The organism is Streptomyces sp. BR1, assembly GCF_052373795.1.
Taxonomy (GTDB): domain Bacteria; phylum Actinomycetota; class Actinomycetes; order Streptomycetales; family Streptomycetaceae; genus Streptomyces.
In genome coordinates this window covers 169,154-281,059 of the sequence record NZ_CM126252.1, presented here as the reverse complement: position 1 = coordinate 281,059, position 111,906 = coordinate 169,154, and the positions used below count along the sequence as shown (strand labels likewise).

104 protein-coding genes and 2 pseudogenes (2 of these 106 only partly in view) are annotated in these 111,906 nt (G+C 70.1%); 48 read left to right on the top strand and 58 right to left on the bottom strand.

The window, feature by feature from the left end; genetic code table 11:
- A protein-coding gene (locus tag ACT1U9_RS01260; RefSeq protein WP_444536492.1) for a DUF6081 family protein crosses the window boundary here: on the top strand, positions 1 to 486 show its final stretch. The gene continues 513 nt to the left of window position 1, outside the view; 486 of the gene's 999 nt are visible here — the last part of the coding sequence; its start codon lies beyond the left edge, outside the window; its stop codon occupies positions 484 to 486.
- Between the two features lie 66 nt (positions 487 to 552).
- Here ACT1U9_RS01260 and ACT1U9_RS01255 read toward each other — a convergent pair whose 3' ends face one another.
- Entirely contained in the window at positions 553 to 1,710 is a 1,158-nt protein-coding gene (locus ACT1U9_RS01255; RefSeq protein ID WP_444536491.1) for a hydrolase, read from the bottom strand.
- 210 nt (positions 1,711 to 1,920) lie between these two features.
- Positions 1,921 to 3,435 (bottom strand): MFS transporter, encoded by a 1,515-nt coding sequence (locus ACT1U9_RS01250; RefSeq protein WP_444536490.1) that lies wholly within the window; start codon positions 3,433 to 3,435, stop codon positions 1,921 to 1,923.
- Positions 3,436 to 3,539: 104 nt separating this feature from the next.
- On the opposite strand from ACT1U9_RS01250, the gene ACT1U9_RS01245 reads away from it, so the two are divergent.
- From ACT1U9_RS01245 to ACT1U9_RS01235, 3 genes are all read left to right on the top strand, one after another.
- Entirely contained in the window at positions 3,540 to 4,043 is a 504-nt protein-coding gene (locus tag ACT1U9_RS01245) for a MarR family winged helix-turn-helix transcriptional regulator (protein ID WP_223184444.1), read from the top strand.
- 122 nt (positions 4,044 to 4,165) lie between these two features.
- A complete protein-coding gene (locus ACT1U9_RS01240; protein ID WP_444536489.1) occupies positions 4,166 to 5,053 on the top strand; it encodes an SDR family oxidoreductase in 888 nt (295 codons plus the stop codon).
- Positions 5,050 to 5,529, top strand: coding sequence for a nuclear transport factor 2 family protein (locus tag ACT1U9_RS01235; protein ID WP_444536488.1), 480 nt, complete (start codon positions 5,050 to 5,052; stop codon positions 5,527 to 5,529). The genes ACT1U9_RS01240 and ACT1U9_RS01235 overlap by 4 nt, the downstream gene beginning before the upstream one ends.
- A 67-nt stretch (positions 5,530 to 5,596) precedes the next feature.
- Here ACT1U9_RS01235 and ACT1U9_RS01230 read toward each other — a convergent pair whose 3' ends face one another.
- The 3 genes from ACT1U9_RS01230 to ACT1U9_RS01220 all read right to left on the bottom strand — a co-directional run bounded on the left by ACT1U9_RS01230 (position 5,597) and on the right by ACT1U9_RS01220 (position 8,140).
- Complete coding sequence (locus ACT1U9_RS01230) at positions 5,597 to 6,583, bottom strand: 3-hydroxyacyl-CoA dehydrogenase NAD-binding domain-containing protein (protein WP_444536487.1); 987 nt, start codon at positions 6,581 to 6,583, stop codon at positions 5,597 to 5,599.
- Positions 6,583 to 7,368, bottom strand: a complete 786-nt coding sequence (locus ACT1U9_RS01225) for an AfsR/SARP family transcriptional regulator (protein WP_444536486.1) — start codon at positions 7,366 to 7,368, stop codon at positions 6,583 to 6,585. The genes ACT1U9_RS01230 and ACT1U9_RS01225 overlap by 1 nt, the downstream gene beginning before the upstream one ends.
- A 166-nt stretch (positions 7,369 to 7,534) precedes the next feature.
- The gene (locus ACT1U9_RS01220) at positions 7,535 to 8,140 is read right to left on the bottom strand and encodes a response regulator transcription factor (protein WP_444536485.1); all 606 of its coding nucleotides are present in this window, start codon (positions 8,138 to 8,140) and stop codon (positions 7,535 to 7,537) included.
- A 232-nt stretch (positions 8,141 to 8,372) separates the two neighbouring features.
- Between ACT1U9_RS01220 and ACT1U9_RS01215 the strand changes: the two genes are divergently transcribed.
- On the top strand, positions 8,373 to 9,380 hold the full coding sequence (locus ACT1U9_RS01215) for a beta-ketoacyl-ACP synthase 3 (protein WP_444536484.1): 1,008 nt from the start codon (positions 8,373 to 8,375) through the stop codon (positions 9,378 to 9,380).
- Entirely contained in the window at positions 9,377 to 9,877 is a 501-nt protein-coding gene (locus ACT1U9_RS01210) for a flavin reductase family protein (protein WP_444536483.1), read from the top strand. Before ACT1U9_RS01215 ends, ACT1U9_RS01210 begins: the two co-directional genes overlap by 4 nt.
- Here the strand turns inward: ACT1U9_RS01210 and carB are convergent.
- The 11 genes from carB to ACT1U9_RS01155 all read right to left on the bottom strand — a co-directional run bounded on the left by carB (position 9,874) and on the right by ACT1U9_RS01155 (position 25,038).
- Positions 9,874 to 13,185, bottom strand: a complete 3,312-nt coding sequence (carB, locus tag ACT1U9_RS01205) for a carbamoyl-phosphate synthase large subunit (protein ID WP_444536482.1) — start codon at positions 13,183 to 13,185, stop codon at positions 9,874 to 9,876. The two genes, ACT1U9_RS01210 and carB, sit on opposite strands and share 4 nt — an antisense overlap.
- Positions 13,178 to 13,336, bottom strand: coding sequence for a hypothetical protein (locus ACT1U9_RS01200; RefSeq protein WP_188271692.1), 159 nt, complete (start codon positions 13,334 to 13,336; stop codon positions 13,178 to 13,180). Before ACT1U9_RS01200 ends, carB begins: the two co-directional genes overlap by 8 nt.
- Positions 13,337 to 13,410: 74 nt before the next feature.
- Positions 13,411 to 15,273, bottom strand: a complete 1,863-nt coding sequence (locus ACT1U9_RS01195; protein ID WP_444536481.1) for a carbamoyltransferase family protein — start codon at positions 15,271 to 15,273, stop codon at positions 13,411 to 13,413.
- 15 nt (positions 15,274 to 15,288) lie between these two features.
- The gene (locus ACT1U9_RS01190; RefSeq protein ID WP_444536480.1) at positions 15,289 to 17,484 is read right to left on the bottom strand and encodes an iron-containing redox enzyme family protein; all 2,196 of its coding nucleotides are present in this window, start codon (positions 17,482 to 17,484) and stop codon (positions 15,289 to 15,291) included.
- Between the two features lie 162 nt (positions 17,485 to 17,646).
- Positions 17,647 to 18,684, bottom strand: coding sequence for an IopA (locus ACT1U9_RS01185; RefSeq protein ID WP_444536479.1), 1,038 nt, complete (start codon positions 18,682 to 18,684; stop codon positions 17,647 to 17,649).
- Between the two features lie 64 nt (positions 18,685 to 18,748).
- On the bottom strand, positions 18,749 to 19,939 hold the full coding sequence (locus ACT1U9_RS01180) for a sensor histidine kinase (protein ID WP_444536478.1): 1,191 nt from the start codon (positions 19,937 to 19,939) through the stop codon (positions 18,749 to 18,751).
- A 481-nt stretch (positions 19,940 to 20,420) separates the two neighbouring features.
- On the bottom strand, positions 20,421 to 20,591 hold the full coding sequence (locus tag ACT1U9_RS01175; protein WP_444536477.1) for a hypothetical protein: 171 nt from the start codon (positions 20,589 to 20,591) through the stop codon (positions 20,421 to 20,423).
- A 226-nt stretch (positions 20,592 to 20,817) separates the two neighbouring features.
- Positions 20,818 to 22,341, bottom strand: coding sequence for an acetaldehyde dehydrogenase ExaC (gene exaC, locus ACT1U9_RS01170; RefSeq protein ID WP_444536476.1), 1,524 nt, complete (start codon positions 22,339 to 22,341; stop codon positions 20,818 to 20,820).
- Between the two features lie 159 nt (positions 22,342 to 22,500).
- Positions 22,501 to 23,721, bottom strand: a complete 1,221-nt coding sequence (locus tag ACT1U9_RS01165) for a GAF domain-containing protein (protein ID WP_444536475.1) — start codon at positions 23,719 to 23,721, stop codon at positions 22,501 to 22,503.
- A 158-nt stretch (positions 23,722 to 23,879) separates the two neighbouring features.
- Complete coding sequence (locus ACT1U9_RS01160; protein WP_444536474.1) at positions 23,880 to 24,326, bottom strand: hypothetical protein; 447 nt, start codon at positions 24,324 to 24,326, stop codon at positions 23,880 to 23,882.
- A gap of 187 nt (positions 24,327 to 24,513) precedes the next feature.
- On the bottom strand, positions 24,514 to 25,038 hold the full coding sequence (locus tag ACT1U9_RS01155) for an N-acetylmuramoyl-L-alanine amidase (RefSeq protein WP_444538972.1): 525 nt from the start codon (positions 25,036 to 25,038) through the stop codon (positions 24,514 to 24,516).
- 433 nt (positions 25,039 to 25,471) lie between these two features.
- Between ACT1U9_RS01155 and ACT1U9_RS01150 the strand changes: the two genes are divergently transcribed.
- Entirely contained in the window at positions 25,472 to 25,858 is a 387-nt protein-coding gene (locus ACT1U9_RS01150) for a hypothetical protein (protein WP_444536473.1), read from the top strand.
- A 64-nt stretch (positions 25,859 to 25,922) separates the two neighbouring features.
- Here ACT1U9_RS01150 and ACT1U9_RS01145 read toward each other — a convergent pair whose 3' ends face one another.
- Both ACT1U9_RS01145 and nadC read right to left on the bottom strand, forming a co-directional pair.
- Positions 25,923 to 26,777 (bottom strand): PhzF family phenazine biosynthesis protein, encoded by an 855-nt coding sequence (locus ACT1U9_RS01145; protein ID WP_444536472.1) that lies wholly within the window; start codon positions 26,775 to 26,777, stop codon positions 25,923 to 25,925.
- Complete coding sequence (nadC, locus tag ACT1U9_RS01140) at positions 26,765 to 27,658, bottom strand: carboxylating nicotinate-nucleotide diphosphorylase (RefSeq protein WP_444536471.1); 894 nt, start codon at positions 27,656 to 27,658, stop codon at positions 26,765 to 26,767. Before nadC ends, ACT1U9_RS01145 begins: the two co-directional genes overlap by 13 nt.
- A 128-nt stretch (positions 27,659 to 27,786) precedes the next feature.
- Between nadC and ACT1U9_RS01135 the strand changes: the two genes are divergently transcribed.
- Positions 27,787 to 28,314 (top strand): winged helix-turn-helix transcriptional regulator, encoded by a 528-nt coding sequence (locus tag ACT1U9_RS01135; RefSeq protein ID WP_444536470.1) that lies wholly within the window; start codon positions 27,787 to 27,789, stop codon positions 28,312 to 28,314.
- Positions 28,315 to 28,336: 22 nt separating this feature from the next.
- Here the strand turns inward: ACT1U9_RS01135 and ACT1U9_RS01130 are convergent.
- A pseudogene (locus ACT1U9_RS01130) lies at positions 28,337 to 28,518 on the bottom strand (winged helix-turn-helix transcriptional regulator); the annotation flags it as partial.
- A gap of 176 nt (positions 28,519 to 28,694) precedes the next feature.
- Between ACT1U9_RS01130 and ACT1U9_RS01125 the strand changes: the two are divergent.
- Positions 28,695 to 28,988, top strand: coding sequence for a DUF1330 domain-containing protein (locus tag ACT1U9_RS01125; RefSeq protein WP_444536469.1), 294 nt, complete (start codon positions 28,695 to 28,697; stop codon positions 28,986 to 28,988).
- A 26-nt stretch (positions 28,989 to 29,014) separates the two neighbouring features.
- On the opposite strand, the gene ACT1U9_RS01120 is transcribed toward ACT1U9_RS01125, so the two are convergent.
- Both ACT1U9_RS01120 and ACT1U9_RS01115 read right to left on the bottom strand, forming a co-directional pair.
- Positions 29,015 to 31,042 carry a HelD family protein gene (locus tag ACT1U9_RS01120; protein WP_444536468.1) on the bottom strand — a complete coding sequence of 676 codons (2,028 nt, stop codon included), beginning with the start codon at positions 31,040 to 31,042 and terminating at the stop codon, positions 29,015 to 29,017.
- 418 nt (positions 31,043 to 31,460) lie between these two features.
- Positions 31,461 to 31,574, bottom strand: a pseudogene (locus ACT1U9_RS01115) (SNF2-related protein); the annotation flags it as partial.
- A 608-nt stretch (positions 31,575 to 32,182) separates the two neighbouring features.
- Between ACT1U9_RS01115 and ACT1U9_RS01110 the strand changes: the two are divergent.
- From ACT1U9_RS01110 to ACT1U9_RS01100, 3 genes are all read left to right on the top strand, one after another.
- Positions 32,183 to 33,262 (top strand): fatty acid desaturase family protein, encoded by a 1,080-nt coding sequence (locus tag ACT1U9_RS01110; RefSeq protein ID WP_444536467.1) that lies wholly within the window; start codon positions 32,183 to 32,185, stop codon positions 33,260 to 33,262.
- Positions 33,263 to 33,494: 232 nt separating this feature from the next.
- A complete protein-coding gene (locus tag ACT1U9_RS01105; protein WP_188271716.1) occupies positions 33,495 to 33,677 on the top strand; it encodes a hypothetical protein in 183 nt (60 codons plus the stop codon).
- Positions 33,678 to 33,783: 106 nt separating this feature from the next.
- Positions 33,784 to 34,326: an MOSC domain-containing protein gene (locus ACT1U9_RS01100; protein WP_444538971.1), complete on the top strand. Its 543-nt coding sequence runs from the start codon at positions 33,784 to 33,786 to the stop codon at positions 34,324 to 34,326.
- A gap of 159 nt (positions 34,327 to 34,485) precedes the next feature.
- On the opposite strand, the gene ACT1U9_RS01095 is transcribed toward ACT1U9_RS01100, so the two are convergent.
- The 4 genes from ACT1U9_RS01095 to ACT1U9_RS01080 form a co-directional block, all read right to left on the bottom strand.
- Positions 34,486 to 34,998 carry an SAM-dependent methyltransferase gene (locus ACT1U9_RS01095; protein WP_444536466.1) on the bottom strand — a complete coding sequence of 171 codons (513 nt, stop codon included), beginning with the start codon at positions 34,996 to 34,998 and terminating at the stop codon, positions 34,486 to 34,488.
- 477 nt (positions 34,999 to 35,475) lie between these two features.
- A complete protein-coding gene (locus ACT1U9_RS01090; protein WP_444536465.1) occupies positions 35,476 to 36,465 on the bottom strand; it encodes a hypothetical protein in 990 nt (329 codons plus the stop codon).
- Between the two features lie 281 nt (positions 36,466 to 36,746).
- Positions 36,747 to 37,016 carry a hypothetical protein gene (locus tag ACT1U9_RS01085; protein WP_444536464.1) on the bottom strand — a complete coding sequence of 90 codons (270 nt, stop codon included), beginning with the start codon at positions 37,014 to 37,016 and terminating at the stop codon, positions 36,747 to 36,749.
- Positions 37,017 to 37,154: 138 nt separating this feature from the next.
- Positions 37,155 to 37,679 carry a PadR family transcriptional regulator gene (locus ACT1U9_RS01080; protein WP_444536463.1) on the bottom strand — a complete coding sequence of 175 codons (525 nt, stop codon included), beginning with the start codon at positions 37,677 to 37,679 and terminating at the stop codon, positions 37,155 to 37,157.
- A 107-nt stretch (positions 37,680 to 37,786) separates the two neighbouring features.
- On the opposite strand from ACT1U9_RS01080, the gene ACT1U9_RS01075 reads away from it, so the two are divergent.
- The gene (locus ACT1U9_RS01075) at positions 37,787 to 38,668 is read left to right on the top strand and encodes an alpha/beta fold hydrolase (RefSeq protein WP_444536462.1); all 882 of its coding nucleotides are present in this window, start codon (positions 37,787 to 37,789) and stop codon (positions 38,666 to 38,668) included.
- 31 nt (positions 38,669 to 38,699) lie between these two features.
- Here ACT1U9_RS01075 and ACT1U9_RS01070 read toward each other — a convergent pair whose 3' ends face one another.
- Positions 38,700 to 39,299, bottom strand: coding sequence for a class I SAM-dependent methyltransferase (locus tag ACT1U9_RS01070; RefSeq protein WP_444536461.1), 600 nt, complete (start codon positions 39,297 to 39,299; stop codon positions 38,700 to 38,702).
- 179 nt (positions 39,300 to 39,478) lie between these two features.
- On the opposite strand from ACT1U9_RS01070, the gene ACT1U9_RS01065 reads away from it, so the two are divergent.
- The 7 genes from ACT1U9_RS01065 (at position 39,479) to ACT1U9_RS01035 (ending at position 46,466) form a co-directional block, all read left to right on the top strand.
- Complete coding sequence (locus ACT1U9_RS01065; RefSeq protein ID WP_444536460.1) at positions 39,479 to 40,297, top strand: MHYT domain-containing protein; 819 nt, start codon at positions 39,479 to 39,481, stop codon at positions 40,295 to 40,297.
- A gap of 156 nt (positions 40,298 to 40,453) precedes the next feature.
- Positions 40,454 to 43,195: a sensor histidine kinase gene (locus tag ACT1U9_RS01060; RefSeq protein WP_444536459.1), complete on the top strand. Its 2,742-nt coding sequence runs from the start codon at positions 40,454 to 40,456 to the stop codon at positions 43,193 to 43,195.
- On the top strand, positions 43,195 to 43,629 hold the full coding sequence (locus ACT1U9_RS01055; RefSeq protein WP_444538970.1) for a roadblock/LC7 domain-containing protein: 435 nt from the start codon (positions 43,195 to 43,197) through the stop codon (positions 43,627 to 43,629). The genes ACT1U9_RS01060 and ACT1U9_RS01055 overlap by 1 nt, the downstream gene beginning before the upstream one ends.
- Positions 43,630 to 43,654: 25 nt before the next feature.
- Positions 43,655 to 44,068: a DUF742 domain-containing protein gene (locus ACT1U9_RS01050; protein ID WP_444536458.1), complete on the top strand. Its 414-nt coding sequence runs from the start codon at positions 43,655 to 43,657 to the stop codon at positions 44,066 to 44,068.
- Positions 44,049 to 44,642 carry a GTP-binding protein gene (locus ACT1U9_RS01045; protein ID WP_444536457.1) on the top strand — a complete coding sequence of 198 codons (594 nt, stop codon included), beginning with the start codon at positions 44,049 to 44,051 and terminating at the stop codon, positions 44,640 to 44,642. The genes ACT1U9_RS01050 and ACT1U9_RS01045 overlap by 20 nt, the downstream gene beginning before the upstream one ends.
- Positions 44,643 to 44,750: 108 nt before the next feature.
- Entirely contained in the window at positions 44,751 to 45,161 is a 411-nt protein-coding gene (locus tag ACT1U9_RS01040) for a roadblock/LC7 domain-containing protein (protein WP_444536456.1), read from the top strand.
- A 120-nt stretch (positions 45,162 to 45,281) separates the two neighbouring features.
- The gene (locus ACT1U9_RS01035) at positions 45,282 to 46,466 is read left to right on the top strand and encodes a DUF6397 family protein (protein ID WP_444536455.1); all 1,185 of its coding nucleotides are present in this window, start codon (positions 45,282 to 45,284) and stop codon (positions 46,464 to 46,466) included.
- Between the two features lie 53 nt (positions 46,467 to 46,519).
- On the opposite strand, the gene ACT1U9_RS01030 is transcribed toward ACT1U9_RS01035, so the two are convergent.
- The 4 genes from ACT1U9_RS01030 to ACT1U9_RS01015 all read right to left on the bottom strand — a co-directional run bounded on the left by ACT1U9_RS01030 (position 46,520) and on the right by ACT1U9_RS01015 (position 50,695).
- Complete coding sequence (locus ACT1U9_RS01030) at positions 46,520 to 47,659, bottom strand: hypothetical protein (RefSeq protein ID WP_444538969.1); 1,140 nt, start codon at positions 47,657 to 47,659, stop codon at positions 46,520 to 46,522.
- 319 nt (positions 47,660 to 47,978) lie between these two features.
- Positions 47,979 to 49,418 carry an MFS transporter gene (locus ACT1U9_RS01025; protein ID WP_444536454.1) on the bottom strand — a complete coding sequence of 480 codons (1,440 nt, stop codon included), beginning with the start codon at positions 49,416 to 49,418 and terminating at the stop codon, positions 47,979 to 47,981.
- Positions 49,405 to 50,091 (bottom strand): SDR family oxidoreductase, encoded by a 687-nt coding sequence (locus tag ACT1U9_RS01020; RefSeq protein ID WP_444536453.1) that lies wholly within the window; start codon positions 50,089 to 50,091, stop codon positions 49,405 to 49,407. The genes ACT1U9_RS01025 and ACT1U9_RS01020 overlap by 14 nt, the downstream gene beginning before the upstream one ends.
- 121 nt (positions 50,092 to 50,212) lie before the next feature.
- A complete protein-coding gene (locus ACT1U9_RS01015; RefSeq protein WP_444536452.1) occupies positions 50,213 to 50,695 on the bottom strand; it encodes a hypothetical protein in 483 nt (160 codons plus the stop codon).
- Between the two features lie 215 nt (positions 50,696 to 50,910).
- On the opposite strand from ACT1U9_RS01015, the gene ACT1U9_RS01010 reads away from it, so the two are divergent.
- Together ACT1U9_RS01010 and ACT1U9_RS01005 are read left to right on the top strand one after the other, a co-directional pair.
- Positions 50,911 to 51,474: a TetR/AcrR family transcriptional regulator gene (locus ACT1U9_RS01010; protein ID WP_444536451.1), complete on the top strand. Its 564-nt coding sequence runs from the start codon at positions 50,911 to 50,913 to the stop codon at positions 51,472 to 51,474.
- A gap of 85 nt (positions 51,475 to 51,559) precedes the next feature.
- A complete protein-coding gene (locus ACT1U9_RS01005) occupies positions 51,560 to 53,116 on the top strand; it encodes an MFS transporter (RefSeq protein ID WP_444536450.1) in 1,557 nt (518 codons plus the stop codon).
- Between the two features lie 334 nt (positions 53,117 to 53,450).
- On the opposite strand, the gene ACT1U9_RS01000 is transcribed toward ACT1U9_RS01005, so the two are convergent.
- From ACT1U9_RS01000 to ACT1U9_RS00985, 4 genes are all read right to left on the bottom strand, one after another.
- Entirely contained in the window at positions 53,451 to 54,344 is an 894-nt protein-coding gene (locus ACT1U9_RS01000; RefSeq protein ID WP_444536449.1) for an RNA polymerase sigma-70 factor, read from the bottom strand.
- 13 nt (positions 54,345 to 54,357) lie between these two features.
- Positions 54,358 to 55,272 (bottom strand): NAD-dependent epimerase/dehydratase family protein, encoded by a 915-nt coding sequence (locus ACT1U9_RS00995; RefSeq protein WP_444536448.1) that lies wholly within the window; start codon positions 55,270 to 55,272, stop codon positions 54,358 to 54,360.
- Positions 55,273 to 55,363: 91 nt separating this feature from the next.
- The gene (locus ACT1U9_RS00990) at positions 55,364 to 56,188 is read right to left on the bottom strand and encodes a serine hydrolase domain-containing protein (RefSeq protein ID WP_444536447.1); all 825 of its coding nucleotides are present in this window, start codon (positions 56,186 to 56,188) and stop codon (positions 55,364 to 55,366) included.
- A gap of 127 nt (positions 56,189 to 56,315) precedes the next feature.
- Entirely contained in the window at positions 56,316 to 57,431 is a 1,116-nt protein-coding gene (locus ACT1U9_RS00985) for a phosphatidylinositol-specific phospholipase C domain-containing protein (protein ID WP_444536446.1), read from the bottom strand.
- A 239-nt stretch (positions 57,432 to 57,670) separates the two neighbouring features.
- Here ACT1U9_RS00985 and ACT1U9_RS00980 point away from each other — a divergent pair, with 239 nt between their 5' ends.
- Both ACT1U9_RS00980 and ACT1U9_RS00975 read left to right on the top strand, forming a co-directional pair.
- Positions 57,671 to 58,075, top strand: a complete 405-nt coding sequence (locus tag ACT1U9_RS00980) for a hypothetical protein (RefSeq protein ID WP_444536445.1) — start codon at positions 57,671 to 57,673, stop codon at positions 58,073 to 58,075.
- Positions 58,076 to 58,082: 7 nt separating this feature from the next.
- Positions 58,083 to 60,002 carry an APC family permease gene (locus ACT1U9_RS00975; protein WP_444536444.1) on the top strand — a complete coding sequence of 640 codons (1,920 nt, stop codon included), beginning with the start codon at positions 58,083 to 58,085 and terminating at the stop codon, positions 60,000 to 60,002.
- A 144-nt stretch (positions 60,003 to 60,146) separates the two neighbouring features.
- Here ACT1U9_RS00975 and ACT1U9_RS00970 read toward each other — a convergent pair whose 3' ends face one another.
- The 3 genes from ACT1U9_RS00970 to ACT1U9_RS00960 form a co-directional block, all read right to left on the bottom strand.
- Positions 60,147 to 60,884: a GntR family transcriptional regulator gene (locus tag ACT1U9_RS00970; RefSeq protein WP_444536443.1), complete on the bottom strand. Its 738-nt coding sequence runs from the start codon at positions 60,882 to 60,884 to the stop codon at positions 60,147 to 60,149.
- Between the two features lie 185 nt (positions 60,885 to 61,069).
- Positions 61,070 to 61,534 (bottom strand): cupin domain-containing protein, encoded by a 465-nt coding sequence (locus tag ACT1U9_RS00965; RefSeq protein ID WP_444536442.1) that lies wholly within the window; start codon positions 61,532 to 61,534, stop codon positions 61,070 to 61,072.
- A gap of 64 nt (positions 61,535 to 61,598) precedes the next feature.
- Positions 61,599 to 61,826 carry a hypothetical protein gene (locus tag ACT1U9_RS00960; RefSeq protein ID WP_444536441.1) on the bottom strand — a complete coding sequence of 76 codons (228 nt, stop codon included), beginning with the start codon at positions 61,824 to 61,826 and terminating at the stop codon, positions 61,599 to 61,601.
- 303 nt (positions 61,827 to 62,129) lie between these two features.
- Here ACT1U9_RS00960 and ACT1U9_RS00955 point away from each other — a divergent pair, with 303 nt between their 5' ends.
- The 3 genes from ACT1U9_RS00955 to ACT1U9_RS00945 all read left to right on the top strand — a co-directional run bounded on the left by ACT1U9_RS00955 (position 62,130) and on the right by ACT1U9_RS00945 (position 65,233).
- Positions 62,130 to 63,356 carry a carbohydrate-binding protein gene (locus ACT1U9_RS00955; protein ID WP_444536440.1) on the top strand — a complete coding sequence of 409 codons (1,227 nt, stop codon included), beginning with the start codon at positions 62,130 to 62,132 and terminating at the stop codon, positions 63,354 to 63,356.
- A 191-nt stretch (positions 63,357 to 63,547) separates the two neighbouring features.
- Entirely contained in the window at positions 63,548 to 64,024 is a 477-nt protein-coding gene (locus tag ACT1U9_RS00950; protein WP_444536439.1) for an SsgA family sporulation/cell division regulator, read from the top strand.
- Positions 64,025 to 64,285: 261 nt separating this feature from the next.
- Positions 64,286 to 65,233 (top strand): carbohydrate-binding protein, encoded by a 948-nt coding sequence (locus ACT1U9_RS00945; protein ID WP_444536438.1) that lies wholly within the window; start codon positions 64,286 to 64,288, stop codon positions 65,231 to 65,233.
- A 58-nt stretch (positions 65,234 to 65,291) separates the two neighbouring features.
- On the opposite strand, the gene ACT1U9_RS00940 is transcribed toward ACT1U9_RS00945, so the two are convergent.
- On the bottom strand, positions 65,292 to 66,365 hold the full coding sequence (locus ACT1U9_RS00940; protein WP_444536437.1) for a DUF6528 family protein: 1,074 nt from the start codon (positions 66,363 to 66,365) through the stop codon (positions 65,292 to 65,294).
- A 135-nt stretch (positions 66,366 to 66,500) separates the two neighbouring features.
- Between ACT1U9_RS00940 and ACT1U9_RS00935 the strand changes: the two genes are divergently transcribed.
- From ACT1U9_RS00935 to ACT1U9_RS00925, 3 genes are all read left to right on the top strand, one after another.
- On the top strand, positions 66,501 to 67,493 hold the full coding sequence (locus ACT1U9_RS00935; RefSeq protein WP_444536436.1) for a GNAT family N-acetyltransferase: 993 nt from the start codon (positions 66,501 to 66,503) through the stop codon (positions 67,491 to 67,493).
- Between the two features lie 63 nt (positions 67,494 to 67,556).
- Positions 67,557 to 68,051 carry a sigma-70 family RNA polymerase sigma factor gene (locus ACT1U9_RS00930; RefSeq protein WP_444536435.1) on the top strand — a complete coding sequence of 165 codons (495 nt, stop codon included), beginning with the start codon at positions 67,557 to 67,559 and terminating at the stop codon, positions 68,049 to 68,051.
- Complete coding sequence (locus ACT1U9_RS00925) at positions 68,048 to 68,719, top strand: hypothetical protein (RefSeq protein WP_444536434.1); 672 nt, start codon at positions 68,048 to 68,050, stop codon at positions 68,717 to 68,719. The genes ACT1U9_RS00930 and ACT1U9_RS00925 overlap by 4 nt, the downstream gene beginning before the upstream one ends.
- Before the next feature lie 69 nt (positions 68,720 to 68,788).
- On the opposite strand, the gene ACT1U9_RS00920 is transcribed toward ACT1U9_RS00925, so the two are convergent.
- From ACT1U9_RS00920 to ACT1U9_RS00905, 4 genes are all read right to left on the bottom strand, one after another.
- Positions 68,789 to 70,591 carry a M4 family metallopeptidase gene (locus ACT1U9_RS00920; protein WP_444536433.1) on the bottom strand — a complete coding sequence of 601 codons (1,803 nt, stop codon included), beginning with the start codon at positions 70,589 to 70,591 and terminating at the stop codon, positions 68,789 to 68,791.
- A 406-nt stretch (positions 70,592 to 70,997) separates the two neighbouring features.
- Complete coding sequence (locus tag ACT1U9_RS00915; RefSeq protein WP_444536432.1) at positions 70,998 to 72,254, bottom strand: YncE family protein; 1,257 nt, start codon at positions 72,252 to 72,254, stop codon at positions 70,998 to 71,000.
- A 199-nt stretch (positions 72,255 to 72,453) separates the two neighbouring features.
- Positions 72,454 to 73,971: a hydrolase gene (locus tag ACT1U9_RS00910; protein WP_444536431.1), complete on the bottom strand. Its 1,518-nt coding sequence runs from the start codon at positions 73,969 to 73,971 to the stop codon at positions 72,454 to 72,456.
- 227 nt (positions 73,972 to 74,198) lie between these two features.
- Complete coding sequence (locus ACT1U9_RS00905) at positions 74,199 to 76,424, bottom strand: WD40/YVTN/BNR-like repeat-containing protein (RefSeq protein WP_444536430.1); 2,226 nt, start codon at positions 76,422 to 76,424, stop codon at positions 74,199 to 74,201.
- Between the two features lie 306 nt (positions 76,425 to 76,730).
- Here ACT1U9_RS00905 and ACT1U9_RS00900 point away from each other — a divergent pair, with 306 nt between their 5' ends.
- From ACT1U9_RS00900 to ACT1U9_RS00880, 5 genes are all read left to right on the top strand, one after another.
- Complete coding sequence (locus ACT1U9_RS00900; protein ID WP_444536429.1) at positions 76,731 to 77,747, top strand: LacI family DNA-binding transcriptional regulator; 1,017 nt, start codon at positions 76,731 to 76,733, stop codon at positions 77,745 to 77,747.
- Positions 77,744 to 79,282 carry a sugar ABC transporter ATP-binding protein gene (locus ACT1U9_RS00895; RefSeq protein ID WP_444536428.1) on the top strand — a complete coding sequence of 513 codons (1,539 nt, stop codon included), beginning with the start codon at positions 77,744 to 77,746 and terminating at the stop codon, positions 79,280 to 79,282. The genes ACT1U9_RS00900 and ACT1U9_RS00895 overlap by 4 nt, the downstream gene beginning before the upstream one ends.
- Positions 79,272 to 81,212: an ABC transporter permease/substrate-binding protein gene (locus tag ACT1U9_RS00890; protein ID WP_444536427.1), complete on the top strand. Its 1,941-nt coding sequence runs from the start codon at positions 79,272 to 79,274 to the stop codon at positions 81,210 to 81,212. Before ACT1U9_RS00895 ends, ACT1U9_RS00890 begins: the two co-directional genes overlap by 11 nt.
- A gap of 70 nt (positions 81,213 to 81,282) precedes the next feature.
- The gene (locus ACT1U9_RS00885; RefSeq protein ID WP_444536426.1) at positions 81,283 to 82,188 is read left to right on the top strand and encodes a ribokinase; all 906 of its coding nucleotides are present in this window, start codon (positions 81,283 to 81,285) and stop codon (positions 82,186 to 82,188) included.
- Positions 82,189 to 82,375: 187 nt separating this feature from the next.
- Positions 82,376 to 83,044, top strand: coding sequence for a hypothetical protein (locus ACT1U9_RS00880; RefSeq protein WP_444536425.1), 669 nt, complete (start codon positions 82,376 to 82,378; stop codon positions 83,042 to 83,044).
- A 288-nt stretch (positions 83,045 to 83,332) separates the two neighbouring features.
- Here the strand turns inward: ACT1U9_RS00880 and ACT1U9_RS00875 are convergent, their stop codons facing one another.
- On the bottom strand, positions 83,333 to 84,343 hold the full coding sequence (locus ACT1U9_RS00875; protein ID WP_444536424.1) for an isopenicillin N synthase family dioxygenase: 1,011 nt from the start codon (positions 84,341 to 84,343) through the stop codon (positions 83,333 to 83,335).
- A gap of 463 nt (positions 84,344 to 84,806) precedes the next feature.
- Between ACT1U9_RS00875 and ACT1U9_RS00870 the strand changes: the two genes are divergently transcribed.
- Positions 84,807 to 84,998, top strand: a complete 192-nt coding sequence (locus ACT1U9_RS00870) for a hypothetical protein (protein WP_444536423.1) — start codon at positions 84,807 to 84,809, stop codon at positions 84,996 to 84,998.
- Positions 84,999 to 85,087: 89 nt separating this feature from the next.
- Here ACT1U9_RS00870 and ACT1U9_RS00865 read toward each other — a convergent pair whose 3' ends face one another.
- Positions 85,088 to 86,722 (bottom strand): M4 family metallopeptidase, encoded by a 1,635-nt coding sequence (locus ACT1U9_RS00865; protein WP_444536422.1) that lies wholly within the window; start codon positions 86,720 to 86,722, stop codon positions 85,088 to 85,090.
- A gap of 369 nt (positions 86,723 to 87,091) precedes the next feature.
- Between ACT1U9_RS00865 and ACT1U9_RS00860 the strand changes: the two genes are divergently transcribed.
- Positions 87,092 to 87,484 (top strand): nuclear transport factor 2 family protein, encoded by a 393-nt coding sequence (locus ACT1U9_RS00860; protein ID WP_444536421.1) that lies wholly within the window; start codon positions 87,092 to 87,094, stop codon positions 87,482 to 87,484.
- A 78-nt stretch (positions 87,485 to 87,562) separates the two neighbouring features.
- Here ACT1U9_RS00860 and ACT1U9_RS00855 read toward each other — a convergent pair whose 3' ends face one another.
- Entirely contained in the window at positions 87,563 to 87,973 is a 411-nt protein-coding gene (locus ACT1U9_RS00855; protein WP_444536420.1) for an organic hydroperoxide resistance protein, read from the bottom strand.
- Between the two features lie 117 nt (positions 87,974 to 88,090).
- Here ACT1U9_RS00855 and ACT1U9_RS00850 point away from each other — a divergent pair, with 117 nt between their 5' ends.
- Positions 88,091 to 88,573 carry a MarR family winged helix-turn-helix transcriptional regulator gene (locus tag ACT1U9_RS00850; protein WP_444536419.1) on the top strand — a complete coding sequence of 161 codons (483 nt, stop codon included), beginning with the start codon at positions 88,091 to 88,093 and terminating at the stop codon, positions 88,571 to 88,573.
- On the opposite strand, the gene ACT1U9_RS00845 is transcribed toward ACT1U9_RS00850, so the two are convergent.
- The 4 genes from ACT1U9_RS00845 to ACT1U9_RS00830 all read right to left on the bottom strand — a co-directional run bounded on the left by ACT1U9_RS00845 (position 88,545) and on the right by ACT1U9_RS00830 (position 92,207).
- Positions 88,545 to 89,276, bottom strand: a complete 732-nt coding sequence (locus tag ACT1U9_RS00845) for a lysophospholipid acyltransferase family protein (RefSeq protein WP_444536418.1) — start codon at positions 89,274 to 89,276, stop codon at positions 88,545 to 88,547. The genes ACT1U9_RS00850 and ACT1U9_RS00845 overlap by 29 nt on opposite strands.
- Before the next feature lie 219 nt (positions 89,277 to 89,495).
- Positions 89,496 to 90,038 (bottom strand): hypothetical protein, encoded by a 543-nt coding sequence (locus ACT1U9_RS00840; RefSeq protein WP_444536417.1) that lies wholly within the window; start codon positions 90,036 to 90,038, stop codon positions 89,496 to 89,498.
- Between the two features lie 160 nt (positions 90,039 to 90,198).
- Positions 90,199 to 91,311 carry a sugar ABC transporter substrate-binding protein gene (locus tag ACT1U9_RS00835; protein WP_444536416.1) on the bottom strand — a complete coding sequence of 371 codons (1,113 nt, stop codon included), beginning with the start codon at positions 91,309 to 91,311 and terminating at the stop codon, positions 90,199 to 90,201.
- A 182-nt stretch (positions 91,312 to 91,493) separates the two neighbouring features.
- A complete protein-coding gene (locus tag ACT1U9_RS00830) occupies positions 91,494 to 92,207 on the bottom strand; it encodes a TetR/AcrR family transcriptional regulator (protein ID WP_444536415.1) in 714 nt (237 codons plus the stop codon).
- Between the two features lie 150 nt (positions 92,208 to 92,357).
- Here ACT1U9_RS00830 and ACT1U9_RS00825 point away from each other — a divergent pair, with 150 nt between their 5' ends.
- Both ACT1U9_RS00825 and ACT1U9_RS00820 read left to right on the top strand, forming a co-directional pair.
- Positions 92,358 to 93,326, top strand: coding sequence for an NAD-dependent epimerase/dehydratase family protein (locus ACT1U9_RS00825; RefSeq protein ID WP_444536414.1), 969 nt, complete (start codon positions 92,358 to 92,360; stop codon positions 93,324 to 93,326).
- 122 nt (positions 93,327 to 93,448) lie between these two features.
- Positions 93,449 to 94,915, top strand: coding sequence for an MFS transporter (locus tag ACT1U9_RS00820; RefSeq protein WP_444536413.1), 1,467 nt, complete (start codon positions 93,449 to 93,451; stop codon positions 94,913 to 94,915).
- Between the two features lie 30 nt (positions 94,916 to 94,945).
- Here the strand turns inward: ACT1U9_RS00820 and ACT1U9_RS00815 are convergent, their stop codons facing one another.
- Positions 94,946 to 95,215 (bottom strand): hypothetical protein, encoded by a 270-nt coding sequence (locus ACT1U9_RS00815; RefSeq protein WP_444536412.1) that lies wholly within the window; start codon positions 95,213 to 95,215, stop codon positions 94,946 to 94,948.
- A 264-nt stretch (positions 95,216 to 95,479) separates the two neighbouring features.
- Between ACT1U9_RS00815 and ACT1U9_RS00810 the strand changes: the two genes are divergently transcribed.
- Positions 95,480 to 96,982, top strand: a complete 1,503-nt coding sequence (locus tag ACT1U9_RS00810) for a sigma-70 family RNA polymerase sigma factor (RefSeq protein ID WP_444536411.1) — start codon at positions 95,480 to 95,482, stop codon at positions 96,980 to 96,982.
- 24 nt (positions 96,983 to 97,006) lie between these two features.
- Here the strand turns inward: ACT1U9_RS00810 and ACT1U9_RS00805 are convergent, their stop codons facing one another.
- Complete coding sequence (locus ACT1U9_RS00805) at positions 97,007 to 97,831, bottom strand: CAP domain-containing protein (protein WP_444536410.1); 825 nt, start codon at positions 97,829 to 97,831, stop codon at positions 97,007 to 97,009.
- Positions 97,832 to 98,029: 198 nt separating this feature from the next.
- Positions 98,030 to 99,079 carry a MarR family transcriptional regulator gene (locus ACT1U9_RS00800; protein ID WP_444536409.1) on the bottom strand — a complete coding sequence of 350 codons (1,050 nt, stop codon included), beginning with the start codon at positions 99,077 to 99,079 and terminating at the stop codon, positions 98,030 to 98,032.
- A 283-nt stretch (positions 99,080 to 99,362) separates the two neighbouring features.
- Here ACT1U9_RS00800 and ACT1U9_RS00795 point away from each other — a divergent pair, with 283 nt between their 5' ends.
- Positions 99,363 to 100,049 (top strand): NADPH-dependent F420 reductase, encoded by a 687-nt coding sequence (locus ACT1U9_RS00795; RefSeq protein WP_444536408.1) that lies wholly within the window; start codon positions 99,363 to 99,365, stop codon positions 100,047 to 100,049.
- An 11-nt stretch (positions 100,050 to 100,060) separates the two neighbouring features.
- Here the strand turns inward: ACT1U9_RS00795 and ACT1U9_RS00790 are convergent, their stop codons facing one another.
- The 4 genes from ACT1U9_RS00790 to pdxR all read right to left on the bottom strand — a co-directional run bounded on the left by ACT1U9_RS00790 (position 100,061) and on the right by pdxR (position 103,298).
- Positions 100,061 to 100,600: a hypothetical protein gene (locus tag ACT1U9_RS00790; RefSeq protein ID WP_444536407.1), complete on the bottom strand. Its 540-nt coding sequence runs from the start codon at positions 100,598 to 100,600 to the stop codon at positions 100,061 to 100,063.
- Positions 100,597 to 101,226, bottom strand: coding sequence for an RNA polymerase sigma factor (locus ACT1U9_RS00785; RefSeq protein WP_444536406.1), 630 nt, complete (start codon positions 101,224 to 101,226; stop codon positions 100,597 to 100,599). The genes ACT1U9_RS00790 and ACT1U9_RS00785 overlap by 4 nt, the downstream gene beginning before the upstream one ends.
- 67 nt (positions 101,227 to 101,293) lie before the next feature.
- On the bottom strand, positions 101,294 to 101,770 hold the full coding sequence (locus ACT1U9_RS00780; RefSeq protein ID WP_444536405.1) for an LPXTG cell wall anchor domain-containing protein: 477 nt from the start codon (positions 101,768 to 101,770) through the stop codon (positions 101,294 to 101,296).
- A 124-nt stretch (positions 101,771 to 101,894) separates the two neighbouring features.
- Entirely contained in the window at positions 101,895 to 103,298 is a 1,404-nt protein-coding gene (gene pdxR, locus ACT1U9_RS00775; protein WP_444536404.1) for a MocR-like pyridoxine biosynthesis transcription factor PdxR, read from the bottom strand.
- A gap of 47 nt (positions 103,299 to 103,345) precedes the next feature.
- Between pdxR and ACT1U9_RS00770 the strand changes: the two genes are divergently transcribed.
- Entirely contained in the window at positions 103,346 to 104,542 is a 1,197-nt protein-coding gene (locus tag ACT1U9_RS00770) for an MFS transporter (RefSeq protein ID WP_444536403.1), read from the top strand.
- On the opposite strand, the gene ACT1U9_RS00765 is transcribed toward ACT1U9_RS00770, so the two are convergent.
- Complete coding sequence (locus ACT1U9_RS00765) at positions 104,526 to 105,419, bottom strand: LysR family transcriptional regulator (protein ID WP_444536402.1); 894 nt, start codon at positions 105,417 to 105,419, stop codon at positions 104,526 to 104,528. The two genes, ACT1U9_RS00770 and ACT1U9_RS00765, sit on opposite strands and share 17 nt — an antisense overlap.
- A 323-nt stretch (positions 105,420 to 105,742) precedes the next feature.
- Here ACT1U9_RS00765 and ACT1U9_RS00760 point away from each other — a divergent pair, with 323 nt between their 5' ends.
- The 3 genes from ACT1U9_RS00760 (at position 105,743) to ACT1U9_RS00750 (ending at position 109,957) form a co-directional block, all read left to right on the top strand.
- Positions 105,743 to 108,079 carry a molybdopterin cofactor-binding domain-containing protein gene (locus tag ACT1U9_RS00760; protein WP_444536401.1) on the top strand — a complete coding sequence of 779 codons (2,337 nt, stop codon included), beginning with the start codon at positions 105,743 to 105,745 and terminating at the stop codon, positions 108,077 to 108,079.
- An 8-nt stretch (positions 108,080 to 108,087) separates the two neighbouring features.
- On the top strand, positions 108,088 to 108,564 hold the full coding sequence (locus ACT1U9_RS00755; RefSeq protein WP_444536400.1) for a (2Fe-2S)-binding protein: 477 nt from the start codon (positions 108,088 to 108,090) through the stop codon (positions 108,562 to 108,564).
- Positions 108,565 to 108,850: 286 nt separating this feature from the next.
- A complete protein-coding gene (locus ACT1U9_RS00750; RefSeq protein ID WP_444536399.1) occupies positions 108,851 to 109,957 on the top strand; it encodes an alpha/beta hydrolase in 1,107 nt (368 codons plus the stop codon).
- Between the two features lie 70 nt (positions 109,958 to 110,027).
- Here the strand turns inward: ACT1U9_RS00750 and ACT1U9_RS00745 are convergent, their stop codons facing one another.
- Complete coding sequence (locus tag ACT1U9_RS00745; RefSeq protein WP_444536398.1) at positions 110,028 to 110,891, bottom strand: hypothetical protein; 864 nt, start codon at positions 110,889 to 110,891, stop codon at positions 110,028 to 110,030.
- Between the two features lie 132 nt (positions 110,892 to 111,023).
- Between ACT1U9_RS00745 and ACT1U9_RS00740 the strand changes: the two genes are divergently transcribed.
- Together ACT1U9_RS00740 and ACT1U9_RS00735 are read left to right on the top strand one after the other, a co-directional pair.
- Positions 111,024 to 111,722 carry a YcnI family copper-binding membrane protein gene (locus ACT1U9_RS00740; RefSeq protein WP_444536397.1) on the top strand — a complete coding sequence of 233 codons (699 nt, stop codon included), beginning with the start codon at positions 111,024 to 111,026 and terminating at the stop codon, positions 111,720 to 111,722.
- A gap of 132 nt (positions 111,723 to 111,854) precedes the next feature.
- Positions 111,855 to 111,906, top strand: the beginning of a protein-coding gene (locus ACT1U9_RS00735; protein ID WP_444536396.1) for a penicillin acylase family protein. 2,360 nt of this gene lie beyond the right edge of the window; 52 of the gene's 2,412 nt are visible here — the first part of the coding sequence; the start codon lies at positions 111,855 to 111,857; the stop codon falls past the right edge of the window.

The window sequence follows — 111,906 nt, the reverse complement described above, 5'->3', positions numbered from 1 at the left end:
CACGCCTTCTACGGGCGCACCAACTTCGCCCGACGCCACCTCGGCGGATACGGCTCATTCGCCAACACGGTTCCTCTGACCCGTCGTTCACCCGGTGACCGGCACCGGGTCAAGATCTCGTACGACCGTGCCGCCGGTACCGTTCGCTGGTTCCTGGAGGGCGAGGTGGTCCTGACAGTCGACCGCATCGGGCACCCCCTCGGCCGCGACACGCTCACCCTCGACGAGGGCGGCACCCCGACCCTGGTCGAGCCCCGCCAGCTCAGCTTCGGCATGGGGATGCTGAGCCTGCTCGACGGCTCCTGGCCGACCGGCAAGGGCCTGGTCCGGCTCTCCCGCGCCACCACGTACTACCGGCCCGACCGGGGCGCGCCCGTCGAGCAGTCCTTCGTCGACGAGGACAGCCGGGACGCCACCAGGCTCTTCGGCCAGGGCGCCGAGCTCACCATCAGCGGCTTCACGGTGAGCAGCGCTCCGACGTCGTAACGGCATCGTGCGTACGAGAGCGGGGCCGCCGGTGCGACACCGGCGGCCCCGCTCACCTGCGCGCCCTCACGAATCCATGGCAGCCGTCCGTGCGAGCCCGGCGGTCCCGAACCGGCGTGCGGCGGGCTCCCATTGGAGGACCGCGTGCCCGGCGCCGGCGTTGGCGTCGCGCCAGAACCGCTGGAGCTCCCCGTGCACGGACTGCGCACCGGTGCCGCCGGTGCGCTGCAACCGGTTCACCGCGTCGAGCAGCAGATCCACCGCGGCGACATGGTCGCGCTGGGCCCGTGCGCCCGCCCAATCGTCGGCGAGCAAACCCCGGTCCGCGTCCGCCGCCGCCCGGGCGAGCAGCAGCTCGGCCGCGTCGGTGAGGGCCGCGCTGCGGGCGAGGTCGAGTTCGACCGTGCTGCCCTGGTTGGGCCCGGGGCGGGCGGCCCGCTTGCGTACGACGGCCTGCGACCACGCGTCGGTCGCACCCCGCACCGCACCCAGGATCGGCGCCGCGAAGGTCAGACCGCTCACGTTCTGGAGCGGGACGCACAGGCTGTCCGGTGCGGTGCCCGGGGTGCGCCCAGACGCCAGCTCGCCGCGCAGGAACGAGTGGGCCCGGGGGACGAACACCTCGTCGAGGACGACGGTGTCACTGCCCGTACCGCGCATCCCGACCGTGTCCCAGGTCCGCTCGATCTCGTACGCGGACCGGGGCACCAGCAGGAACCGCACCTCCGGGGCGCCGCCCGGCACCGGTACCTGGACGGCGAGCAGGGCGAAGTCGGAGGCGTGCACCCCGCTGACGTAGGGCCAGCGGCCGCTCAGGACCCAACCGCCGTCTGCGGCCCGGGCGTTGCCGCCGGGGACGAGGGCGCCCACCACCATGGCGTCGGGCCCGTCCGCCCAGACGGTCCGCTGCCCCTCCTCGGGCAGGAAGCCCGCCATCCGCGACAGCGTCGCGGTCACGGACGCGCACCAGCCCGCCGAGGGATCCTCCCGCGCGACGTGTACGACGGCTTCGAAGCAGGGCAGGAAGCCGCCTTCGTCACCGCCCCAGCGGGCGGGCACGAAGTGGCGGGCGAATCCCGCGCCGCGCAGCGCCTCGTACACCTTGGGGTGCAGACGCCGGTCCCGGTCGCCCTCGCGGGCGTGTTCGGCGGCCAGCGGCGCCACCTCGTGCGGACGGAGTGAACTGGGCTCTGTTGCAATGGAGTTGGACATCGTTTTGGACAACGGGGCTCCCCTCGGGAGTGTCGCGGCACGGCCTGCGACGGATGAGGGCCCGAGCGTCGGCCGGGCGGGTCGAAAGTGCCTTGACGAGCGCTCGACAGGCGGCGTATTCAACCCGCGTACGAAAAAGGTCTCCCCGGTCGACGGAGGCGACCGGGGAGACCGGACGGACCGCGTCGGGGGATGCCGCGGGCCGTGTCTGGGGGTTGGGCGTCAGTCCGACGCGGGGCGCGAGGAGGTCACGGGCTCCGACTCGGCGGGCGTTGTTTCTTCCTGCTGCGGGGGTTTGGGGGCGGACGCGGGCCCGAACACCAGGCGTCCGGGCGGCAGGATGAACGCGGCGGGCGCGGCGAGCACCCACAGGATCACCACGGTCACCAGACCGGCCACGGCGGCGTCCACGGGGTTGCCCTTGTCGTCGAGGTGCCCGAAGAACACCGTGCCGACGATGGCGATGCCGGTCGCGACGCCGATCTGGATCGCAGTGTTCACGAGTGCGGCGGCAGCTCCCGCGTGCCGGCCCGGGGTCTTGGCCAGGACCGTGGTGATGAGCACGCCCGAAGTCATCGAGACTCCGAGGCCCGCGATCAGCAGCCCGGGCACGATCTGCCAGGAGTGCAGCTCCATCTCGTACCGTTTGAACGCAGCGAGGACCAGGCCCATGCCGCTCGCCGCGATCAGCGAGCCGATGACGGCGACCGGCCTGCCGAACTGGCGGATCTTCGGCGCGAAGGGGGTGAACAGCCCCACGCCGACCGCGAACGGCACCATGCTCAGGGCGGTGTGCAGCGGCGAGAAGCCGAGGCCGGTCTGCAGATGCACGGTGATCACCAGGGTGTAGCCGGTACCGGCGAAGAACAGTACGGCGACCAGCAGACCGCCCAACGGGGCGCGTTCACGCAGGAGTTGGGGATCGATCAGCGGTGCCTGGCCGCGCCGGGTGACACCGCGCTCGTACCACGCGAACACCCACAGCAGCGCCGGGCACGCCGCCATCAGCGCGAAGCTCCACCAGGGCCAGCCCAGGGTGCGCCCCTCGACGAGTGGATAGAGCAACGCGACGACGGCGGCGGTGGCGATGGCGAGGCCGGGGATGTCCACGGTGGCGGCGTGCTCGGCCCGCGAGTCACGGCACAGGTAGTGCGTGGCGATCAACGCGGCGATGCCGATGGGGATGTTGACGAAGAAGATCGGCCGCCAGCCGAGGTCGAAGAGGTTGGCGTTGAGCAGCACACCGCCGATCAGCGGGCCGCCGACGCCGCCGATGGAGAAGTTGAGGCCGAAGATCGCGGCTGCCTTGGACTGCTCGGCGGCCGGGAACTCGACCCGCAGCATGGCGAGCACCTGAGGCACCATCAGCGCGGCCGAGGCGCCCTGGGCGATCCGGGCGGCCACCAGCATCTCGGGGTTGACGGCGAGGCCGGTGAGCGCGGAGGTGACGGTGAAGGCGGCCAGGCCGAGTTGGAAGATCCGCAGCCGGCCGAACCGGTCGCCGAGGCGGGCCGCGGTGATCATTCCGGAGGCGAAGGCGAGCACGTATCCCGCGATGGACCATTCGAGCTGGGTGCTCGACGCGTGCAGTTCCCGCCTCAACGAGGGCAGCGCGACATTGATCACGGTGGTGTCCACCAGATCCATGAAGACCGCCGACAGCGTGACGATGAACGCCGCCCACCGCCGGGGGTTGAACTCGGCTGTGGCGGTGGTAGGAGATGAGGCTAAGGACATGGGCCATCCCTTTCCTGAGCAGGCCCGGAGCGCACGTGTCCGGTAGGGTGGACGAGCAAAGAGAGAGTTTGCTTTGAAAGCAAAGCTATAAGGGGGTCGGCAGGATGTCAACGGAGCGCGAGGCGGAGCGGAAGCGGCAGGCCGCGCGGGAGTCCGGGATGAGCAGGGACGACGCGATCCGGGCCATGCTCGTGCTGATGCCGCGTGTCGCACAGCGGCTGAAGCGCACCACCGTCCCCGAGCAGCTCCGCTCGATGAACCTCGCCCCGCGCCATCTCTCCCTGCTGTCCCACCTCGTCTTCGACGGCCCGGCCCTCGTCAACGAACTCGCGGCCCGCCTCGAAGTCGCCCCCACCACGGTGAGCCTGATGGTCGCCGACCTCAGCCGCCAGGGTGTCGTCGAGCGCAAGGCCGACCCGTCCGACCGGCGGCGCACGATCGTCTCCCTCACCGAGGACCCGGAGACCCGCGAAGCCATCAACAGCTGGCTGGCGCGCGGCGCCGACGCCTGGGAGAAGGCCCTCGACCCGCTCACCCCGCAGGAGCGGGCCATATTCGTACGCACCATGGAGGCGTACGAGAGCGGGGCGTCCGGAGCCACCGACTGAGCCGCCCTCCGGCGCGCCCGGGCCGATGAACGAGCCGTGCTGGAGCGGGATTCGAGCCCCGGCCCCTGAGCTGTGCGCGGGAACGGGCACCCCGCCCGCTTCCCGGACCGCCGGGAGGGCGTATGGGGCACGGAGTACTGGTCACCGGGGCCACCGGGACGGTCGGCCGGCATCTCGTCGGGCGGCTGCTCGCGCACGGCAGCAGGGTCCGCGCCCTGTGCCGCAGCCCCGAACGCGCGACGGCGCTCCTGCCCCGGGGTGTGGAGATCGCACGCGGCGACCTCACCGACAGCGCCTCGCTGGAGTCCGCGCTGCACGGAGTGGACGCGGCCTTCGTCCTGCTCGCCGAGGACGGGGGCGAGGCGTTCGCGCACGCCGCGTACCACTCAACAGGGCTGCGGCAGCTGGTGGTCGTCTCCGCCGACGCCCCACAGGGCCCGGGGTTCGACAACCCCCTTTTCGTCAAACACGTACAAGGAGAGGCGCGACTGCGGGCCACCGGCCTGCCGCTCACCGTGCTGCGCCCCGGGCCCTTCGCCTCGCTGGCCCTCCAGTGGGCTCCCGCCCTCGCGGCCGGTGACGTGGTGGGCGTCGTCCACCCCGACCTCGCCGTGCCGGTGATCGACCCGCGCGACATCGCCGACGTCGCGGCCGCCGTGCTCCTCGGACCCGAACCGGCCGGCGTACGGATCCTGCCGCTCTCCGGACCGCATGCGCTCGACGTCCACGCGCGCGTGCGTGTGCTCGGTGAGGTGCTGGGTCGTGAGCTCAAGGTGGCGCGGATCGCGCCGGAGCAGTGGGTGCGCCTGGTCGCCGGACGGCTGCCCGAGGCGTACGCACGTCAACTCATCGAAGTGGAGCGCTACTTGATCGAGCGCCGACTGCCCGTCGTGGCGAGCGTGCGGGAGATCACCGGATCGGCGCCCCGGTCCTTCCGCACCTGGGCCCAGGACCACGCCGCAGCATTCAGCGCCCCCGAGCGGGCGCGGTCATTCGAGGAGGCATCGTGAACACCGCAGTACGCACCACCGACACGGCGGCGCCGGCCGCCAACCCGGCCCGCTCCGGGCTGTACGCCGAGGTCCAGCTGTTCTACGCCCGCCAGGTGCACCTCCTCGACGCCGTCCGGGCGGAGCCGTTCGCCCGGACCTTCACCGAGGACGGCGTGTTCGCGCACTCCCCGGGCGTCCCCCCGGCGCGCGGGCACGCGGGCATCGCGCAGGAGGTGCGCGAGTACAACGAACGGCGCTTCAAGTCGGACCCGGTCCAGCGCCGCCACTGGTTCACCATGCTCGACGTACGGGAGCAGCCGGACGGCACCGTGCACACCGAGTTCTACGCACTCGTCGCGACCACCCGCCCGGGCCAGCCGCAGCCGGTCATCTCACCGAGCTGCGTGGTGCGGGACGTATTGGTCCGCAGCGATGACGGCGAACTCCGCACGCGCAGCCGTAAGGTGACGCAGGATCAGGAACTCTTCGACTAGATCGACCGACAAACGTTTGGGGGTGGCCGGGGGCTTTTCGCCCCCGACCACCCCCGAGTCGTCCGCGTCAGCCTTTCTGCGGCGGCCCCGCCGCCTCGACCGCCGCGATCACCGCGTTCTGCGCCCGGTCCCGCCAGGCCGCCAGCGGCTCGTACGCGTACGGGCCGAACGCCTCTTCCGCCTGGGTCAGCATCGTCTCCACGGTGTACTCGTCCACCGGCGGATTCCCGAGCCCGGCCCAACTGCGCTCCAGGCCCTCGCCCAGATGCTCCATCAGATGGCGCAGACCGCCGGGGCCGCCGCCGAGGTGGAAGGCGCGGAACGGTCCCGCGACCGCCCAGCGGGAGCCGATGGAGGCGGTGACGATCTCGTCCAGCTCGCCCACCGTGACCACACCTTCGCGCACCAGGTGGATGCTCTCGCGCAGCAGCGCCGACTGCAGCCGGTTGGCGACGAACCCGGGAACCGCGCGGCGCAGCACCACCGGTGTCTTGCCCAGGAACCGGTAGAAGTCCACGGCCGCCTCGATGTCCACCGGCTTGGCGTCCTCGGCGGCGACGACCTCTACCAGCGGGACGATGTGCGGGGGGTTGAACGGATGCCCCACGATCACCCGCCCCGGCTCGTCGAGCGCGGCGCCGAGATCGGCGGGGAGCAGGGTCGAGGTGGAGGAGAGCAGCAGCGCGTCGGGAGCCGCCTCGGCCGCCCGCCGGAAGATGTCCTGCTTGAGCGCCAGATCCTCCAGAACGTTCTCCTGCACGACCTGCGCCCCTGTCGCCGCCTCCGCCACGTCCGCGTGGAACGTGAGCCGTGCCGCCAGGAGTTCCGGGTCTGTCGCACCGTCGGGCAGGGAGCGCGCGTACAGGTCGAGCGCGCCCGTCACATGCTCGCGCGCGTCGGGTCTGGTGCTGCTGATACGTACGCTGAGTCCTTTGGCGGCGAACAGGGCGATCCATCCGAGGGCGATGGTGCCCGTGCCGAGGACGGCGACAGTACTCGGCGTCGGTGTGCGGGGATCGGGTGTGCGGGCCGTGGGTGTGCCGGGTGTGCTCATCACGCGGCCTGCCGTCGCGGCGTGGGGCCCGAGCCGAGCACCTGCTGGTGGAGCCGTTGCACCCGTGGCGACGGCTCCACGCCCAACTCGCTGACCAGCGTGGTGCGCAGCCGCTGGAACGCCTCCAGGGCCCGCCAGGTGTGGCCCGCCCGGTGCAGCGCCGTGATCAGATGGGCGCAGATGATCTCGTTGAGCGGGTGCTGGGCGGTCAACATCAGGAGTTCACCGAGGAGTTCACCGTGCCGGCCGAGCCGCAGATCGGCCTCGATACGCAGTTCATGGGCGCGCGTCCGGGCCTCGTTCATCCCGATGATCTCGGTCTCCAGGATGCTGCCCGCGGGTACGTCGGCCAGCGCCGGACCCTGCCACAGGTCGAGCGCCTCGGCCAGGAGCGCGGACGCCTTCGCGTCCTCCCCGGCCGCCAGTGCTCTGTTTCCGGCCGCCGACCGTTCCTGGAACGTGCCGAAGTCGAAGTCCACGACCGGCCCGTTCAGCTGATAGCTGCCGAAACGGGTGGCGAGCACGTCCTTCGCGGACAGTTCCGTCCGGTGGGGAATGGCTTTGGTGACCAGGCGGCGCAGCTGGAGCACGTAAGTCTGCAAGGTGGTCTGGGCGCTGCGCGGAATATGCTCGCCCCATATCTCCTCCATCAAGGTGGGTACCGGGACGATCCGCCCCGTGCGCAGGGCGAGAAGCGCGAGCAGCTGACGGGGTTTGCCCGCGCTCGGCACGATCGAAACACCGTCGATTTGGACTTTCAGCGGACCCAATACTTCGATTTCCACGCGAGGACCTCCACATGGGAATTGCTGACGTCCTCAAGTGTGGCACGAGGGTTCATGGAGATCCCAGTGAGATGTTCATGGACTCACAGGAGTTATTCATGGTTTGAACGGTCAACCAATGGTCAACCGGGAGAATGGCCTGGGGAATCGGGGGAGTGAAGAAGAATCACAGGAGCCCGAACTCCCGGGCCGTCCTGATGGCATCGATGCGATTGCGCGCGTTGAGCTTGCTCACGATCGTGGTGAGGTAATTGCGCACGGTCCCCACCGACAGATGCAACTGCCGGGCGATGTGCCCCGCGTCGTGTCCGTCGGCTGTCAGCCGCAGGACCTCGGTCTCGCGCGGGGTGAGAAGCTGCGCCCCCGAGTCGAGGGCGCTCAACGCAAGGCCGGAGTCGAAAACCCGCTGACCAGCCACGACTTTACGTACGGCGTCGGCCAGTTCGTCCGGGGGAGAGTCCTTCAGGAGCAGCCCGTCCACCCGGCCGTCCAGGGCCCGGCGCAGCATCGCGGGCCTGCCGATCCCGGTGAGGACGAGAATCCGGCATTCTGGAAGAGTCCTGCGTAATTGCTCGGCGGCGGTCAGACCGTCCGTGCCGGGCAGGTCGACATCGAGAATGGCCACGGTCGGGCGGCTGCGCAGCGCGGCGGGCACGATCTCATCGCCTCTGCCCACCTCCGCGACCACCGTGAAGTCCGCTTCCAGCTCCAGCAGAGCGACCAGCGCTCCCCGGACCATGTGTACATCTTCGGCCACGAGCAGGCGTATCACGAGTGCTGTTCCCCCAGTCTCATCGTCCGCGCCCGCCCCCCGTACCGCCAGCCCACACTACTCCGCGCGAGTGGATCACCACGGTCGACTATCGGCCAAAACAATGCAGCGAAGTAGGAGTCCGGCCGGTGCCGTCGCCGAGTACGGCTCAAGGGCTGCTCGACCGGGCGCTCCGACGCTGAGGCCGCTTCCCATTCCCACGGATACCGAACGCTGAAGTGGAGAGGGTTTGATGCGAACCGTCAGGACTGCCCGGCATGCGGATACCGGCGGCGCCGGGGGGCACAGCAGAATTCTCGGAATCGGCGGATATCGACCCCGGCAGGTGGTCGGCAACGCCGAGCTGTGCGAGGCGATCGACTCCACCGAGGAGTGGATCGAGACCCGCTCCGGTATCCGCGAACGCCGCTTCGCGGCGCCGGACGAGACACTGCACTCGATGGCCGTCGCGGCCGCCGGAAAGGCCCTCGCGGCGGCCGGTGTCGACCCGAGGGAAATCGACCTCGTGGTACTCGCCAGTATGTCCCAACTCGACCAGACGCCACCGCTGTCGGTACGGGTCGCCCACGCGCTCGGCGCCCGGGCGGCCGGGGCGATCGACCTGTCGGCCGCGTGCGCCGGCTTCTGCCACGCCGTCGCCATCGCCTCCGACGCGGTACGCGCGGGCAGCGCCCGGAACGTCCTGGTCATCGGCGCCGAGCGGATGACCGACATCGTGGAGCGGACCGACCGGGGCAGCGCGTTCCTCTTCGCCGACGGCGCCGGAGCCGTGGTCGTCGGGAGCGCCGACGCACCCGGCATCGGCCCGGTCGTCCGGCGCGCGGACGGTGCCTACAGCGAAGCCCTGCGGATGACCGCCCCCTGGGGCGACAGCGCGGGCGCACGGCCGTGGATGAGGATGGACGGCCGCAGGATCTTCCGCTGGGCCATGGACGAGGTGGCTCCGGCGGCCGCCGAGGCGCTGCGGGCGGCGGATGTGTCACCCGCCGACCTCGGCGCCTTCGTCCCGCACCAGGCGAACCTGCGGATCATCGACCTCATGGCGGAACGCCTGGGCCTCGGCCCCCGTACGGCGGTGGCCCGCGACGTCGTCCGCATGGGCAACACCTCCGCCGCCTCCATCCCGCTCGCCCTGGAGACCCTGCTCGCCGAAGGACAGGCGGGCAGCGGCGACACGGCCCTCCTCGTCGGCTTCGGCGCCGGGCTGAACTACGCGGCCCAGGTGGTGGTTCTGCCGTGACCGAGCGGAACGCGACCGTACGCCCGACGGCCTCCGACAGCTTCCGCTCCGCCATGGCGCACTGCGCCGCCGGCGTGGTGGTGGCGACCACTAGGGACGCGGCCGGCAGACCCTGGGGCTTCACCGCCACCTCGTTCTGCTCCGTCTCCCTCGAACCGCCGCTGATCCTGGTGTGCGTGGCGCACAGCGCCAGCGGTTACGGGGCGTTCACGGAGTGCGGCGAGTTCGCGGTGAGCGTCCTCAACGAGGACCAGCAGGACATCGCCACCCGCTTCGCCCGCAGCGGCGCCGACAAGTTCCTGCCCGAGGAGACGACGACAACCCGGGCTCTGCTACCGGCAGTTGCCGACGCCCTGATCGCACTGGACTGCCGGGTCCACGCCCGGTACGAAGCGGGCGACCACCTGATCCTGGTGGGCCGGGTGACGGACGTACGCATACGGAACGGCGCACCTCTGGTCCACCACAACCGCGCGTTCCGTACGCTGCGGCCCTAGCGGCGGTGGAGCGCCCGAGTGTGCCACTCCTGGAGGGCACGCACGGGCGCTCCGTCCAGCGACCACCGGAGGGCGTCGATGCCCTGGACGGCTGCTGCGAGTGCCTGGACGGTGGTCAGGCAGGGGACGGAGCGGGCCACCGCCGCGGTGCGGATTTCGTAGCCGTCGAGGCGGCCGCCGGTGCCGTAGGGGGTGTTGACGATGAGGTCGACCTGGCCGTCGTGGATGAGCTGGACGATGGTCTTCTCGCCGTTCGGGCCTTCGCCTTCGGACTGCTTGCGCACCACGGTGGCGTTGATGCCGTTGCGCTTGAGGACTTCGGCGGTGCCGGAGGTGGCGAGGAGTTCGAAGCCGTGGGCGACGAGTTCGCGGGCGGGGAAGATCATGGTGCGCTTGTCGCGGTTGGCGACCGAGATGAAGGCGCGTCCCTTGGTCGGCAGCGGACCGTAGGCGCCGGCCTGGGACTTGGCGTAGGCGGTGCCGAAGACGGTGTCGATGCCCATGACTTCGCCGGTGGAGCGCATCTCCGGGCCGAGGACGGTGTCGACGCCGCGGCCGTGGACGTCGCGGAAGCGGCTCCAGGGCATGACGGCTTCCTTGACGGAGATCGGCGCGTCCAGCGGCAGCGTCCCCCCGTCGCCTTCCTTGGGCAGCATGCCCTCCGCGCGCAGCTCGGCGATGCTCGCGCCGAGGCTGATGCGGGCGGCGGCCTTGGCGAGCGGGACGGCGGTGGCCTTGGAGGTGAAGGGGACCGTGCGGGAGGCGCGGGGGTTGGCTTCCAGGACGTAGAGGATGTCCCCGGCCATCGCGAACTGGATGTTGATCAGACCCCGGACGCCAACGCCCTTGGCGATGGCCTCCGTTGAGGCCCGCAGGCGCTTGATGTCGTGCCCGCCCAGGGTGATGGGGGGCAGGGCGCAGGCGGAGTCACCGGAGTGGATACCGGCCTCCTCGATGTGCTCCATGACGCCGCCGAGGTAGAGCTCGGTCCCGTCGTAGAGGGCGTCCACGTCGATCTCGATCGCGTCGTCCAGGAAGCGGTCCACCAGCACGGGGCGGGTCGGGGAAATCTCCGTCGACTCGGCGATGTAGGAGGACAGTCGCTCCTCGTCGTAGACGATCTCCATACCGCGTCCACCCAGCACGTAGGAGGGCCGGACCAGGACGGGGTAGCCGATCTCGTCGGCGATGGCCTTCGCGTCCGCGAAGGTGGTGGCGGTGCCGTGCTTGGGCGCCGGCAGCCCCGCCTCCGCCAGGACGCGGCCGAAGGCGCCGCGGTCCTCGGCGGCGTGGATCGCCTCCGGCGAGGTGCCCACGACGGGGACGCCGTTGTCCTTCAGTGCTTGCGACAGGCCGAGGGGGGTCTGGCCGCCGAGCTGGACGATCACACCGGCGACCGGGCCCGCGAGGGTCTCGGCGTGGACGATCTCCAGGACGTCTTCGAGGGTGAGGGGCTCGAAGTAGAGACGGTCGGAGGTGTCGTAGTCGGTGGAGACGGTCTCCGGGTTGCAGTTGACCATCACCGTCTCAAAACCCGCATCGCTGAGCGCGAAGGAGGCGTGGACACAGGAGTAGTCGAACTCGATGCCCTGACCGATCCGGTTCGGCCCGGAGCCGAGAATGATCACTGCGGGCTTCTCACGCGGGGCGACTTCGGACTCCTCGTCGTAGGAGGAGTAGAAGTACGGGGTCTTCGCCGCGAACTCCGCCGCACACGTATCGACGGTCTTGTAGACGGGGCGCACGCCCAGGGCGTGGCGGACCTCGCGCACCACGTCCTCGCGCAGGCCCCGGATCTCGGCGATCTGGGCGTCGGAGAAGCCGTGCCGCTTCGCTTCCGCGAGCAGGTCGACGTCCAGACGCTCAGCACCGGCCAGCTCGTCCGCGATCTCCTTGATCAGGAACAGCTGGTCCACGAACCACGGATCGATCTTCGTCGCGTCGAAGACCTCGTCGGGGGTGGCACCGGCACGGATCGCCTGCATGACCGTGTTGATCCGCCCGTCGGTGGGACGGACGGCCTCGGCCAGCAGCTCGGCCTTGTCGCCGACGGGGCCGGTGAAGGCGAACTGCGAGCCCTTCTTCTCCAAAGACCGCAGCGCCTTCTGCAGGGCCTCGGTGAAGTTCCGGCCGATCGCCATCGCCTCACCCACCGACTTCATCGTCGTCGTCAGCGTCGAATCAGCGGACGGGAACTTCTCGAACGCGAACCGCGGGGCCTTCACCACGACATAGTCGAGGGTCGGCTCGAACGAGGCCGGGGTCTTCTCCGTGATGTCGTTCGGCACCTCATCGAGCGTGTAGCCGATGGCGAGCTTCGCCGCGATCTTCGCGATCGGGAAACCCGTCGCCTTCGACGCCAAAGCGGAGGACCGCGACACACGCGGGTTCATCTCGATCACGATGACGCGGCCGTCGACCGGGTCGATCGCGAACTGGATGTTGCAGCCACCCGTATCCACACCGACCTCGCGGATGATCGCAATACCGATGTCCCGCAGCCGCTGGTACTCGCGGTCGGTGAGCGTCATCGCCGGGGCCACCGTGATCGAGTCACCGGTGTGCACACCCATCGGGTCGAAGTTCTCGATCGAGCAGACGACCACGACGTTGTCACTCTTGTCGCGCATCAGCTCCAGCTCGTACTCCTTCCACCCCAGGATCGACTCCTCCAGCAGCACCTCGGTGGTCGGCGACAAAGTGAGACCCTGCCCGGCGATACGGCGCAGCTCGTCCTCGTCGTGCGCGAAGCCGGAACCGGCGCCGCCCATCGTGAACGAGGGGCGGACCACGACGGGGTAGCCGCCGAGGGTGTCCACACCGGCGATCACCTCGTCCATCGTGTGGCAGATCACCGAGCGAGCGGACTCGCCGTAACCGATCTTCGCCTTGACGGCCTCGACCACACCCTTGAACAGGTCCCGGTCCTCACCCTTGTTGATCGCCTCGACGTTCGCGCCGATCAACTCCACGCCGTACTTCTCCAGCACACCGTTCTCATGCATGGAGATCGCCGTGTTCAACGCCGTCTGACCACCCAGCGTCGGCAGCAGCGCGTCCGGGCGCTCCTTCGCGATGATCTTCTCCACGAACTCCGGCGTGATCGGCTCCACGTACGTGGCGTCGGCGATCTCCGGGTCGGTCATGATCGTCGCCGGATTCGAGTTCACCAGGATGACGCGCAGGCCCTCGGCCTTCAGCACCCGGCACGCCTGCGTACCCGAGTAGTCGAACTCCGCCGCCTGACCGATCACGATCGGACCAGAGCCGATCACCAGGACGGACCGGATATCCGTGCGCTTAGGCACGGCTGTGGTTCCAGTAGGTCCGGGCCGACGGGTCGGGCCTGCGCTTCAGGGGGTCGCGCAGCAGCCGTACCGCGAGGCCGACCGGTGTGACGACCAGCAGATAGACGATGGCGAGCAGCGTCGAGACGAACACGCGGTGTGCGGGAGCCATGGGGAGAGCCCTCTCATGTCGAGCTGTGAGCTGGAAACTTCGGTCGTCGATCCGCTGGGGCGTCGAATGAACTGTCAGTCCAGCGGGATCAGTTCGCGCCAGTCCTCCTTCTCCGACCACTCCGGCTGAGCCGTCTTCTCCAGCAGGAAGTCACCCATGGCCAACGTGTCGATGTTGGTACGCATGAAGCACCGGTACGCGTCCTCGGGGGTGGCCACGATGGGCTCGCCCCGTACGTTGAAGGAGGTGTTGACCAGGACCGGGCAGCCGGTCGTCGCGTGGAAGTCCCGCAGGAGCCCGTACAGCCGCGCGTCCTGCTCCGGTGTGACCGTCTGGACCCGGGCCGAGTGGTCCACGTGGGTGACCGCCGGGATGGTGGAGCGGGGGATCTGGAGCCGGTCCAGACCCTGCGCGCCGTCCAGGTCGCCGTCCAGCTCGGCGGTGCGTACGCGCTGCTGTTCGGCGATGGGGGCGACGATCAGCATGTACGGGCTCGGCTGGCTCAACTGGAAGTATTCCTGGGCGTGTTCGGCGAGCACGATGGGCGCGAAGGGGCGGAAGGACTCCCGGAACTTGATCTTCTGGTTCATCACGGACTGCATCGCGGGGTTGCGCGGATCGCCGAGAATGGAGCGTGCGCCGAGGGCTCGCGGCCCGAACTCCATACGGCCCTGGAACCAGCCGACGACCTTGCCCTCCGCCAGTTGCTCGGCCACCCTGCGCGAGAGCTCTTCGGGGCTGAGGCGGGTGTGGGGGATCGCGAGGGCGTCGAGGTACGCCTGGACGTGGTCGTTGTCGAAGCCCGGGCCGAGGCGTGAACCACGCATGGCGTCACGGGAGTTACGGGTCAGGGAGCGGTCCCGGGGGCGTCCGCGCTGGGCGAGCAGGGCCGCGCCGAGCGCACCGCCCGCGTCTCCCGCTGCGGGCTGCACCCACACCTCGTCGAAGATCTCGCGCTCGACGATCTTGCCGTTGGCCACACAGTTCAGGGCCACCCCGCCCGCCATGCACAGTTTGGACTCGCCGGTGAGTTCGCGTGCGGTCCGCGCCAGCTTGACCATGATCTCCTCGGTGACCAGCTGCACCGACGCCGCCAGGTCGAACTCCCGCTGGGTGAGCGGCCCTTCGGGCTCGCGGCGCGGCCCGCCGAAGAGCTCCTCGAACGCCCGGCCCGTCATGACCTGCCCGTAAAGGAACTCGAAGTACCGCGTGTCGAGCCGGAACGAGCCGTCGTTCTTCACATCGACGAGGTTTTCCCGGATCACCCCGGCATGGACGGGCCTGCCGTACGGGGCGAGGCCCATCAGTTTGTACTCGCCGGAGTCCACCTTGAATCCGCAGAAATACGTGAACGCCGAGTACAGCATCCCGAGGGAGTGCGGGAAGGAGAGCTCGGCGACCGGTTCGACCCGGTCGCCCCGGCCGTGCCAGATGGAGGTCGTGGTCCATTCGCCGACCCCGTCCACGCAGAGCACGGCCGCCGACTCGTACGGGCTGGGCAGGAAGGCCGAGGCCGCGTGCGACTCGTGGTGCTCGAAGGACTCGATCTCCGGTACGGGACCGAGGCCCAGCTCCGCGAGTTTGTCCTTGACCGTGCTGATCGTCCGCATCTTCCAGCTCAGCCAGCCCGGCATGACATCGCGGAAGGAGGTGAAAGATCGGGGTGCGGTGCCGAGGTAGGTGGCCATGACCCGGCGGAACTTGCGGGACGGCCGCTCGTAGTAGGCGATCCGGTCGAGGTCGCCGAGGGTGAGCCCGCACTCGTCCAGGCAGTAGCGCAGGGCCAGTTCGGGGAAGGCCGAGTCGTGGCGGCGCCGGCTGAAGCGCTCCTCCTGGGCCGCCGCCGTGATGCCCTGGCCGGTGACCAGGGCTGCGGCGCTGTCGTGGTAGAAGGCCGAGAGGCCAAGAACGGTGGTGGCCGATGCGTTGGTGGCCATGCAGAGGTCAGCTCCTCATATCCGAGAGGTGCGGGTCGTACGGCGTGTGCGGGTTACGCGGAGGGTGGCGTAGAGCTCGGCGGCCTTGCCGCCGGGGGGATTGAGCGAGCGGTAGCCCACCCGTATCCGCTCCCACACCGCGTCCTGTTGGCCGGGGCCGAGTACTCCGGGCAGATCGGCGAGATAGGCGTCGATCGCGTCGGCCGCCCAGGCCGAGTGGCCGGTGGCCACGTTGTCGATCGTGTTGTGCAGATCCACGAACTGCGTGCTGAACCCGTGGTGGCGCAGCGCCACGCGCGCGTCACGATAGCTGCCGCCGACTCCGGAGAGCTCCATGGCGAGGTTGAGACCGAGGATCTCCGGCATGAAGGTCTCGGGGAAGCGGGACACGCTGAGCCAGAAGGCGGGCATGGCGAAGGCTTCGTCGCGGAACCCGGGCCAGTCGCTGAACTCCCGCGAGGCGGTGGGCGGCAGATCGATGCCCATGTCGCGCAGCAGCGCGCGGTAGATGCGCGGATGGTTGAGCTCCAGCTCACCGTTGCCCAGCTCGTCCCAGTACGTACGGAACAGGAAGTGGCCCGAGCGGGACGAGGCGTGCTGGTAGTCCGTGAACCCCTGGAGCCAGCCGCCGTCGATCATGATGAGCGGGGCGAGCTGCAAGGTGGAGTCGATCAGCTCCGCGCGGCTGGGCAGGACCGCCTCGCCCCGCTGGAAGCTGTCGGCGTGCCGGTCGTGCGCGCGGGCCAGCCACTCCCGTAAGCCGTTCTCCGGGTCCCAGCGGGACGGCAGCTGCTCCGGCGCGCGCTCCATGGCGTAGCGGGAACGGGCCAGCCAGCGGGTCGCGTACGCGTGGGCGAAGCCGCGCAGCTCGGCGGAGTCCTCGCGGCCGAGGAGGGCGCGATAAGCGGCGCGTGCGGCGGCGGTGGTCAGAGCACGCGGTGGCGGGAGAGCGGTTGGCCGTGCCGACTCACCTGCCAAGTCGGTTCCCTGGGTGTGCCAGGAGTCCTGGGCGCGGTGCAGATCCTGGTGGGTGGCGGACTCTGTCCCCGGCAGCGGATGCAGGACCGAACCCTCTTCCGGCAGAAGAGCGATCCACCGGTGGAGCGTGGCGATCTCCTCCTCCGTGAAGATGCGGAACATCGGTCCCTTCGGGCCGATCAGCCGCCCGAGCAGCGGACTCGCATCCGGCTTTCCCGGGCGTACGAGACGGCTCTTGGCCAGCGCCGTCAGGAACGGGCGCGGGCCCGCCTCCACATTCGCGAACCACTCGGAGAGCGGGCGGCCGGCGAGTTTGAAGCGGGAGTGGTAGACGGCGGCCTGCCGGGCCCGGGCGTGAATCAGCCGCCAGACCCCGTAGTCGGGGTGCCGGGACAGCGCCGCCTCGCCGTGTAACTGCTCGCTCCACGCGCGTATTTCACGCTGTGCCCAGCGGAAACCACCGAGCAGTCTGCGCGTTGCGGCCTCGCCTGCCGGTCCTTCGAGAGCGTTTTGATCGTCGAGGTATGCGCGCGAGGCGGCGAGCGACAGCTCGCGGCCGTTCGCCGTGGTGCCCGGGCGGGCGCCGCCCATGTCGAGGGCGTCCCCGTCCACGCCCGCACCGAGCGCCGCCAGCGGCGGCAGCAGGCCCACGGTACGCAGACACAGATCGGCCCCGAGGATCTCCGGCAGGAACGCGTCGGGGCGCCGGCTCATCGCGAGCAGCAGGGCGGGCAGCCGGAAGCTGAAGCCCTCGACGTACTCGCTGCTCGCCAGTCGGACGCCCGGCAGCTCCTCCACGATCCCGTGCCCGCGCAGCAGCGCGCGGTACGCGCTGCCACGGTCCGCCAGCGGACGGCCCGCGCCCACATCGGACGCGTACAGGGAGAGCACTCTGAGCACCGGTTCCGTCTCGGAGTTGCCGGGGCTGGCGATCCACTGGAGCCAGGCTCCGGCGGACAGGGCGAGCGGGGCGCAGTTGCGCAGGACACGGCGCACGGTCTCCTGCTGCTCGGGCCCGGCGGGCCCGGGACCGGGCGCGGCCAGCACAGCGCGGAAACGCTCGGCCTCCTGCGCGCTCCAGCGCCCGGCCGCCTCGATCAGGGCGGACAGCTCCTGCCCGTCGTCGTCCACTGTCAGCGTCGTACGTACGTGGCGGAGATCGTCGGTGCCGAGCGACAGCGGGCCCTCGGGGGCCAGGGCGCGCAGATAGAGGCTGCGGTAGCGGGAAGACATGACAGTGGCAGACCTTCCCCTCAGAACATCGGGTAGATGGAACTGTCGTTGCGGCGCTTCTTCTTGCGTCGTTTGAACAGCGCGGCGAGCTTTCGGAGCATGGCTGATCACCTCACTTTCGGGTTCGGTGAGTAAGGGGGTTCGGGCGAGTGGGGGAGGGGCTCAGCGGTCGAGGCCGAACTCGGCCTCGATGAGGCCGGTGACCACGCGGTTTCCCTCATCGGTGAGGTGCGTCTGGTCGAGGAAGAGCCAGCGGTCGCGGTCCGGCGACGTGTTGAGCGCCCGGCTGGCGTCGAGGAACGGGACCCCGCGCTGCTTGCAGGCGGCCTCCACCTGCTCGGCGTATGCGGTGTGGACGGCGGGGTCGAGGATCTGCTTGAAGAGGTTCCACATCCGGGCGCGCTCGGTGTCGTTCTCCTCGATGAGGAGCCGCTCCTCCTGCGTGAAGCGCTTCCCGGACCAGGACGCGGTGGGCTGGAGTACGTAGCGAACGCGGGCACCGGTCGGTGCGGCCAGTTCGAGGAGCCGGTCGAGATCGCGTGCCGTGTTGCGGAGCGCGATGGCGATGCGCTCCTCGGGGTCCGCGAGCTCCGGCTTCTCCTCCTCCAGCGCGCCGCCACGGCCGATGCGGCGGGCGGCCTGGGCGAGCTTTCCCCGGGCCCAGCCGGGCTGTTCGCCCTGGTCCACGTTGGACGCGCCGAGCTGGCGGAAGAACTCGCCGGAGAAGAAGAACTGCCCGTAACCGGAGCCCGCCATCGGCAGTCCCGCGACGACCAGGTTGTTGAGTCCGGAGAACACGACGATGTCCCGGATGTCGGGCAGCAGATCGCGGTGCATCAGGAAGATGAGGACTTCCTGGGCCGAATTGAAGGCAGGGGCCGCGAGATTGAGCCAGGTGGCCGACGCCGGTCCCCGGGAAAGCAGCGAGGAAAGCGTGGTGGCGTCGCTGGTCGCCCCGAAGCCGAATGCCGGGGAGGCGCCGAGCAGGACGCTCACATCGCCCTGGGGGAGCGTTCCCCGGAGCGAGTACGCACCCGATTTCCCGGCCGACATCCGGAAGCCGCCCGCATCGGTGTTCACCACCGGGGAGCGGAAGTCGGGGCGGTTGAAGAACATGACGTACGGCATCCAGCGGATGTCACCCGTGGCGAATTCCTCGTAATGCCTCATGTGCGGAGTCAGCTTCTTCTGCTGTTCCACTGGTTCCCCTTAGAGCCGATGGGAGCCGACGGCGGGACCGAATGCGTCCGGGCATTCGGTCCCGTCAATTCCGTTCGCTCGGCTGCCGACTCTCGGGACCGGGGCTTGAGCACGGCTCGAAAGCCGTCGGAGCAGGGGTGGGTTCTTGCTGCAGCAGGGGGCATTCGGCCTCCAGGCGGAACCAGCCGCCGTCCGCCGAGGTACGCAGGCTGCCGTCGACGGCCTCAAGACGGGCCGCCATGTTGTCGAGCCCGCTGCCCCGGCGCTCGGCGGCGAGGGGCGCGAGCGAGCCGGACGCGCCGTCGTTGGAGACGCTGAGCCGGATGGTGCGGCCGCGCAGCGTGGAGTGGCGTCTGAGCTGGATCCGGCACCGCGTCGCCTGGCTGTGCCGCAGCAGATTGGTGACGGCCTCGCGCAGCACGACGGCCAGGACGCCGCTGACCCGTGGCTCCACCTTGTCGAACTCGCCCTGCACGGTCACCGCGAGCCCGGCGGAGTCGAGGACCCTGGAGGCCAGTTCGATCTCCTTGGACAGCAGCATCCTGCGGTTGCCGTGCACGACGGATCTGATCTCGGCGAGCGTTCTGCGGGTGATCTCCAGCGACTCGGAGAGCTCACGCCGGGCCCGCTCGTCATTGGTCCCGATCAGCCGGTACGAGAGCTCGCTCTTGAGCGTGATCGCGGAGAGGCTGTAACTGAGTACGTCGTGCAGATCCTGGGTGAACCGCACCCGTTCCTTCGACACCGCCACCCACGCCGTCTCCGCGCGCCGCCGATGCAGATCGAAGACCAGGTCCCCAAGTCGGCTCAGCGCGAAGGTGATCAGCCCCACGGCGCAGGTGGCGAGCGCCATGAAGAGAGTGGTGAGGAAATCGCCGTCTTCCGCGAGCGCGATCAGTACAACAGCGCTCGTGATGAGCCCGAAGAGAAACCAGCCAAGGCGGGGACCGAGAATGACGGTCGCGGCGCCGGCCAGGAATCCGCACATGATGCCCGATTGATGGCCGGTCTGAACGGGGGCGAAAGCGATGAACGCCTGCAGCCAAAGAGTCCAGCGCCCGTACCGGGCCCGTAACCGCTGGGTGTACGGACTGCAGTGGAGCATCTGTATCGCATAGCAGCAGACCACCAGCACGACCGAGCTGTACGAATCGAGCGAACTGTCCGACATCTTCAGGAGGTTGGCGGTGCCGATGGCGGCGAAACCCGCGTAGACCGCGGCCATCAGGTAGACGGCATACCGCGGAGCCATCATCGCGGAACGGGGAGGTCGAGCGAGGTACCCGCCAACGGCTCGATGGATTTCTCCCGCGTACCGACCATCTGGGTACCTCGCGCTTCTGGTGGGGGTCAGCAAAAAGACACGCGATCACGACTCCTACCCGGGCCGGTTGAACGCAAAACCGGAGTCAGTGCTACGTGCAAATAGCTGGCCGAAACGCCATGGGTGCGGGCGACGGCCCGAGGCACCCTCGACCACGAGTGGAGGCACCGAGCCTGTCCTACGTGCCGTCTACGTCACAGGGAGGTGCGGGCATGGCTGATCCTGATGAACTCGACGTCAGCGCAAGGGGGTTGCTGCTGTCGGTCTTCGAGAACGCGCGGAGCTCGTTGGTGGGGCGGGCGGGGCAGGGGGGTGGCGCCGACCGGCCATTGGCGGCAGGGTGCGTGTGCCGATGCCGCTCGTCCTCGGCCGAGGCAGTCGCCGGTGACGACCAACTTGCCCAGCAACACGGTCAGTCGTCCGCGACTTGGAGCGCGATCGCGAAGTACTCGCCGTTCGTCCCGGCTGTCAGGCTGTCGAAGGCGGGGGTGATTCCGTTGACGGCGCCGCACTCGACGTTGTGATTGGTCCACCATGTCGCGTCCTGCCCGAGCAGCGCCACGATGCGGGTCGCGGCCTGCACGGCCTTGTCATAGCGCAGCGCGCGAAGCAGCGCTTCCAGGCGTCATCGGTGAAGACGACCTCGGCGAGCAGGGTACGGATCTTCGCCGCCAACTCCGTTATGTCGGGGACCTCCTCAACAAACCGTCCGGACCGGACGAACACGCGCGCGTCGGTGGCGAGGGCCGCCATGCAGGGACCTGGCGCCCGGAGGGCGAAGCACCCTCCAGGCGACCGACCTGATTCCCCTAGAAGAAGCCCAGCTTCTTCGCCGAGTAGCTCACCAGCAGGTTCTTCGTCTGCTGATAGTGATCCAGCATCATCCTGTGGTTCTCCCGCCCGATCCCCGACTGCTTGTAGCCGCCGAAGGCGGCGTGGGCCGGGTAGGCGTGGTAGCAGTTGGTCCAGACTCGGCCTGCTTGGATGGCTCGGCCCGCTCGGTACGCCTGGCTGCCGTCGCGGGTCCAGACGCCGGCGCCGAGGCCGTACAGGGTGTCGTTCGCCGTGCGGATGGCGTCCTCGAAGTCCGTGAAGGACGTCACCGCGACGACCGGGCCGAAGATCTCCTCCTGGAAGATCCGCATGCGGTTGTCGCCCTCGAAGATCGTGGGCTGGACGTAGTAGCCGCCCGCCATCTCCCCGTCGTACTCGATGCGCTGACCACCCGTCAGGATCTTCGCGCCCTCCTGCTGGCCGATGTCCAGATAGGAGCGGATCTTCTGGAGCTGGTCGTTGGAGGCCTGGGCGCCGATCATGGTGTCGGTGTCCAGCGGGTGGCCCGCCACGATGGCCTCGGTGCGGGCGATGCCCGCGTCCAGGAACTCGCCGTAGTGCCCGCGCTGGATCAGGGCGCGGGACGGACACGTACAGACTTCGCCCTGGTTGAGGGCGAACATCGTGAAGCCCTCAAGGGCCTTGTCGCGGAAGTCGTCGTCCGCCGACCAGACGTCGTCGAAGAAGATGTTGGGGGACTTTCCGCCGAGTTCGAGCGTCACCGGGCGGATGTTCTCCGACGCGTACTGCATGATCAGGCGGCCCGTGGTCGTCTCGCCCGTGAAGGCGATCTTCGCCACCCGCGGGCTCGACGCCAGCGGCTTGCCCGCCTCCACGCCGAAGCCGTTGATGATGTTCACGACACCGGGAGGGAGCAAGTCGGCTACCAGGCTCAGCCATACGTGTACCGACGCCGGGGTCTGCTCCGCGGGCTTCAGGACCACCGCGTTGCCCGCCGCCAGGGCCGGGGCCAGCTTCCAAGTGGCCATGAGGATCGGGAAGTTCCACGGGATGATCTGGCCGACGACGCCGAGCGGCTCGTGGAAGTGGTACGCGACGGTGTCCTCGTCGATCTGGCTCAGCGAGCCCTCCTGCGCCCGCAGAGCACCCGCGAAGTAGCGGAAGTGGTCGATCGCGAGCGGGATGTCGGCGGCCAGCGTCTCGCGGACCGGCTTGCCGTTCTCCCAGCTCTCCGCGACCGCCAGCTCCTCCAGATGCGCCTCCATCCGGTCGGCGATCTTGTTGAGGATGTTGGCACGCTCGGTCGGGGCGGTCCGGCCCCACGCGGGCGCCGCCGCGTGGGCCGCGTCCAGGGCGTGTTCGACGTCCTCCGCCGTGCCTCGGGCGATCTCGGTGAAGGGCCGGCCGTTGATCGGGCTCGGGTTCTCGAAGTACTGGCCACCGACCGGCGGTACGTACTCGCCGCCGATGAAGTGGTCGTAGCGGGACTGGTACGTGACGATCGCGCCCTCGGTGCCGGGCGCTGCGTAACGGGTCATCTCCGTGGCCTCCCTCCGGCGCCACCCGCCCTCGGACGGCGCTCGGTGCGGAGGTTAGGCCCCTGGACGTTGCGGCTCCGTTGCGGCCGAGACCCAACGCGCGGATGACCGGCACGCGACCGGATGACCGGCATGCACCCGGACGACCGACTGCGAACGTCAGTTGTCCGTCGTCTCCCGCAGCGCACGCCACGCCGTCCGGTCCTCCGCTCCCCATGGGCTGCGCGCCCACTCGGCGAGCAGACCCGGGTCGGCGCGTTCGATCAGCGCCGTCCGCAACTGTCCGGCCAGCCGGTTCCGCATCCGTACGATCGCGGGCGCCTGTGAGCCGGGGAGCAGCGGGCCCGCGTACGCGTTCATCGCCGCCGCGACCGCGCCCGAGCCGAGGCGGCGCGCCACCGTGTCGAAGTCGGCGTCGACCGGGCGGGCCAGCCGGTAGGGGCGGGAGCGCAACAGGTCGGGGCCCAGGAGGCGGCGCAGCCGGGAGAGCTCGGCGCGGATCGTCACGGGGGTCACCGACTCGTCCTCGTAGAGATCGACCAGGAGCTGATCACCCGTCAGGCCCTCGGGGTGGCAGGCGAGCAGTACCAGGAGCTCACTGTGGCGGCGGCTGAGACGGACCTTGCGGCCTTCGGCCACCAGGAGCGCTTCGTCGCGGCCGAGGGCGTTGAGGCCGAGCGCGGTGCCGGTGGGCGGCGGGGCGAGCAGGGCGAGTTCCGTCTCGGCCGCGCGGGCCACGGCCTGCACGAACGCGAGGCTGTGCGGGTGCGCGAGACCGTCGCCTCCGGTGATGTCCACGGCCCCGAGCAGCCGTCCCGTACGCGGGTCGTGCAGCGGCGCCGCCGCGCATGTCCAGGGGTGCACCGGACGCCGGAAGTGCTCGGCGGAGAAGACCTGCACGGGCCGGTCCTCGGTCAGGGCGGTCCCGGGGGCGTTGGTGCCGACCACGGACTCGGCCCAGCGGGCGCCCGGCACGAAGTTCATACGGTCCGCCTTGCGCCGGGTCCCGGGGTGTCCGTCGACCCAGAGCAGCCGGCCCTGTGCGTCGCAGACGGCGACCAGATGCTGGCCGTCCTGGGCGTACGCGCCCATCAGTTCCCTGATCACCGGCATCGCCCGGGCGAGAGGGTGTCCGTCGCGGTATGAGGCCAGCTCGTCCTCGCCCAGCTCCACGCGCGCGGTCCCGTCCGGGCACACCCGGGCCCGTGCCGAGCGCCGCCAGGACGCCGCCACCAGCGGCCGTACGGGCCGGACCACCCGTCCCGCCGAGGTGAACGCGTCATGGGCGCGGCGCAGCGCGCCCGTGCGTTCGGCGGGGTCGGCCCCGGCTTCCAGGGCGACCCAGGACTCGTACCGCGACTCGTACCGCGTATCGGTCAACTGGGCCTCCAGAAGGGCGGGGTGCGCTGCGACCGGTCCATCGTCGACCCGCGTCGAACACCCGGCAAGGCACCTCGCACGCGCCTGGCCGATTGCCGCCGCCCGTGCCCCGGGGCGGCCGGGCTCGCTGGAGCACCGGCCGCCCGGGGGTTACCGTGCTACTCCGTTTCGAGATCGCGCACGAACTCCAGAGTCCACGTCTCCTGGAAGTCAGGCTTCGGCGGGGCGAGTTCGATCTGCGCACCCCGGTGCCCGGCACGCCAGGCGAGCCCCTTGTCCGAGAGGATCTTGACGCCGCCGATGACCCGTTCGAACGTGAACTTGGCCAACTCGGTGCGCGCCACCGCGTTGACCCAGAGCTTGTCCTCCGGGATCACGATTCCCGCGCTCTCGTGCTCGGCGAGGCGTATCACGTAAGGCGCTCCCGGCATGGGCTCGACAGGCTCGATGACCCACTCCTGCTCGATGGGGAGAGGGTTGAGCCGGTCGACGATCACGGGAGCGCCATGGTTGACGGCGTGCTCGGTGGCCGTCACCAGGGAGGTGGAGCCGATGATGTGTGCGTGGATCTTGTAGATACCAGGTCGTACCGGGATGGGAGGCATGCGCAGAACTTCCTCTCTCGCGGTTCGCTTTCACTGGCGCGTGGTCAGTGCCGCCAGTGCACGCCCCACCTCACCTCATGTGCCACCGCACCAACAGGGCGCGATACCGCCAAGTCGGTACGGCTCGGACTGATCGGTCATAGGTGCGATTCTTGACGTCGGGGGAGGTCCCCGCCTATGCCCCGCATCAGGCGAAGTTGACGAGGCGGATATAGCGCACCCAGTCCCAGTTCGGCCCCGGGTCGGTGTGGTCGGTGCCGGGGACCTGGTAGTGGCCGATGATGTGCTCGCGGTCCTTGGGGATGCCGTACCGGTCGCAGACGGACGCGGTGAGCCTGGCCGACTGCTCGTAGAGGGCGTCCGTGAAGTACGCGGGCTGGTCCACCCACCCCTCGTGCTCGATGCCGACGCTGCGCGTGTTGTAGTCCCAATTCCCGGCGTGCCAGGCGATGTTCTGCTCGCGCACCATCTGCGCCACATATCCGTCGGCGGAGCGGACCACATAGTGCGCGGAGACCTTCTTGGCGGGGTTCTGGAAGATCCCGAGCGTGGTCGCGAACGACTCCTGGGTCACATGGATGATCACGTACTCGATCGGATACGTCCCGGGCCGGCCCGACGCCGTGTAGTTGGAGGGCGATGCCGCGACCCAGCGCGCACCCGGGTAGTCGGTGTCCCCGGCGGCCTCCGCGCGGGTCGCGGGGAACAGCATGCCCGCGGCCGCGCTGGCGGCCGCGCCCTGGAAGAGTCTTCTGCGGTTCACGGGAAACGGCGCTCCTGTACGTCGATCGTCGGCGTCGATGGACGTCGATCGTCTCGTTCAACCGGCAAAAACCTGGCTGAGGTTACGGTACGGGCCGCCGAACGCGGGACGGAAGACTCGGCGCGCCTCGCGGACGCGCGCGCCGCGACGCCCGGTGCCGCTGACCGACTTTGGCGTAACTTCCGTACAGGGGTTCCGAGATGACCGATTCGGGCCGACTCTGTTGGCTATGGCCACGCCGCCCGTACCGCCACGCCCACCGGGGCCGCCCCCGTCCGGCGGGGGCTTCGGTCCTCCCGCCTGGGAGCCGCCGCTTTCACCGCCACCTCTGCCGTCGCCGGGTGCGGGCGGCCGCAAGGGTGTCCTCATACTGCTCGGCATCATGGTGGCCGCCGCAGCGGTCGTCGCGGTGGTACTGGTGGTCAACGGCAGTGGTGGCGGGTCGGGCGGGAAGTCGACGCAGAGCCCGACGCCTACATCGACCGGATCCGAGACCCCGAATCCGACGCCTTCGCTGAGTCTGCCGAGCGTGCTCCCGTCGGGGCTGCCCTCGGATTTCCCGACGAACCTCCCGTCGACTCTTCCGTCGGGGCTGCCTAGCGACTTCCCCAGCGACCTGCTCCCCAGCGACTTCCCGAGTGGCTTCCCGAGCGGCCTGCCCACCGCGCTCCCGGGCGACATACTGCCGTCGGCGGCGGACGAAGGCGGTGACGAGCTGCCCTTCTACGAGCTTCAGGCGGGCGCGGCCCTTGGGGGTCGCCAGGGATAGGGGAGGGAACCGGTCGTCGGCTCTGCTCGGCGCGCAGTCTGACCGGTCCTGAGTGCCGTAGGCCTCAGCGCACGAGCGTTCGCGCGATCGTCGCTTGGCCGCCGACCTGGATTCGGTGCTCCGCGCCGTCGTGGTGAATGGTGGCTGTGATGGTCGACGGGCAGCCGAGGTGGTCGCCCATGTCGACGATGAGGCGGTCCGTACCGGATCCGGCCGCGCGCGCGGCCAGGCAGGCCGTGCTGTTGGCGTTGGCGATGTCCTCGGGGACTCCGATCGACGGCGCGAACATCCTGGCTGCCGCCCGGCCGCGCCGGTCCGGGAGCGAGTAGGCGTAGCAGCCCAGCAGACCGTGGCGGTCGCAGGCTGCGCGCAGCAAGGCGAACTCCGGGGTGAGTTCGGCCAGTACGGCGCGGGACCGGACGGGCAGCAGAAGCCTCGGCCGCCCGTTCGACGCCACGCAGGCGTCCCCGGCGACCGCGTCCTCGGGCAGTCCGAGGCCGTGTGCGATCGCCTCCAGTTCGGGGTCTTGGGCGTCGCGCAGGCTGACCGGGCCTGGATCGAACGATGCTGTCAGGCTGTCGCCGTTTCGGGTGGCCCGGCCGTCGAAGCTGCGGTGGGTCGTCCGCAGGACGGCGCGGTAGTCGTCGCCGCCTTCACGTTCGGCGAGCAGCGCGAGGGCGGCGACGGTGCCGTGGCCGCAGGCGGGCAGTTCGCCTGCGGCGGTGAAGAACCGGAGGGTGTACGACGGATGGCCGCGCTCGGTTGCGGTCGCGCGGAGGAAGACGGCGTGCGACGTTCCCAACTCCGTGGGAATACGGCGTCGTTCCTCGTCGGTCAACGGCGCGTCGTCCAGAACGGCGGTCGCGCTGCCACCCCTGCGCTGTCGCTGACACGCGTCGACGATCGCTACCTCGGGCATGGCGCGGGGCCGGTGGTCAGCAGCATCGTCAGGTCGAGTGCGGGCGCGCTGTGTGTCAACGCTCCGACCGAGATGAGGTCGACGCCCGTTTCGGCAATGGCGCGGACACTGTCCAGGCGGACGGTACCCGAGGCCTCCAGCAGGATCCGGGGAGCGTCGGCCCGTCCGGCCCGGATCTTGACCACCTGCTCGATGTCGGCCAACGGCATGTTGTCGAGCATGATCCAGCGGGCCCCGGCATCGAGCGCCTCAGCAGCCTCTGCCACGGTCTGCACCTCGACATCGACCTCCACCGTCTGCCCGGTACGCGCCATCCCGCGGCGGACCGCCTCGATCGCTGCGGTCACCCCGCCCGCCGCGGCGATGTGGTTCTCCTTGAGCAGGACCATCGCCGCGAGGTCGAGCCGGTGGTTGCGGCCACCGCCGACGGCCACCGCGTACTTGTCGAGGGCACGCAGGCCCGGTGCCGTCTTGCGGGTGTCCAGAATGCGGGTCCTGGTCGCGGCCACGGCCTGGACGTAGCGGTCGGTCAGCGTCGCGATGCCGCACAGGCGCTGCAGGAAGTTCAGCGCCGTGCGCTCGCCGGTGATCAGGCTGCGCGCCGGACCGGACAGGCGCAACAGGACGTCGCCGTCGGCCAGCCGGGCGCCGTCGGCGACGCTCGCCTCGATCTCGACCTCGGAATCGACCTGCGCGAAGACCTCGGCGACCGCGGGGAGTCCGGCGGCAATGCCGCTCTGCCGGGTGCGGACTTCGGCCGTGGCCGCCAGGTCTTCGGGGACACTCCACGTGGTGGTGATGTCGTTCCCCGAGGCGTCCTCGGCCAGGGCGGCGGCGACGGCGGTTCGTCCCGCAGCCGAGGGAAACTGTGTCGTGGTCATCTGGTCTCCATCTCCGAGTGGGCGTTGAGCCTGGTGGTCACCACCACTGACTCAGCTGCAGCGCCGGTAGTGCTCCCAGGCGGTGATCGTGGGATTCCGCAGTGCACGGTGCGAGGCGACGCGGGTGGGTGGTTGCCACCACGGTCCCCTTCGTTTCGTTTTCCGAAGCGATTGCCGATGGTAGCGTTTCGGAACTCGAAGCATCAACCTTGGAGGCTGGATTCCACGCCATGCCAACTCCTAAGCCCGGCAAGCCAGTTCGTGGCTCGACCACCGGTCGTCCCCTCATGGCCGCACTCGACCTGTTCGGACGGCGGTGGAGCCTGCGCATCCTTTGGGAGCTGCGCGGGGGTCCCCTTGGGTTCCGCCCCCTGCAGAAGCAGTGCGACGACATGTCCTCCAGCGTGATGCGGCAGCGCCTGACCGAACTGCTGGATGCCCACGTGGTTCACCAACTACCCGACAGCCGGTACGAGCTCACTCCACTGGGGCGGGATGCCTGCCTCGCACTCGGCCCCCTCGCCCAGTGGTCGAACCGCTGGGCGGCGACGCTCGACCCGCAACCGGCGCACCGCAACAGCGAGCGGCCCACCGGCGGCACCTCGCATCCCGATGCCGTGGGCGACGGGACGCCCGAGAGGGGTTCGGCCGACTGACGCCCGCGCGGCCTGGGTTGGGCACGCTCGATGACATGCGTTCACAACGGCGCTGCAACTCCCGGAAGCCTGCAGGGGCTTGGCTCAGTTCCACAGGATGCGCAGCGTTCGGCGCCGCCCGAGCAGATCGAGTGCAGCCATGACCGGGCGCCCTGAATCGGACCCTCGTACCGGTGAACCCGGCCGAGGAGTTCTGGCTTCCATGCCTACTCCTTGCGCTTCGGGTTTCGACTGAGACATCGCCTTTTCCAACAGCGCACCACAATCGGCCAGTTCCTTGCGAACCGCCCTCTGAAATGCCCGGTGATCCGTCGCCGGGGCTGATCAATCCGAGTGTCGACTCGAAGCCTGGCGCGCTTGTCCGAACACAGGAGGTTTCCATGCCCAAGGGCTACTGGGTCAGCGTCTACCGCACCATTTCCGACCCCGAGAAGCTAGCCGCCTACAACAAGCTGGCTGGTCCGGCCGTCCAGGCCGGGGGCGGGCGGAGGCTCGCTGTCGGCGGTCGGGTCGTCGCCCACGACGCCGGAATCGCCGAGCGCACCATCCTGATCGAGTTCGACACCTTTGAACAGGCGGTCGCGGCACGCGAGAGCGCGGCATACCAGGAGGCGCTGGTCGTCCTTTCCGACGGCGTCGAGCGCGACTTCCGTATCGTCGAAGGCGCCGACTGACCGGCCTACTGACGTTCTCCGCGCCATCATGCGGGCTGGGTGGTGATGGTGCACAGGCGCTTGGTGGCCCGGGTCAGGGCCACGTACAGGTCCCTCTCCCCGCCGGGGCGGGCCGTGATGATCTCGTCGGGGTTCAGGACGATGACCCCGTCGAACTCAAGGCCACGTGCTTCGGACGCGGGCACGATGCGTGCGTGGTCGGCGATGCCGTGAGCCGTCAACTGGCCCACCCTGGTGTCCGCGCAGATCACTCCCAGGAGGTCGTCCGGCTGCGCGGTGCTCTGGGCGCGCAGTTCCTCCATGACGGCGGTGACCAACCCGTCCCCATGCGTGGTCACGGTGCGCGGGCTCTCACCGCTGCGCAGTGACCGCGTGGGCCGCTGGTCCGGAGCGATCCGCGCGAGCAGGTCCCGGACGCTCTCCAGGATCTCCTGCGTGGTGCGGTAACTGACCGTCAGGTCGTGCAGCCTGAACCGCGTCCCGACATGCGGGCTCAGGGCTTCCTTCCAGTCGCGTGCCGTCGTGGCCGGGCCCGACTGGGCGAAGTCACCCACCAGCGTCATCGCCCTCGCCGGGCAGCGGCGGACGATCATCCGCCACTGCATAGCGGTCAGTTCCTGCGCCTCGTCGACGACGACATGCCCGTACGTGCGCTTGGGCGGGCCGTCGACCAGGCTCGCCGCCTCGTCCAGCAACGGCACGTCCGCATCGGTCCACGGGGCGTCCGGGGCACGCAGGAGAAGGGACTGCTCCTGCGGGGTCAGGGTCGGCAGACGCTCGGCCAGGGCGTCGGTATCCGTCAGCAGTGCCTTCACGAGGTTGCCGGGTGCCAGCCGCGGCCACAGTGCCTCGACCGCCCGGTCGACACCGGCGTCGTCGAGGAGATCGGCCCCGATGGCGTCCAGGTCCAGCTCGTGGACCGGACCCGGGTCGGCAGCGCCCTCGGCACGGCGCTGGGCGACCCCCGTGAACCGGTCGAGGTTCAGGCCCGTCATCTGCTCGGCATCGGCGTCGATCTGCTCCAGGAGGTCGCCCATGTCCCGTTGCATCGCGTTGGTGACGGCGTCGACCAGGAGTTCCTTGAACGCCTGGCGCGCGGGGTTGTGGCCGGATGCGGCCGCCAGAGCGGCGGCGCGTGCGGTGGCGACCTCCTTCTCGGACAGATGGACCAGTTCCTGCCCGACCCGGACGGTGAAGTCACCGGCGGGGGCCTGGTGGTCTCGCAGCAGGCCGGCCAGGGCGTCGGCGAGGTCCAGGCCGCCCTTGAGGCGCGCCGTTTCGAACGGGTCCACCGCGTCCGGGGACACTCCGGCAAGTTCCTGACAGGTCGCCAGATCGACGTCGTTCTCCCCGAGCGAGGGAAGGACCTGGGAGATGTAGTCGAGGAAACGGGCGTTGGGGCCCACCACGAGGACCCCTTCCTCCGCGGCGCGCGGGAACGCGTACAGGACGTAGGCCGCCCGGTGCAGGGCGACCACCGTCTTGCCGGTGCCGGGCCCGCCCTGCACGACGGTCACCCCGCGGTGGGCGGAGCGGACGATCTCGTCCTGCTCGGCCTGCAGCGTCGCGACAGCCGCGTGCATCCTGCCCGTACGCCGTGCCGACAGAGCCTCGGTCAACGGGCCGTCCCCCACGACGTCTTCGTCGGTCGGGTCGGTCCCGTCGAGCAGTTCGTCGCTCACCGAGACGACCGTGCGCTCCTTGAGGCGCAGGTGCCGGCGCCGCCTCAGATCCATCGGGTGGACCGGTGTCGCCTCGTAGAAGGGCCGCGCCGCGTTCGCGCGCCAGTCCACGAGCAGCGGCAGTTCGTCCTCCTCCGTGTGCAGTCCGATTCGCCCGATGCGCAGGGCCGTGCCATCCGTCCAGTCGATACGCCCGAAGACCAGCCCCTTTTCGGCGCCTTCCAGCCGGCGGATCTCCTTGGTCAGACGGTCGGCGGCGATCTCTCTCTCGTACGCCTCACCGGCGCCGTCCGCCGGGGCCTTCAACACACTCGCCCGGTTCGCTCGCGCCTCGGAAAGCCGCTCGGTGAGCAGCTCATACAATGAGGACACGTAACGTTGCTCCGATTCAACCGCCCGCACGGCAGAATCATTTATGTGTGACAACAAGGGGCTCCTTCGATTCGAGCCGCACCATACGGCCAAAGTTCCCTAAAGGTAAGTCTTGACTTACTTGTTGCGTCTATGTCCTTACGGCTGACCGCACTTCGTGTCATGCATTCCGTCGTTTCCCTTGAATGCCGGTGATGCTTTCCCGTGCATGGGAAAGCAGTGAATCCACGGAAAGGTTCGTGGTCGCGTCACAGGCCGGGACGGGGCTGGCCTGCATTCCACATGTGGACACCGGAGGCCGCCGTGATCCGGTTGTGCGACGCGGCGAGTTGGGCGGTGTTCCCGCCGCCGTGTGCCGTCCGGATGCCGGACCTCAACGAATCAACATGCTGACTTGACAGGGAAGATGAGGGTGACGGGTCTTGCTCAGACCCATGTCGTCGGCGAGACAGCCGCCGAGCCCCAACGAGGTCATGTCCGCGAGCCAGTTGAGGCCGCGTAGCTGCGCGGCGAGCGCTGGGGGCTGTTCGATCGCGTACGCGCGCGTGGCGCGGCGCGACCAGCGCGTCCATATGTGCGCGTGGCCCGAACCCCACCTGCGGCAGCGCCCGATTCGGCCCACACCTCGGCCGCGACCGCCGTCAGCTCGTCGACGTGGTCAGGGAAGGCGGTCGGTGCGGTGTCGTCGGCGTGCCAGAAGGCGATACGGCCGGTGCGGGCGGGGTCGGCGGGCAGGAAGGCGACGTGGCAGCGGGCGAGTTCGTCGAGTGCGGCGGGTGTGGGCGCGGTTGCGGGCGTGGGGAGAGTGTGACCGGTGATGACACATTCCTCAAACTTGACTACTGCGGGTCGGAATCGCCGAGGGTACCGGGCGCGGGCGCCGACCGGGCGTCTTCACGCCGTGACCTGGGTCACTGTTCGAGCCGCGGCTCGTGCCCCTGCGGGCAACCCCTACCGGTGCACCCGACCTCTCGGGGTGGCGTCAGCACCACCCCGCCCCCGGGACAGTCCCCCCGGCGGTCCGGGTGGTGGCGCCATGGTGGCAATGGCCCCCGGATTCGTACGTTTCATGAGGTCAGCGCAGGTGACTGCGAGGGACTTCCCACCGACTGCCGACCCGCCAACGACCGGAGATCCGTCATGCCCCAGGCCATCGTGAACGCCGAGTCCGACGCGACCGCGGTGAGGCTCGCGCCCCCTCCGCGTCCCGTCGGCCGGAGCAGCGAGTTCACCCCGCTCCTCAAGGCGGTGAAGGGGCAGGGGCTGCTGGAGCGGCGCACGGGCTGGTACGCGGCGGGCATCGCCGTCAACTTCCTCGCCCTCGCCGCGACCGTCACGGCCATGGCGCTCACCGGCGACACCTGGTGGACCCTGCTGTACGCCGTACCGCTCGCCGTGCTGTGGGCCCGTACCGCGTTCTTCGGGCACGACGCCGGCCACGCCCAGATAACCCGCGGCCGACGCGCGGGCAGGATCATCGGCCTGATCCACAGCGATCTGCTGCTCGGCATGAGTTACGCCTGGTGGAACGACAAGCACAACCGGCATCACGCCAACCCCAACCACGTCGACAAGGACCCGGACGTCGGCGTCGGCGCGATGGTGTGGACCGAGAAGCAGGCCGAGCGCCGCGAGGGCTTCGCCCGCTGGCTCACCCGCAACCAGGCCCGGCTCTTCTTCCCGATGCTGCTGCTCGAAGGCATCGCGCTGAAGGTGTACGGCTTCCAGGACCTGCGCAGGCAGCCGCCGCGCGAACGCGTCGTCGAGGCTTTGCTGCTCATCGCCCACCTCGCCGGATACGCGACGCTGCTCCTCACCGTGCTCTCGACCGGCAAGGCGCTGGTCTTCGCGCTGCTCCACCACGCCCTCTTCGGGCTCCACCTGGGCATGACGTTCGCGCCGAACCACAAGGGCATGGAGATGCCGGACGCCGACGACGAGGGCTGGGGCCATCTGCGCCGCCAGGTCCTGACCTCGCGCAACGTACGCGGCGGACTCCTGACCGACTGGTTCCTGGGCGGCCTGAACTACCAGATCGAGCACCACCTCTTCCCCAGCATGCCCCGCCCGCACCTGCGCCTCGTCCAGCCGATGGTGCGCGCCCACTGCCGGGCGGTCGGCATCCCGTACACGGAGACCTCGCTGATCGACTCCTACCGGCAGGCCCTGCGGCATATGCACGCGGTGGGGGCGCCGCTGCGGCGGGGTGGGGCGGGATAGCCGGAGCGCGGATGTGCCCGCGTCGTCGTACTCCGGGAGGAGGCCGTACGACGGGGGCGCGCCGCATAGTGGAAGCAGACGGCCGGTGTGCGATGCGGTCCGATCCGGTGCGGATGACGGATTCGGGACATGTGGACGTAATCGGGTGCCGGGCGGCGGAACCGGGGGAGATCCCCACACGTTCCCCAGACAGAGAGCGGCGGCGGAAGCAGCCGCGAAGGAGGCGACGGACATGTCGAAGCGCGCGATGATCGCCGCCGGTGGAGTGGTGGTGGGACTCATTCTGATCCCGCTGATCGGATTCCTGCCGGCGCTGCTGGTGCTCATAGGGGTGCCCGTCGTGGCCTATCTGATGCTGGACCCGAGCCAGCGCCGCCGGCTGCGCCACATCACCCGCAAGGAACTCGGCCGCTGACCTGCTGAGACCGTCCGGGAGGCTCCCCGACCGCCCGGACGGCTCGCTGCCGCGCCGGGATAGGGTCGCGGTGATCGACGGCACGGCAGGCAAGGGGGTCCGCGCGATGGGCGGAACGGTCACAGCGGTCAGCAGCAACGGCGAGTACTCGTTCACCAAGCCGAACAGGGACAGCATCACCCTGCTCTCGGGTCTCGGCGTGGCGGGCGACGTCCACGCGGGCGTGACGGTCAAACACCGCTCCCGGGTGGCCCAGGACCCCACTCGGCCGAACCTGCGCCAGGTCCACCTCATCCATGAGGAACTGTTCGGTGAAGTGGCCGAGAAGGGCTTCGAGGTCCTCCCCGGCCAGCTCGGCGAGAACATCACGACGGGCGGTCTCGACCTGCTCTCCCTGCCCGCCGGCACGTTGCTGCACATCGGAGCGGAGGCTGTCGTCGAGATAACCGGCCTGCGCAACCCCTGCCTGCAGATCGACACCTTCCAGAACGGTCTGCTCAAGCAGGTCGTCGGCCGCGACGAGACGGGCGCAGTCGTGCGCAAGGCCGGGATCATGAGCGTGGTCCTGGCGGGCGGTGTGATCCGGCCCGGCGACCCGATCCAGGTGCAGCTCCCGACGGAGCCTCACCGCGCGCTCGAACAGGTCTGAGTCGGGGCGAGCGCTGGTGGGGGGCGGGGGCGGGCTACGAGGCGGCCCGGTGCGCCGCCGGGGTGGGTGACGGCGTGGCCGGGAGTGCTGCCGGGGTGGGTGGAGACGTGGCCGGGAGTGCCGCCGGGATGGGTGGCGGCCTAAGTCGCCCGCGCCGCTCTACGCTCCCGCCTCACCCGCGTAGTAGTCCCGCATCAGCTCCGCCGACCAGGCCGGCTGGACCGTCTCGCCGCGCGGTCCGAACTCGGCCATGTACGGCTTGATGTCCAGCACCGGCGTGCCGTCCACCGCGTCGAGGCCGGTCACATGGACATCGAGCCCGTCGACCTTCACGAGTCGACAGCGCGAGACCCCGAGCCGGTTCGGCCGGTTCTTGCCGCGCTGGGCGAAGATCCCGACGAGTGGCCAGTCGGGGTTGCCGCGCGGGTGCCGGGCCCCCGACTCGATCTTCTCGGGCGGCACCTGGTCGAAGTGGTAGACGACCTCCAGATGCGAGAACTCCGCGAGCCCGAACAGCGCGTCGGGGCCGAACTGTTCGGCATCGAGCCGGATCACCGCCGACTCGCCGCCCCAGTGGTCGTCGACCACCTCCACCCGCCCACCGACGACGCGTGCCACCGGACGGCACACCACTTCGCCGCCGAACCCGCCCACTTCACCCTCACCAGCCATGCGCGTTCCTCCCGTATGCCGCCCGTATAGGACACCGGTTCACCGCGTCCCGGGGCGGCTCCCGGCGTACGCGAACGCCCCCCGGCGTACTCGTCATTGCGTTCCGCCCGTGATCGACGGGCTGTCAGGATCGTACGCATGATGATCCGAAAGGAGGCCGTCCGATCCCACAGTGATCGCTGATGGCCCACTCCACCCCACCCCAGCCGCTGACCCCCGAGTGGACCAGTACCCGCTTCGGCGCCCTGCCGTTCCCGCCCTTGAACACCCCACCGGGACCGCGCGCCGAACGGCCCGGTTGCTACGCGAGCGCGGCACGGTGGGATGAGGCGTGGCGGGCCGGACTGGACGCGCTCTGCCGTCATCCGGCAAGGATGTGGCCATAGAGGCGTTGCTGGTGGACCGGGCGGTGCGTGTTGAAGGGTTACTGACGGGCGCGGTGACCGGGCCGGGGTGGTGGCGTCGGGGCGTGCGGGCTCAGGACGGCCGTACGGCCATGGCGTCCAGGGCTTCGAGCAGCCCCGGCAACTGCGGCCCGCGCCCCACCGGCACCACTTGGCCGGGCTCGTCGTCGAGCAGTATGAACGCGATGTCGTCGGTCCTGGCGACCATCGACCACCCCGGACCATCCGCCCGCAGCATCCGCGCCCCACCCGGCGCAAAGCTCGACCGCACGCGCCCGAGCGGGGGAGGGGAGTCAAGGTACTCCCGCACCTCGGCCAGCACTTGCTCTACGCGCGCGTTGAGCTCGTCCGGGGCGGAGTCGGGGGTGCCTTCGCTGTCGTCGTCCCCGGCTGTGACCGGCGGGGCGTCGTCGTCAAGGCGGCGGTCGGCGTCGTCCGCTTGGTCGTCGACCTGGTCGTCCGCCGCCCCTTCGGCAGCCGGGCTCGCCGCCTCGGCCTCACCGTCCGGGCTCGCCACCTCATCCTCGTCGCCGCCGGAGATCTGCTCACGCCACATCGCCCACTGCAACGCGACCTCGTCGGCGCCGAGGCGCCGCTGCGGCGAGCCCCACACACTCGTGTCGGGCGGGGTGAGGGGCGGCCGAACCGTACCGTCCTCGTCCGGTTCGGGCTCGGGGTCGTGCGGCGGGGCAACTCCCGGCGCGGCGACGGCGAGTTCCAGCGGCCAGCCGGGCAGCGCGGCGACCACCGTACGCTCGTCCGGCGACAGGTCGTACTCCATGCCGCAGTCCCAGGACGCGATCGCGACCGCGACCAGCGAGACGTCGTCGACGACCACGGTCCAGCGCGCGCCGGCTCCGTCCTGGCCGAGGACCATCCCGTACCCGCCCGCGTACGGTTCGAGGCCGAGCGCCGCGCACGCCTCCGGGAAGTCGTCGCCGAGCACGCTGGGGAACTGCGCGGGCGTCAGCAACACCGCCGTGAGCACATACAGCGCTTCATCGGCTGTCACGGCCGCCTCGGCCTCGGCTGTGGCGGCCGCCGCCTCGTCCGTCCCGGTCACGGAACCCACCCCTTCGGATCGCTCGTCGGCGCACCATAGCTACTCCACAAGCCGATCGTCGAGGGTTTGCGGCACCGGGCGCCGCAGATGGCAACAGCCGAGATCAGACGGCATGGAGACGCCGCACGACGAGATCCGCCAAGATCAGATGGATCAGGCGAGATCAGCCGATGTACGCCAGGATCGGGCGTGTTGGGTGGGGAGGGGGCACTCCCCAGCGGCGCTCTCCGGTCAGTGCTCTGAATCCGGCGCTGTCCCGATGAGCGCCGAGGGCGGAGGGATCAGCTGACCGGCAGCCCCATCAGCGACCGCGCGACGGCCTGCGGCGACTCGTCGCGCTCACGCGCCAGCGCGATCACCGCGCGGCACGCCAACTCCCGCACGCCGAAGGACATCGCCTCGGGAGACACCCACCCCGCCACCTCGTCGAGTGTCTCCTGGTCGTCGTCCGCGCAGGCCGCGACGTACATGGCCGCCGCCTCGAATATGTTGTGCTGCCGTACGGGCTCACGCCGTGCCGGTTTCCGGACTCTGCCGAACAAACGAAACATCCGGACTGCCTTCCCGATGGGTGCTTCTCACAAGTTGCCCATGAGATGCCCACCAAACGTCCTTCCTCAACGTAGAGTTGAACGCCGGGCAAAGGAAGGAATCGCGCGGCGTCCGCCCGAACCCGCCCGCGCGACCGCTCAGGATTCGAGCGTACGAAGCGTGGTACGCAACCACTTCAGCTCCGCCGCACTCGTAGCCCGGGCCACCACGAGGATTCCGCTCCGGAACGGGTCGTCCAACTCCTCGGCCGCGAGCGGTCGTTCACCGTCGTAGAAAAAGCTCGCCGGCTCTTCGAGGAAGCTCAACCGCCGACGCAGCACCGCCGCCTGCAGCTTCGGCTCGGACAGGTGCCGCAGAAAAGCGAGCAGTGTGAACCACCGGTTCTCGTCCGTGATCTCCAGTTGCTCGGGCTCGGCGAGCCGCCGCAGCAACTCCGCCCGGCCCTCGTCGGTGAGCGTGAGCACATGGCGGGGCGCCGCCCCCACCCCCGGCTGCGTCTCCCGCGCGAGCAACCCGGCCTTCTCCAGCCGCTTGATCGCCGGATAGAGGGTGCTCTCGCCCACCGGACGCACATGCCCGGTCAGCGCCGTGATGCGTTTGCGCAGCTCATAGCCGTGCAGTGGCGCTTCATACAGAAATCCCAAGATGGCGAGCTCAAGCATGCCCGCATTCTGCCGTACCCGCGGGATACATCGCTATCGTAGTACCTCGATGCCGATGTATAGTCGCGATGCACGCACAGCCAGCAGGCATAACGGGGGAGTGGACCATGCGACAGACCGCGTTCGACGAGCAGGGCAGCCAGATCCGGTGGACCGAGTCGGCGGGAGCGAACCGGGAAGGCGTGAGCCTCGGGGACCCGAAGCCGGATGGACCGAAGCCGAAGCGGCCGAACGGTTCGAGCACGCCAGACGGTTCAAGTGGGCCCGACAGCTTGAGCGGGCCTGATGGATCCAAGCCGCCCCTCGTGTACGTACACGGGCTCGGCTCGGCCTCGACCATCTACCACGCCCACATCGCCGCCACCCCCGAACTCGCCTCCCGCAGGCAGCTCTTCGTGGACCTGCCCGGCCACGGCATCAGCGACCGCCCCGCCGACTTCGGCTACAGCCTGGAGGAACACGCGGACGCCCTCGCCGCCGCGATCGACGCCGCAGGTGCCACCGGGGCTGAGGTGGCAGGGCACAGCATGGGCGGCGCGGTCGCCATCGTCCTGGCCGCCCGCCGTCCCGACCTCGTGTCCCGCCTGGTCCTCACCGAGGCCAACCTCGATCCCCACCCCACTCCGGCGGCCGGGAGCAGCGGGATCGCCACATACACCGAGGACGACTTTGTCCATGGCGGCGGCTTCGCAGCCGTCCTGGACCGGATCGGCCCGCTGTGGGCGGCAACGATGCGGCTCGCCGACCCACTCGCCCTGCACCGCACGGCCGTCGGCCTCGTACGAGGCACGCGGCCCACCATGCGCCACCTGCTGATGGGCCTGCCCATCGACCGCACCTATCTGGTCGGTGGAATCGACGACGACCTCGCGGGCCGCGACGAGCTCATCGCCTCGGGGGTCCACGTCGAGGTCGTACCGAACGCGGGCCACAACATCATGTTCGACAACCCGATCGCCTTCGTCCGGGCGATCGCTGACCGACCGTAACCGTCACGCGGGCCCACCACCACCCCTCCTGCTACTTCTCGCGCACCGCGAGCGCCAGGTATCGCGAGTCCTCGTCCACATACGACACCAACCGCCATCCCGCCCCCGCGAGCAGTGGCCGCAACTGCGGCTCCGCTCGCAGATCGTCCCGCGTGATCTGCCGCCCCTGGCGCGCGGCGAGGGCCGCGCGCCCGATGGGGTGGAAGAGCGCCAGCTGCCCGCCCGGCCGCACCACTCGCGCCAACTCCCGCAGGTTCTCCTCCGGTTCGGGCAGATGCGAGATCAGACCCGCACCGAAGACCGCGTCCAGCGAACCCGTCCGCAGCGGCAGCCGGGCCACATCGCCCAACAGCAGCCGTCCGACCTCGTCACGCCCGGCCTGCACTGCCGCTTCGAGCATCTCGGGCGTCAGGTCGACCCCGAGCACGGTCCCCGCGGGGCCCACCGCATCCCGCAGCGGTGGCAGCGCCCGGCCGGTCCCGCAGCCGGCGTCGAGCACGGTGTCCCCCGCACGCAGCCCCAGCTCCGCGACAGCCGCCGCATACGCCGGACCGTCGTCCGGAAAGCGACTGTCCCAGTCCGCAGCCCGGACACCGAAGAATTCCTGAACGCGCATGTGGTCGTCGGCCATGTGCCCATGATCCCTCATTGACTCGCCCCCTCCACCCTGGCGTGGATGGCTGAAACACATGCTCGATGCGCACGTTCGAACCCTGCTCGATCGTTCGGTAGCGCAGTTGTGTCAAATTTCAACAGCTTTCGAAATGCGCCCCAGCGGCGCGCCCCCTTCCGGACTACCGTCCCGGGGTCATGGGACACCTGGACCACGCCGCCTTTGGCTGGCTGACCCCCGTGCTGTCGTATCTGATGGCTTGCATCGGCGCAGCTCTCGGGCTGCGCTGCACCGTACGGGCGCTCGGTGTGACCGGCCGCTCCCGGCGCAACTGGCTCGTCACCGCCGCGTCCGCGATCGGCACCGGCATCTGGACCATGCACTTCGTGGCGATGCTCGGGTTCGCCGTCACCGGCACGGACATCCACTACAACGTTCCACTCACCCTCCTCAGTCTGCTCGTCGCGATGATCGTCGTCGGCGTGGGAGTCTTCGCCGTCGGCTATGGCAAGGACCGCACCCGGGCCCTGCTGCTGGGCGGCCTCACCACCGGCCTCGGCGTGGCCAGCATGCATTACCTCGGCATGGCGGCTCTTCGAATGCACGGCCAGATCCACTACGACCCGGCTCTCGTGGGCCTTTCCGTGGTCATCGCCGTCGTCGCGGCCACGGCTGCCCTATGGGCGGGACTCAACATCAAGTCCCCTGCCGCCGTTGCCGTCGCGGCTCTCGTCATGGGCGCGGCCGTCAGCAGCATGCACTACACCGGAATGATCGCGGTGAGCGTACACGTCACCCCGTCCGGCGGCGGACTGCCCGGAGCCACGGCCATGCAGTTCATCTTCCCCCTCGCTGTCGGACTCGGCTCCTACCTCTTCATCACCTCTGCTTTCGTCGCGCTCTCACCGACGGCCCGCGAACGCTCGGCGTACCGCTCCGCTGAGTTCGCAGAATCCGACGATCCCGCCATCTCGGTCGACGCGGTCATCCCTCATCCAACTAACGCGTCCAGGTGACCCCGTTCACCGTCTGCGCCACCGCTGTCTCAAACCCACCCACTCTCACAACGGCCTTCTCCGCATCGAAGTTCCGCTCCCCGAACGGAAGTTCCTCGGAATTCCGCAGAACCGTTCCCCTTCACGCAGAACCGTTTCCCGTAAATGAGGCGATCCGTGCGCATACCCCGCAAGGCCCCGGGCGCCGTCCCCCGGCCGCTTCCACCGTCACCCGCCCGCGGCCGACGTGCGCATGCCGGCCCGCCCGCCGCCGAGGAATATTCGGCCGCCGAGCGCTCCGGCGCCGACGAACATTTCGCTGGGACGGACCGGTCCGAAGGGGTCGGGGTGTATGAGCGTGGAGTGAGCCCAGCGGTGGATGGCGGGTCCTGGTCTGGGCCCGGGACCGGGGCGGTCAGGTTCGGGCCCGGCGCCTGGCTGAGGGGACGGCTGAAGCCGACGACGGTCCGGGCAAAAATCGTTTCTCTGCTGATGGTTCCGGTCGTCTCGCTGCTTGCCCTCTGGGGATTCGCCACCGTCACGACCGCGCAGGACGTCTCCGCACTGCGTGAGGTTCGCCGCGTCGACGAGCAGGTCCGCACGCCGGTGGCCGCCGCCATCACGGAACTGCAGGCCGAACGGCGAGCCGCGGTCCGGTACTTGGCTGCACCCGCCGACGACCGCTCGGCCGCGCTGGCCCAGCAGGCCAAGCGGACGGACGCTGCGATCGGGCGACTCCGACTGGGGGAGAGGAACACCGTCGCCGACTCCGGGGACCTGCCGGGTGATGCGGCCGGTCGACTGCGGCAGTTCGTCGCCCGGGCCCAGCGTCTGTCGGTTCTCCGGACCGACATCGTGGATCGCCGAGCGAACTGGGACACCACATATCAGCAGTACACCGACACCATCACCTCGGCCTTCGACGTCACCGGAGCCCTCACCGGTATCCAGGATGCGGAACTCGGCTCCGACGCGCGCGTGGTGTACGAGTTCGCCCGCGCCGGCGAAATGCTCGCCCGTGAAGACGCGTTACTCACCTCCGCCCAGCTGACCCGCGTATTCACCGCTGCCCATCACGCCAGGTTCACCGGTGCGGTCGACTCCCGCCGCACCCTCACCGACGCGGCCACCACCGACCTGAGCGGCGCCGAACAAGCGGCATGGCACACCCTCGGCAAGCAGCCCGCCTACGCCGCGCTCCATACGTCCGAGGACAAGGTGCTGGCCGCCGCACCCGGTCACGATGCGGCCCAGGTTGTTGCGGAGCCGTCGTGGGAGGACGCGCTCGGCACTGTCCAGAAGGGCATGCGCGACATCGAGAGCGGCGCCGCGCGCGATGTCGTCGGCCGCGCCGACCCGATCGCGCGAGGCCTCATCACCCCAGCCGGCGCGGCCGTACTCTTCGGCCTCGTCGCAGTCGCCGCCTCTCTTGTCATCTCCGTACGCATCGGCCGGGGTCTGGTCGTCGAGCTCGTCAGTCTCCGCAATACCGCCCTGGAGATCGCCCGCCGCAAACTGCCCGCTGCCATGGGCCGGTTGAGGGCGGGGGAGGATCTCGACGTCGAGTCCGAGGCGCCCCGAGGGCCGGTGCCCGAGGATGAGATCGGGCAGGTCGGGGAGGCACTCGGCACCGTCCACCGGGCCGCCCTTGCCGCTGCTGTGGAGCGCGCCGAACTGGCGAGCGGCATCTCCGGAGTCTTCGTCAACCTGGCCCGGCGCAGTCAGGTGCTCGTCCATCGCCAGCTCAATCTGCTCGACAGCATGGAGCGTCGCGCCGAGGATCCGGGCGAGCTGGGCGATCTGTTCCGGCTCGACCATCTCACCACCCGGATGCGCCGCCATGCCGAAAGCCTGATCATCCTGTCCGGCGCTGCTCCCGGCCGGGCGTGGAGCGTTCCGGTTCCGCTCACCAGCGTCGTACGGGCGGCGGTCTCCGAAGTCGAGGACTACGCGCGCGTAGAGGTGCGCCAACTTCCGGAGGCGGCGGTCACCGGAGGAGCCGTCGCCGACCTCACCCACTTGCTCGCCGAACTGGTCGAGAACGCCGCCCAGTTCTCGCCACCGCACACCAAGGTGCGCGTCAGCGGCGAGCCGGTGGGCAACGGCTACGCCCTGGAGATCGAAGACCGGGGACTGGGCATGGGCAGGGAAAGCCTTGACGAGGCCAACCACCGGATTGAGCACTCCGAAGCGGTCCACCTCTTCGACACCGACCGGCTCGGCCTCTTCGTCGTCAGCCGACTCGCGGCGCGACACGGCATCAAGGTCCACTTGCGAACCTCGCCGTACGGTGGCACGACCGCGGTTGTCCTCCTGCCGACAGGGCTGTTGGACCGCGCCATCACCGTCGCCGCACAGCAGGCCGTGCATATGGCGCACCACACCGCCGGACACGGTGACCGCAATGCTGTCGCTGGGGGCGACCCCCGGTCGTCATCTGCCCAGCACAACCACCAAGCGGCGCTCACGGTGATGAGGGAAGACCTCGCGCCAGGACTCACCGACACGCCCGCCATCCCCACACCCACCCCGGCGCGTCCGACTTTGGTTGCCCAGCCCGATACGGCCTCTACGCGCGCGACGCCACCGCCCGTGGTGCCAACGACACCATCACCCGGTGTCGCCACCCTCCGCCAACGGGCCCGTACGGTCGCCCCCGACAGCGGCCGCGGCGAAGGACTCCCGCGCCGCGTACGCCAGGCGAGCCTCGCCCCCCAACTGCGCGAAGCCCCTACCGAGGAACCCCCGATGGCCGAAGCCGACATACGCACTCCGGAACTGGTCCGGGACCGTATGACCGCGTACATGGGCGGCTGGGCCCGCGGCGGCGCAGCCCGCGTCACCGCGGCCGCCCGCGGCACGTCCCCCGTCGACAGCGCCTCTATAGACGACGACACGAGCGAAGGAGACCACGCATGATGGACCACCAGGGGCTCGACTTCCCACACCGCGCCGGGGAACTCGACTGGCTGCTCGACGACCTGGTCGTGCGGGTCGGCGAGGTCCGGCACGCCGTCGTGCTCTCCAATGACGGGCTCGCCGTCGGCGCGTCCAGCCACCTCAGTCGCGAGGACGCCGAGCATCTCGCCGCCGTCGCCTCCGGGTTCCACAGCCTCGCCAAGGGTGCTGGACGCCACTTCCGCACCGGAGGTGTGCGCCAGACGATGGTGGAGATGGACGAAGGCTTCCTCTTCGTAGCGGCTGCCGGGGACGGCTCGTGCCTCGCCGTGCTGACCGCGCTCACGTCGGACATCGGGCTAATTGCGTACGAGATGGCCCGCCTCGTGAAGCGCGTCGGCGAGCACCTTCACACGCCACCCCGGCACACCATGCGGCCGCCGGCCGCTGGATGACCGAGAGACAAGGGCGCCCCATCCCATGACCGACGACCAGGCAGACGCTCCGAAACCAGTAGGGAGCCGCTGGTACGACGCCGACGCGGGCCCGTTGGTGCGTCCGTACGCCATGACCGGCGGGCGCACCGAACCTGCCGTCGGCGGTCTCCGGCTTGATCTCATCGCCCTCGTCTCCATGGCAGTCGACGCGTCAGGCGTCGCCGAGGAGTCCTTGCTGGGGCCTGAACACCGTTCCCTGCTCACTCTGTGCCGGACGGAAACCCAGTCCGTCGCCGAGCTCGCAGCCGACGCGGACCTGCCGGTCGGGGTCGTCCGCGTCCTCATCGGCGACCTCCTGGAAGCCGGTCACATCACCGTGCGGCGTCCCGTGCCACCGGCCCTGCTACCCGACGAGAAGATCCTGAGAGAAGTGATCGATGGCCTCCGAGCACTCTGACCCCACCCCCGCCCTCGCGTTGAAAATACTGGTCGCGGGCGGATTCGGGGTCGGCAAGACCACCCTCGTCGGAGCGGTCAGTGAAATCCGGCCGCTGCGCACCGAAGAAATCCTCAGCGAAGCGGGCGAATCAGTCGACGACACAGGCGGCGTCGACCACAAGAGGACCACCACCGTGGCGATGGACTTCGGGCGGATCACCATCCGCTCGGGGCTGTCCCTCTACCTGTTCGGCACTCCAGGACAGGACCGCTTCTGGTTCCTGTGGGACGAGCTCTCGCAGGGAGCACTCGGTGCGGTCGTTCTGGCCGACACTCGCCGACTGGAGGATTGCTTCCCCGCCGTCGACTACTTCGAGCACCGGCGCATCCCGTTCGTCGTCGCCGTCAACTGCTTCGCCGGTGCGCGCACCTTCGGCGCCCACGAGGTCTCCCAGGCCCTCGACCTGGACCGAGGCACCCCCGTCGTGCTGTGCGACGCCCGCGACCGCGACTCGGGAAAGGAGGTCCTGATCCGGCTCGTCGAGTACGCCGGACGCGTCCACACCGCCCGACTCCTGGATTCCGTCGGGTAACCGATGCCTTTTCCGCCCCGGAGACCTGCTTGCCCCTGCGCGTCCCTTGGGTAAGGCTTGCCGCAGACCTGGGGGAAACGGGGTACACATGAGCGGGGTGAGGCCGTGATGGCACTGAACAAGGAACTCGACTGGCTGCTCGACGACCTGACCAAGAGGGTCGAGCACGTACGGCACGCCATCGTCCTGTCCAACGACGGTCTGGTCACCGGAGCCAGCGCCGACCTGCCCCGTGAGGACGCAGAGCATCTTGCCGCTGTGTCCTCCGGGCTGCACAGCCTGGCCAAGGGGTCCGGGCGCCATTTCGGGTCCGGTCATGTGCGTCAGACGATGGTCGAGTTCGACGAGGCGGTCCTCTTCGTCACGGCCGCGGGGGACGGCAGCTGCCTGTGCGTGCTGGGTACGGCCGAGGCCGACATCGGCCAGATCGCGTACGAGATGACGCTCCTGGTCAACCGGGTCGGCGAGCACCTCGGCGTCTCGGCCCGACGCCCAGGCCCGCCCATATCCGGCCTCTGACCAGCGGGTTTTCGAGCAGCACGGAACGGCCGACGGGAGTTATCCACAGGCCAAGCGAGATGTCCGCACGGAGGGTTACGGTCGTCACCGAGAGTATTCGCACTCACGGGGGAGGACCTCATGATCACAGACTTCATGGCCGCAGCGGACGCGGCCGAAGCGAGCGGCAGGACGCTGGCCTTGGGCCGCGCCGCGCAGCAACTGGAGCTGAAGCGGGGTGAATTCGACCTGGCCGTGCAGCTCGGCCATGTCCGCACCGTGCGGGAAGACCTGAGCGCGCGACCTCGGGTCGCCGTTGAGGAAATCGAGCGGATCCGTTCGGCCGAAGGGTTCCCGGACGCCCTGCGCGAGCGGGTCCGTGTGGTGGGTACGACGGAGGCGTCCCAGCTGCTCGACATCGCCACCCACCGCTTCACCCGTCTCGCGCGCGCCGGCCACTTCACACCGGTCAAGTGCTATCTGAACCGCTACCGGGCAGTGGTCTGGCTCTATCTCGCCGAAGAACTGACCGACATGGCCCTGCGGTATCCGTCGCTGCTCTCCGACCGACGGCTGCCGAAGGAACTGCTGGGCCGACTGGAGACGGGAGAGGACCGACGCCCGCGCAACTGGCGCGCGCGCCGCGCCTCGATGCTGCTGCGGCAGACAGAAGATCCCTGGGAGCGGGCGGCGGGTATCGCCACCGCACTGGACGCCGCGCATCTGGCGGAGATCGTGAGCGATCCGTACGAGCGGGCGTATCTGGCCCGGTTGCGGCCCGAGCCGACACGGGTCGGACCGGACTCGCCGGCCGCCCGGGAGATCATCGAGCGGCTCCAACTGGCCCAGGATCCGGATGAGGTCCTGTGGTACCGGATGGATCTCGCACGCACCCTCGAAGTCGCTCGCTCGACCCGTCCGGCACCCCGGCCGGACTGGGAGCGTAAACCGTTCCAGGCAGCGGCGCTTCCGTCTTCCGCGGTTGCGGATTCCGTCCCCGCAGCCTCAGTTCCTGAACCCGTGGTCGCGTTTCCCGCACCCGCACCCGCCGTTCCGGGCCCGACGCCTGCGCTTCCCATCCCCACAGCCGCAATGGCTGACCCTGTGGTCGGGGCTCCCGCACCCACACCCGCCCCTGCCGTTCCCGAACCCGCGGTCGCGATTCCCGCCGTCCCGCCGCTCACTGCTCACCAGCCTGCCCCGGTCCTGTTCCCGAGGCCCCAACAGGTGGAGCCCGTGGCTGGCCGGGGAAGGCTCCGGCGCGGGCTGGCGCGCATCAGGCGCCCCAGGACGACCGCTCGTACGACGACAACGACCGCACCCTGATCCCGGCGGCGATGAGAGTGCGACGCTTCATGCGCCGGATCGCGGCGGCGATGTCAGTTCTGCAGCGAATGCTGCGCGGTGGCGGGCGGCCTGCCCCGTCGCCCGCGCCGTCGCCCTCGTGTCCGGTCCCTCTGCGGCCACAGCAGTACGTACGCGGTGGAGACCACCACGAAGGCGAGCCGTATCAGTCCCTTCGTGGAGTCGTCCGGGATGACGAAGACAGTGCCGTAGAGGGAGATCAACGCGAGCCAGCTCCACCACGGCACAAGCCGACGCTGCCCGATGACGTCCCAGAGCAACGTGCCCAGCAGAACCGACGCCGTGTAGTACGTGTAGACACTCGGGTCGAGAACGATCCGGGCGTTGGCGCCGAGCAGCACCACGGCCGCCCAGCGCTTGCGCCAGACCGCGATCCCGCCGAGTGCCAGACTCAGCGCGGCCTGGGCGGGCCGGTCCCAGCCGGGTGTCTCGGCATCCCCGACACCGAGCCAGCGCAACGCCGACGCGGGTTGGTTGGGTATGGCGAACCCGGTCGCCGCGAAACTGCCCGAGTTGCCTATGAAGAACGGCAGCCAGGCCACGGCGATCAGCCCCGCGCACCACAGCCCGGCGCGCAGCCACGACTGCCTGGGCAGCGCGAACAGCAGCATGGCGAAGCCAAGGGCCGTCGGCTTGGAGTCCACGGCGAGTGCCAGCCAGATGCCGGTGCCGACCGCGTTGCCCCGGGTGACCGCGCGCACGGCGAGGGTGGTGAAGAACAGCGCCAGCACATCGTCGAGGTGGCCGAACCGGACCGAGACCTCGATCCACATCGGGATGAAGGCAAGCCCTGCGATCAGGACTCGCTGGCGCAGCCGCTGATGGTTGGTGCCAGTGCCCAGGAAGTGCCAGGCGGCGCTGCGGCCGACCAGCACCACGATCACCAGACCGAGCACCGACATCAAGGCGGCGGCGAGGAACTGGCCGGTCGATTCATGGAACGGGTTGAACAACCCGGCGACGAGGAAGCTGATCGGCCCCATCTGGAGCTCGGGGTGGTGCGCGTAGAGGTTGAGGCCACCGGTGCCGTCGCCGGATGGCCCCTGGTAGATCAGCTCCCCGCCGGTGCGCAGATAGTGCCAGGAGAACCCACCGTTCGGCTCCACCACGACGAACCAGAGGGCGGTCCACGCGGTGAGCAGCACGAGGTGCATCCGCTGACTGATGACCGGCACGTGTGTTCAGCTCCTGATTCCCCGCCGGGTGCGTCGACTGCTCTCAGGGGCCTGCGGAGCCCAACAGTGAAGACGGGAGTCTGGAGTGACTCGTTCATCCAGAAGAGAATTTGTGCTTCCGCCCACACCCGAAGGGTGACGAATGGGTCAGTCGGCGCTGATGACACCGGCGAGGGTAGGTGTGCCGTGTGTACGGATTGCGAACGGCCGGTGATCGCCGGAAAGCAAGACTCCGGGGTCACGACCTACTCGGTGTCCGCTCGCTCCTTCTCCGTCCTATCTGTCGCGCATATCGCGTCTACCGCGCTACTTCGTACGCCGTTGAGCCTGCCCTCCGTCCCGCCGTCGCCAGCAATGCGACACCTGCCAGGGTCCCGGTCACGAGGACCCCCGCAGCGGTCCACGCCGCGTACCGCACGGCGTCGGTGAAGGCCTCGCCTGGGGTCGTGGTGCCTCCTGCGAGGCGGTCCGTGAAGCGGGAGGTCATCAGGGTGCCCAGGATGCTGGTGCCCAGGACCGCGCCGACCTGGCGGGCGGCGTTGACCGTGCCGCTCGCCTCGCCCTCGCGGCCGCGCGGCACATGGCTGACGCCGAGCGCGGTGGAGGGGGCGTTGGCCAGGCCGCACCCGAGGCCGAAGACGACAAGGGCTGGGGCGTACCCGGTGAAGGTGTCGCCCGGCTCGACGCTGGCGAAGAGCCCGGCGCCGAGGGCGGCCAGGAGCAACCCCGCGACGATCAGCGGCCGTGGCCCCCACTTCCGTATGAGAAGGCCCGACGCCACCGACGCGGCGATGAACGTGACGAATTCGGCGAGGAGCTGGACGCCGACCTCCAACGCACTGAGTCCCCGCACCCGCTGGAGCCAGAGCACCTGCAGAAGGGAGATACCGACGAAGCCGAACAGTACCGTCGCGGCGAGCAGCAAGGAGGCGCTGTACGAGGGGTCGCGCATCAGGCGTAGGTCGACCATGGGGTGATCGCGGCGCAGTTCGACGGTTACGAAGGCGCCGAGCAGCACCATGGCTCCGGCGAGAGAGGAGAGGGCGCGGGCGGAGCCATAGCCGTGGTGGCCGCCGTCGATCAACCAGTAGATGAGCAGAGCGAGTCCGGCCGTGCCGAGCACCTGCCCGGCCCAGTCGGGGCGGCCGCCGGGGACGCGGGACTCCGTCACACGCGTCAGTGCGACGAGGACGGCGAGCGCGCCGAGCACGAGGTTCAGCCAGAACGCTGCGTGCCAGGTCCACCACCGCAGCGCCAGCCCTGCCGTGACCGGGCCGATGGCCAGACCGAGCCCCGACGCGGCCGCCCAGGCGGAGATCGCTCCGGCGCGGCGGCGCGGGTCGGGGAATGCATGACTCACCAGAGCGAGTGAGCTCGGCGTGATCAGCGCGCCGCCCAAGCCCGCCAGCGCCTGGCCGACGAGGACGGTCGACAAGCCGGTGGAGAAGACCAGGACCACCCCGCCCGCGCCCATCGTCACGGCTCCGGCGACGAAGATTCGCCGGCGTCCCCAGCGGTCCGAGAGGGCGCCCGCACCGAGAACGAAGGAGGCAACGACGAGTGTGTACATGCTGGGCACCCAGACCAGGTCGGCGGGCGCGATACCCAAGTCGTCCTGGACGGCGCTGAGAGTACCGATGGTCTGGGTGGTCTGCAGGAAGACGGTGAACAGGCCGAGGCAGGCGGCGACCAGTACGGCCCGGGGGCTGGCCGTCGGGCGGAGTTCAGTGCGCGCCATGCGGCACCCCCGAGAGGGCGGCCTTGACCTGGCGGGTGATCTCGTCGGCGAGTACTTCCTCGTGGCCCGCCTCGACCGCGTCAAGCACCTGGTGGGCTACGTCGGCGGGGCTCGTCTTCGGGTGGTCGACGTCGGCTGCCATGTCGGTGTCGAGGAAGGCCGCGTGCACCGCGATGGTCAACGTGCCCTGCGGGCGCAGCTCTTCGCGTATTGCGTTGGTCATCGACAGGGCGGCTGCCTTGGAGACTCCGTACGAGCCGATCTGGGGGAGGGTGTGCCAGGAGAGCACGGAGAGCATGTTGACGAGGGCGCCGCCGCCGTTGCGGGCGAGTACGGGGGCGAAGGCGCGGCACATCGCGAGGGTGCCGAAGAGGTTGGTCTCCAGCTCGGCTCTCGCGCCGTCGAGTGAGTCGGATCCGATCAGGTAACTGCCGTTCAGGATCCCGGCGTTGTTGATGAGGAGGGAGGTGTTGGAGCAGAGTTCGGCGGCTGCGGCGACCTGAGCCGGGTCGGTGACGTCGAGTGCGACGGGGATGAGGCCCGGGTCGGTCACCGTGCGTGGATCGCGCGCCGCCGCGTAGACGGTTTTCGCGCCCCGCTCCAGCAGGGCGAGCGCGAAGGCGCGGCCCAGACCTCGATTGGCGCCGGTCACCAGCGCCGTGGTGTTGCGCATGCGCGCCTTCTTTCACGTTGTCGGAGGCGCGTGCGCCCCGTCATGAGTGAGTAGGAAATCTGGACTCACCATAGCCGAGTGGGTTGGATATTCAAATGGACTCGGGAAGGGGGTGTTGGGGTTAGATCGTGGGCTCGACTTCGAGGTGGCGGTGGCGGCGTGCGCCTCGGTATTCAAGTGCCTCCCAGCCGAGTGGCCGGAGCGCGTCCGTGCACCGCCGCAGTGCCTCGGCCTCGTCCTGGGCGGCGCCGCTTCCAGTCGGGCCCAGCCATTCCACGATGACGACTTGGGGTCGGTCCGCCGAGGTGACGCGGTAGCCGGTTGCGGTGCGTCGGCCGGTGGTGTCGATGGCGGAGGGTGGGATTCCGGCGGCCTCCAAAGTCAGCGCCACGGCCCGCACCATCTGGTTGCGCTCCCAGGCGGCGGGCACGGAGAGCGGGTCGGGGTGGTCGGTGTTCATCAGGCGGCGGATCTGTCGCAGTCCCTCGAACGCCACCCGTACCGCGGCCTCACGCTGGGCGGTCGGTTCCGTCGTCGCCACCTCGTCGCCCGTCGCCGCCTCGAAGGGGTACGTCCGTTCACCGTGCTCGTTGGGCGGCGCCACCGTGATTCCTTCCGTGCGGTGATCGGGGTGTCAAGTGTCGCCGACTGGGTGGCTGGGGTGTGGGGGAGTTTGGGGTGCTCGGGTTTCCTGCCTGTTCCGACTCCCGCTCGTCGCGGCCGCTGTGGACCGCCATTGCCTGTCGGTGTCGTCATTCGTGAGTAAGGTTTGCTCCATGTGAGACAATTTTGTATCATGTGAGGCATGAAAGGATCGTCATGCTGAGAGATGAAGAGCTGCTCGACGCGGCGGCGCGGGTGCTTGCGGACAATCGCGGGGCCTCGCTGGTCCAGGTCGCCACCGGGATTGGCATCAGCCGCGCGACGCTGAGCAGGCGCTATCCGACGCGGGAAGCGTTGATCAGGGCCGTCGCGGCGCGTGCCATCGAGGTCATCGACGAGCGGCTGGCCGAGACCGATCTGCCTGACGACGCCGACGCGGTGGCCTTCGACGCGTCACTCGAACGGCTGATCGCCGACCTCACGCCCGCTGTCGATCTGTACGGGTTCACGGCCCACGACGGCCTTGTGCTCGGCGACCCGGTCTTCCGGGCCGGGCTTGAGCGGCACGACCAGCGGGCACTTCGCTTCGTGACCCTCGGGCAGCGGCTCGGGCGGCTTCGCAGTGATCTGCCGCCGTACTGGATCTGGTACATGCTGTGGGGGCTGCTCGACGCGGCCGCCGAGGGTGTCCGTGACGGGCACCTCGGACACCGCGAGATCCGCCGCCTGGTCGGCACAGTGTTCCGCCATGGCGCGGAACCCCCGGACGCCTCGCCCTGACGATCGCGTCCACCTCGCTCGTACCGGCTGACGCCACGGCGTACAGGCCGGCACGGCACCTCGAACAGCTCCGAACGGAACACCCATGCAAGCCCCTGTCTCCCGGCCCGCTACTGCCGACCTCACCGAGCGCCTGGATCCCCGGCGTTGGATCGTTCTGGCGATCCTCTCCGGGAGCCTTCTGCTGATCGCGATGGACACCACGATCCTCAACGTGGCGTTCCCGTCGCTCGTCGCCGACCTTCAGCCCGGCTCGGTCGAGCAGCTGTGGATCATCGATGTCTATGCCCTCGCCCTCTCCGGGCTCCTCGTCACCGCGGGTGGTCTCGGTGACCGCTGGGGACGTAAGCGTCTGCTGCTGCTCGGCTTCGCGATATTCGCGCTGGCCTCGCTGCTCGCGGTGTTCGCCACCGCGGCCTGGCATGTCATCGGGGCGCGGGCCCTGCTCGGTGTCGGCGGCGCCGCGATCATGCCGTCCACGTTGTCGATCCTGCGGGATGTGTTCACGGACGCGCGCGAGCGGGCGTTCGCGTACGCCGTGTGGGCGGCGGTGCTCGGTGGCGGGATGGCGCTCGGCCCGATCATCGGTGGTCTGCTCGTTCAGGACCACGGTTGGCAGTCGGCCTTTCTGCTCAACATCCCTGTTGCCGCGCTGGTGATCGGCTTCGGGGTGTGGTTCCTGCCGGAATCGCGTTCGGCGCGGAGCGGTAAGTGGGACTGGTGGGGTGTGGGGCAGTCGATCGTCGGCATGCTCGCTCTCGCGGGCGGTATCAAGCAGCTAGGCAAGAGCGGTGTCACCGACCCGATGCCGTGGGTCCTGCTGGGGATCGCAGCGGTCGCGCTGACTGTGTTCGTACGCCGTCAGTTGCGCCTGCCTGTTCCGCTGCTCCAGGTGCGGCTGTTCACCAACCGGGCCTTCAGCATCGCCGCCACCGCCATTTTCCTCGGGATGGTCGGTATGGGTGCGGTGTTGTTCCTGGTGACGCAGTGGTTCCAGTATGCCCAGGGGTATACGCCGTTGCAGGCCGGGTTGCGGCTGCTGCCCGCGCCGCTGGGGCTGATTGTCACGTCGATGGTCACGCCCACGCTGATGCAGCGCTTTCCGATCCGGCATGTCATGGGAGCCGGGCTCGTCGCGATGGCGGTCGGGCTCGCGCTGCCGTGGGTCGTGCAGCGGTTCGCGGAGGTCGGGTACCCGGCGTTCGGTGTTGCCCTGGCGGTGCTGGGCCTGGGGGTTGGCGTGGCGACCACGGTTGCGTCCGTGACCCTGATGGCCGCGGCTCCGGCGAGTGATGTCGGTGGTGCGGCGGCGATCGAGGAGACGTGTTACGAGCTGGGTGCCGCGATGGGTGTGGCCATTCTGGGTAGCCTCGCGACCGCGCTGTACACGGCCAACCTGCCGTCGGTGGGGCTGGATGGGGCGGAGGTCGGCAAGGTGCGTGACTCCGTGGGTGAGGCGGCGCATGTGGCCGAGGGGATAGGTGGGTCGGCTGGGAAGGAGCTGCTCGATGTTGTGTCGCATGCGTACAGCACGGCGATCACGCCCGCGTTCCTGGTCGCTGCGGGGCTGGTGGTCGCGGCCGCCGTGATGGTCTGGGCGTGGATTCCGCGGGATCTGCGGCCGACTGAGAATGCGCACTGAGTGAGCCCCCCACCCCGCCCGTTCCCTTAACCCTCCGGGGGTTGGTGGGGGTTGGTGGGGGTTGAGGTGGGGGGAGGGGGAGTTTTCCCGGGGCTCCGCCCCGGACCCCGGCGGGGGCTGCGCCCCCTGTACCCCGCTGCGGGGCTCCGCCCCTGCACCCCGAATCCTGGCTGAGGTTGCGCCCCTGCGCCCCGCCACGGAGCTTCACCCTTGTGCCCCGGACGCCGGCTGGGGTGGGTGGGCAGCGGGGCCTACGGCCCCCGCACCCCCTACGGGGGTCCGCCCGCAATGAACAGGCCGCCCAGCGCGCGCAGTTCGGCCTCTCCAGCCACCGTCACTCCCCGAACCCCTCCCGAACGCCGTTGAGCTTCGCCGGGTTTACCTGGAGGCGTAGGCGGTGGATTTGGTTGTTGAGTAGGTCGAAGGTGAGGGCGCCCAGGGGATGGCCGGACAGGGTGAAGAGGACTCCCTGTTCGCCGTTTATGGATGCCGGGTGGATTTTCAGGGAGGCCTGGCCCGGTTTGGCCAGGACGCCCAGGATCCAGCGGGCGACGTGGCTCGGGGTGTGCAGGGGCTTGCGGGCGGCGGTGACCTTGCCGCCGCCGTCGGACCAGGCGATGACGTCGGGGGCGAGCAGTTCCATCATGGCGTTGAGGTCGCCGCCCTGGCAGGCGGCGATGAAGCTGCGGGTGACCGTGTCGCGCCGGGCCGGGTCGGCGTCGTAGCGGGGGCGGCGCGCCTGGACGTGCTGACGTGCGCGGTGGGCGATCTGACGGATCGTCGGCTCCGGGCGTTCGAGGACCTCGGCGATTTCCGCGTGGCTGTAGCCGAAGACTTCGCGTAGAAGAAAGACGGCTCGTTCTACCGGGTTCAGGGTTTCCAGTACTACCAGCATCGCCATGGAGACGGTGTCGGCCAACTCCGTCTCCTCGGCGATGTCAGGGGTGGTGAGCCACGGCTCGGGCAGCCAGGGGCCCACGTACGCCTCGCGGGTGACCGCCGCCGAAGTGAGCCGGTTGAGGGCGAGGTTGGTGACCGTGCGCACCAGGTAGGCCTTGGGATGCCGGATGTCGTCGCGGTCGGCGGCGGACCACTTGAGCCAGGCGTCCTGGAGGATGTCCTCCGCGTCGCTGACGCTGCCGAGCATGCGGTACGCGGTGGCGAACAGCAGCCGTCGGTGCTCGGTGAACGGGTCGGGGGTGCCGGGCTCGGCCGTCGGGTGGATCATGGCGGCCAGGGTGTCAGGCACCCAGGTCGCGGGCAAGGGACCGGACGCCCGCCACACTGTCGGGGTGGCTGGACTTCCAGCCCAGCTCCGCCTTGGCCTTGCTGCTGTCGAGCCGCAGGTTCGTGGCCATGACGGTGTGCGCGAGCGGCGCCGCCCTGAGCAGCCACAGCGGGACGCGCAGCGGAGCCGGTGTGCCGAACGCCTCGGCCACCGCACGTACATGGGTGCCGAAGCCGGTCGGCAGATCGTCGGCGATGTTGTACGCCTGGGAGGGGCGGCCACCTTCGACAGCGGCCGCGATCGCGCGGGCCGCGTCGTCCACATCCACCCAGGCCAGCTCACGGCCGTTGTCGGTGACGGCCGGTAGGCTGCGCTTGCGCAGCATGGAGAGCACGGTGGTGTCGGTGACGTCCTTGCCGTAGAAGAGGCCGAACCGCAGGCTGACGGCGTCGATCCCGTCCGCGCCGAAGGCCAGCTCCTCCTTGGCGCGCATCGCGCCGACATGGCGCTCCAGCCAGGCGTTGGTGCCCGCCGGGCCGAACTTCGTGCCGTCCTCGGTGACGGGCCGGTCGCCGTGGTCGCCGTAGCCATAGCCGAACATCATGTTCTCCAGGACGATCCGGCGGGCGCCGGTGGCCCGGGCGGCGGCCAGTAGGTTGGCCGTGCCCCGGCTGCGCAGGGCGTTGGTGCCCGCCATCTCCTTGTGGCGGATCAGCGACATGCCCTGGAGCGCGGTGGCCGCGTGGATCACGACGTCGAACGCCATGCCGTCCACCGCCCGCAGCACCGCGTCCCCGTCCAGCAGGTCCGCCCGTACCGTGTTCGAGGCGCCGCGCCCGAGTCCGGCCACCTCGTGTCCGGCGGCGGTCAGCTCCCGTACGGTCTTCCGCCCCAGCACACCGCTCGCCCCTGCCAGCAGAATCCTCATCGCCGTGCTCCCTGCGTCGTCTCGTTGTCGTGGTGGCGCGCATAGGACAAGAGAGGACGGCAGGACGTGACAGGCAGAAGAGTGACCCGCGTCACGACGCCGTCAGGAGCTCCACTCCGATCTTGTCGGTGGTCTCCGCGTCGCCGCTGAGCCGGTGCACCACGACCCAGCGGCCGTCCGGCAGGGCGCCCGCGAAGACGGAGGCGTCCTTGGTGGCGCCGTTGTGCCAGAGCAGGCCGCCGGCGCGCTGCCAGGAGGGAGCCGGGTCGCCCAGTCGCCGCTCGACCAGGAGTGACGTGACCAGCCGGGCGGTCGCGTGGGAGGTCGCCCACAGGCCGCCGGCCGGGAGTATCGCGCCGGTCATGGTCCATGGCGTGACCGGGCGGCCGAAGAGTCCGCGGGCGACCAGCCGTCGGTCGTGCGGGGGAGAGGAGGTGACGTCGGCGATGCTGAGCGCGTCGAGGACGTACCGGCCGAGGAGTTCTTCGTACGGCGCACCGCCCGCCACCGCGAGCGCCGAACCGAGCACCGCGTAGCCGAAGTTGGAGTACTCCTCGCGCTCGCCCGGGCGGGCTGTCGTCAGCGAGTCGAGGCGGCGGAGCAGGCTGTCGAGGGCCGGGGCGTCGAAGGGGGCGTAAGGGTCCCGGAAGCGGCGCAGTCCCGGAGGCAGCCGGGGCAGGCCGGAGGTGTGTTCGGCGAGGTGGCGCAGGGTGATGCCGGTGCCTGGCGGTACGGGCAGGAAGCGTTCGAGGGGGTCGTCGAGGGCGAGCGCGCCCTCTGCGGCGAGGCTGACCAGGAGCGTGCCCGTGAGGGGCTTGGTCAACGAACCTATCTGGACGAACAGTCGGGGGTCGTGACCGTTCTCGATCCGCAGTGGGGCGGATTCGCTGAGGACGCAGAGCGGGACGGAAGCCATCGTCCCATGATCACCGACGCCGGATCGCGGGCTGCGGCGGGGACCACCGCCAGACATTGCGGGCCCTCATCTCACCGGGCCCGCCCCCAAGTTGCCGAAGGAGCGGGCCCCGTGCCTTCCGGACGTGTCAGCCTCGCGGCAGCGTCAGGCCCTGGACCTGGGGAAGCGCGGTCCAGTCGTTGGAGGCGATGGTCGCGTGGGACTTGGCGAGCAGGGCGATACGGGCCTGGGCGTCGGCCGGGGACGGGTTCTTGTCGTCGAGGGCCGGTGCGACCTTGTGCGCGTCGGTCATCACCAGCAGATAGTGCCGGGCGTCGTACCACGCGGTGTCGATCGAACCGTTGAGATACGTGGTGGCGTCACCGTCGAAGATGACGAACCACGGGCGGAGCGAGGCATCCGCGTAGCGGGTGCGCGGGTCGCCGGTCTGGGCGTTGTGGACGGCGGGGAAGACCTGCGCCTGGGCCGTGCGCCCGGCGGTGTGCAGATCGCGCAGATAGGTCGCGTACTCCTTGTCGGTCCACAGTGTGTCGGTCGGATTGTTCTCCTCGACCGTGCCCGGGATGATCTCCAGGATCACCTTTCCGGCGAGCTGCGCGCGCGTGGGCCAGTTTCCGGCGGTGGCCGCCTCGTCGAGCGTCGCGTACTGCCCGCCGCCGGGCTTGGCCAGCAGATCGGCCGGGCGGAAGACGGCGGAGCCGAGGTGGGCGCTGATGGCCTGGTCCAACTGGGCCGGTCCGAGGCCGAAGTGGGCCTGGAAGCCCGCCTTCATCTCCAGCTTGATCATGAGGGGTGCGTGCCCGGGGTGCGCCGCGAGCCAGACGCGTACGTTGTCGAGGCAGCTCTCCAGGTCCTTGTTCGCGCCGCCGGAGTAGAGCTGTGCGGGAGTGCTGGCGTTCACGCAGTTGTTGCTGTTGCCCAAGGGGTTGGAGTGGCTGACCTTCCACTCCTTGGTGATGAAGTCGTCCCACACATCGAGCTCGATCATGGAGGTGCCGGTGTCGAGCGCCTGCGCCAGATACTTGAACGCGGCCGGGTCGTAGGTGTTGTGCAGACCCGATGAGGTGGCGCCGGACAGCGGAAGAGCGTCGGTCCCGGCGGCCTTGGCGGTTCCTGCGGTTCCGGCAGGAGAGGCGGCCTGGCTCCCGGCGGTGCCGACCAGCACGAGACCGGCGGCGAGCGCGCCGGCCAGCGCGGTGCGCAGGGCTACGGGAAATCGGTGTCTGGGCAGCGGTTTTGACACGGGTGTCCTCCTGTGGGGGATGGCTCTTCGCCGGACGGTGACAGCAGAGTGTGAATCGACGAAGTCATGACAAGCAACACGAGCTGCATTCCGGTTGCATTCCGCCTGCGTGGCCGCTGGATGCCGTCATGACCGAAAGGTGCTCTGGCCGCCCTGTCATCGGCACAGCAGGATGCTGTCCGGCTTGGGTGGTGGTTCGGTGCGTCGCCCCACGCGCCCGGGAGAAGGGGATGACGCCGATGACCCGAAGACCGTTGAGGCAACGGCTGTGCGGAGCCATCGCGTTGGGCCTCTTCTGCGCTGGAGGTGCGGCCACCGCCTCCACCGCCCATGCCGCGTCGGCCACCGCCACCTGGGCGATGGACGACGGCGCGCAGGGGCTCGCCAGCAGCCCCGTCGCGGGGAGCCTGTTCTCGGTGCCGCGCGCGGACGGGCGGGTCGATCAGTTCCAGTTGTTCTACGACTCCACCGCGACCGGTGGGCTGCCCTTCGTCCGGCACCGCGACCAGTCGGAGCCGAATGGTGGGTACGGGGCATGGGTGCGGGTCTGTGCGCCGACCGTCTGTCGCAGGCCCAGGGCGGCCACCCGGATGGCCACCCCCGGCCGTGTCGTGCGGCCCCGGCAGGCTCCACCGCGTCGATGATGCGCAAATGCGCAGGTTCAATCCCAAACAGGTACTGGTCGGTCGACCGCTCGACACCTCACGGCTCGGCGAGACGCTGCTGCCGAAGCGCCTCGCCCTGCCCATCTTCTGCAGCGACCCGCTCTCCTCCGTGGCGTACGCGACCGAGGAGATCCTGCTCGTCCTCGCGCTCGGCGGTGTCACCCTGCTGCATCTGGCCTGGTACGCGGCCGCCGCGATCGTCTTCCTGCTCGTCGTGGTCGTCGCCTCGTACCGGCAGACCTGCTACGCCTACCCCGGCGGTGGCGGCGCGTATGTGGTGAGCTCCGAGAACCTGGGCCCCACCGCCGCCCTCACCGCCGCGAGCGCCCTGCTGGTCGACTATGTGCTCACGGTCGCCGTCTCGGTGGTCTCCGGCGTGCAGGCCATCACCTCTGCGGTCCCGTCGCTCCACGACCACCAAGTGGCGCTCTCCGTGGGCTTCGTCACCATCCTGACCCTGCTGAACCTGCGCGGGGTGCGCGAGTCGGGGCGGATCTTCGCGATCCCGACGTACGGGTTCGTCGCCGTCATCTACGTGATGTTCCTGATCGCCGGGATCCGCCTTGCGAGCGGCACCACCATCCGGGCCGAATCCGCGCATCTGCCGATCCACCAGGCGGGCACATACGCCGGGCTCGCCCTTGTGCTGCTCGCGATGCGGGCGTTCGCGTCCGGCTGTACCGCGCTCACCGGTGTCGAGGCGATCAGCAACGGGGTGCCCGCCTTCCAGAAACCGAAGAGCCGCAACGCCGCCACGACCCTGGCCGCCATGGGCTTCCTGTCGGTCACCATGTTCGTCGGCATCACCGCCCTGGCCCTGGTCTACAAGGTCCATGTGGCTGCGGATCCCACCGAGTTGGGCCTGCCGGCCGGTACGGCGACGTCCACCGCGCTCGCCCAGATCGCCCGGGCCAGCTTCGGCCATGTGGACATCCTCTTCTATCTGGTGCAGGCGTTCACCGCGGGCGTCCTGGTCCTCGCCGCCAACACCGCCTTCAACGGCTTCCCGATGCTCGCCTCGATCCTGGCCCGCGACCGGTACGCGCCGCGCCAGCTCTACAACCGGGGCGACCGGCTCGTGTACTCCAACGGCGTCGTGCTGCTCGCCCTCGCCGCGATCGGCCTCATCGTCGCCTTCGACGCCGAGCTCACCCGGCTGATCCAGCTGTACATCATCGGCGTCTTCGTCTCGTTCACGCTCTCGCAGGCGGGCATGGTCCGGCACTGGCGCAAGGAGCTGGCGGGGAACCCGACAAGTGCGCAACGGCACAAGATCCACCGCTCTCTCGCGATCAACGCCGTGGGCGCCACCCTCACCGGTCTCGTCCTGGTCATCGTGCTCATCACCAAGTTCACACACGGCGCCTGGCTGGTCATCATCGCGATGCCCCTGCTGTTCGTGGGGATGAAGGGCGTACGACGCCATTACGATCAGGTGGCCCGGCAGGTCGCCGTCGCGCCGGACGCGCGGCCGCGCAAGCCCGCGCGCCACCATGTGATCGTCCTGGTCGCATCGGTGCACGCCCCCACCCTGAAGGCGATCGGCTTCGCCCAGGCGTTGCGGCCCAGCACGCTCACCGCGCTCACGGCCGCCGCCGACGAGGACGCCGAGCGGCTGCGCCGGGCGTGGGACGAGCACGAGCTCGACGTCCCGCTGCGGATCCTGCACTCGCCGTACCGGGAGGTCGTGAGCCCGATCATCGCCCATGTGCAGGAGGTGGCGGCGGCGGAAGCGGAGTCGGTGGTGTCCGTCGTGATCCCCGAGTACATCGTGGGCCACTGGTGGGAGCAGCCGCTGCACAACCAGAACGCGCTGCGGCTGAAGGCCCGACTGCTGTTCACCCCGGGGGTGACCGTCATCGATGTGCCGTACTTGCTGCAGTCGGGCAGCGAGGTCGGCCGTTGAACGGTGCGGTCGCGGCCGAGCACCACACGGCGCTGTCGAGCGGCGTGAACGGCGTCACGGCCCGCGCCGGAGCGGCCGTCACCAGGGACCCGGCGACGGCCGCGAACCCGGCCGCCAGGGCGGTGAGCCCCGTTTCGGTGATCCTCACAGCGGAGGGCGGACATCCCGGGCCGGGGAGCTGAAGTGGTAGACGGGGCCCTGCTCGGCGTGCGGGAAGGTGAGCAGGGTGATCTCCAGGGTGCGGTGGTGCTGGTCGCGCACCTCGCGGTGGATCTCCAGCTGGGGAACCCCGTTCGACGTCTCGTCGCCGGGCGCCATGATCAGCTGCTCGTTGTGCTCCAGGCTGAGCCCCGCGTCCGCCGCCCACGCGTACAGCCTGCGCAGATCGCTGTGGGTGTGGTGGGAGAGCGTGCGCTCGTAGCGGGCGAGCAGCGGGACCTGGGCGATGAGGCTGGGGGAGAGATAGCTGACGGCGCGCTGGATGACGCGGTCGGCGGCGGAGGCGACGTAGTAGTGGACGAGGGTGCGGGCGCCCGCCCGCATGCCGAGCTTCGCCGCGTAGTGCGGGGGAGTGGGCTCCCAGACGAGCCGGGTGGCGGCCGGGACGCCCGCGCGGGGGCTGAGCGCGCCCAGCGGGAACTGCGCCTCGGGTGGCGCCTGGAGGAGCCGCGCGTGCGCCTCGCCGGGGCGGTCGCCGCGTACGAACGAGCCCCGCTTCTCGGTGCTGATCAGGCCCTCCTGGCGCAGTACGTCCAGGGCCTGACGGATCGTCTGGCGGTTGCTGCGGTAGTGCTCGGCCAGGATGCGCTCGGCGGGCAGCCGGTGGCCTGGGGCCGAAGTGCCGGACTCTATCGTGGACTTGAGGTCGTGGGCGATCTCCATGTATCGGGGGACGGGGGGAAGGGAATGACCATGTGTGCCGGGCATGTGTCTCCCTGGAGTGATCACTGCGGGTGTCTGAGTGGTTCTGTGGAGCGACTGCCTTTGTATCATTGGTCTAGACCGCCAAAGCGATCCATGGCCTCCGATTGGCGAGATTGCAACACGCGCGAGAGGCCGCGCGCTGGTCACGCGGGCAGGAATGGCCGGAGCGCGTCGATCGCTTCCGGGAAGCCGCGCAGGTCCGCCTCCGTCGCGAACTCGTGGTCCGCGTAGTCGAAGCCGGGCGTGACCACCTCGGCGACCAGGCCTTGTGCGGCGCCGTCGACGAGGCGGGACGCCTTCCAGTGGCCGCCCGGGACGAGCAGGAATCTCTCGTCGTCCGCGCCGAGCCGGACGCGGTCGAGCGTGCCGTCCGGGGCGAGCGTGACGTATTCCAGCGGTCCGCCGTCGATCAGGAAGTGCAGGATGTCGCTGCGGTTGCGGTGCAGGCGGCCGCGCGGCTCGTCCCGGGTGAGCAGATAGTGGATGGACGTGGCGGCCGGCCGGGGGCCCCGGGGCAGCGGCAGGGTGTGCGCGCTGGTGTAGATCCGGCGGAAGTAACCGCCCTCCGCGTGGGGTTCGAGCCCGAGCTCCGCGACCCAGTCCCGCATGGCGTGCACCCTTTCCGATCGCCGTCGCCCCCGGAGCCCCCATAGTGGCAGGTGCGCCGCGCCGTCATGGACCCGAGGCGCAGGTATCGGTCTGGAGGTCCTCCACCAGGGCGAACAGTCTGGCCTCGTTGCCCGCTAGGCCCGCCGCCCGCAGGGACTCCTCCGCCTCGGCCATCGGCCCGGCCAGCAGCGCCAACGCGCGCGGGGCCGTCTGCGGGTCGGCGAGCACGGCCTGCGCGGTCCGCAGCAGCCGGACGTACGCCTTGGCGGCCGTGCGCTCCGGTTCGGTCATCTCGGCTTCTCCTCGTCTGTCCTGTGCGTCGTGTCCGGCGCGAAGGTGTCGGACCGTCAAGCATCTCTCGCGGCACTGACAATGAGAGGAGCGCGGCGCGCCAAGGCCGTCGGCCGGGGCGTCGTGGGGCGCGTACGGGCTCGTACGCTCCCGCTCGTACGTTGTACGTTCAAGGATTCCCCATGGTCTAGTCCAAGTCGTTGACGTGCCCCGGACACGGCTCGATTCTGCTGGGAACCCATCCCCCCTCGGGGTCCGATAGGGATCCCTCGGGACTCCTCCCCCCACCCAGGAGACCTGGACATGAAGCGTCTTCGTGCGCTCCTCTGCGGTGCCGCCACCGCCGCGCTGGCCACGGCCGGCCTCTCCGCCTTCGTCGCCGGGCGGGCCGCCGGTGCGACTTCCGGTGCGACCGCCCTGAGCAACCGGTGGTACGCGGCTGCGCCTTACCTCATGCCGCTCGACAACAACCCGCCGAACGCGGCCGCCATCATGGACGCCACCGGGCTCAAGGCGTTCCAGCTCGCCTTCGTCCTCGCGCCCAACGGCGGCGGCTGCAGCCCGACATGGGGCGGCACCGCGCCCGTCTCCTCCGACACGGCGGTCGCCGGGGTCATCGACTCCATCAGAGCCAAGGGCGGCGACGTATCGGTCTCCGCCGGCGGCTACGGCGGCACCAAACTCGGCCAGAACTGTTCCGACGCGGCGAGCACCGCCGCCGCGTACCAGCAGGCCATCACCAAGTACCAGCTCAAGGCGATCGACTTCGACCTGGAGGAGCCGGAGTACGAGAACAGCACGGCCATCGCCCATGAGATCGGCGCCGCCAAGATCCTCCAGCAGAACAACCCCGGCCTGTACGTCTCGGTCACCACGGCCGGAACCGCCGACGGCACCGGGTGGTTCGGCAAGCAGATGCTCAACGAGGCCAAGGCGCAGGGGTTCGTGCCCAACAACTTCTCGATCATGCCCTTCGACGGCGGGTTCAGCGGCGCCGCCGCCCAGACGAGCGCGCTGACGAACTTCAACTCCATACTCCAGTCCACGTTCGGCTGGAACGAGGCGACCGCCTACGCCCACGAGGGCTTCTCCGGGATGAACGGCCGCAGCGACAGCGGCGAGTACTTCCGTCAGGCCGACTTCCAGACCGTGCTCGACTACGCGACCAGTCATGGCATGGACCGCTTCACGTTCTGGTCGCTCAACCGCGACCGGCAGTGCTCGCCGCCCGACAACAACGGCACCACCTCCGGAACGTGCAGCAGTGTGGCGCAGGCCGACTGGGACTTCGCCAAGTACTCGGTGACCTTCGCAGGTTCCACACCGCCGCCCACCAACCCGCCCACCACACCGCCCACTTCGCCCCCCGGCACCTGCTCGGTGGCCGCCTGGAGCGCCTCGGCCGTCTACACCAAGGGCAACGAGGTCTCCCACAGCGGCCACAAGTGGCTCGCCAAGTGGTGGACCCAGAACGAGGAGCCCGGTACCACGGGCGAATGGGGCGTCTGGCAGGACGAAGGCACCTGCTGATCCGCTCATACGTCCGGCGCGCCCCCTTGACCGGGGGCGCGCATACGTATTTCTGGTGGTCGATCGGGGCAGTTGAGTCGGTTCGGGCGCGCGGTGCGTATGTGAGGTGGTGGAATCCGTCACTAACACCACCGTCCATTTCGTCATAGGGGACATAGAGGCGCCGCTGATGCCGTCCCGAGGGGGGAACCATGGAAGAGATCTGCGTACCGCTGTATGTGGAGCTGTTGCACGAGGGGGGTGATGCCATGACCCCGGTGGAAGCGGTGATGACCTACGACCCGGACGACCCGCTCGCGGTGTCGGTGGACTTCGTCTGCGGCAACGGCACGCACACCACCTGGACGATGGGGCGGGACCTGGTGGCCGAGGGTCTGCTGTCGCGCCGGCCGGTCGGCCTCGGTGACGTACGCGTCTGGTACTGCGGCGACGGGGGGCTGCGGATCAGGCTGGATTCGGACGAGGGCAGCGCCGACCTCCTCGCGGGCCTGGAGGACGTCGCGGTCTTCCTCTCGCGTACGTACCAACTCGTGCCGGAGGGCAGCGAGTTAGAAGGCTACGACGTGGACCGGGCCGTGGGGCTGCTGCTCGCGGCCGCTCCGACTCCCACGGTGACCCGCTGTCGGTGCGGGCGGGAGTGTCCATGTCGTGACCACGGCGGCCAGTAGGCGCCGGTGGGGGGTTGAACGCTTGCCGTGAGAGGCCCGTCCCGACGCTGCTCGGGGCGGGCCCTGCGGCTCGAAAGCATCCCGCGTTGACGCGTGTGTTCCCGGCGGCTGTTGACAGTTCTGTCAATGACATGGACATTGCTAGTCGCTCACCCGGTTCCGTCGCGGCGCACCATCCCGCGCCGCCCGCGAGCCGTGCTCCGACCCCCCACCGTCGTACCCCATGACGTCCGGACCTCTGTCCGGTACTGGAGGAGCCACGTGAACAGACACACGCGCGCGAGATCCGCCACCAGATCCCTGAGAGCCGTCCTCGCGTCCGCGCTGCTCGTGGTCGCCGCCGCGCTCGGCTCGCTGCCGGGCGCGGGGACCGCCGCCGCACGCCCCCTCGACCGCGCTGGCGCCGCACCCTCGCCCGACGCCCCGCACCACGGAACCGTCGCCCACGCGCGCGTGCCCGGCCACGACGCCGGGCGCGACCGGGCCGTCAAGGCGCTCAAGGACGGCCGGGCCGCACACCGCCACGCGCTCGCGGCGGACCTCACGCACAACTGGTGGGGGATATTCCCGCAGCCCGGCACCCACGACGGCATCACCGCCACCCACAGCGTCGATCCCGCCTACCGCGTCACCGGCCCCGACAACTTCACCTACGCGCCCACCACCAAGGCCCAGCACTCGTGCATCGAGGTGGTCACCGCGTACTGGAACAGCGGCAACGAACTGTGGGCGTGGGACTGGTGCTCGCAGGACGGCGGACCGGCCAAGATCCTCCCCCTGGACGCGGACTTCCGTACGAAGTACACCACCACCGTCGACGGCCGCCCGTCCTTCAGCGTCCAGCTGGTGAAGGACACCGGGTCCGGCAACCGCTGGTCCTCCTACCTGTACAACTACGCCACCGCGCAGTGGGAGTTGCTCTACCGCCAGTCCGGCACCGACCAGAGCGGCCTCGACTACGGCTGGGACATATTCGAGATATACGCGAGCACCGACCCGGCCACCGGAGTGGGCTACTTCTGCACCGAGGCGAGGAACACGGTCTTCGACAGCAGCGCGATCCAGCTGCGCAGGAACGGCGCCTGGAACCCCGCGCGGTCGGCCGACTCCCCGTGGACCGACGCCAACCCGGCCGGGCGCGACTTCCTCTGCCCGCCCCTGAAGTTCCTCCAGGTCGGCGCCAACGACCACTGGACCGTACGGCAGTGACCGCGTCGTCCGCGCGTTGAACGCCGCGTCCGGTCGTCTCCCGTCCGGCGGCCGGACGTCACGGCGCGTCGGCCGTCCACCAACGCGCCTTGTACAGGCTCGACCCCTTCAGCTCCTCCTCGCCGCCCGGCCCGTGGAAGCGGATGTGCGAGGTGCACCAGGCGCAGGGCGAGCCCGCGCCGGGGCTGACGGTGAGGACCTGCCCGGTCACCGGGTTCTGGCTGACGCTCTTGACCGTCGGCAGATCGATGCCGCCCTGGCGCCTGAACGGGAAGAACCGGCCGTCGCGGACGCTGAGTCGGTGGACGTGGTCGCTCGTCGACACCCACAGTCCGCCCTCGGTGCCGACCGCCTTCGCCAGGTCGTGGCCGCCGGACTCGGGCAGGGCGACCGTACGGGCGGCCGTCAGCCGGGGGTTGGCGGCGGTGCCGTCCACGGCGAGGCCGACGAGACGGGTGTCGCCCAGGGCCCACAGCAGCCCGCTCGCCCCGTCCCAGAACAGCCCGTGGGCGTCCGGAAGTTCGTACTCGGCGTATACGTCGGAGCGCTCGCCCTGCGAGGCGGTGTAGACGCGTACGAAGCCGCCGGTGCTCGCCGCCACCGCGATGTTGCCGTCCGGCAGCAGCTCGACGCTGTGCGGGTTGCTGCCCGACGGGAGGGCGGTCGCCCAGTACACCGTGGAGTCGTTGCGGTGGACCGCCGCCGCGAGGCCGCCGGAGGCGCAGGTCAGCAGGAGGGGGCCGGTGACGGGGAAGCGGGCCTTGGCCTCGCTGACGTTCTGCCAGGCCGTCGTGGTGTCGAGATCGTCGAGGGCGGAGTCGCCGACGGGCGACCAGGACCAGAGCGGGACCAGATCGGTTGCGCGCGCGTAGCCGTCGAAACCGCCGGAGCGCCAGTAGGCACTGGTCGCGTCGAGCAGGAGCACCGACTGGGACGCCTGGTCGCAGGCGAGGATCTGGGTCTGCGGCGCCTGGCGCGCACGAGGCCCGGGCAGCGGGCGCGGGGCGTACCCGGCCGCGTGGGCGGGCGACGCCGCCAGCGCGGCCAGAGCACCGGCGACCGAGGCGCGCAGCACGGCCCTGCGGGGTGCGGCACGGCCGTGCGCGGGACCGGGAACGGATTCGGTGGGCACGGGGCCATACGTTGGCAGGCGTGGTCATTTCATATGCATAACCGGGCGTCGATTCTCCCGCACTCCACCCGGACGGATCAGCGGTCGACCGCTTCTCGATGGGCGCGGGCGTCCCGTACGTATGACTATGGAGCGGTGAACACGTCGACATCCGCACCCGGGGGTTTTCTCGCACGGCCGATGGACAAGGCCGATGTGGCCGCCTGGCTTGAGCTGCGGGGCGACACCGAGCGTGTCGACCACACGGGCCACCACGTCGACGCGGACGATCTCGCCGAGGAACTGGAGAACCCGAAGCTGGATCTGGCGGAGGACACGCTGACCCTGTGGGACGGCGAGCGGATGGTGGCGTACGCGCTGGTGCACGCGCCCGACGGTGCGGTGGACGCGGCCCGGTTCCGGGGTGACGCGGCCGTCCGGCCGCGGTGGCGGCGTCAGGGGCTCGGCGGGCATCTGGTGGAGTGGATGGACGCGCGTGCCCGCGCGCGCTACGCCGAAGGCTTCACCCACCTGCCGGGCGAGCTTCTGATCAGCGGGAAGTCGGGCGACGACAACCTTCAGGCGCTCGCCGCGAAGGCGGGCTTCAGTGCCTGCCGGTGGTGGTTCGAGATGACCCACCCGCTGGACGCGAGCCGCCCGATGCCGGGCGGTGTGCCGGACGGGCTGCGCCTGGTGGCCTTCGAGCCCGCCTACGACGAGCCGACCCGGCTCGCCCACAACGACGCCTTCCGCGACCACTGGGACTTCACGGAGCTGGACGCGACCGACTGGCAGACCTGGGTCGTGGGGGCCCGCTCGTTCCGCCCGCGGCTCTCGCGACTGCTCCTCGACGGCGACGAGGTCGTGGCGTATCTCATCGCCGAGGAGTACGACGCGGACACCGCGGCCGACGGCACCCGCGACTGCCACATCGGCTATCTCGCCACCCGCCGCACCCACCGGGGGCTCGGCGCCGCCCCCGCCCTGATGGCCGCCACCCTGGACGCGGCCCTCACCCTCGGCTACGACAGCGCCTCGCTCACCGTCGACACCGCCAACCCCTCCGGCGCCCTTGGCCTCTACGAGCGGCTGGGCTTCACCACGCACCGCGAATACGTCACGTACGCACGGCCGTTGGAGACCGGCTGACGATTGCGTGAATCCGTCGGGGGATGAGGTAAGCGGTTCGCGGCCCCCGGGCGTGTAGGGGGTGTGAAGCAGCTGGAGTTCAAGGAGTTCTACCGCGACAGCCGGGACGCGTGCCTGCGTACCGTACTGGCGAGTGTGGGCGACCGTCAGCTCGCCGAGGACCTGGTCGCCGAGGCCTTCACGCGGGCCTGGACCGCCTGGCCGAAGGTCGGCCGGCATCCGGCACCGCGCGCGTGGGTCGTGCGTACGGCACTCAACACCCGGGTCTCGTGGTGGCGCAGGCGCCGCCGGGAGGTCGTCCTGGACGGCGGTGTCGATGTCGCGGACACCTCGGCCGGTGACACCGGCCTGGACCCCGTGCTGCTCGCGGCGCTGCGCCGACTGCCGCGCCGGCAGCGGGAGGTGATCGCGCTGAGGGTCTTCCTCGACCTCGACACCCAGGCGACCGCCAAGGTGCTCGGGATCGCCCAGGGGACCGTCACCGCCCACCTCTCGCGGGCCGTCGCGACGTTGCGCGGCCATCTCGTCACCGTCGACCGACCGGAGGCCGGGCCATGACCGACATGGAGACACAGGCAGCACACGACGTACTGGACGCGCTACGGGACTCGCTGGACGGGGTCACCATGAGCACGCCGGTCGAGCGGATCGAGGCGGCGGGCCGCGCCCGGCGGCGCCGGCGGCGTATCGCGGGGGTGGCCACCGTCGCCGCGGCCGCGGGCCTCGCCCTCGGCGTCCCGACGTACGGCCACCCCTCGACCGCCCCGCCGCAGGCGAGCCCGGCCACCGGCGCCGCGCCCGTGCACATCCGGACGGCGGCGTACGAGGTGGAGAGCAGGCCCGACGGAACGGTCCGGCTGACCTGGTCCAAGCAGCAGTACTTCAAGGACCCGGCGGGGCTGCAGGCGGCCCTGCGCAAGGCCGGGTTCCCCGTGCTGATCAAGGTCGGCGAGTTCTGCAAGGGGCCGCACGACGACGGGAGCCTCGATCCGAGCGGGTCGGGTCCGGGGGTGCGGCGGGTCATGAAGGGGCACCGGGAGGCCGACGGGAGCGTGGTGTTCGACTTCACGCGCTCGGCGATGCCCGCCGGGACCGAGCTGTTCATCGGCTATCTGAACCCGGCTCAACTGGCCGTCACCCACGGCCGACCGGGGTCCGTGGAACGCCTGGTGCCCATGGGGACCCCGCTCGTCTGCACCACCCAGGCGCCGCCACCGCACGCGTAGCCCCGAGTACGCCGAAGGCGCCCCCGCGGATCCCGCGGGGGCGCCTCCTGGTGTGAACCGCGTCAGGCGTCAGTGCTTGGGCGTGTTCGCCACGGTGACGTTGACGGCGGCCCAGGCCTTGTCGACCGTCTTGTACTCCGTGCTGGTCGCGCCGTACAGGTCCGACGCCGCCTTCAGCGTCGCCGTGCGGGCGTCGTGGAAGTCGGTCGAGGAGACCATGTAGCGGGTCAGGGCGCGGTAGAAGATCTGCGTCGCCTTGTCCCGGCCGATGCCGGTGACCGTCGAGCCGTCGTACGTCGGGGAGTCGTACTGGACGTTCCCGATCGTCTTCTGGCCGCTGCCCTCGGCGAGCAGGTAGTACGCGTGCGAGGAGACGCCGGAACCGGCGTGGACCTCGGTGTCGTACGACGCGGGCGACCAGTAGTCGACCGTGCCCTCCAGCTGGTCCATGGACGGCTTGTCCAGGCGGCGCAGGAAGGTCTGCGCGAGCCCGAGCTTCTCGCCGATCAGGTAGTTCGGCGGGTTGTTCGGGTTGTTGGTCTGGAACTCGACGTTGCTGCCGAAGATGTCCGCCAGCGACTCGTTGAGCGAGCCCGCCTCGCCGAACTGGCTGCCCTGCGCGTCGACCCGGGTCGGCTGGAGGTTGGCGGTCGCGTCGACGACGCCGTGGGTGAGCTCGTGGCCCGTGACGTCGAGGACGACCAGCGGCTTGGTGAAGGTCTCGCCGTCACCGTCGCCGTAGAGCATGCAGCCGCAGTCCGAGGACCAGAACGCGTTGCCGACGTTGGAGCCGAAGTGCACCAGCGCGTGGGCGCCGGCACCGTCGTTCTTGATGCCGTTGCGGCCGAACACCTTCTTGTAGAAGTCGAGGGTGCTGGTGATGCCGTACTCGGCGTCCACGGCGGCCGTCTGGCGGTTGCTGAGGGTGCCGTTGCCCCAGGTGTTGGACGTGTTGGTGAACGCCTTGCCCTGGGCGAACTGCTCCAGCTCCTTGCCGCCGGCGTCACGCGTCTCGGTGTTGCCGCGCGTGGCGTCCTTGAGGAGGTAGGAGCTCTTGCCGGTCTTCAGCGTGTTCAGCTGGACCTGACCGACGAAGATCGAGGAGCCGGTGCCGATCGAGGGGATGCCCACGGTCTTCGGCGGGTTGAACCCGAACGCGCTGCTCGCCGCGGCGGTCGCCCCGGACGTGGCCCCGGTCTTGGGAGCCAGCGTCTCGCCGCGCTGCTTCAGCGTCTTCTTCAGCCGCGGCGAGACGAACTCGTCGTTGACCGGGGTGTTGCTGAGCACGGCACCGGTGGCGGCGTCGATGACGACCGTACGGGCGCCGCCCGCCTCGGTGGTCTTGCTGGCGCTGACCTTGATCTGGTAGGCGAGCGCCGTGCGGCCGGCGCGCGCGTCGACGACCAGCTCGGCGGTGCCCGCGTTGCCCTTGGCGGCCGAGGCGGCCTTGGCCTTGGCCTGGTCGGCCGTCAGCTTGGGCGTGCTGGAGGCGACCTGCACCTGGTGGCGGACCGCGCGGGTCACGTCCAGGTACTTGGACTTGGCGTCCAGGTGCACGACCAGGTCGCCGCCGAGGACCGGCAGGCCCTTGTGGGCGCGGACGAAGCGGACGTGCGACTTGCCGTCCGGGTCGACCAGCGCGTCGGTGGCCGTCAGGGTGTCGTCCTTGGAGACACCGGTGGCCGAGGCGTGCGCGAACGCGGCGGCGCGCGCAGCGTCCACGACCGACTTGGCGGCCTTGGTGGAGGCGACCGAGGAAGTCCCCGTGGCGGCGGGGGACGCGAAGGCGGTGCCCACGCCCCCTGCCGTGATGGTCGCGGCCGTGGTGACGGCCAGGGCAATCGCCAGGCTGCGTATGTGGGGTGTACGCACTATGGAGGGTCCTTAGTGGTGCAGGGGCGGCCGGCTACAACCGCCCGTACGCACGGTGCTGTTGTGCACCGAGGGGACCGTGTGGCCCCGATCGGAACCCTGCTATGCCTGACATGCGCATGTAAAGCCGTTTGATCGGCATAAGTGCCTTTGGAACTCAGATTTAACAATCGCGTGTTCAACCAGTCGCGCAGAGGTGACCGACACGCGAGCTTGCTGTGTGGTTCCTGTGTTCCAACGGTCCAGATGCGTGGACGGGGGAAATGGTTGCACGCCTCGCGCACTGTGCTTCTGATCACAGTGCGCGGGCGTCGTCTGCTCCATGTACGCGTGTAAGTGCGGGCGTTGGGGTGTTCTTCCGTCTTGAGCTGTCTTGCGGTGGATCACCCGTTTCGTACTTCCGAGGTCAGCCCGCCGAGGGGCCGGTCCAGTCGGCGGGGACGTGGCCGATCCGTACCCGCTGCGGATGGTCGCCGACCGGGACCGAGACGGTCTTGAGTCCGGTGGCGAAGTCGATCGCGGTGATGCGGTCCGCGCCGCTCTCCGAGATCACGCAGGACCTGCCGTCGCCGCTCACCGTCGCCCAGTACGGCTTCGACGCGGGAACCAGCGGGCCTTCCTGCAACGTTGTACGGTCGACGACCGTCGCGTAGTCGTCCATCGTCCCGGCGACGCAGAGCTTGGCCCCGTCGGGGCTCATGGAGAGCCCGTGGTGGCGCGAGTCGTTGACCCAGGTGGTGCGGTCCTTGCTGGTCGCGGGGTTCTCGGGGAGGGTCTTCGAGCGGGTGATCTTGTCGGAGGCGACGTCGTACTCCAGGAAGCCGTTGAAGAACGAGACCTGGAAGTACGCCTTCGACTCGTCGGGGGTGAACACCAGCGGCCGCACGGCGTTGGACAGGTCCTTGCGTCCGAACGCGTCGAGCCGGGCGCGCATGTCGATGGTCTTGACCTGCTTGTAGGTGTGCGCGTCGACCACCGTGATGTGCCGGTCGCCCTTGGTCCAGTCGAGCCAGGGCGCGTCCAGCGCCGTGTCGACCTCGCCGATCGACATGTTCCAGAGGTACTTCCCGCCGTCGGTGAAGACGTTCTCGTGGGGTTTGTCGCCGGTCGCGAACGAGCCGAGCTGCTGGCCGGTGACGATGTCGAGTACGTGCACGGTGTTCGAGGTGGAGGCGGAGACGGCGACGCGGGTGCCGTCGGGGGAGACCGCCATGTGGTCGGAGCGGTAACCCGACACGGGGAAGCGCCAGTTGATGTGTCCGGTGGCGAGGTCGATCGAGACGACGTCGGCGAAGCTGGGCCGGGAGACCACCACGGACGACCCGTCGGGCGTGGTGTACATGTCGTCGACGAACTGGTCGTGCCCCTCGCCGGGCCCCTGTCTGATGCCGAGGAAATAGGCCAGTTTGATGGGGTTGAGGTAGATCTCGGTGAGCCGCTGGTCCTTGTCGGGAATGACGTTGATCCGCCCGATCTTCGCGAAGTCGCCGCTGGACCTGACGACATCGGCGGTGCCGTCCCAGTTGTTGCCGACGAACATGACCTCCCGCAGCCCGGCGGCACCGGGGTGCCGAGTGGCGGAGGCGGCCGTGGAGGCGGAGGTGCCGGTCACGGCCAGGGTGAGAGCGGCCGCCAGGGAGCCGAGTGTTCTGGAAACAGACATCGTCACTCCGGTTGATCTTGTGGGGGGCATGACAATGGCGTGCGGTGTGGCTACGGGAAAGTAATGAGCGCCGGTCCACATCACAAGGGCCGTGACGATGAATGTTGCGGGGTGCAACGCAAGCGGGGCGCAACGCGGAAGGCCCGCCGCCGACCCGCGAAGGGTGGGCGACGGACCTTCCGTACGACCAGGGGTGACGTCAGCTGACGTCGAGCGCCGCGTCGTCGACGACGAACGACGTCTGGAGCGTGGAGCCCTCGACTCCGGTGAACTTCACCGTCACCGTCCGGCCCGCGTACGCGCCCAGGTCGAAGCTGCGCTGGGTGTAGCCGCTGCCCGCGTCGAGGTTGGAGTACGTGGCCAGGGTGGACAGGACCGTCCCCGAGCCGTCCACGACCTGTGCCTTCAGCGTGTCGTACGCCTTGGTGGTCGTGGTCTCGTCCGTGTCGATGTGCAGGTAGTAGCTGAGCTTGGCCGCGCAGCCGGACGGGATGGTTACCGTCTGGGCGAGCGTGTCGGTGTGCGCGGTGCCGGTGCCGTCCAGCCACGCCGTGTACGAGCCGCCGTGCGCGGGCTCCGCGGAGTCGTTGGTGATGACCCCGCTCGTGGCCGACCACGCCGAACCGCCGGACTCGAAGCCGGGGTTGGCGAGCAGCTGGGCAGGCGTGCAGGTGCCGGTGCCCCCGCCGCCGGTGCCGCCACCCGTGCTACCGCCGGTGCCGCCTCCGGTGCTGCCACCCGTGCCGCCTCCGGTGCTGCCGGAACCACCGGATCCGGCCAGCCACTCCGTACCGTTGAGGGCGAGCGCCGCGTCCGTGCCGGCCGGGTCGTCCCAGCCGTCGAAGAGGGTGTTGTTCGGCTGACCCGTGCCGTCGTCGATCGGCGAGCTGTCGCCCCAGAACGCCACCCGGCCGCTGCCGAACGTGCTCGTCGCGAAGAAGGCGCCGGTGTTGCCGGAGTAGCCGGTGCGGTACACCAGGCCCTTGACCGCCGGGTTGTCCGCGGGCTTCAGGGTGGCCGTCGTGCCGTTGCGGATGATGCTGCCGGTGACCTTGCCGAAGGAGCCGTTGAGCACCGGGTCGGTGCTGTCGGAGATCGCCCTCGGGTTGTCCTTGGCGATGTTCAGCGAGTCGATCGAGAAGCCGAACGGGTCGTTGTTGTCGACGCCGTTGTTGGTCATCAGATCGTTGAGGATCTGGACCGCGTCGGAGCCGTCGTTGTTGCGGTCCGAGCCGGTGTGGTCGGAGATCATGAACAGACCGCCGCCGTGCTGGACGAACTGCATGATCGCGGTCTTCTCGGACGCCGACAGCAGGATGTTCGGCTCGGGCAGCACGAACGTGTCGAAGTTCTGCAGGTCGAGCGGCGACGACGTGCCGTAGGTGATGGTGTTGCCCGAAGGCAGCGTCTTCAGCGAGTAGTTGCCCGTCTTCTGGAGCGAGACGCCCCACGAGGAGAGCGCGCCGGTCCAGTCGGACTCCGCCGAGGGGCTGGCGTTCTCGCCCAGCGGGTCGGGCTGGCTGGTGCTGATGATCCAGTCGGCGTTGCCGGCGGTCTCGGCCTTGGAATTGTCGAAGAGCACGCGGTGCGGGGTCGCCGCGGCGGCTGCGGGGGCGGTGACGGCGAGGGCCGCCGTGCCCGTGCCCAGCATGCCGAGCGCCACGAGCGCGGTGGCGAGTCTGTGCCGTGGCCTTTGGGAACTCCGGGTTCGGAGCATCCTGCTACCTCCATGAGGGGTGGGGGAGAGGCGGTGCGGGCGCCCAGTCTGCGCGCGTAGAACGGCAGTTGGGATACTCCCGGGCTACGCACGTTTGAACGGTACATGGCGAGATCGCATCGGTGCAGTGTCTCGGCCATGACTCTTCGAACCGGCCACTCGCGCAGGACGCACACGCGGGCCCCCGCCGGGCGAGCCGACGGGGGCCTGACGCTATGTCATATTCCTTAACGCGTAAGGAGACTGTAGAAGCCGCGGCCGAAGGTGGCCGCGACCAGGCGATGGTGGGCGGGGTCGTATGTGATGTCCGACACCGGCACCAGCGGCAGCCCGCCGCCGAGCCGCTGCCAGCCGCCCCGGCCGTTGACGAACACGCCCTGGTCGGTGGCGACATAGAGCGTATTTCGGCCGACCGGCACCACATCGTTGACCGGCGCCTGGGGAAGGTTTCCGGACAGATCGGTCCAGCTCGTGCCCGCGTCCCGGGTCCGCAGCAGATGCGGCTGCGGCGAGCCCGCCCGGTACCCGGACAGCGATACGTACGCGGTCGCCGGATCGTCCGCGTCCACCGCGATACGGGTCACCCACGGCTGACCGGACAGGACCTGGGTCCAGTGGGCGCCCAGATCGCGGGTCACCCACACCCGGCCGTCGTCGGTGCCCGCCCAGACGGTGTGCCCGTCATGCGCGGCCGCGACCGTCGTGATCGTGCCGTAGGGGTAGGAGTCGCGGCCAGGTCCGCCGGTGAGGTCGGGGCTGATCGGCTGCCAGGTGGCGCCGCCGTCGGCCGACCGGTTGAGCCGGTTGCCGCCGTAGTACAGGACGTTCGGGTTGACCGGGTCGAACTGCACGGGGGTGAGCCAGTTGCGGCGGTCGGCCGTGGTGGAGTTCGTGTACTCGGTGAGGGTGGTGCCGCCGTCGGTGGAGCGGAAGCAGTTGCCGTACTGGTAGCAGGCGTACACCCGGTTCTTGTCGGTGGGATCGATCAGGTTCTGCAGCCCGTCGCCGCCCAGGTACTCGTTGAACGCGTCGCCGCCCCAGGAGCGCACCGAGCCGTTGTCCTGGGCGCCGCCGGAGATCCGGGTGGTGTCCTGCGGGGTCGCCGCCACCGTGTAGAGCTGGGTCCACGGCTCGTACGTCGCCTTGGTCCAGCCCGAGTCACCGCGTGCGTCGGAGCGGTAGACGCCGCCGTCGTTGCCGAGGTAGACGCGGCCGGGGGTGCGCGGGTCCCAGAGCATGGCGTGCTGGTCGGAGTGGACGGCGTCCTCCTCGGCGGTCCAGGTCGCGCCGCCGTCCCTGGTGGTCATCAGACCCACCCCGGCCGCGTGCACATGACGGGCGTCGGCCGGGTCGACCCACACCTTGCCGAACCACCAGGAGTAGCTGGACTGGTTGTCGGCGAGAGTCGGGTTGTCGGGCAGCTTCGTCCAGCTGTCGCCGCCGTCGGCGGAGGTGAGGAAGCTCCCGAAGGTCCCGTCGGTGGCGCCGACCAGGGCGTACAGACGGCCCGGTTCCGAGCGTGCGATGCCCAGGCCGATGCGGCCCGAGTCGGCGGTGGGAAGTCCGCCGCCGAGGTGCTTCCAGTGGGCGCCGCCGTCGTCGGAGCGGTAGACGCCGGAGCCCGTTCCGCCGTAGGTGCGTTTGTCCGGCTCGCGCCGGTGGTCCCAGAGCACGGCGTACACCCGGTCGGGGTTGGCCGGGTCGCGCTGGACGTCGACGGCTCCGGTGAAACCGTTGGGTACGTCCAGCACCCGCCGCCAGGAACCCCCGGCGTTCTCGGAGAGGTAGACGCCCCGGTCGCCGCCCGCGTTGTAGAGCGACCCGGTGGCCGCGGCGAGCACCCGGCGGGGTGCGCGCGGGTCCACGTCGAGCGCGCCCACCGCCCCCGAGTCCCGCAGCCCGACCGCCCGCCAGCTGCGGCCCTGGTCGGTGGAGCGGTAGATCCCGGTCCCCTCGTACGTGACGCTGCCGCCACCGGGGTTGGGCTCGCCCGTGCCCGCGTACAGCGTGCTGTCCGGGGCTGCGGCGAGAGCGCCCATCGCCTGGGTGCCGCGCTCCGGCCACGCGGGGGTGAACGTCTTCCCGGCGTCGGCCGAGCGCCACACCCCGCCGCTCGCGGCCGCCGCGTACAGCGTGTCGGCGTGGCGGGGGTCGAGGGCGAGTGAGACGACCCGGCCGCCGATGTTGGTGGGGCCGATCGACTGCCAGGAACCGGAGGTCTGGGGCAGGGCGGCGGCCTGCGCGGCCGCGGTGTCGTAGGCGTGCCGGGGCAACGGCTGCCCGGGAACCGCTTTTTGCAGATAGCTGTACTCGGCGGGAGCGGCGGGGCCGCCTCCGTCGTCGTCCTCCTGGACCGAGGCCGAGGCGGTATGGCCTCCCGGCGCCAACAGCCCGGCGACCGCGAGCACCGCGATCGCGGCCGTACGTATACCGCTGGATCTCCCTGTACGCATGGACGGCTCCTTACGCGGCCGGGATCGCCGGCCCGCGACGAGTGGAAGAGCATTCCGATGGCGCGCAACTCACGTAACAGGGGGAGAGTGTTCATCAACTGCCGCAGCCGCACCAGTAGTTGGTGGCAGAACACGGTGTGAATGCGCCGGTGATCCACGCATCGGGCCGCTCACATGGGTGCTGACCGTTCATCACGATCGGGTCTCGGAGGGCGGGCGAGGGCTTGTCCGGGCTCGTGTAATCGATTCCAATCCTCGGTGTAATCGTTTCCACGGCCCCGTGAGAAGTGAGGAGGTGGTCCGGCGATGGCGGGCATCAAGGACGTCGCGGCCGAGGCAGGAGTGTCGGTCGCCACGGTCTCCCGTGTCCTCAACAGCCACCCGTCCGTCAGCCCCGAGGCGCGCTCGCGCGTCCTCGCCGCCGTCGACGCGCTCGGCTACCGCCCCAACGCGGTCGCCAGATCGCTGCGCACCGACCAGACCCGCACCCTCGGCCTGGTCATCAGCGATGTGCTCAACCCGTACTTCACCGAGCTCGCCCGTTCCGTGGAGCAGGAGGCGCGGGAGCTCGGCTACAGCGTCATCATCGGAAACGCCGACGAACGCCCCGAGTTGCAGGACCACCACATCCGCACCCTGCTCGACCGCCGCATCGACGGGCTGCTCGTGTCGCCCACCGACGGCGGCTCCGCGCTGATGCTGGAGGCGGCCCGCGCGGGCACGCCGATGGTCTTCGTCGACCGCTGGATCCCGGGCGTCGACGTCCCCGTCGTACGGGCCGACGGGCGCGCGGCTGTCCGCGACCTCGTCGCCCATCTCTACGGCCTCGGCCACCGAAGGCTCGCCATCATCGCGGGCCCGGCCGCCACCACCACGGGCAGCGAGCGCGTCGAGGCGTTCCGGGACGCGCTGCGCGAGCACCAACTCCCGCTCCCCGACGCCTACATCGGCCAGGGCGACTTCCAGGCCGACAGCGGCCGCCGGACCACCGAACGCTTCCTCGCGCTCCCCGAACCGCCCGACGTCGTCTTCGCCGCCGACAACCTGATGGCACTCGGCGCCCTCGACGCGATCCGCGCGCACGGGCTGCGGGTGCCGCACGACATCGCGCTCGCCGCCTTCGACGACATCCCGTGGTTCGTGCACACCGATCCGCCGATCACCGCGATCGCGCAGCCGACCGACGAGCTGGGCCGGGCCGCGGTACGGGCGCTCGTCGACCGGATCGAGGGGCGTGCACCGGAGTCCGTCACCCTCGCCGCCCGGCTCGTCGTACGCAGCTCCTGCGGCGAGGGCGCCTCCGGCCAGGGGAGCAACGCATGAGCGAGCAAGGCGAGTTGCTGCGTATCGACGGCATCCGCAAGGCGTTTCCCGGTGTGGTCGCGCTCGAAGGTGTCGACTTCGAGCTGCGCCGCGGTGAGGTGCACGTACTCCTGGGCGAGAACGGCGCGGGCAAGAGCACCCTCATCAAGACGCTCTCCGGTGCCCACCGTCCCGACAGCGGCCGCATCCTCGCCGACGGGCGCGAGGTGCGCATCCACAGCGCGCAGGACGCCGAACGGCTCGGCATCGCCACCATCTACCAGGAGTTCACCCTCGTCCCCGATCTCACCGTCGCCGAGAACATCTTCCTGGGCCGTCAGCCCCGCCGCTTCGGGATGATCGACCGCAAACGGATGGAGGCGGACGCCGCCGTGCTCCTGGAGCGGGTCGGCGTCGATGTCGCGCCCCACGCGCGCGTACGTGAACTCGGCATCGCCCGGCTCCAGATGGTCGAGATCGCCAAGGCGCTCAGCCTCGACGCACGCGTCCTGATCATGGACGAGCCGACCGCCGTGCTCACCTCCGAAGAGGTCGACAAACTCTTCACCCTCGTACGCGGTCTGCGCGCGGACGGTGTGGGGATCGTCTTCATCACCCACCACCTCGACGAGATCGCGGCGCTCGGCGACCGCGTCACGGTGCTGCGCGACGGCCGAAGCGTCGGCCAGGTGCCCGCGTCGACCCCCGAGGACGAACTCGTACGCCTCATGGTCGGCCGGGACATCGACCAGCAGTATCCGCGCGAACGCCCGGATGTCGGGGCCCCGTTGCTCTCCGTGCGCGCACTGACCCGCAAGGGCGCCTTCCACGACGTCAGCTTCGAGGTGCGCGCAGGTGAGGTCGTCGGGCTCGCCGGGCTGGTCGGCGCCGGGCGCACCGAGGTCGCCCGGGCCGTCTTCGGCGCCGACCGCTACGACAGCGGAACCGTCGAGGTACGTGGCGAACCACTGCCCCGGCACGATGTGAACGCCGCGATGGGCGCCGGGATCGGGCTTGTCCCCGAGGACCGCAAGGGCCAGGGTTTGGTCCTCGACGCCTCCGTACAGGAGAACCTGGGCCTGGTCACGCTGCGCTCGGCCACCCGCGCCGGGCTCGTCGACCGCAAGGGCCAGCGGGCGGCGGCCGCGCGGATCGCCGAACGCCTCGGCGTACGTATGGCCGGGCTCGGCCAGCCGGTGCGCACGCTGTCCGGCGGCAACCAGCAGAAGGTCGTCATCGGCAAGTGGCTGCTCGCCGACACCAAGGTGCTCATCCTCGACGAGCCGACGCGGGGCATCGACGTCGGCGCCAAGGTCGAGATCTACCAGCTCGTCAACGAACTGACCGCCGCCGGGCACGCGGTCCTCATGATCTCCAGTGATCTGCCCGAGGTGCTCGGCATGAGCGACCGGGTGCTGGTCATGGCCCAGGGACGCATCGCCGGGGAACTCCCGGCGGGCGAGGCGACCCAGGAAGCCGTCATGGAACTCGCCGTCGGCACGGCGGTCGCGCCCGCCCCCGTACAGAACGAAGTGGAGGGCTCCCGTGGCCACTGACACGCTCCGGAGCGGCGCGAGCGGCATACCGGCGCTGCGCCGCCTGCTGCTCGACAACGGCGCGCTCAGCGCACTCGTGATCCTGCTGGTGGCGATGTCGCTGCTCTCCGGCGACTTCCTGACCACGCAGAACCTGCTCAACGTCGGGGTGCAGGCGGCGGTGACCGCGATCCTCGCGTTCGGGGTCACCTTCGTCATCGTCTCGGCGGGCATCGACCTGTCGGTCGGGTCCGTCGCCGCGCTGTCCGCGACCGTGCTCGCCTGGTCGGCGACGAAGCAGGGCCTGCCGGTGTGGCTCGCGGTCGTCCTCGCCATCGGTACGGGCATCGCCTGCGGTCTGGTCAGCGGCGCCCTCGTCGCGTACGGCAAACTCCCGCCGTTCATCGCCACGTTGGCCATGCTCTCGGTCGGTCGTGGCTTGTCCCTGGTCATCTCGCAGGGCAGCCCGATCGCGTTCCCCGACTCCGTCTCCCGGATCGGCGACACCATCGGCGGCCGACTGCCCGTCCCGGTCCTGGTGATGGTCGCGATGGGGCTGCTGACCGCGCTGATCCTGTCCCGTACGTACCTCGGACGCTCGATGTACGCGATCGGCGGCAACGAGGAGGCGGCCCGGCTCTCCGGGCTGCAGGTCAGGCGGCAGAAGATCGCGATCTACGCGCTGTCCGGCCTGTTCGCCGCCGTCGCCGGAATCGTGCTCGCCTCCCGGCTCGTCTCGGCGCAGCCGCAGGCCGCGCAGGGGTACGAGCTCGACGCGATCGCGGCCGTCGTCATCGGCGGCGCCAGCCTGTCCGGCGGTGTGGGCAAGGCGTCCGGGACCCTCATCGGCGCGCTGATCCTGGCGGTGCTGCGCAACGGACTCAACCTCCTTTCCGTGTCGGCCTTCTGGCAGCAGGTCGTCATCGGCGTGGTCATCGCGCTGGCCGTCCTGCTCGACACCGTGCGCCGCCGGGCCGGGGCCGCGCCCGGGGCGGCGGGTGAGGGAGGCGGATTCGGCGGCAAGGGCGGAGCCGTGAAGGCGGCGGTCGCCGCCGTGGCCGTGGCGGCCGTCCTGGGCGCGCTCTCTTTCGTCAACACCGGCTCGTCCGGAGCCTCCACCAAGGTGGGCATGTCGCTCTCCACCCTCAACAACCCGTTCTTCGTCCAGATGAAGGCCGGGGCCGAGGCGGAGGCCAAGGCGGCCGGAATCGATCTCACCGTCACCGACGCGCAGAACGACGCCTCCCAACAGGCCAACCAGATCCAGAACTTCACCGGCGCGGGTATGAAGTCGATCATCGTCAACCCGGTGGACTCGGATGCCGTGGGCCCGTCGGTGCGCGCCGCCAACAAGGCGGACATTCCCGTGGTCGCCGCCGACCGAGGCGTCAACAAGGCCACCGCGGCCACCCTGGTCGCCTCCGACAACGTGGCGGGCGGAAGGCTCGCGGCCAAGACGCTCGCCGACAAGCTCGGCGGCAAGGGCAGCATCGTCGTCCTCCAGGGCACCGCGGGCACCTCCGCCAGCCGCGAGCGCGGCCAGGGCTTCGCCGAGGGCATCAAGGCGTACCCCGGCATCTCGGTCGTCGCCCGTCAGCCCGCCGATTTCGACCGCACCAAGGGCCTCGACGTGATGACCAATCTGCTCCAGTCCCACCCCGATGTCACCGGGGTCTTCGCCGAGAACGACGAGATGGCGCTCGGCGCGGTCAAGGCGCTCGGTGCCAAAGCCGGATCCTCCGTCGCCGTGGTCGGCTTCGACGGAACTCCCGACGGTCTCAAAGCGGTTGGGGCGGGCACACTGTACGCATCGGTCGCGCAGCAGCCCGCCGAGCTCGGCCGGATCGCCGTGCGCAACGCGGTCAGGGCGGCCAAGGGCGACCAGGTCGAGAGCACGGTGAAGGTTCCGGTCAAGGTCGTCCTGCGCGAAAACCTCGCCCAGTTCTCCTGAACGTCGCAGACTTCTCTCGACGCTCACCGGCCACCCCCTACCTCGGCCCCACAGCGAAAGCAGGACAGGGATGTACGACTACGACCTTCTGGTCGTCGGGTCCGCCAACGCCGACCTGGTCATCGGCGTGGACCGCCGCCCCGCGCCCGGCGAGACCGTGCTCGGCTCGGACCTGGTCGTCCACCCGGGCGGCAAGGGCGCGAACCAAGCCGTCGCGGCCGCCCGGCTCGGGGCGCGCACCGCGCTGCTGGCCCGGGTCGGCGACGACGGCCACGGCCGGCTGCTTCTGGACTCGCAGCGGGCGGCGGGCGTCGACACCGTCGGCATGCTCGTCGGCGGGGCGCCCACCGGGGTCGCGCTGATCACCGTGGACCCGTCCGGTGACAACAGCATCGTGGTCTCGCCCGGCGCCAACGCCCGGCTCGCCCCGCAGGACGTGCGGGCCGCCGCCAGCCTCTTCCAGGCGTCGCGGGTGGTCTCCGCGCAGCTGGAGATCCCACTGGAGACGGTCGTCGAGACGGTACGGAGTCTCGCCTTCGGCAGCCGTTTCGTCCTCAACCCGTCCCCGCCCGCCCGGCTGCCCGCCGCCGTGCTCACCGCCTGCGACCCGCTGATCGTCAACGAGCACGAGGCCCGTTTCCTGCTGGGCGACTCGGCGGGCCCCACCCCCGAGGACTGGGCCCGGGCGCTGCTGCTGCGCGGCCCGCGCTCGGTGGTGATCACCCTGGGCGGGGCGGGCGCCCTGGTCGCGGCCGGCAGCACCAACTCCTTTGTACGGGTGGCCAGTCCACAGGTCGACGTGGTGGACACGACCGGTGCGGGGGACGCCTTCACGGCCGCGCTGGCCTGGCGGCTCGGTCTGGGCGAGGACCTGGCGGAGGCCGCCGCGTTCGCGGTCCGGGTCGGGGCGGCGGCGGTGACCCGGCACGGCGCGCAGGAGTCGTATCCGACGGCCGAGGAGGTCTTCGCGCGGTGAGGTGAGCGGCTGTTCCGCGCGTCCGACCGCCTTACGGGCTACGGCTGTTGTCGGCCATCCGCGCGGAATTGGCCATACCCCTACAAATCCCGGAAAGCGCCCGACCGTACCCCCTACCGTGATCCCGATGCGTCGGCCGACGCAGCACGACGGCCCACGGGGGCCATGCGCCAGGGAGTTGCAGTAGATGAAACGACGGTTGGGCATCCTCGTCTCGGTCGGTGCGCTCACGTTCGGGGCCACCGGCGTGGGCACCGCGGCGGCATCCGCCGCACCGGCCCACCCCACCGCGACCGCCGAGATCTTCGCCACCAGCAACACGGCCGTCATCACCGACCCCGCCGACCCCCGGCTGCGGACCCAACTGCGCGGCTTCGACCGCGAGGTGCGCTCGGTCATCCACGCCAACGGCGCCAGGGCCGGGAAGTCGACCCTCCTGAACGGTGTGTTCTGGTCGTCCGACCTCAAGCAGGCGACGTACGAGCGCTCGCGCGAGTTCGACGTCAACCACGTCAGCGCGAGCGGACTGCACCACATCGCGGACGTCGTCCGCAAGCAGTTCAAGCAGGAGTCCGTGCTGACCTTCCGCCATCTGCCGCGCACCTCGGCGCAGACCAACGCCGTCGACATCGAGGCGCCCGGCATCACCTCGCGCAAACTCCACGACGCGCTGCTCGCGAATCCCACCGCCCGTGACGAACTCGGCGGCGGCTCGGTCACCGCCCGCGACGGCAGGCTCATCCTCATCGCCCCGCTCGCCGACCTCCCGCTCGCCAAGAAGTTCGTGGGCGAGCTCGGGGTGGACTGGTCGAAGGCCCAAGTCCGTTACGGGGCCGAGGAGTTCGTCGGCAGCTGACGCACGGCCGCGCGCGCGGCCCCAAAGGCCTGCGCGCGCGGGCGAGTGATCCCCGCACGCCGGTCACGTATCGTAACCGCGTGTGCACCATGCGCCCCGTTACCCGCGTAGCTGTCCCTGAGCAGCGGAATTGGCCACTTTAAGTGGTCGCACGACGGGTGCTTTTCGTGGGAGGGCGGCGCAAGCTGGAGGCGGAGCCGGGCCGTCTATCCCCGAGCAGACGGCCCAGCTCCGCCCGGGGCGCCGCCACGGAGCGGGAGGACGGCGCCCCTTTTGACGCCTCCCGGATCAGCCCACCAGCTCCGGGTGGTGACGCCGCGCCACCTCCGGGTGGGCGCGCAGCCAGCCCTTGAGCTCATTGCGGCCGTACTCGGCGTGCAGCGGGTTGTCGGCGCTGTGCGCGACGCCGGGCGCGTGCGAGAGATAGGCGCCGGGGACCGTCTCGACGCGGGCGTCCAGACGCGGGTTGTAGAAGAACGGCAGCGAGTACCGCTCCACCGCTCCGGGCGGCGAGACGACGCGGTGGTCGGTCGCGGACAGATAGCCCTCGGTCGCGATCTCCAGGAGCTCGCCGAGGTTGACGACGAACGCGCCGGGCAGCGGCGGAACGTCCACGAAGCCGTCGCCGAGCCGGACTTGGAGACCCCCGACGGAGTCCTGGAGCAGCAGCGTGAGGAACCCGTAGTCCTTGTGCGCGCCGACGCCCTGGCCGTCGCCCTCCGGGGCGCTTCCGGGGTAGCGGATCAGCTTGGTGTGCAGATGCGGGCGCTCGGCGAAGGCGGCGTCGAAGAAGTCGGCGGGCGCGCCGATGGAGGCCAGCAGCTCCTGGAGCAGCCGGTGCGCGACGGCCGCGAGCCGGTCCTGCCAGTCGAGCACGACGGTGCGCAGCTCGGGCAGCGCGCCGGGCCACTGGTTGGGCCCTTCCAGCCAGCGGTACGCCGGGTCGTCCGGCCCCACCACGGGCGCGGGCCGCTCGGCCCCGACGTCGAGCTGGTCACGCCAGTCCGAACGCCCGCCCGTCAGCTCATGGCCGATGCGCGTGTAGCCCCGGAAGTGCGGCGAGCGCAGATTGCTCAGAGCGAGCCGATCGGCCTCGGGCAGTGCGAAGAACTCCCTGGTCAGCCGCGATATACGAGCGACCTCGGCGTCCTCGATGCCATGCCCAACGAGATGGAAGAACCCGGTGTCGCGGGCCGCGCGGTGCAGCCCCTCGCGAAAGGCGTCACGCGTGGCCGGGTCATCCGCCTGCGACAGATCGACCACGGGCAGTGAGGTGGAAAGCAGGGTGCTGCTGGACATGGCGGGTTCCGTTTCCGTTCCGGGATATACGGAGGTCCTGTTCCCGGGGTTGCCGGGAGGACGGCCGGAACGGCTCGGCGGAAGGGTGCGCCGGAACCGGGGTATGACCGCGACAGGACCGTGGGGCAGAAGGGCGGGCCCGGGGCGAGGCTCGAAGAGCCGGGCCGGGGGCCAAGGCCGAAAAGGCCGCGAAGGTCAGTCCTGCGGGCGACAGCTCATGCTGGTGACGCGCACGTAGTCCACGTGTCGGCGCATCACGAGAAGAGTCATGCCACGAGAGTACGCCTGGTGCGCGGAGCCATGGGGGAGATCTTGCCCACACTCGTACGGGGAATGGTCCGAGTCCGTAGGGGCGGGCACCACTGATCCGATCAGGGGAACGATCAGCCTGTCGTGTGGGCGTGCGGGCGTCGGTTGGCGAGAGTCGACGCGACCAGTCGGACACACCACTCAAGGGACTCCCATGCTCCGTCGCCTCGCCGTCGTCCTCGTCAGCCTCTCCGCCGCGGCCTGCTTCACCGCCGGCACCGCGACCGCCGCGTCGTCCGACGGCCCGAGGGAGCTGACCCCCCGCGAGCAGGCGGGCCTGGAATTCGCGGGCCACGTACTCGGCGGCCTCCTCGGCGGCTCGCCCCTGCGCGGCGCGGGCTTCTGAGGTCGTACGTCCCGGTGCTGATCCGGAGAACGTGAAACGGGCGCCCACCCCCGTCGGGGTGGGCGCCCGCAGGTGTCCGGCCTACCGGATCACTTCACGTTGACCGCGGCCCAGGCCGCGTCCACCGTCTTGTACTCGGTGCTGCTCGCGCCGTACAGCGCGCTCGCCGCGCTGAGGGTGGCGGTGCGGGCGCCCGCGTAGTCGGTCGTCGAGGTCATGAACTCGGTCAGCGCCTTGTACCAGATCTTGACGGCCTTGTCCCGGCCGATGCCCGTGACCTTGGAGCCGTCGGACGTCGGGGAGTCGTAGCTGACGCCGTTGATCGTCTTGGCGCCGCTGCCCTCCGACAGCAGATAGAAGAAGTGGTTGGCCACGCCGGACGAGTTGTGGACGTCCAGGTCGCCGACCCCGGCGGACCAGCTGTCGGCCGAGCCGCCGTCCTTGCTCGGCTTGTCCATGTACCGCAGCGGCTTGCCGTCACCGTTGATGTTGATCTTCTCGCCGATGAGGTAGTCGCCGACGTCCGTGGAGTTGTTCGCGTAGAACTCCACCGCGGTGCCGAAGATGTCCGAGGTCGCCTCGTTGAGGCCGCCGGACTCACCGCTGTAGTTGAGCTTGGCGGTGGCCGCCGTCAGGCCGTGCGACATCTCGTGGCCCGCGACGTCGAGCGAGGTCAGCGGCGCGGCGTTGCCGTTCCCGTCCCCGTACGTCATGCAGAAGCAGCTGTCGTCCCAGAACGCGTTGACGTAGTTGTCGCCGTAGTGGACCCGGCTGTACGAGGCGACACCGTCGTTCTTGATGCCGTTGCGACCCAGCACGTTCTTGTAGAAGTCCCAGGTCACCGCCGCGCCGTAGTGCGCGTCCACGGCCGCGGTCTGGGCGTTGGACGCCTTGCCGTCGCCCCAGGTGTCGACCTTGTTCGTGAAGAGCGTGCCCTTGCCGTCCGTCTTGTGGCCGAGGTCGTACGTCTTGTGGCCGCCGCGCGCCGAGTCGTCGAGCTGGAAGTTCGAGCCGGACTTCGAGGTGCCGAGTGTGACGCTGCCGCTGTACTCGCTGGCGCCCGTGCCGGTCTCGATGGCCTGCCACTGGGAGAGCTTCTTCCCGGTGTTGGCGTCCGTCACGACGTGCAGCTGGCTCGGCGTGCCGTCGTCCTGGAATCCGCCGACGACCGTCTCGTAGGCGAGGACGGGCGTGCCCTTCGCCGCCCAGATCACCTTGCGCGGCGCCTGGTCGGCCGAGGCCTTCTTCGCCCCCGCGCTCTTGGCGATGCCAAGTGCCTTCTGCTGTACGGCACTTGCGGCGATGGCCGGCGTGGTGGACGCGACCTTGATCGCACTTCTGGCAGCCTTGCTCACACCGGCGCTCTTGCCGTTCTTGGTGACGTGCACGACCAAGTCGCCGCCGAGGACCGGGAGTCCGTCGTAGGTGCGGTCGTAACGGGTGTGGACGGTGCCGTCGGCGTCCTTGATCACGTCACGGACGACGAGCTTCTCCTGGGCGCCCAGGCCCAGTTCGGCCGCCGTCTTGGCGGTGGTGGCGGTCTGCTGACGCATCAGCTCGGCCCGCTGCGAGGCGGAGAGGCTGAACGGCTTCGCGGCGGTGTCGGCGCTCGTGGGGGAGGCGCCGGCGGAGCCGGAGGCCACGCCGGTGAGACCACCGGCGAGGAGCGCGGCGGCGGCGACGGAGCCGGCGACACGCGTGGAACGCGTTATACGAAAAGTCACGCGAGCATCCCTTTCTAGGGAGTGGGGGGTTGATGGTGCAGGTGTCACGTGTGGGCCCACAGTGACAGGAGGGGTGAGTACATGTCAGGAAGGCGACCATGAAATGGCCGGAATGCTTCTTGGGGGCATCGCGGTGCCGCGCGGGGCCGAAGTGGCCTGTCAGGCAAGGGATTTCGGGACCGAACGGTCGTCCGGCGGCAAGTGGTGAACCGGTCGCCGTGAAAAGTACCTGACCGAAAATCGACCCAACTGAAGGGGGCTCTCGATCGTCTGAGGGCAGAGGTCTGGACGCCCGGCGTCCGGCTGGTTACTCTCCAGTGCACCTAGTCAACAAGTTGAGTATCTAAGTGTGGAGAGGTGGCTGAGGCGATGTCCGCCTTCCGCAAGGCCGTGGAGTCCGGGGACCATGACGCCATCGAGGCGCTGCTGGCCGAGAACGTCGTCTTCACCAGCCCGGTGGCCTTCAAGCCGTACCCGGGGAAGGCGATCACGGCCGCGATCCTGCGGGGTGTGATCCGTACGTTCGCCGACTTCCACTATGTGCGCGAGATCGTGAGCGCCGACGGCCGGGACCAGGCGCTGGTCTTCAAGGCCACCGTCAACGGCCTTGAGGTCAACGGGTGCGACTTCCTGCACTTCGACGACGACGGCCTGATCGACGACTTCACCGTCATGGTCCGCCCGTTGTCCGGGGCCAATGCCCTCTCCGAGGCGATGGCCGCCCAGTTCGATCGCATCCGCCAGGAGGCGGCCGCCGGTTGATCCGGCCCTGTACGCGGAAAAAGCCCGGGCCGACGAGGTGTTCCTCGCCGACCCGGGCTTTCTGGCTGTTGCGAGCGATTACTCGATGACGAGCTCGACCTCGATGTTGCCGCGCGTGGCCTTGGAGTACGGGCAGAAGGCGTGCGTCGCTTCGACCAGCTTGCGGCCGGTCTCGCCCTCCAGGGCGTCCGGCAGCTCCACGCGCATGACGACCGCGAGCCCGAAGCCGGTGTCGTCCTTGCCGATGGAGACCTCCGCGGTGACGGCGACGTCCTTGGTGTCGAGCTTCAGCTCGCGGCCGACCGCTCCCATGGCGCTGGCGAAGCACGCGGCGTATCCGGCGGCGAAGAGCTGCTCGGGGTTGGTGCCCTCGCCGTTGCCGCCGAGCGCCTGGGGCATCGCGAGGGGGAGGTCGAGCCGGCCGTCCGAGCTCACGGCCCGGCCCTCGCGCCCGTTGGCGGTGGCGGCAGCGGTGTACAGCGCGTTCATGGAGGTGCCCTCTTCCGTCCGGTGGGGAGCGGATGCCCGCTCCTCTCTGCCCTCAAAGAGTTGCACACAACTAAATTGTGCGCAACTCAATGACGGGCGACAAGCTACCCTGGATCCATGACCTCCTCGTCGACCCCTGCCCCGCCGTCCTCGCCCCTCGCGTCCGACGTCGATCTGCTCCGCCTCGACCACCAGGTCTGCTTCTCCCTGCACGCCGCGTCGCGCGCCTTCGGCGGCATCTACCGCGACGCCCTGAAGGACCTCGGCCTCACGTATCCGCAGTATCTGGTGATGCTGGTGCTCTGGGAGCACGGACCGCAGCCCGTCAAGGTGATCGGCGAGCGGCTGCGGCTCGACTCGGGCACGCTCTCGCCGCTGCTCAAGCGCCTGGAGGCGGCCGGGCTCGTGACCCGCGAGCGCAGTGCCCACGACGAGCGGTCGGTGACGATCCGGCTGACCGAGGACGGCGCCGGGCTGCGCGAGCGGGCGCTGCCGGTGCCGCTGAAGATCCTCTCGGCGACGGGCCTCTCCGTGGAGGAGGTGCTGTCCCTCCAGCAACTCCTCGGCCGGATCACGACGTCTCTGGACCGGGCGAGCTGAGCCAGCCGGACCGGGCCGGGGTGCGGGTGTCCGCCCGCGCCTTGGCCTCGGCCGCGTAGGTGTCCACGTACTCCTGCTCGGAGAGCGCACGGATCGCGTACATGATCTCGTCCGTGACCGCGCGCAGCACTTCGCGCTGATCCGGCAGGTTCGCGTACCGGGAGAAGTCCAGCGGGGCGCCGAAGCGGATGGTGACCGGTACGCGGCGCGGCAGCCGCTGTCCGCGCGCCTGGGCCTCGAACGTGCCGATCATCGCGCAGGGGATCACGGGCGCGCCCGAGCGCAGCGCCATGGCCGCGACCCCGGCCTTGCCCTTGTACAGGCGGCCGTCGTGCGAGCGGGTGCCTTCGGGGTAGATGCCGAGCAGTCCGCCCTCCGCGAGGACCCGCACTCCGGTGTCGACCGCGGCCTGTGCCGCGTCTTTGCCCGAGCGGTCCACCGGTATTTGCCCGACGCCCCGGAAGAACGCGGCGGTCAGCCGTCCTTTGAGGCCCCGGCCCGTGAAGTACTCCATCTTGCACATGTAGGTGATGCGGCGCCTGATGGCCGCGGGAACCAGGAATGAGTCGCAGAACGAGAGATGGTTTCCCGCGACGATCGCCGCACCGTCGCGCGGCACGTGCCGCAGCCCTTCGACCTTGGGTCGCATGGGCCACCGCAGCAGTGGCACGAGCACGATGTATTTGAACGCGTAATAAAGCACGCCAGTGAGACCCTTTCCCCGGAGTGACCCCCCGCGCCGAGGCACGCTAATGGGGGGTCGGGCGAATGGGGAGAGGGCCTAATGAGCCACGAGTGATGGTTCAAAAACGCCGTTCCGCCCCGGTGTTGACACCGAGGCGGAACATTTGCGTTCAGAATTCAGCCGTTTGCAGCCGGGATTGCCGGCGGGCGCTTCGGCCGAGCTGTCTCATCCGTGTCGTTACGGGTGCCAGACTTCCTTGATGGCGACAACGTTGCCCTTGGCGTTCAGGGTGACGTCGTAGATGCCGCCCGAGCAGGTGAACGGGGGCTTGACGGCGTCGTGGTCGTTGGCGAGGCAGTCGCCGATGTGGTCCCAGAGCTGGTACAGCTCGACCTTCTTGGTCTGGCCGGAACCCGTGGCGAGCTCCGCCGTGACGTTGTTCTCGAACCAGTACGGCTTGTGCGCGCCCTCGCCGTGGTAGATCCAGTCGTTCGGCGTGCACGCGGGCTTGGCGTCCTGCGCGTGCATGGTGTTCTGCTTGGGCCGCTCGATCGGGTGCAGCATCTTGTGACCCGCGGGCAGCTTGGGCGGGTTGCCGCAGTCCTGGTTGGGGTCGGCGGACGGGTCGGCCGGGGTGCCGGCGGACGGAGTCGCCTTGGCGGCGGCGGACTTGGAGGCGGCGGGTGCCGAGCTCTTGTCGCCGGACGGGCCGCATGCGGTGACGGTGACCAGGGCCGCCGCGAAGGCGACGGCGGTGAGCAGACTGCGAGTTGACGCCATGTCAGGTATCCCCCGAGGTGGTGCTTGAATTTGCGGCATGATCATGCCATACGGCGAGATCAAGCCACCAATCGAGCGGTATCGGGGTCTGTGGCCGCCCGCGACCCGGCGCCCGGCCGCCACAAGCGGGGGCTTCAGAGCCTTCGGGGTTGCTGTCGCGTCACTTCAGACCCATCGCCTCACACGCGTCCCTGACGTTGGCCGTGCAGATCTCGGACGCCGAGTAGACGCCGTCGCGGATGACGGTCTCCTTGATGTTCGCCTTGGTGAGCGCCACGATCGGGATGATCACGGACGGGATGGCCTTCGTCGTGGGGGAGTCGACCGTCGCCTTGGTGATGAGGGTCAGCGGCTCGCGCTTGGCGAGCGAGACCGCCATCTGCGCGGCCACCGGGCCTTCCTGGACGTACGGCTTGTAGACGCTCATGAACTGCTCGCCCGCGACGATGCGCTGCACGCCCGCGAGCTCCGCGTCCTGGCCGGTGACCGGGGGAAGCTTGGAGAGACCGGCGGCCTTCAGGGCCGTGATGATGCCGCCCGCCATGCCGTCGTTGGCGGAGTAGACACCGATGATCTTGTCCTTGCCCAGGGCCGAGATCGCGCCCTCCATGTTGGCGTTGGCGTTCTCCGGCTTCCACTCCTTGGTGTCGTACTCCTTGCCGATGTTCACCTTGCCGTCGAGCTCGGCGTGCGCGCCCTTCTTGAACAGCGCGGCGTTCGGGTCGGTGATCGCACCGTTCATCATCACGATGTCACCGTCCTTCGCCTTCGAACCCAGCGCGTCCACCAGGGCCTTGCCCTGCACATGGCCGACCTGCTCGTTGTCGAACGACGTGTACGCGTCGATCGGACCCTCGGCCAGACGGTCGAACGCCACGACCGGGATACCCGCGTCCTTGGCCTTCTTCACCGAACCCGCGATCGCCTTCGAGTCCACCGCGTCCACGATCAACGCATCGACCTTGTTCGTGATCATCGTGTCGACCTGCTGGGCCTGGACCGTCGCGTCCTGCTTGGCGTTCGCGTAGACCACTTTGCCCTTGCCGGCGGTGAGATCGCTGACCATCTTCTCGATGAGCGGCTTGTCGAACTTCTCGTAGCGCGCGGTCTGGTTCTCCGGCAGCAGCAGACCGACCTTGATCGCCCCGCCCTTCTTCGCGCCCGGGTCCTTGGGGTCGGTGTCCGCCTTCTTGGCGCTGCCACAAGCGGCGAGGGAAACGGCCATCGCGGTGACGCTCACGGCAACGGCGGCACGACGCATACGGGTGTTCATCCAGATACCTCCCTGACGAGGCCGCGTCGCTGCGACCGAGGTGGCTGGAAGTCAACTGGGAGGTGTATGGGGCGTCAAGGAGTTGAGGGTTAACGAGACGGCAACTCGCCTTTCCATTGACTAGTCGAACAGGCAACGATTCCGCTTAGCCGACCCGGTGGATACGTCAATTGGCCTTGGCGTCAGGCCAGTCGGAAGCTGTCCGCCAATGCGTCCATCTGTGCCGTGAGCAGCGTCCGGGCCCGGTGGCCCATTCCCTCGTACTGGCCCGACACCGCGAGGCTCACCGTGCCGTGCAGCTGCGACCAGGCAACCACCGCGCCCGCCAAGGCCGTTGCGGCTGCGGTGTCGTGCGCGGGGCGGTCGGTGTGCTCCGCGACCCATTCGGCGACGGCGCCGTCCTGCCGCAGCCACGCGGCCATTTCGTCGGCCGTCGGGCGGAACGCGTCGACCGGATCCCCGGCGGCGAAGACCGTGAGGAAGGGGCCGAGCGCGGCCCGTGCGCGCTCCAGGGTGTCGGGCGGAGCGGCGTAGCCCGGTACGGGAGTTCCCTGGATCAGCAGATAACGGTGCGGCTCGGTCGTCGCCCAGTCGAGGCAGGCGCCGGCGAGTGCGTGCAGGGCGGTGCGGGGCGTGCCCACGGTGCTGGCGCCGACGCGCGCGATCGCCTGCGCCAGATCGTCGTACGCGTCCCGGATCAGCTCGCCCAGCAGCTCGTCGCGGCTGGCGAAGTAGCGGTAGAGGGCGGGTCCGGAGAGCCCCATGTCCTTGGCGATCCGGGTGAGCGCCACGGCGGGCGCGCCGCCCTCGGCGAGCTGCTGGAGCGCCGCCGCCTTGATCTCCGCGCGGGTCTGCTCCCGGTAGCGGGCGCGCGGGCTCTTCACTTCGGCGGCCATGGGTCCTCCTGCGTGCACGACGGTCTCCGTGTCCGGCACGGCGTCCGAACGCAGTGCACATTCAATCATCCTCTTGCGAGTCGGGATCGCAACAGTTACGGTCAATAACAGAAGCGACAGTGCATAACGCGATTCGCGAAGGGGATCCCCATGTCCAGCACGCCCAGCACCTCAACAGCCCGCTCCCGCCACGTCGTTCTGGGCTCGGGCCCGGCCGGCCGGACGCTCGCCGCCGAGCTCGTGAGCCGTGGTCACGCCGTACGGCTGGTCGACCGCACGGGATCGGGCGCCGCCATCGACGGCGTCGAGCGGTACGCGGCCGACGTCAGCACCGCCGAGGGCGCCCGTGCCGCCGTCGACGGCGCGGCCGTCGTCCACCACTGTGTCAACGTGGGCTACCACCTCCAGGTCGAGGTGATGCCCCGCATCCAGCGGGCCGTGCTCGCCGCCGTCGAGGCGGTCGGCGCGCGGCTCGTCGTCCTCGACACGCTCTACCCGTACGGGCCGACGCACGGCGAGGTCATGACCGAGGACACCCCGTGGCGGGCCACCTCCCGCAAGGGGCGGATGCGCGCCGAGCTGGACGAGGCGTACCTCGCGGCCCACCGCGACGGCCGCGCCCGCGTCGTCCTCGGCCGGTCGGCGGACTTCGTCGGCCCGCAGGTGCTCAACTCCTCGCTCGGCGGCGCGGTGTTCCCGGCCGTCCTGTCCGGGGGCGAGGCCCTGGGGATCGGCGACCTCGACCAGCCGCACAGCTACACGTACATAGGCGATGTCGCCGCCGGACTCGCCACCCTCGGCGAACACCCCGAGGGCGACGGGCGGGTGTGGCATCTGCCCACCGCGCCCGCGCTGACCACCCGTCGGATCCACGCGATGATCGGCGAGCGGGTGGGCGCCCCGGTCAAGGCGACGGTCCTCACCGAGCCTCGTCCTTTCGGGCCGTTCGACGAAGTGTTCATGGCCGAGTACGCCGAGCTCTTCTACCAGCACACCGAACCGCAGATCCTGGACTCGTCCGCCTTCGAGCGGGCCTTCGGCGCCCGGCCCACACCGCTCGCGCAGGCGCTCGACGCCAGCATCGACTGGTACCGCGCGCTGCTCGCCGGGCGGGTCTGACGGGCGGTAGGAGGGCGGCGCGCGCGAGCGCGGGGTGGGGCGAACGGCCCCGCTCATGGGCGATCATGCCCATGCGTCCCCTGCGTACCGTTCCGCCTGTTCGCCTGAGAAAGAAGGCCGCTGTGGCTCCGCACACCGAGGACGGTCGTGGCGGTCGGCCGGGCGCCACCGGGCCGACCGCACCGCCGGCGCAGCCCGACCCGAGCCGTTGGCGGGCGCTCACCGTCTGCCTGGTGGCGGGGTTCATGACGCTGCTCGACGTGTCGATCGTCAATGTGGCGCTGCCGTCGATCCGCGCGGCCCTCAAGGCCCCCGAAGCGGATCTGCAGTGGGTGCTCTCCGGATACGCGCTCGCCTTCGGCCTGTTCCTCGTCCCGGCCGGGCGGATCGGCGACGCACGCGGCCGGCGTGTGGTGTTCATGACCGGGCTCGCCCTGTTCGTCGTCGCCTCCGCCGCCTGCGGGGCCGCGCAGTCCAGCGGCTGGCTGGTGGCGGCCCGGGCCGTCCAGGGCCTGGCCGGTGGCCTGATCTCGCCGCAGATCTCCGCCCTGATCCAGCAGATGTTCTCCGGAGCCGAACGCGGCCGCGCCTTCGGGATGCTCGGCAGCGTCATCGGTATCTCGACGGCGGTGGGCCCACTGCTCGGCGGGCTGCTCATCCATGCGGCGGGCGCGCACGAGGGCTGGCGCTGGGTGTTCTACGTCAATGTGCCGATCGGCGCGGTGTGTCTGGTCCTGGCGCGGCGACTGCTGCCCGACACACCCTCGGCCCGCCCCGTCAAACTGCGCCGGCTCGATCCGCTCGGGGTGGTGCTGCTCGGCACCGGAGTGCTGTCGCTGCTGCTCCCGTTCGTCCAGGCACAGCAGTGGCACGGCCCGGAGAAATGGCTGCTGTTGGTGCTGGCGGCGGCTCTGCTGGCCGGGTTCGTGGCGTGGGAGCGCCGACAGACCGCACGCGGCCAGTCCCCGCTTCTGGACCTCACGCTGTTCCATGAGCGCAGCTACTGGCTGGGCTGTGCGCTGATCCTGCTCTACTTCGGTGGATTCACCTCGATCTTCTTCATCACCGCCCTCTATCTCCAGGCCGGGATGCATCTGAGCGCGCTGGTCGCGGGTGTCGCCATCACACCGTTCGCGGTCGGCTCCGGAGTCGCCGCCGGGATCGGCGGCCGCCTCGTCGCCCGCTTCGGCCGACGTCTGGTCGCCGTCGGCCTGGTCATGGTCGCCACCGGCCTCATCGGCACGGCACTCGCGGTCCACCTGGTGGCGGGCAAGTCCTCGGCCTGGGCGATGACCGCGCCCCTGCTCCTCGCGGGGCTCGGCAGCGGCCTCGTCATCGCGCCCAACCAGACCCTGACGCTGTCCAAGGTCCCGGTCCGCTCGGCGGGCAGCGCGGGCGGCACCCTCCAGACCGGCCAGCGCGTCGGCTCGGCCGTCGGCATCGCCGCCGTCGGCTCGGTGTTCTTCGCCCGACTGGCGCACCACGGCTGGGCATCGGCGTACGACCACGGCCTGCTCGTGTCGATCGCGTTCGTGGTCGGTGCGTTGCTGCTGGCGCTCGCGGACCTGGGAACAGGACTGGAAAGTTGACAGCGGCCGTTCGGCGAGAGCGTCAGGTGGTCACCTTCCGAGCGCCGTCAGGCCCTTGCGCAGGTCGTCCCGGTCCATGACAGGGGTGAAGTAGATCTTGGCGCCGAGCTCCATGAAGAACGGCTCCGCGATCTTCGGCATCTGGGACGGGTCCTCAAGGTCGAGGACGATGTACGCGGTACGACAGCCGTTCTGCGTGGTGAAGTAGGCGGCTTCGGGCTTTATGGCCTCCAGCGCCGACTCCATGGTCTTCTGCATACTGCCGTTCCTGATGTTCTCGTTCGCCTTCGCGGTGTCCATTTCCGCTCTCAACAGCACACGCACGGAACTCACCCTCTCCCGACCGACCGGGTGGGTGCTCGTTCCGGACGCACCGGTCACTCCCGGCCGCGTATAGCACCAGCGTCTCGCTTTCCCCTCATGACCACAACGCGGGGCGGGCCCTGGCCGCCCGGGTGCCGGGGCCTCGTACAAAATGAAGCCCGAGTTCCTGTTATCCCGGCGTCCGGCGGGGGTCTCCGAATCGACGGGAGCGCACAGACGACGCCATGGGTGAGGGAACGCATGCACAGGGACAGCACGTCCATGCCGGAGCTGGTCGGCGCGGCACGGACCGGGGACGCGGGGGCGCGGGAACGGCTCGCCGCCGACTATCTGCCGCTGGTCTACAACGTCGTCGGCCGCGCCATGGACGGGCACGCCGACGTCGACGACGTGGTGCAGGAGACCATGTTCCACGCCCTGGAGGGCCTCGACGGGCTGCGCGAGCCGTCCAGGTTCCGGTCCTGGCTGATCGCCATCGCCATGAACCAGATACGCAGACGCTGGCGCACACAGCAGCAGGCGCCCACCACCAGCCTGGAGCGCCTGGCCGAACCCCTCGACCCCGAACCGGACTTCGTGGACGTCACCATCCTGCGCCTCGGCCTCTCCGGTCAGCGCCGCGAAGTGGCCGAGGCGACGCGCTGGCTCGACGCGGACGACCGTGAACTGCTCGCGCTGTGGTGGCAGGAGGCGGCGGGCGAGCTGACCCGCCCCGAACTGGCCGAGGCGATGGGCCTGACCGCCCAGCACGCCGCCGTACGCGTCCAGCGGATGAAGGCCCAGCTGGAGGTCGGCCGGATCGTGGTGCGGGCGCTGGCCAACCGGCCGCTCTGCGACGAACTGGCCGCGCTGACCGCCACCTGGGACGGCCGACCCGAGCCGGTGTGGCGCAAGCGGATCGCCCGGCACACCCGCGAGTGCCGCGCCTGCTCCGGCCACGGCTCCGGCCTGGTACCCGCCGAGGGCCTGCTCGTCGGCCTCGCGCTGATCGTCCCGCTGCCGGGTCTGTACGCGTCGGTCCTCGCCCCGGACCGACTCGGGCTGGCGGCTTCGGCGACACCGGTGACGTCCCCCAGCATTGCGGGCGCTTCACCGAAACCCCATGCCCGTACGTACGCGGTCAAGGGCGCCGCAGCCGTCGCGATCGCCGTCGTCCTCGGCATCCTCGTCGTACTGCTGTGGCCCGACCGGCGACCCGAAGCCGCGCCCGCACCGGCGACGGTGACGACTGCGTCCGCCGTCGCTCCCTCACCTTCGTACGTGTCGCCCTCGGCCACTCCCACCCCGCAGCCGACGACGGCCGCGCCCTCGCCCAAGACCGGCCCGAAGAGCGCCCGGCCTGCTCCGCCGCCTGCGCCGACCCCGGAGCAGCGGCTCATCCAGTTGATCAACAGCCGCCGCAGCGCGGCGGGTTGTGCCCCGCTGCGCCGTGATCCTCAGCTCACGACGGCTGCCGTCAGGCACGCCCGGGACATGGTGGCGCGCGGCTACTACGGCCATGAGAGCCCCGAGGGGCAGCACGCCGACGCCCGGATGAGGGCCGCCGGATACCCGGTCGGAGCCTGGGCGGAGAACCTGGACAAGGGGACGGCGGACCCGGCGGCCGTCGTCAAGGACTGGACCGACGGCTCGATCCACCAGCAGAACATGCTCGACTGCGGCTACCGCGACACGGGCGTGGCCGCCGTGCCCGGCCCCGACGGCACGGTGTGGGTGCAGGACTTCGCCGGGACGTCGTCCTGAACCCACATCCGTACGGAGGCCGACTCAGCTGCCGAAGTTCTGGACCCACCAAGGGCCGTTGTCGCTGAGGTTCACGCCCACGCCGATGTCCTTGAAACCGCAGTCCAGGATGTTGGCGCGGTGGCCCGGGCTGTTCATCCAGTCGTGCATCGCGGCCTCGGGGCTCTTGGGGCCCCGGTGGATGTTCTCGCCCCACTTGTGCCAGTCGTATCCGGCGGCGGTCATACGGTCGCCCGCGTTCTTGCCCTCCGGGGTGTCGTGCTCGTAGTAGTTGCGGGCGGCCATGTCGTCGGCGTGCTCCTGCGCGGAGGAGTTGAGCCGGCTGTCGGCCTTGAGCGGCGAGCAACCCGCCTTGGCACGTTCGGTGTTGGCGAGCGCGATGACCTGCTGGACGTACTGGGCGGCGGTGCCGGTGACCGCGCTTCCGGGCTGCGCCGCCGGGGACGTACGGGAAGTGCCGTTGTCCGTGTGTCCGGTGGTCGTCGTCGGGGTGGTGTGCTTCTGCGCCGGGTGGGAAGCGGGCGCGGTGTGGCTCGGCTTTGGCTTCGCGGCGGCGGACTTCGAGGGTGTGGCGGAGTGTGTCGGCGACGGTGACGAGACCGGGGCGGCCGGGTCGGCGGCGGTGTCGAGGATGTGCTCGGTGGGCGCCGCCGCCCCGGTGGCGACGGTCTTGGCGTGGTCGTCGGACTGCGGCCAGCACAGCGCCCCCGTGATGGCTGTGACCGCCACGGTTCCGGCCACCGCAGTGCCGACGGTCTGCGCGGACCACCGCCGCCGCGCGTGCCGCCGAGCGGCCCGCCCCTGGGGCGCCGAGTGCCGGGCGTGGGGGTGCTCATCGTGGTGCTGCATGGGGCTCCGCTCTCTTTCGGTGCTGCCGGGGTTGTCCGGCGCATGGGAGAGCGGACGGGGAGGAGGCGATAACGGTTTTTGCGAGGGTGACGTGGATCACGGTCAGATACGGTTCGGCGCACCCACTAGGGGCGCGGGGAACTGCGCGACCAGCCACGCATGGTCCGCAGTCGAACCTCCGCATCTGGAGAGGCGTGCTCAGACAACCCGCAACCGCACCGGCTCCGCCGCCCCCGCGTCGGCGGTCGACGCGTTGAGCAACCCGAGACCGGCCGGCGCCGGGGAGTGCAGCACCGCGTTGCGATCCCGCGCGGTACTGATCAGCCCCGCAGACCGCAACACCGTCGCATGCTCACTCGCGCTCGCCGCCGAGATCCCGGCACGGGCGGCGAGCTGACTGGTGGTCAGCCCGGGCTGCTCGGCGATCGCGCACAAGACAGTCGCCCGGGTGCGCCCGAGCAGCGCCGACAGCGAGCGCGGCGCCGTCGTCAGCGCACCGGCCGTCGACATCGCGGGCAGCGCGAGCCCCGGCATCCCGTCCTGCCCGATGGGAAAGCTGATCCACGGCTGGGGCTCGGCGCCGTCGTCGAAGAGGGGATGCTCCGACCCGAACAGCGTCGGGATCAGCAGCAGACCCCGGCCGTCCAGATGCAGATCGCCCTCATGGCCGGAAATCATGGTGAGTTCGAGGACCGGCGGGTTCCAGCGCACCCGGCGCGGATGGAGCCCCTGGAGCAGCCGTTCCACCCCGCCCTCGGCGAGATGCCGCATCCGGATGGCCCGGTCGGCGCCCGCCAGTTGCTCGATGCGCGGCCAGTAGGGAGCGACGATCTGTGCGTGCGCGTCCTCGAAGACGTCGACGAGGCTGTGCAGGAACCGGGGATCGCTGTCGGTATGCCGCAGCCACTCCGGCACCCGGCCCGTCCGGTCCACCCACTGCTCCACATGACGGCGAACGAGCCGGGGCGGTGTGGCCCGTACCTTCTCCCACAACTCCTGCGGGCTGCCCGGCTCCACGGGCAGCAGGAAGTCCAGCGACCAGCCCTTCGTGGGGACCACGTCGAAGGCCATACGGGTACGCGGGTCGAGGCGGCCGAACGATTCGCGCCGCCACACGTCGAAGCGCGCGTGGTGGAAGTTCTCCTGCAACACCCGCAGGGCGATGTCCAGTTCGAGCAGCGGGCGCGGTCCCTGGGCCACCCGCGTACGGGCGAGATCGTCGGCGGTGAAATGTATGCGCAGCGTCACTTCGCCGAGCATTGCCGCATGGCGTGTTTCGGACCAGCCCGAAACACGTCACCTCTGCCGTCGGCGGCTTGGCACTCTGAGGGTGCGCAACGGGGGGTGCCGGCCGGTACACACGGGGGGAGCGACGGCGTGTACCGGCCGGCACGCTGTTGTGCGCGGCAGGGTTGCCCGGTCGGCGTGGCGGGTGTCCGATGCTTGGAACACCGAACGGCTCGGTTTAGTTTCTCGTTGCACCGGGTGGCCGACGCTGTGCGGCCTCCGTTCCTCGAAAGGATCGAGCCTCATGCGTTACGCAGTCCTCGGTACCGGCGCCGTCGGCCGGAACATCGCCGCCAAGCTCGCCTCCCTCGGCCATGAAGTGGTCGTCGGCACCCGTGACCCGAAGGCCACCCTCGCCCGCACCGAGTCCGATCAGTTCGGCAATCCGCCGTTCGCCGTCTGGCAGCAGGAGCATCCCCGGGTGGGCCTGGAGACGTTCGCCGACGCGGGGGCGTTCGGCGACAGCGTCGTCAACACGACGGCCGGGACGGCGAGTCTGGCCGCTCTGGGTGCGGTGGGCGCGGAGAACCTGAACGGCAAGGTGCTCATCGACGTCGCCAACCCGCTGGACTTCTCCCAGGGCATGCCGCCCTCGCTCGACCCGGTCAACACCGACAGCCTGGGCGAGCAGATCCAGCGGGCGTTTCCGCAGGCACATGTGGTGAAGACCCTGAACACCATGAACACCAAGATCATGGTGGAGCCGTCCCGGGTCGCGGGCGAGCACAACGTATTCCTGTCCGGGGACGACGAGGCGGCCAAGAAGGCGGTCGCCGCGCTGCTGATCTCGTTCGGCTGGCCCCAGCAGAGCATCCTCGACCTGGGCGACATCACCACCGCGCGCGGCACCGAGATGATGCTGCCGGTCTGGCTGCGGCTGATGGGCGCCCTGGGCCACACGGACTACAACTTCCACATCCAGGGTGCGTGACCTCCGGCCCGCTACCGGGTCGGAGGCGAGGACGGGCTCATGGACGGTGGGGCCGTCGGCCGCTTCGAGGGCTGACGGCTCGGACCAGGGGCGGGCTGCCGGACCGAGCCGCCGCGCGTCCCCTTCGAGGCCCCGGGTGTCGGTACGGCGGGCGAGGTGTCGGGGTCCCCGCTGCTCCTGGTGCCGGTCGGTGGCCGCGAGGGATCGGGCCGGGGCGAGACCACCGGGGAGGGAACGGAGGAGGGCAGGGGCGCGACCGGACCGGGCGTGGCCGGGCGCATCGGAGTCCGGTCGGGGGCGAGTGCCACGTAACCGATCGTCACGGCCGCCACGGTGGCGAGCGCGGCCAGCGGCAGGGCGAACCGGCGCGTCGGCACGCCACGAAGTCGCGGCAGCGCAAAGGCGGTTCGGCGCAGATGAGGGCCCGGCGGGTCGGCCGGGCGCAGGTCGCGGACGGTGATGGTCTGCGCGCGGGCCGCGAAGGCACGCCGCAGCCGCACCTCGACCGGGCGCTCGGGACCCTCGTGGCCGCCCATGTCCACTCCTCTCACGACCGCTCCTTCAAGATCTTCTCCAGTGAGTCCAGGCCCCGGCTCGCGATCGACTTCACCGAGCCCCGGCTGATCCGCAGCGTCTGCGCGATCTCCGCCTCGGTGAGCTCGCCCCAGTAGCGCAGCACCAGCACTTCGCGGCGCCGGGCGGTCAACTGCCCCAGCGCCGCGAGGACTTCACGGTGCTCCTCGCCGAGCACCACATGTTCCTCGGCGGAGGGTGCGTCGGCCTCATGAGGCGGTGTGTACGCACGCGCCGTACGCCGTCTGCGCAGCACCGAGCGCGAGGCGTTGACCACGGCCGTACGCAGATACGCGAGCGCGTTGTCGATCTCACCGATGTGCTCGCCGTGCCGCCGGTAGAGCGCGGTGAACGCGTCCTGCACCACGTCCTCGGCCGTGGCCCGGTCGTCGACGAGCATCACCGCGAGGTGCACCATGCGCAGCCGGTGCGCGTGGTAGAGCTCGCTGACCGTGGGCCGTACGACACCGGGACCGGACCCGCCGGGCGACACCAGGGGCAACTCGCGGTCGGCCAGCCGGTCCCGGCGCAGCAGCCAACGCCCGAACGCGCGCAGGCCGAAGCCGCCGGGCGGTGCCGGTCGCCGGACAGCGGTGTACTCCATCACGTCCTCGGGTGGAACGGCGCGGCCCCGCCGGACGGGGCCGCCTGCGCCTCGGTGGTCCCGCGCCTCAGTGGTTCTGCCGCCGCCGCACGGCGTAGATGGTCCCGGCACCCGCCGCGATCAGTACGCCGGCTCCGGTGCCCAGGACCGTATTGGTGGCGGACGAGCCAGTATGGGCCAGCTCGTCGCGGCCGGCGGGCGCGGGGCTGGGTACGACGCCGGGTCGAGCGTCCGTGGGGGCCTTCGTCGAGGGGCGCGCCGACGGCTCCGATCCCTCGGTGCCCCTGCTCGGCTTCACGGACGGCTCGGCGCTGGGCGGGGACGTCGGCGACTTGCTGGGCGCGGGCTTCTTGGCGGGCGCGGAGGGGGCGGCGCTCGGCTCGGCGGCGTGCGACGGCACGGCGCTCGGAGCACTATGCGCCTGGGCGCCCGAGTCGTCGGCGTACGCCGTACCGGCCAGCGCGGGAACGGCGAGCGCCGCCAGGAGTCCGGTGGCGGCGGCCCCACGGGCGAAGGCGCGGCGGTGGTGCTGGGTGATGTTCACGTAGGAGCTCTCCAGGTCGGCTGAACAGCGCCGGACGGCGCCCTTCACCCCTGACGACGTGCGGCGAGGGGTGAGGTTGCCGCCGTTCCGGAAAAAGTTTCCGTGCCCCCCCGCCCCCCACTCATCACGCGCCCAGCAGTCCCCCCACCGCCGCGATCCCCGCCCTGATCGCCCGCTCGCCCACATTGCCGAACCCCAGCACCAGCCGTGCGGGCGCGGGCGTCCGCGTCGAGCGGCACTGACTCATTCCGTACAGACCGACCGACCGGGCCCGGGCGGCCGCGATGACAGCCTCCTCATCGGCCCCCTCGCCCAAGTGCGCCACGGCGTGGAAGCCCGCCGCGAGGCCGGTCACCTCGATGTGCGGGGCGTGTTCGGCGAGCGCTTCGAGCAGCGCTGTGCGGCGGGTGGCGTACGTGGTGCGCATCCGGCGCAGATGACGGTCGAAGCGGCCCGACTCGATGAGCTTGGCGAGCGCGAGCTGGTCGAGGGTGGGCGAGCCGCGATCGCTGAGGCGTTTGTGGGCGACGATCGGCTCGGTGAGAGCGGGTGGGCAGAGCATCCAGCCGATGCGCAGTGCCGGTGCCAGGGACTTGCTGACCGTCCCGATGGCGATCACGCGGTCGGGGGCGAGCCCTTGGAGCGCGCCCACCGGCTCCCGGTCGTAGCGGAACTCCGCGTCGTAGTCGTCCTCGATGACATACGCGTTCCGCCGCACCGCCCACTCGACGAGCTCGCGCCGACGCTCGGCACCGAGCACCACCCCGGTCGGCCACTGGTGGGCCGGGGTCAGGACGACCGCCCGGGCGTCGGTCGCCGTGAGCGCTCGTACGTCGATGCCGTACTCGTCGACCCGTATGGGAACCGAGGTGAGACCGGCCGAGGATGCGGCGGCGGAGAGCGTGGCGGGCGAGCCGGGGTCCTCGTGGGCCACCGTGCGGACACCGGCATCGGCGAGCGTCCGCAGGGCCAGACCGAGGCCCTGCGCGTACCCGGAGCAGATGACGATCCGCTCCGGGTCGGCGGCGGCGGCACGCACGCGCCGCGCGTATCCGGCCAGGACATCGCGCAGTACGGCGCTGCCGCGCGGGTCGCCGTAGTCGAGCGCGGCCGTCGGCAGGGAGCGGCCCGCCTCCCGCATCGCCCACAGCCAGTCGGCGAGTGGGAATCCGGAGAGGTCCGGCACGCCCCAGCGGAAATCCGCCAGCAGGCCGGTGCCGCCTCCCGGTGGCGTCGTGGACACCGGCGGGGTGAACGCCCCCGCCGCCACTTGGGTCGCGGCCCCGACCCGCGTCACCAGATAGCCCTCGGCCTGGAGCTGGGCGTAGCACTCCTGGACCAGACCCCTCGACACCCCGAGGCCGAGGGCGAGTTCGCGCGACGACGGCAGCCGTTCGCCGACCTGGAGCCGGCCCGAGCGGATCGCCTCGCGCACCTGCCGCTCCAACTGCGAGCGCAGTTGCTCGCCGCTGTCGCGGTCGAGCGCGAGCAACAGACCGGGGGAGCGACCGGACCACTGAACAGCCATGGAATTGGAGCTTACCGGCGATCCACTCGGCATCTAGCGTCGCCTCCATGACCACCTCGACATCGTCTTCTGTGAGCGCCGCGACGCCCCGACCACCGCTCTTTTCAAGGGCGTTGATGCTGCGCTTCGTCAGCATGATCGGCGCCTCGGCCAGCTTCTACCTGCTGCTGTCGGCCGTACCGCTGTACGCGCGCGAGTCCGGCGGCGATGACGCTGCGGGCCTGGCGACCGGCGCGCTGATGCTGGCGACGGTCGTCGGCGACCTCGCCGCGCCCCGGCTCGTCGCCCGCTACGGCTACCGCGTGGCGCTCGCGGCGGGACTGCTGCTGCTCGGCGCACCCGCCCTGGCGCTCACCGTCTCGACCGACCTCGTGTGGATCGTGGCGGTGTGCGTCCTGCGCGGCCTCGGCTTCGCGCTCACCGTGGTCGCGGGCGGCGCGCTCACGGCGTCGCTGTTCCCGGCCGAGCGCCGGGGCGAGGGGCTCGCGCTCGTCGGCGTCGTGGGCGGGGTGCCCTCGCTGGTGGCGCTGCCGCTCGGCGTATGGCTGGCCGAACATGTCGGATACGGGTCGGTGTCCGTCGTCGGGGCCGCTGTCGCGCTGGTCGCGATCCTGTCCGTACCGGGCCTGCCCGACCGGGAGTTGATGTCGGGCCGCTCGGTCGGTGTGGTCGCGGGGCTGCGCACGGGCGCCCTGGTCCGGCCCGCGGTCGTCTTCTCCGCGAGCGCGCTGGCGGCGGGGATCGTGGTCACCTTCGTTCCGCTCGCCGTCCCGTCCTCGCTGACCGGGGTCGCGACGGCAGCGCTTTTCGGCCAGCAGGCGGTGTCCACGGTGGCCCGCTGGGTCGCGGGCCGGCTCGGAGACCGGCACGGCCCCGCCCGCCTTGTCCTGCCCGGTCTGCTCCTGTCGGCGGCGGGGGTCCTCATCACCGCGCCGACCGACCACCCGGTGGCGGTGATCGTCGGCGTGGCCCTGTTCGGAGCGGGCTTCGGCGTCGCCCAGAACGCCACCCTGACCCTGATGTACTCCCGTGTCTCCCGGTCGAGTTACGGGACGGTCAGCGCGCTGTGGAACTTCGCGTACGACGCCGGAATGGGCCTGGGCGCCATAGGATTCGGGGTGCTCGCGGACCGTACGGGGTATGCGTCGGCGTTCGTGCTCACGGCGGCGCTGATGCTTGTCGCGTCGGTCCCGGCCTGGCGCGACCGCGAGGCGAAGGCGGTCCCGCTCACGTGCGGCCGGTGAGGCTGTCGACAACCGTCTGTGCGAACTCCTGGGTCAGCGGCCCGAGCGCGTCCCACTGCCGTACCGCCCAGCCCGCCGCGAGCGGTGGCAGTGCCGGGATGGGGATCAGCCGGAGCGCGCCATGGCCGGATCCGGTCCATCCAGGCAGCGCGGGGACGACGGCGTGCCCGAGCCCGAGCTCGGCCAGCAGGATCGCCGTGTCCCAGTCGGCGACACTGGTGGTCGAGGCCAACTGGATGTCCTGGCGGTCGAGTTGGTCCTCCAGATGCGAGCGTGACGTCGAGTTGGCGGGCAGCTGGATGTGATGGATGCGGGCCAGGTCGTCCGCGTCGACGCTGTCCTTGTACGCGAGCGGGTCGTCCGCGTGGACGGCGAGGACCCACGGCAGCTCGATCACCGGACGCTGCTCGATGCCGCGCGCGGGGGAGCCGATGGTGATCCAGGCGAGGTCGGACTCACCGGCGGCGAGCGCGTCGAAACACCCTCGGCTGGAGTTCTCGGTACGGAACTCCAGCTTGATGCCCGGGTGTCGGCGCCGGAACGCCACGACCCCGTCGGACATGAAGTGGCGCACGGTGGTGGCGCCGGTGGTGATCCGGACGGCGCCGCCGTCGCCCTGCTTGAGGTCGTGCAGCTGACGCAGTGCCAGTTCTATCTGGCCGATGCCCTGGGCGGCTGCCTGTTGGAGGATCCGCCCGGCCTGGGTGGGTGCGACACCGCGCGGCTGACGCTCCAGAAGCGGCAGTCCGAGTTCGGCCTCAAGGCGTTTGACGTGCTGGCTCACCGCCGACTGCGTACGGGACAGATCGCGCGCCACCGCGCTCAGATTGCCCGTCTCGCATGCGGCGACGAAGACGCGGAGATCGTCGAGAGTCATGCAACCCAAGGTATTACTTGGACCATTGGAAGAAAACCAGAGGATTGACTTGGGTTTCGGCTCGGTACAACGATAGGGACCGACCCCGGGGCGGCAACCCGTCCGTGGTCGCCGACGGGGATCCGGACCTCGACGGCGATCGACCGCGGAGGGTGTCGACCCCGGTGTCGACACGGGGGAGTTCGTCGGCGGGCCCCAGGTGACTGGGGCCATGTCCGGCTGATCCACACTCTGCTGACGTCCTGTTTCCTGTCTGGTGTTACTGGTGAGAAATATGTGACGCTGATCCGGCGCGGGTGCGCAGTTGGACGAAAGGACAGTTGATGGCAGCGTCGGGTCGACCTGAGCGTGCGGACGAGGCCACCGTCCATGAGGTGGGGCGGCGGCGGTTTCTGGGATATGTGCTCGCGGCCTCGACGCTGACGGTGGCCGCGAGCGTCGGTGAGTCGACCGTCGCGCCCGCACGGGCCGAGGCGGCGGTCCCGTCGCTCCCCGGGCCGTCCGAGATCTACGACCTCAACGACATGCTCACGGACGCCGCGCTGCCGACCGCCAACCTGATCACCATTCAGGTCGACGCGGCCGGCATCGCCTCCTTCGTCCTGCCGCGCGCGGAGGTGGGCCAGGGCATCACCACCTCCTCCGCGATGCTGATCGCGGAGGAACTGGACCTGCCGCTGGAGAAGGTCAAGGTCTCGCTGGCGGACGCACGGCCCGAGCTCCTGTTCAACCAGATGACCGGCGCGTCCAACACCACGATCTCCACCTTCACCCCGATCCGGGTGGCCGCGGCGACGGCCCGGGCCCGGCTCCTGGAGGCCGCGGCCGCGCAGTTCGGCGAGGCCGCCTCGACGCTCACCACCCGCGCGGGCGTGGTCACTTCACCGACCGGAAAGAGCGCGACCTACGGCGAGCTGGCGGCGAAGGCCGCGAGCCGGACCACGCTCCAGCTCGCGGTCACGCTGAAGAAGCCCGCGCAGTTCGGCGTCATCGGCACCCCGCGCGGCCGGATCGACGCGCTCGCCGCCGTCACCGGGCGCAAGCAGTTCGCGATGGACGTGCAGGTGGCGGACGCGCTGCCGACGATGGTGTGCCGCCCGCCGACGATCAACGGAACGGTACGGTCGGTCGACAACCGCGCCGACGTCCTCGCGATGCCCGGCATCACCCACGTAGTCACCGTCCCCACCGGAGTCGCCGTGCGCGGGCGGACCTTCGGACAGTGCATCGACGCCGTACGGGCGCTGCGCGTCTCCTGGGGGCCCGGCACCGCGGACGGAGCGTCCGACGCCACCGTCCTCAAGGAGCTGCGGAGCGCCGAACTCCCGCTGGTGATCCCGGCGTTGGACCCCTTGGTCAAGTCGGTGGACGCGCGCTTCACGTTCCACTTCGCCAGCAACAGCGCCCTGGAGCCCAACTGCGCGATCGCGGACGTCAGGAGCGACCGCGCCGAGATCTGGGGGTCCCTGAAGACCCCGATCGTCGCCCAGGAGAGGATCGCGCTCAAGCTCGGCCTTCCGCTGTCCGCCGTCAAGGTCCATGTCACCGAGGGCGGCGGCTCGTTCGGCCGCAAGCTCTTCTTCGACGCGGCGGTCGAAGCGGCCCAGATATCCCAGGCGATGGGCAAGCCGGTCAAGCTGATGTGGCACCGCACGGACGACTTCCGCCAGGGCCGCACCCACCCGATGTCCACCTCCCGGGTCCGGGCCACGTACGCGCTGGGCGAGGTCCTCTCGTACGAGCAGCGGCACACCTCCGTGGCCACCGACTTCGGGCACGGGCTAGGCGAGATCATCACCTCGATGGCGGCGAAGCTGCCGGTGGGCGATCTCGCCTTCTCCGAGACGATCTTCGAGCTCACCCAGCAGAGCCCGTACCACTTCGGCGCGACCACCCAGCTGCTCAGCGAGGTGGACCACGGCTTCAACACCGGCAGTATGCGCAACATCTACTCGCCCAATGTGCGGTGCGCCCAGGAGCTCGTCGTCGACCAGCTCGCGGCGAAGATGGGCAAGGACGCGTACCAATTCCGCCGCCAGTTCCTCAAGGAGGGCCGGGCGCGGGCGGTTCTCGACAAGGTCGCGCAGGTCGGTGAGTGGGGCCGCCGGATGCCGGCGGGCACCGCGCAGGGGATCGCCGTGCACCCCGAGTACCACGGGTTCGTCGCGGTCCTCGCCGAGATCGACTGCCGTCCGGAGACGACGGGCAGGCAGATCCCCGACGCGTACACCGGCCCGCGTGTCACCCGGGTCGTGTGCGCGGTCGACGTGGGCCTGGCCGTCAACCCGCGCGGTCTGGAGGCCCAGATGATGGGCGGGATCATGGACGGCATCGCCGTCACCCTCAGCTCCGGCCTCCATCTGAAGGACGGCCACTTCCTCGAAGGCAGCTGGGACAACTACTTCTACACCCGCCAGTGGAACACCCCGCCCGAGCTGGACATCATCGTGATGCCGCCGACCGGTGAGAAGCCGGGCGGTGCGGGGGAGCTGGCCGTCGCGGGCGCGATGGCGGCGGTCGCCTGCGCCTACGGCCGGGCCACCGGCACCATGCCGACCACTTTCCCCATCAACCACGACGGCCCGCTCGGCTTCGAACCGCTGCCGACCGTCCCCCCGATCCCCGCGTCCCCCACCGACGGCCTCGGCCGCGCCTACTAGGAGCCCCCGTGCCTCTGCACACCTTCATCCTCAACGGAAAGCCGGTCTCGGCGGACGTCGAGGACGACGTACGGCTGCTCTGGGTGCTGCGCGACGTCCTGGGCGTGACCGGACCGAAGTACGGCTGCGGCCTCGGCGTCTGCCAGGCCTGCACCAGCCACATCAACGGCAAGGCGTTCAACCCCTGCTCCGTGCCGGTCGAGGACATCCGCCCGACGGACGAGGTCACCACCATCGAGGGCCTGCCCGCCACGGTCGGCAAGGACCTGCACCCGATGCAGGAGGCGTGGCTGGAGTACGACGTGGCCCAGTGCGGCTACTGCCAGCCCGGCCAGATCATGGCCGCCGTTGCCAAGGTCCGCCAGGCCCGCGCCGCCGGCCATGAGATCGGCGACGCGGACTTCGACGAGATCCGCAACATCTGCCGCTGCGGCACGTACCACCGCATACGGGAGGCGATCACGGCGGGAGCGAAGAACTTCTAGCGGAACCTTCGCGGGGTGCCGCGATCTTTAGGGGCGTGGGGAACCGCGCGACCAGCCACGCACGGTCCGCAGCCGAAGCCGGCCCCACCCCCCCCGTGGCGGGCGTCGGCCCTGATATGCCAGGGTCCGTACGGACTCGTGGGATGATCTCCGCGTTGGTCCGGAGAACGTCAAGCCTTGATCACGGTTCGGCAAATTTGGAAACCTTGTCCCGCCCCCGTTCATCCCCGGAGGCGGAACACGACCGTCGTGCCCCGAGGGGCAGAAGCAAGCCGGAGCCATTCTGATGTCGCACGCGTCCACCAGGACCAGGAGCGAGACATACCAGTCCCAGGGCCACCGCCGCGCCTCCAAGGCCCGGAGGTGGTTCTTCGTCGTGGCATCCCTCGTCCTGCTGGGGGCGATCGCCTGGCCGGTCATGAGCTATTTCCAGATACCGCCCTTCACGGACAAGGGCGACCCGATCTCGTACGGCAAGATCGACAACAAGCCCGGCGGGACCCCGCAGCAGCCCGCGGACTCCAAGACGCTCATGCCGACCGGTCCGGATGCCAAATTCAAGATCTCCAGCACGCTCAGTAACGGCACGCATGTCGGTGTCACGACGATCACCGGCAAGAAGTCCGGCTTCACGGGCAAGGTGTGGGTCTGGGCGCCGAAGGAGTACGACGACCCGAAGTACGAGAAGAGCGGCTTCCCCGTGCTGATCGCGCTTCCGGGCGGCCCCGGCTACCCCAACAACTACTGGATGGACAACAACCTCAAGCTGGAGTCGTCCATCTCCAAGTGGGCCGAGAGCGGCAAGGGCAAACCGTTCCTGCTGGCGATGCCGGTGCTCAACCCGCACCCCGACGACGGCGGCCTCTACTGGGACGGCAGCGACATCCCCAACCAGCCGAAGATGGGCACCTGGCTGACCGAGGACGTGCCGGAGCTGATGAAGGAGAACTTCCGGACGATCAAGTCGCGGGACGGCTGGGCCTTCATGGGCTCGTCCTCCGGCGGCTTCGCGGGCCTCAAGGCCGTCCTGAAGCACCCGGACAAGTTCAAGGCGGTCATCGCGTCGGGCCCGGACATCGTCCCCGACTCGCGGCTGTGGAACGGCCACCCCAAGGAGAAGGCCGAGAACAACCCCGAGGTGCTCTCCAAGCAGCTGATCGCCGCCAAGGGTCCGGACGTGTACCTGGCGTTCCAGTACGGGACGAAGGAGAAATCCGTCATCCCGAAGGTGGACAAGTACATCGCCACGTACGGGAACAAGGGGCCGATCCATACGCATCTGGAGGTCATCCAGGGCGGTGAGCACAACGCGGTCTCGTACATCAAGGGGATGGACGAGAGCAGCATGGCCTGGATCAGTGAACAGATCGAGGGGCCCACTGCCTCGCAGTGACGCGGGGTGTGAGGTGTGAGACATGAGCGGCGGCCGGGCTTGTGCCCGGCCGCCGTTTCCCATGCGGCGGTCAGGCCGGGGTGCGGCGCCTACGGGCGCGTTGGCGCAGTACGCCGACGGTGCCCAGCGCGAGGGCCCCGGCGGCCGCTCCTGCGATCAGCCAGGGGCCGGAGTGCGAGACCGGCTCACCGGCGACGGTGACCTCCGCGGTCACGGGTCGATGGCCGTGGCCGGCCATCACGGTGAGCGGGTACGTCCCCGGCCGAAGATCGTGGCGCAGGTTGATATGCCCCGCGTACAGCGTGGACCCGTCGTCGCACTTGCAGCCGGGGTCGTCCGGGCTGTCCGTCCGGATGGTCACGTCGTGCTCGAAAGCGGGTGACCTGACGACACGCGAGCCCCCGCTCTCGGCGAAGTGCTCGTCCGCGAGCACCACGACGACCTTGCTGCCCGGCCGTACGGGGTCGCCCATGCGCGTGGAGTGCGTCAGAACGCCGAACCGGCGGACCGTGAGCGAGTTGACCGGCGCGACCTCCAGCGGCGCCGTGGCGACCGCCCGGCCGTGGCTGGTGGCGGTGAGCGTGTACGTGCCCGGCGCGGCGTCGGCGCGTACGGGGTAGCCGCCCCTGGCCGGGACGAGAGCGGAGTCGCGGGAGCCCTTGCCTTCCGGGGTGAGGTGGATCGGCTTCGCCAGCGCGGGCGAGGTGACGGTGACCTCGTCCCACCCGGCGGGCATGTTCCGGATGCCGACCCCGAAGGAGTCACCGGCCTCGACGCGGTTGCCGCTGAAGAAGTCCAGCTGCGGCCTGGAGGCGGCGCTCGCCGAGGCCGTGGGTGCGGGCGCGTCGGCCGACGCGCCGGAGGCCGGGACCCACCAGGGGGTCAGCAGGGCGAGACCGATGACGGCCGCGGCCCGAACCGTGCTGCGCGACACCGTCGTTCCTTCCCCCGGATACCTCCCGGGAAGTCTTCACCGGCGCTCACCGGCCTCTCCCGGAAGGGCGCTCACAGGAGAAGAGCCCGGTCGGCCTTCGCGGGTTGCGTCGCTTTAACCAACCTTTGCCTCATGGCCGTTGGGAGCGTCGGCGCCGGGCTCGCGGCCGCCGGGGTGCTCACCGCCACGGGCGCGGCGTTCGCGCACGTCACCGTCCATGCGGACAACGCCGCCAAGGGGGCCACGGACGGCGTTCTGACGTTCCGGGTGCCCAACGAGGAGAGCGGCGCGGACACCACCAAGGTCCAGGTGGTCGTGCCCACCGACCACCCGGTGCTCTCCATGCTGGTCACCCCGGAGGCGGGCTGGACCGCACAGGTGACGACCACCAAGCTGAAGACTCCGGTCAAGACGGACGACGGCACGATCAGCGAGGCGGTTTCGGAGATCACCTGGACCGGCGGCACCATCAAGCCCGGCCAGTACCAGGACTTCCATGTCGCGTACGGCCAACTGCCGGACAACGCCGACCAGCTGACCTTCAAGACGCTCCAGACGTACTCCGACGGCGAGGTGGCCCGCTGGATCGAGGAGAGCCACCCGGGCCAGGACGAGCCCGCGAACCCGGCACCGGTGCTCAACCTCACCCAGCCGTCGCCCCAGCTGTCCAAGTCCGGCACCCAGCCGTCCGCTTCGACCGCCCCCAAGGCGAGCGCGTCCAGCAGCGACTCCACGGCCCGGGGGCTCGGCATCGCGGGCCTGGCCGTCGGAGTGCTCGGCGTGGCCGCAGCCGCCTTCGCCGTCCGCAGCGCGAGGTCCGCACGCGGCTGACGCCGTCGGTGGATCCGTCTCAGGGTGTACATCCTTGGAGCCACTGCCACGCGGCAACTTCGACCGCCGGGGTGATGGCGACCGCCCACCGCGCACGGCAGCCTTGGCCGCATGGTGAGAATGACAAGCTCTGTGACGAGACGTCAGAAGAGCGTATCTGTACGGAGGTTGGCGCCCTCCGTCG

Bases quoted from the DNA above. Each gene is read 5' to 3' on its own strand.
- ACT1U9_RS01250 (WP_444536490.1), bottom strand. From the start codon at position 3,435: ATGTCCTTAGCCTCATCTCCTACCACCGCCACAGCCGAGTTCAACCCC.
- ACT1U9_RS01245 (WP_223184444.1), top strand. From the start codon at position 3,540: ATGTCAACGGAGCGCGAGGCGGAGCGGAAGCGGCAGGCCGCGCGGGAG.
- ACT1U9_RS01240 (WP_444536489.1), top strand. From the start codon at position 4,166: ATGGGGCACGGAGTACTGGTCACCGGGGCCACCGGGACGGTCGGCCGG.
- ACT1U9_RS01230 (WP_444536487.1), bottom strand. From the start codon at position 6,583: ATGAGCACACCCGGCACACCCACGGCCCGCACACCCGATCCCCGCACA.
- ACT1U9_RS01215 (WP_444536484.1), top strand. From the start codon at position 8,373: ATGCGAACCGTCAGGACTGCCCGGCATGCGGATACCGGCGGCGCCGGG.
- ACT1U9_RS01200 (WP_188271692.1), bottom strand. From the start codon at position 13,336: ATGGCTCCCGCACACCGCGTGTTCGTCTCGACGCTGCTCGCCATCGTC.
- ACT1U9_RS01195 (WP_444536481.1), bottom strand. From the start codon at position 15,273: ATGGCCACCAACGCATCGGCCACCACCGTTCTTGGCCTCTCGGCCTTC.
- ACT1U9_RS01190 (WP_444536480.1), bottom strand. From the start codon at position 17,484: ATGTCTTCCCGCTACCGCAGCCTCTATCTGCGCGCCCTGGCCCCCGAG.
- ACT1U9_RS01180 (WP_444536478.1), bottom strand. From the start codon at position 19,939: ATGATGGCTCCGCGGTATGCCGTCTACCTGATGGCCGCGGTCTACGCG.
- exaC (WP_444536476.1), bottom strand. From the start codon at position 22,341: ATGACCCGTTACGCAGCGCCCGGCACCGAGGGCGCGATCGTCACGTAC.
- ACT1U9_RS01160 (WP_444536474.1), bottom strand. From the start codon at position 24,326: ATGCCTCCCATCCCGGTACGACCTGGTATCTACAAGATCCACGCACAC.
- ACT1U9_RS01155 (WP_444538972.1), bottom strand. From the start codon at position 25,038: ATGCTGTTCCCCGCGACCCGCGCGGAGGCCGCCGGGGACACCGACTAC.
- ACT1U9_RS01150 (WP_444536473.1), top strand. From the start codon at position 25,472: ATGGTGGCCGCCGCAGCGGTCGTCGCGGTGGTACTGGTGGTCAACGGC.
- ACT1U9_RS01145 (WP_444536472.1), bottom strand. From the start codon at position 26,777: ATGCCCGAGGTAGCGATCGTCGACGCGTGTCAGCGACAGCGCAGGGGT.
- nadC (WP_444536471.1), bottom strand. From the start codon at position 27,658: ATGACCACGACACAGTTTCCCTCGGCTGCGGGACGAACCGCCGTCGCC.
- ACT1U9_RS01125 (WP_444536469.1), top strand. From the start codon at position 28,695: ATGCCCAAGGGCTACTGGGTCAGCGTCTACCGCACCATTTCCGACCCC.
- ACT1U9_RS01110 (WP_444536467.1), top strand. From the start codon at position 32,183: ATGCCCCAGGCCATCGTGAACGCCGAGTCCGACGCGACCGCGGTGAGG.
- ACT1U9_RS01105 (WP_188271716.1), top strand. From the start codon at position 33,495: ATGTCGAAGCGCGCGATGATCGCCGCCGGTGGAGTGGTGGTGGGACTC.
- ACT1U9_RS01100 (WP_444538971.1), top strand. From the start codon at position 33,784: ATGGGCGGAACGGTCACAGCGGTCAGCAGCAACGGCGAGTACTCGTTC.
- ACT1U9_RS01095 (WP_444536466.1), bottom strand. From the start codon at position 34,998: ATGGCTGGTGAGGGTGAAGTGGGCGGGTTCGGCGGCGAAGTGGTGTGC.
- ACT1U9_RS01085 (WP_444536464.1), bottom strand. From the start codon at position 37,016: ATGTTTCGTTTGTTCGGCAGAGTCCGGAAACCGGCACGGCGTGAGCCC.
- ACT1U9_RS01080 (WP_444536463.1), bottom strand. From the start codon at position 37,679: ATGCTTGAGCTCGCCATCTTGGGATTTCTGTATGAAGCGCCACTGCAC.
- ACT1U9_RS01075 (WP_444536462.1), top strand. From the start codon at position 37,787: ATGCGACAGACCGCGTTCGACGAGCAGGGCAGCCAGATCCGGTGGACC.
- ACT1U9_RS01070 (WP_444536461.1), bottom strand. From the start codon at position 39,299: ATGGCCGACGACCACATGCGCGTTCAGGAATTCTTCGGTGTCCGGGCT.
- ACT1U9_RS01065 (WP_444536460.1), top strand. From the start codon at position 39,479: ATGGGACACCTGGACCACGCCGCCTTTGGCTGGCTGACCCCCGTGCTG.
- ACT1U9_RS01055 (WP_444538970.1), top strand. From the start codon at position 43,195: ATGGACCACCAGGGGCTCGACTTCCCACACCGCGCCGGGGAACTCGAC.
- ACT1U9_RS01050 (WP_444536458.1), top strand. From the start codon at position 43,655: ATGACCGACGACCAGGCAGACGCTCCGAAACCAGTAGGGAGCCGCTGG.
- ACT1U9_RS01045 (WP_444536457.1), top strand. From the start codon at position 44,049: ATGGCCTCCGAGCACTCTGACCCCACCCCCGCCCTCGCGTTGAAAATA.
- ACT1U9_RS01040 (WP_444536456.1), top strand. From the start codon at position 44,751: ATGGCACTGAACAAGGAACTCGACTGGCTGCTCGACGACCTGACCAAG.
- ACT1U9_RS01035 (WP_444536455.1), top strand. From the start codon at position 45,282: ATGATCACAGACTTCATGGCCGCAGCGGACGCGGCCGAAGCGAGCGGC.
- ACT1U9_RS01030 (WP_444538969.1), bottom strand. From the start codon at position 47,659: ATGCACCTCGTGCTGCTCACCGCGTGGACCGCCCTCTGGTTCGTCGTG.
- ACT1U9_RS01025 (WP_444536454.1), bottom strand. From the start codon at position 49,418: ATGGCGCGCACTGAACTCCGCCCGACGGCCAGCCCCCGGGCCGTACTG.
- ACT1U9_RS01020 (WP_444536453.1), bottom strand. From the start codon at position 50,091: ATGCGCAACACCACGGCGCTGGTGACCGGCGCCAATCGAGGTCTGGGC.
- ACT1U9_RS01010 (WP_444536451.1), top strand. From the start codon at position 50,911: ATGCTGAGAGATGAAGAGCTGCTCGACGCGGCGGCGCGGGTGCTTGCG.
- ACT1U9_RS01005 (WP_444536450.1), top strand. From the start codon at position 51,560: ATGCAAGCCCCTGTCTCCCGGCCCGCTACTGCCGACCTCACCGAGCGC.
- ACT1U9_RS01000 (WP_444536449.1), bottom strand. From the start codon at position 54,344: ATGATCCACCCGACGGCCGAGCCCGGCACCCCCGACCCGTTCACCGAG.
- ACT1U9_RS00995 (WP_444536448.1), bottom strand. From the start codon at position 55,272: ATGAGGATTCTGCTGGCAGGGGCGAGCGGTGTGCTGGGGCGGAAGACC.
- ACT1U9_RS00990 (WP_444536447.1), bottom strand. From the start codon at position 56,188: ATGGCTTCCGTCCCGCTCTGCGTCCTCAGCGAATCCGCCCCACTGCGG.
- ACT1U9_RS00980 (WP_444536445.1), top strand. From the start codon at position 57,671: ATGACCCGAAGACCGTTGAGGCAACGGCTGTGCGGAGCCATCGCGTTG.
- ACT1U9_RS00975 (WP_444536444.1), top strand. From the start codon at position 58,083: ATGCGCAGGTTCAATCCCAAACAGGTACTGGTCGGTCGACCGCTCGAC.
- ACT1U9_RS00970 (WP_444536443.1), bottom strand. From the start codon at position 60,884: ATGGAGATCGCCCACGACCTCAAGTCCACGATAGAGTCCGGCACTTCG.
- ACT1U9_RS00965 (WP_444536442.1), bottom strand. From the start codon at position 61,534: ATGCGGGACTGGGTCGCGGAGCTCGGGCTCGAACCCCACGCGGAGGGC.
- ACT1U9_RS00960 (WP_444536441.1), bottom strand. From the start codon at position 61,826: ATGACCGAACCGGAGCGCACGGCCGCCAAGGCGTACGTCCGGCTGCTG.
- ACT1U9_RS00955 (WP_444536440.1), top strand. From the start codon at position 62,130: ATGAAGCGTCTTCGTGCGCTCCTCTGCGGTGCCGCCACCGCCGCGCTG.
- ACT1U9_RS00950 (WP_444536439.1), top strand. From the start codon at position 63,548: ATGGAAGAGATCTGCGTACCGCTGTATGTGGAGCTGTTGCACGAGGGG.
- ACT1U9_RS00925 (WP_444536434.1), top strand. From the start codon at position 68,048: ATGACCGACATGGAGACACAGGCAGCACACGACGTACTGGACGCGCTA.
- ACT1U9_RS00915 (WP_444536432.1), bottom strand. From the start codon at position 72,254: ATGTCTGTTTCCAGAACACTCGGCTCCCTGGCGGCCGCTCTCACCCTG.
- ACT1U9_RS00910 (WP_444536431.1), bottom strand. From the start codon at position 73,971: ATGCTCCGAACCCGGAGTTCCCAAAGGCCACGGCACAGACTCGCCACC.
- ACT1U9_RS00905 (WP_444536430.1), bottom strand. From the start codon at position 76,424: ATGCGTACAGGGAGATCCAGCGGTATACGTACGGCCGCGATCGCGGTG.
- ACT1U9_RS00900 (WP_444536429.1), top strand. From the start codon at position 76,731: ATGGCGGGCATCAAGGACGTCGCGGCCGAGGCAGGAGTGTCGGTCGCC.
- ACT1U9_RS00895 (WP_444536428.1), top strand. From the start codon at position 77,744: ATGAGCGAGCAAGGCGAGTTGCTGCGTATCGACGGCATCCGCAAGGCG.
- ACT1U9_RS00885 (WP_444536426.1), top strand. From the start codon at position 81,283: ATGTACGACTACGACCTTCTGGTCGTCGGGTCCGCCAACGCCGACCTG.
- ACT1U9_RS00880 (WP_444536425.1), top strand. From the start codon at position 82,376: ATGAAACGACGGTTGGGCATCCTCGTCTCGGTCGGTGCGCTCACGTTC.
- ACT1U9_RS00875 (WP_444536424.1), bottom strand. From the start codon at position 84,343: ATGTCCAGCAGCACCCTGCTTTCCACCTCACTGCCCGTGGTCGATCTG.
- ACT1U9_RS00870 (WP_444536423.1), top strand. From the start codon at position 84,807: ATGCTCCGTCGCCTCGCCGTCGTCCTCGTCAGCCTCTCCGCCGCGGCC.
- ACT1U9_RS00860 (WP_444536421.1), top strand. From the start codon at position 87,092: ATGTCCGCCTTCCGCAAGGCCGTGGAGTCCGGGGACCATGACGCCATC.
- ACT1U9_RS00855 (WP_444536420.1), bottom strand. From the start codon at position 87,973: ATGAACGCGCTGTACACCGCTGCCGCCACCGCCAACGGGCGCGAGGGC.
- ACT1U9_RS00850 (WP_444536419.1), top strand. From the start codon at position 88,091: ATGACCTCCTCGTCGACCCCTGCCCCGCCGTCCTCGCCCCTCGCGTCC.
- ACT1U9_RS00840 (WP_444536417.1), bottom strand. From the start codon at position 90,038: ATGGCGTCAACTCGCAGTCTGCTCACCGCCGTCGCCTTCGCGGCGGCC.
- ACT1U9_RS00835 (WP_444536416.1), bottom strand. From the start codon at position 91,311: ATGAACACCCGTATGCGTCGTGCCGCCGTTGCCGTGAGCGTCACCGCG.
- ACT1U9_RS00830 (WP_444536415.1), bottom strand. From the start codon at position 92,207: ATGGCCGCCGAAGTGAAGAGCCCGCGCGCCCGCTACCGGGAGCAGACC.
- ACT1U9_RS00825 (WP_444536414.1), top strand. From the start codon at position 92,358: ATGTCCAGCACGCCCAGCACCTCAACAGCCCGCTCCCGCCACGTCGTT.
- ACT1U9_RS00815 (WP_444536412.1), bottom strand. From the start codon at position 95,215: ATGGACACCGCGAAGGCGAACGAGAACATCAGGAACGGCAGTATGCAG.
- ACT1U9_RS00810 (WP_444536411.1), top strand. From the start codon at position 95,480: ATGCACAGGGACAGCACGTCCATGCCGGAGCTGGTCGGCGCGGCACGG.
- ACT1U9_RS00805 (WP_444536410.1), bottom strand. From the start codon at position 97,831: ATGCAGCACCACGATGAGCACCCCCACGCCCGGCACTCGGCGCCCCAG.
- ACT1U9_RS00795 (WP_444536408.1), top strand. From the start codon at position 99,363: ATGCGTTACGCAGTCCTCGGTACCGGCGCCGTCGGCCGGAACATCGCC.
- ACT1U9_RS00785 (WP_444536406.1), bottom strand. From the start codon at position 101,226: ATGGAGTACACCGCTGTCCGGCGACCGGCACCGCCCGGCGGCTTCGGC.
- pdxR (WP_444536404.1), bottom strand. From the start codon at position 103,298: ATGGCTGTTCAGTGGTCCGGTCGCTCCCCCGGTCTGTTGCTCGCGCTC.
- ACT1U9_RS00770 (WP_444536403.1), top strand. From the start codon at position 103,346: ATGACCACCTCGACATCGTCTTCTGTGAGCGCCGCGACGCCCCGACCA.
- ACT1U9_RS00765 (WP_444536402.1), bottom strand. From the start codon at position 105,419: ATGACTCTCGACGATCTCCGCGTCTTCGTCGCCGCATGCGAGACGGGC.
- ACT1U9_RS00760 (WP_444536401.1), top strand. From the start codon at position 105,743: ATGGCAGCGTCGGGTCGACCTGAGCGTGCGGACGAGGCCACCGTCCAT.
- ACT1U9_RS00750 (WP_444536399.1), top strand. From the start codon at position 108,851: ATGTCGCACGCGTCCACCAGGACCAGGAGCGAGACATACCAGTCCCAG.
- ACT1U9_RS00740 (WP_444536397.1), top strand. From the start codon at position 111,024: ATGGCCGTTGGGAGCGTCGGCGCCGGGCTCGCGGCCGCCGGGGTGCTC.